The sequence below is a fragment of the Pseudomonas sp. GW821-FHT03C07 genome (genome assembly GCF_059420925.1).
This window is the reverse complement of record NZ_JBWKUQ010000001.1, coordinates 302631-417973: the sequence shown is the minus strand read 5'-3', so window position 1 is coordinate 417973 and position 115343 is coordinate 302631. Positions and strand designations below refer to the sequence as shown.

Here is a 115343-nt window from a genome sequence, read left to right as displayed (position 1 = left end):
TTGACCTGCCGCAGATAGAAACTGCCCAGCGGGGCCTCGAACTCCAGCGCTTGCCCGGGCTCACACCGTTCGCGGATAAAGTTGCTCATCACGCCATCCGGTAGCAGCCGAATAAGGAACCGCAACTGATTGCCCGGGTTGGGCTGGTTGGCGAACGAATAGGAGCGCCAGGCCTCGGTGCCAGGCACCTTCAGGCGCGCGTATTGACCGGGCAGGAAGTCCAGCGGCCGCTCGCTGGAACTGGCGTCGACATGCAGGATCGCCGTGCTGCTGGAAACCTGCTCGACCTTGGCGATGACGGCGTGTAGGCGTTGGGTGGCGCCGGCATTGCACAGGCTTGAATCGAAGTCGAAGTAAAAGGACGCCGCGGACTGCACGCGCGTCTGACACGAGAGCATCTTGCCTTGCGCCAGGTCGGTTTCGCTGAACACTTCGTCGTCGATATAGTCTTGCGTGTACTGGCCGGATTCGCAGCGTCCCTGGCAAGTACCACAGACGCCTTCGCGACAATCCAGGGGAATGTTCACGCCGTTGCGCAGGGCCGCGTCGAGCAACAATTCGTTGGCCTTGACCTCAAAAAACGAGGTTTTGCCATCGGCAAAATTGAAAGCCACTTTGTGGTTCATGTCGGGTACTCCGTGGCTTACAAATGGTAGAAGTCGAGCACCGAATTAATCGTGTCGTTGAGCAGCAGCACATGTTTGCGGGCGATCTTCCAGCTCTCGCCGTCGGGTCGCAGGCGGTAGGTGGCGCGGCCGTAGAATTGCTCGGAGGTGGCCATGCGGTAGTACAGGGTCTGCCAGTTGACCCGGACCTCCAGTTCGTCGTTTTCCAGCGCCGCGATGCGCAGGTTGTTGATCATGTGCAAGGTGCGTGGCATTGGGATGGTCGAGGCGGCCTTGCCAGTGCGCAAGCGGAACACCCGATCTTCCAGGCCGCCGCGGTTGGCGTAGTAGATCAGTGACATGCCCTTCTTCGGGTCAGTGGTGTAGACGTGCTCCGAATCCCATTGCGGTAGGTGGAACTCGCTGTCCTCGCTGAACAGGTCGAGGTAAGCGTCCCAGTCCTGGGCATCGCACAGCTCGGCCTTGCGGTAGAAAAACTGTTCAACACGGTATTGCAGTTGCGAATTCATGATTACACCTCGCGCAGTTGCAGGGGTTGCTCTTCGGCGGCCTTGCGCGCCAGGCCTTCGAGCAAGAAGCGCTGCCAGTTGCCGTGCTGGTTGACGTAGAGCCCTTCGTGGGTGAACTCGGTTCCGGTCAGGACCGGTTGGATGCCGAGGGTCTCGCTGTTGCGGGTGGCCCCCGTGACCCATTGGTCATGGCCACGGGAGATGTCGCTCCAGCGCTCCAGGCGCGCCTGGAAGCCGCGCTGGGCTTCACGGAACTCCACCAGGTCATCGGGGGTGCCGAGGCCGGAGACATTGAAGAAGTCTTCGAACTGACGGATACGGTTTTCGCGATCGGCATCGGACTCGCCCTTGACCCCCAGGCAGAAGCTGTGGATCTCGGTCTTGTTCCAGGCCAGCGGACGAATGATCCGCAGCTGCGAGCTGATCTGGTCGAGGAAGAACATGCTCGGGTAGACATTCAGGTTGCGCAGGCGATGCATCATCCACTCGGCCCTGTCCTGACCATATTCTTCGACCAGGCGCGGCATGATGCTGGCGTAGCCGGGGCGCACCGCCGGGTTGGGCATGTCGCTGAACAGCAGGCTGTGGCCGTTGTTGAAGGAGAACCAGCCGTCGTCGGTCTCGGCATCGCCGGCACCGAGCTTGCTGTAGTCCAGGGTGTCGCTCGAGGCGCTGCCTTTCTCGGCGTTGACCTGCTGGCGATGCTGCACCGTGGCGACGTAGTTGTAATGCACGGTGCTGACGTGATAACCGTCCAGGCCGTTTTCGTTCTGCAGCTTCCAATTGCCGTCATAGGTATAGGACGACTTGCCGGGCAGCACTTCCAGCTCGCCGCTGGCCGATTGCGCGACCATCATGTCGAAGAACACCTTGGCGTCGCCCAGGTAGTCTTCCAGGCTGTCGCCGCCGTCGACGTCCAGGCTGACGAAGACGAAGCCCTTGTAGCTTTCGATACGGGCTTTTTTCAGGCCGCGGTTGGCCTTGTCGAAACTCTCGGGATATTCACCCGGCGCCTTGACCTTGACCAGGCGGCCATCGCTTTTGTAGCACCAGGCGTGGAAGGGGCAGGTGAAGGTCGACTGGTTGCCCTTGCCGACGCGGGTCAGGGTCGTGCCACGGTGCTGACAGGCATTGATCAGGGCGTTGAGCCGGCCTTCGCCGTCGCGGCTGATGATCAGTGGCTGGCGCCCGGCACGCAGGGTCATGAAGTCATGCTTGTGGGCGATCTCGCTTTCGTGACAGGCGTAGATCCAGTTCTTTTCGAAGATCAGTTCCATCTCGAGATCGAACAATTCAGGTTCGGTGAACATTTCCCGGGCGATACGGTAGATGCCCTCCACCGGACGGAAGTCCAGGCAACCCTGGATGAAGGTCTGCCATTGGGCGACGCTTTTTGAATAATGCATAAGTCGGTACCTGTTTCATCGGGTGAATCGGTACACGTATTAAGAGTCGGCGCAGACCTTCGGTCTATCCGCATAGTTGGCGAAGACAGTCCGGAAATTTTGCGCGTCTGTCCGGCGTGCGACATTCAACCGTCCCAGCCATGGACGTAGCCGGTAATCGCACAGTAAATAGCGCAAACCAGACCGTCCATTCAGCGGGTGGCGCCCGCGTACTGCCGGTTGTGTAAGATGACCGAAGACTATCCGGAACATCGTCGGGTGCTTGTTGGCACCCGGTGATGGCATGGAGCTTGCGTCCGGACAAGCCAGCGCGCCGTCAGAGCCCGTATCGAAAATAGCCTTGTTGAGTAACGCCGATGAGTAGCAAGCCCGACTATCATTTCCGTGACATCCATGCCGATCACTTCGACCTGGCTGGGGCGCACTCATGGATGTCGACGATCTGCGGCCCACATTTGCTTCATGCGAGCAAACCCAACAGCATCCAGTTCCACCACAGTGGCAACGTGCTCAAGTCGATGTCGACCACCCTGGGCATCATCGAGTACGGCACTGATGTCACGGTGGGGGTTACCGACGTCGACAGCTTCAACAGCTACAGCCTGAGCTTGCCGTTGAGTGGTGAGCAGGAGCTGAGTCGGGGCGGGGAGCTGTTGCGCTCTGATCGCGACCATGGCGTCATCGTTTCGCCCAACGAGAGTCAGCAATTGAGTATCACCGGCGACTGTCGCAAGCTGCAGGTGGTGATCACCCGCAGTGCCATGCGCAAGACCCTGGAAGACATGTTGCAGCATCCCTTGGGCACCACCCTGCGTTTTGAGCCCGAAATGGATGCGGTGACCGGGTCGGTTGCCTCCTGGTGGCGCACGGTCAAGCACTTCATCGAAGAGATGGAGCGCAGTGAGCTGTACGGCCAGTTGCTGTTCAATCGTGACCTGGAGAGTGCCTTGCTCAAGGGCCTGATCCTGTCCCAACCGCACAACTATTCTGCTGAGCTACGCGAGCGTCTGGGGGTGAAACTGCCGCATTACCTGGTGCGTGCCAAGGACTTCATTCATGCCCATGCCCGTGATGCCCTCAACCTTGACGATATCGAAGCCGCCGCCGGGGTGTCGCGGTTCAAGCTGTTCGAAGACTTCAAGAAATACTTCGGAATGTCACCCATGGCTTACCTGAAGAAATATCGCTTGATGGGTGTCCGCCAGGAAATCCTCGAAGATCGTTCTGCCCACAATATTTCGGTGATCGCAATGGGCTGGGGCTTCAGCCATCTGGGGCGCTTTTCCTGCGAATACCGCAAGCTGTTCGATGAGACGCCGAGCATGACCCTGCAGCGGGTCGATGCCCGGCGTGACCGGTCTTGATGAGCGTAACCACACCCCGGGTGTTCGGTCCTTGCTGCCGATAAGATGGCTCACAACGTGAACAGGTCAACCGTTGCCTGTAGTGAGTTGGACGAGGCTTGTAACTGCCTGGATGCTTGCGCGACTTGCTGGACGGCGGAGGTGTTTTTCTCAGAGAGGGTCGCCATATCGGCCACATTGATGGCTATTTCATGATTGGCCGCGTTTTGCTGCTCAAGCGCTGTGGAAATGCTATTGACGGCATCCACGACCTGTTCGGAGCAAGCGCTGATCTCATTCACGGCACGTCCTGCCTCACCAGCCATTTCGACACCCGAGTTGGCACGGTCCTGCCCCTGTTGCAGGGTCTCCACCACCTGTTCCGTTCCCGATTGGATGGAGTCAATCATTGTGCTGATTTCCACCGTGGACCTGGCGGTGCGCTCGGCAAGTTCGCGCACTTCATCGGCGACTACTGCAAAGCCGCGCCCGTGTTCACCGGCACGTGCGGCTTCAATGGCCGCGTTGAGTGCAAGCAGATTGGTTTGTTCGGCGATGGATTTAATGACGCCGACAATGATCGAAATCCTGGAAGAGTGCTGCCCAAGTAAGGTTATTCGCTCGGAAGATTGGCCGACGCTATCGGCGATGTTGTGCATTTCTGCCGAAGCCTTCTCCACCACGACACCGCCGAACCTGGCTTTGTCGCCAGCGTCTTGAGCCAAGGCAAAGGATTCGCGGGCCTTGACCGCGACATGTCCGATACTGGTGCTCAACTCTTCCAACGCGGCGGCGGCGGACGCCGCCGCGCCACTCTGTTGCGCCGATTGAGCGGCCACCTCTTCGGCGGAGGAAGAAAGTGAAGACGACAGAGTGGAAATACCTTGGGCATTATCCGCGATGTTTCCGATCATCTGGCGCAATGACGTCTGCATATTGCTCAGTGAGCGGACCAGGTCGCCAATTTCATCGTTACGTAAGGTGATTGGCGGCGGTGATGACAAATCTCCCGCCGCGATCTTGCGAGCAATCGATACCGCCTGGTTCAGGGGCGTGACGACCAGCGAGCGCGACAGCCAGAAAACCAGGCCCATCAACGCGCCCGACAGCGCCAAGCCAATAGCCGTCACTTGGATAATTTGATTTTTTACTGCAACACGCACCTCATCCTCGGGGTAAGCGGCAATGATAGTGAATCCCCAAGGGGAGAACATCTCACGCTTCACGACCCAGCCATTCAGGTTGCCGCCTGCAACCCGTTGGACGGTATCCAATGGAACACTTTGCGACTGAAAGCGCACATTGCCTTTGTCGTCCAGCAACGCGACGAAGCCGCCGTTCAGTATGTGGCTTTTGGCAATGGATGCCTGCAAGGCTTGCATGTCGACTTTGTAACCCACATACCAGATGCCCACCGTCTGTTTCTGGTCGTCCAGAATCGGTTCGTACCCTGTCAGATAGGGATTGCCCAGGATATCGACTTGCCCATAGAACGCTTGGCCTTTTCGAATAGCGGCGCTCGGCAATCCATTGGGGTCCAGTAGCGTGCCAATGGCACGCCTTCCCTCGAACTGCACATTGGTACTGATACGGACAAACTCGCTACCGGCCTTGGAGAATAAAGTAGCCGAGCCGCCCTGACTTGACGTCACGCGGTCAACCAGTTCGAAGTTGTTCGTCTGTGCCTGACCGCCCAGAAGGAGCTCGGGAACCATCCGGCCACTGAGGGCGATGGGGTCACCTTGATAGGGCGCACGCAGATATTGACCTTGCTCCATCAGCAACTTCATCGATCCTTTTACCCGTTCCATCACGAGCGTATCGGTGACGTTGAGGACGTGTTGCATGCTCGAGAGCTGTTCCTGCATTTTGTCTTGCGCGGACTGTTCGATGTCATGGCTCGTTTTTGCAGAAATGACGGCGACAAGAACAAGTGTGGTAAACGCCACAATGGCGAAAACAGGGAAAACGAACTTCAATTGGAGGCTACGAGAAACCATGGGACATCCACTCGGTGGTGTTTTTATGGGGTGAGCAGGCGCGGTGTTTTAGCACAGCGGGTGGTTGTGCTTAGCGTGTTTGTTAACGATTTTTTCAGCTCGCTGAGCAGAATCATTTCTTCCCATCTGTCCATGTGCAAAATGCCCGTGCGCGGGTTTGTGAGCTCCAGTTGCCAAGCCAGCAAGTTGCAGCATTTTCTAAGGGCTTGCAGCGTAGGGCCGTTCATTTTTTTTTTGATTCTGGGTGTGTTGATTAACGTGTAGAGTTCCAGGCAGAAGCGATTGATCGAAACGAATAGTGCAGTGTCGGCCGACAGGGCTAACCACCTGATATGCCGGATCAAACATTGGGTGGCATCGGAATCGCAGGGGATCAATTCGAGATGGCTCAGGCATTCTTGTATATCGATCATTCGCGTTCGCGAGTCCGTTAACGATTGCCGGATCGATAGATGGCGCGGATTCCAAGACATGATGTGCTCTTATGACAACCCATTAAAAGTGATCTGAACTCTTTACCGTCTGACGGGGGTGCTCGTGGATGGGGTGAATCGACGTGTTCGCAATTTAAATAGTTCGGTTGGACTGTCGAGTAACGCCTGGCACTTAACATACATCCTTGAATGTATGTAGGTTATCTACAATACGGATGGATTTAAAATACATAAAAAATCGATCTCGATATTTTAAAGATATCGAGTTTACGCTGTCGCTCAGCCGGGTTGAGCGGACGGCGTTATCAGGCATGGGGCGTTCAGCTCATGGCGATACGTTTTGCCAGATTGATGAAGTTGTACAGGATCGGTCCTTGCTCTTCATGCCGGCAAATCAGGGTGATCGGTGCGACCAGTTGTGGCTGGGCGTTGATGCGGCAGTAGACCACTGACTTGCGATGAAACCCGTTCATCGACGCGGGCACAATGGAAACCCCCGCCCCGGCGGCCACCAGGCTGATATTGGTCAGCATGTGTTCGACTTCGAAGGCAACCTTGGGTGTGAAGCCGGCGTTTTCGCAGGCCTCGATCAGCTTTGAATACATTCCCGTGGTGCCACTGCGTCGAACGAGAATGAACGGCTCATCAGCCAGGTGCTTGATCGCGATGACAGGCATCGACTCGTCGCCGCCCGCCGTGTTTTTTTTACCTGTGCACTTCAATAACCGGTGCCCGATCGGAAGGACCAGCAGCATGTCCTCCTCGAGCAATTGATAGAAGGTCATTTCGTAGGGCCGGCTTACGGGCACACGGAGGATACCGACGTCGAGCTTGTGCTGGACCACATCGTCGGTCAGTTCCCGGGCACTGCCCTCATTGAGCAACAGGCTGACACCTGGATACGCCTCGCGATAGGCGCGGATGATGCAGGGAGTCAAGTGGTGCGCAGCGGCTGAACAGGTGAAGCCAATCGACAGCGTTCCCTCATACCCTTGGGCGACCTTGGCCGAACGCCGTGCGGCGTCCGCGACCCGGTTGAGAATATCCCGGGCTTCCTGAAGGAAAATCAGCCCTCCGGGCGTCAGGTCGACGCCTTTGGGATGACGTCGAAACAGATCGAATCCCAGCTCCTTTTCCAGGGAGCGAATCTGCTGACTGAGCGGTGGTTGTTGTATGTTCAGTCGAACGGCTGCTCGAGTGAAATGCTGTTCCTCGGCGACCATCAGGAAGTACCGCAAATGTCGAAGTTCCATAGCGCCCTGAAAAATTCGGATCGATCGAGAGGCTCCGGGTAAAGAGCGCCAATAAGAGCCGACCAAACGACGTCGGTCGGCGCGCGGTCACACAAGGTCTCTGGAGGTGAGCCTGCGCTCGCCGGGTACCCTGGACAGCACGGCATCGATCAGCGCCTTGGCAATATTGGCGGGAGGGTTGACCCACAGACCTCGCGGCAATATCGGCTGAAGCAGGGCGGCCATGGGAAGTATCAAGCGTTCGGCAAGACGAAACTCCTCACGGCGGCCACCGATCATTCCCGGACGAATAATCGTCAATGAGGGGAACCCGATGCGCCGGATATCCCGTTCCAGCTCACCTTTAGTCCGGCAGTAGTACAGGGGGATGGAGAGAGAAGCCCCTGGTGAAGAGATCAGTGCGCAAACCTTCGCCCCTAGCGCCAAGGCCAGTTCTGCGAACTTGATCGGCAACAGGTAATCGACTTGTCGAAACGCCTCCTTCGAACCGGCCTTCGCGATGGTTGTTCCCATCGCGCAGATCATGGCGTCAATCGGCCCTTTGGCGAGATCCACCAGTACCTGGCCTAAATCCTCTGACACTGGGTTATAGAGCTTGGGATGCGCCGGGAGGGCCTTGCGCGTGGGTGCGATAACCTGCTCGATACGCTCGTTTTCCAGGGCTTGCTGAAGCACGTTACGGCCAACCTGGCCCGTCGCCCCAAGAATCAATAGCGTCATCGTCATCGTCGTTGTCTCTTGTTCTGAGGGCCGCAAGCCCCGGTGGTGTGGGAGAGGGGGGCTGGGGCTACGCGCCGCGAGCTCCATCGTTGCAAATAGCGCAAGGGTTGCAATCGGGCGCAATGATGGACTGTTTTTATGAGGAGATAATTACGTAAAAATAGGCTATATAATTCCATTTACTACAACTATCAGACGTCGTACTTTTCGATGGATCGATTCCAAGAGATGCAGGTTTTTGTGCGAGTCGCCGATCGCCAGAGTTTCACCGCCGCGGCGGAAGATCTGCGGATCCCTCGGGCCACGGTTACCAACCTGATCAAGCGGCTGGAGTTGCGCATTGGCGTGCGCCTGCTGGAGCGCACGACGCGGCAGGTGCGCCTGACCCACGACGGTGAGGCTTACTATCATCGTTGCGTGCGTTTGCTGACGGATCTGGAGGAAGCGGAAACCTCCTTTAGCGATGTCCGCCCAAAGGGCCTGCTGCGAGTGAATCTGCAAGGCACCCTGGCCAAGCACTTCGTGATGCCGGCGTTGAGAAATTTTCTGGTTCAATACCCCGATATCACCCTGCACCTGAGCGAGGACGATCGGCTGGTCGACCTGGTGCGTGAGGGGGTGGACTGTGTGTTGCGTGCCGGTTCACTGCAGGACTCTTCGATGATTGCCCGGCGCGTGGCACGTATGGAGCAGGTCACGGTGGCCAGTCCGGACTATTTGCAGTGTCACGGTGAACCTGTCGACCTCGACGACCTGCGTTCCCATGTAGCGGTGAGCTATGTTTCCAGTGCCACCGGCAGGCCCCTCGGGCTGGACTTCAAGGTTGGCAATGAAGTCGTCGAGATCGACCTGTGTTCTATCGTCTCGGTAACGGGGGCCGACCTCTACACGGGCGCCGCACTCTGCGGGCTGGGGTTGGTGCAAGTGCCGCGTTATCGGATCGAGAGGGAACTGGCCGAAGGTCGGTTGAAAATCATATTGCCCGGTTTCGCGCCGCCGCCCATGCCCGTGACGGTGCTCTATCCGCAGAGCCGACAGCTGTCCTCTCGCGTACGTGTTTTCGCCCAGTGGCTGGGCCAGTGCTTTGAGAATGCCCCCTACGCCGTGCGTGACTGAAATCGGGCCTGAGGCCAGGATGGGTTCGGTACGCCCACAGCTCAGTAGCGCAAACTCTCCCGCCGCAGTCGCGCGAAGCGCTCTAGCGCGCTGGCGTCGAGCGCTTGCGCGGCGTCCGCCGACGCGCCGTCGCGAATCGCTTGCCAGACCTTTTGTGAGCCGATCGACGCGCGGGTTGCGGTCAGATCGAAGGTGTCGGGATAGAGCCCGTGCAGTGTCGCGAGCAGCGCCAGACCGAGGCTGGCGATGGGGCGTGGCGCGGCGCTCGCGTTGCGCACGATGCTGACGCCATGACAGAGCTGACCGCGCCAGGTTGACTCGGTCGGGACGAAGTCGACCGGCTCGAAATGCGCGCCGGTATCCAGTGCATTCAGCGCGTTGGCGAGCCGGGTCGCATCGATCCACGGCGCGCCGATCCATTCGAATGGATGGGCTGTGCCACGGCCCACGCTCAGATTCGCGCCTTCGAGCAAAGCGACATCCGGGTACAGATCCAGTTGGGGCAGCGTGCGCAGGTTCGGCGAGGGCGGCACCCAGCCCAGACCGGTGTCGGCGAAGGTCATCGCGCGTTGGTATCCCTGCATCGGCACGACGCGCAGATCCGCCCCGATGGGCTTGTTGCGGTTGAACAGGCTCGCCAGTTCGCCGACTGTCATGCCGGGCAGCAGCGGCGCCTGGAAATAGCCGGTGAAGGATTCGTGGCCGCTGTCCTGTAGCGGTCCGCCGAAGCGCTGTGCACCCAGCGGGTCGGGTCGGTCCAGTACAAACAGCGGGATGCCACGGGCCGCCGCGGCTTCGAGTGCGTAGCCCAGTGTTGTCTCGTAGGTAAAGAAGCGCACGCCGGCATCCTGGATATCGAAGACCAGCGCATCCAATCCGCGCAGCGAGCCGGCCGGGAAGCGCTGTGTCGCGCCGTAGAGGCTGTGGACGGTGAGGCCCGTCGCCGGGTCGACTACGTCGCCGACGGGCTCGTCCAGATCGCTGTTCAGCCCATGTTCCGGCGAGAACAGCGCGGCCAGCGTGACGCCTGGCGCGTGGGCGAGTACATCGACGGTGCGTCGGCCGCTGGCGTCGAAACCGCTGCGATTGGTGAGCAGGCCGACGCGCAGGCCGGCGAGCGGCGCAAATTGCTCCGCTTCAAGCACGTCGATACCGGTTTGCACAGGACCGGTCGACGTCGGCAGACGCTCGGCGGCACGCAGCGCCGGCCATGCCGAGGGTTGCAACCGGCCGATTTGTGCGACGCTTGCCGGCGTGCCCCGGCTTGCCAGCAGCGCGAGCAACTGCGCCCGCAGCGGGCGGGCATCACCACGGTCGTTCGGATACACGCGGTTGCTCAGGATCACAATGAACTGGTGTGTCAGCTGATCGATCCACAGGCCCGTACCGGTGTAGCCGGTGTGACCGATCATGCCGATCGGCGGTAGACGATCACGGTTCGGCACCAAGGGGGCGTCCAGTTCCCAGCCAAGTCCGCGCCAGGGCAGGCTCGCGAGCGGCGAGGCGGCCGTGGCGAGCGCGCTGATGCTCTGCGGCCGGAGGATCTGCTTACTGCCCGCGTGTCCGTCGTTGAGCAGCATCTGCGCGAAGCGGGCGAGGTCGTCCGCCGTGGAAAACAGCCCGGCATTGCCGGAGACACCCCCCATCCATTGGGCTGTCGGATCGTGCACCTGACCTTGGCGCATGCCGGCCTTGTCCGGGGTTGTCGGGGCGCTGCGTGCCGCTCGCCCGGCATCCGGCAGAAAGAGTGTGTCACGCATACCCAGGGGGCCGAAGATATGAGCCTGGCCATAGGCGTCAAGGGGAAGGTGGCTGATACGCTGGACCAGTTCGCCGAGGACCACGAAATTCAGGTCGCTGTAGATAACGCGCTCACCCGCCGCGCTGCGCGGACGTTCCGCGGCGATCGCCTCCAATACACCCGCGCGGCCTGGATGTACCGGCGGTGCGGGCAGGCCTGGGGGTAGCCCGGAAGTGTGCGCCAGCAGGTCATGCACGGTCACCGTGTCCTTGTCGTGCGCCGCGAAGGCTGGCCAATAACGCGCGACAGGGGCATCCAGGTCGATGAGCCCCGCTTCGGCCAGTTGCATGATCGCCGTGGTGGTGGCGATAACCTTGGTCAGCGAGGCGAGATCGAACTCGGTGTTCAGCGTCATCGGCTCAGGGGTCAGTAGGGTCGCGCGTTGCCCAAAGGCTTGGCGATAGAACACATGGCTGGCGTCCCCGATCAGCACCACGGCCCCTGGAATACGCCCAGTGGCGATTTGCCCCTCGACGATCCGCGCGGCTTGCAGGCGCGTTGCCGCATCGAGATCGACGGCCCCGCTGATCGGCGTCGTCAGCATGGCGGCCAGCAGCGCCGAGCATTTCAGGGTGCCGATCAACGTGGCGGCAAATCGGCGGCGTTGTAGTGATTGTGCGGGTTCCATAACATCCATCCATCGCTGTCGGCGGCCTCGGCGGCCTTTATTTGCGCACTGATTGCCGCGGCGTCAAATACGCGATGATCGAACGCATAATCGCGAAAGGCCTGCAGCCATGGGCGAAAGCGCACTCCCGGTAGCTGGCTACGCTTTACCGCCTCCGCCAGGGAGCGCCTGACGATCTGGCCGGGATCGCTGACGGGGTCGCTCAGGCCCGGCAGGCCCCAGGTGAAGCCGGACGGGTAGAGCATCGGTGAAATATAGTCGAGCGGTGTACCGAGCATTTCGAGTTGCTGGCCGATGGCGGTGTCGTCGAGATTCCAGCAAACGTAGCCGAAGATGTCCGCGGAGATAAAGACGTTGTAGGGCGCGAGTCGTGTGCGTGCAGCCTGCAGGAAACCGACAATCGCCGCAGTCCGGTTGCGCCGGGTGTTCGAGAGGGCAAAGCGCAGCCCGCCCTTGTCGGGAAAGCGCACATAGTCGAACTGGACCTCGTCGAAGCCCATCCGCGCCGCCTCTTCGGCGACATCGAGATTGTGCTGCCAGACTTCATGGGAAAACGGGTCCATCCATTGCAATTTCTCGCTATCGCGCCATGGCGTGCCTTCCACGGTGTGCACGCTCCACTCCGGATGCGCGCTGGCGAGCGGGTCGTCCTTGAACACCACGATGCGCGCGATCAGGTACAGGTGTTGCGCATGCAGCCTGGCCAGCAACGCCGGAAAGTCCCGTACTTGCGGTGCACGCTGGGTCAGCTGGGCCACGGCAGCGATCTTCTCGCGGGCCACGCTGTGATAGGGCGTCAGGCCGCGGTCGCCCTTGACGTCGATCACCAAGGCATTGATGACCGTGCTCTGGGCCAGGCTGACTGCCTGGTTGCGCAGGGTCGTGTTGGTTACGCCGAATACCGACAGATAGAGCGCTTTTGCTCGAAACGGGGTCAGCGCCAGGGTCACTGGCGTTTCGTCGGGCACCTGTGCCTCGCTGCGCAGATAACCGGGGGCGCGGGCGCTCACGCCGGTGACCGGCAGGGAGGTCGTGAAGCGCCCGTTGTCATCGGTGCGCAGTACCTCGGTGGCAGTCGTGATTATTGCGTTGGCGATCGGATGCTGGGTGCTTGAGTCGAGCACCACGCCGCTGACGGCCAGGGCATTTTGTCCGGTCAGCAGGGTGGCGATGGCAAGCAGTGCCGCGATCATGCAACACCTCAATCGCTGCTGGAGGGGCATTGCCGGTTCTCCGTTGCGGGCATCGGCAGCGAGTCCGGTTCGCCGAGCAGGTGCGCGAATGCGTGGGCGCCATAAGCATCGATCATCAGGAAGCGCGGCAGTGCCAGTAGCGGTGCGTGCCGGTCCGCCTTGCGGGCATCGAGGGTGAAGGCCGCGACGTAGTGCTCCTCGGCGGCGAGGGCGAGCAACTCGTCGTCGTAGATGCCGTAGGGCCAGGCGAGCATGTCAATATGCGCGCCCGTTTGTGCTTCGAGACGGCGACGTGAATTGTCCAGTTGTGTGCGGACGAACTGCTGGAAATCCGCAGGGGTACGCTGTCTGCGCTCGACCTTGAAGTTGGGGTGCCAGTAGGTATGCGATTGGATGTCGAACAGCCCGGTCTGTTTCAACGTTCGCAATTGCTCCCAGGTCAGTGCATAGGAGGCGTTCGAGATCGCCGATGGATAGATGAACAGCGTGATCGGAAATTGATCGCGCAGCACAATGGGCAGCAGCTTCTCGAATACCGAACGATGCCCGTCGTCCACGGTGATCACCACCGGTTTGTCCGGTAACCTCGCATTGGAATCGCGCAACCAGTCGATGACCTCACGCAGCGGTACGATGTGGTAACCATGCTCGTGGAGAACGCGTAACTGGGTCTCGAAGGTGCGCATGCGCACTGTCATCGAGTCGTCCGCAGTCTCCGAAAAGCGGTGGTAAACGAGGATCGCGACGTGGGGCTCGGTAGTGGGCGTGGAGCCATCCGCACCCCAGGCAAATCCGCAGAGACTGGCCAGTACCACAGACAGCATGAATTTTGCGCACATGCCAGTGCTCCTGCGCGAGTCCTTGTCACTCGCGTTATCCGCCTCGCGACAGCGCGGCGTATCCAGTGTGTGTCGTCTATGGCTGCGGCCATATGATGCAAATCAAATCCGTGCCACAGGGAACGCTCCGGAGTGCTGATTTGATCTACCTCAAGGTTAGTTCATCGTTGATGGGCGACGGTGTAAAGCGACGGTTACTAGCAAATGCGTTGAGCGATCAAACCTGACTTTTTCATCTCCAGAGCCTGACAGTGGCCTCGAGGGTTATTTGTTCTTCCAGTATTTCTGCATTTCGAGAAACAGAAACGAGGCCGTCCAGGAAATCAGCACCAGGCCGGTCAATCCCTGCAACCCGGTCAGGTACTTGAGGTGGCCGACGGGGGAAATGTCGCCGAAGCCGATCGTGGTGTAAGTGGTGAAGGAGAAGTACACGCAGTCCATGAACGAACCATCGAACGGGCCCACCAGGCTTCCCCATTTGCCGGAACTGACCATCAGGTAATAGACCAGCGCGAAGCACCAGACTTCTGCCGCGTGGGCCACCAGCGCACCGAATACCCCGACGACCAGCCTGAAACGATTCCAGAGTTTGAGTCGGGGCAGCCAGTCGTTCAACCGTAACAGGCATTCGTAGTGGATCACCACGACGACGATGACTACCAGTGTATTGATCAGGGTGACCGCCAGCATGGCCGACCTCCAGCAATAGAGGAAAAATGATCGCCTACCGTCCTCACGCCTGGTATCGATCAGTACTTTCTACGCTTGGGCATCGAAAAATAATTGAGCTAAATCAACAGTGCCTTTGGCCGGTCGATAGATGGCCATTTGTTGATAAAGATCAGGGGCCGTTGGCAAGGGCGCCAGATACTTGCAACACCCCCTGAAATCCGTGGAAGCGTTCTGTCGCAACCGATGCATCCAAGGCTGGCAAACACCGCGTAGCCATTCCATACCAGGCCATGTTGGGCAGGAGAGATAATGAGTACGGAATCAGCCGCTTCTGTAACGCATCCGGCGATCGTTTCAAACGGCCTGAGCAAGTGGTTTGGCGAAGGTAGTGCGCGCATGCAGGCGGTCGACCAGGTGGCACTGGTCGCCGGGTTTGGCGAAATGGTGTTTATTGTCGGTCCTTCCGGCAGTGGCAAGACCACCTTATTAAGCATGATCTCCGGCATCCTGCGCCCCGACTCCGGTACGGTGATGATCAACGGACAAGATATCTGGAGCCTGGACACCGACCAGTTGGCCGAGCTGCGCCTGAATAATATTGGCTTCGTGTTTCAGGACTATCACCTCTTCGCACGCTTGACCGCCGCCGAGAATGTCGCGATTCCGCTGATTCTTCAGCACCACGACTGGGACGATGCGATCGCCCGGGCCAGACAAAGCCTGGAAGTAGTCGGTCTCAAGGACCGCGGGGATATTCTGCCGGTCAAGCTTTCCGGCGGCGAACAACAGCGCGTGGCCATTGCCCGGGCGATTGTTGGTGGACCGCAGATCCTGATCCTCGACGAGCCGACCGCCTCCCTCGATGGCGATACCGGGAAAATGATCATCGCCTTCGTCAAGACCCAAATCCTCAATCAGCAGCGCTGCATTCTGATCGTCACCCACGATGCGCGGATCAACGAGTACGCTGATCGCATCATTCATATGGAAGACGGGCGTATCACCGAACTTGAACGGGTCGCCTCATGAAAAATCGCCTGCTGTTCAGCCTGGCGGTGGTAGGTGTCCTGGCCGGTTTGGTGGCCGCTTATTTGTTTGGACGCGTACCGCAGACGCCACCGCCGGTCTTCGCCCCGGCGAGCAGCCCCTATGAGACCGCGATTTTTGCCAACGGCATTATCGAGAGCGAACAGTCCGGTGGCTCCGATATCGTGATTTATCCGCAGGTGGCCGGGCCGGTGACGCAACTACTGGTGCACGAGGGGCAGAAAGTGACCCAGGGAATGCCCTTGGTTACCCTCGACGACGCGGTGCCCAAGGCCAATTTCGAATTGGCGCAGGCCAATCTGGCCACTGCCCGGGACCAGTACAACAAGCGCCTGGCCTCCTACAGCCTGGACCCCAAGTCCATCAGCAAGGATACGCTCGATACCGCCAGAGATACGGCTGCTCAGGCCCAGGCGGCGTTGAAGGCCGCGGCGGCGACGTTGGCACAGTATGCAATCAAGGCGCCGGCGGATGGGGTGGTGTTGGCCATCAACAGTACCGTCGGCAGCTATGTGTCGTCCCAGGGCGCCTATGACGCCTACACCCAGGGCTTCAGTCCGCTGCTGGTCATGAGCTCCGCGCAGGATCACCTGGCCGTGCGCTGTTACGTCGACGAGATCCTGATTGCTCGCTTGCCGGCCCCCGAACACATCCACGCGCAGATGCAGATTCATGGCACGGATATCAAGGTGCCGCTGGAGTTCGTGCGGGTGCAACCCTACGTGTCGCCAAAAATCGAGTTGTCCGATCAGCGCCAGGAGAAAGTCGACCTGAGGGTACTGCCGGTGATTTTCCGCTTTGAGAAAAAAGACCTCCCGATGGTCTATCCGGGGCAGCTGGTGGATGTTTTCATAGGGCAGAAATAATGGGCCGACCACGCGTGCTTCGCCTGACATGGCCCTGTGGCCGTTGGTTGATCCCTGGTCTGTTGACGCTGGTCAGCGCTTGCACGCTCGGTCCAGATTTCTCGCGCCCGGCAGCCCCATCGCAGGCGGCTTACCTGCGCGACCCGGTCGTTCGCACCGTGGCCGCGCAGGGGCAGGTGCAGCGCTTTTTGCCGGGGGCCGAGGTCACGCCTGACTGGTGGCGACTGTTCCAGTCGGCGTCGCTGGATGCGGTGGTACGCCAGGCGATTGCCAACAACCTGACCCTGCAGGCGGCCGAGGCCAGCTTGCGGCAAAGCCAGGATACCCTCATGGCCGGCTATGGGGTTTTCTACCCGCACCTCGATGCTCATGCAGGCGCTGACCGCGAACGCAGCGCACCCATCCAGCAAGGACAGGGTACGGCGGGGTCGATCTTCAATGTCCTGACCTTGAGTGGCACGATCAGCTACACCCTGGATATCTTCGGCGGCGCACGTCGCAGCGTGGAAGGCCTGCAGGCCCAGGTCGATCATCAGACCTGGCTAAGCCATGCGGCTTACCTCACCTTGACCGCCAATGTCGTCAATACCGCCATCGCCCGTGCCGCTTATGCCGCGCAGATCCAGGCCACCGAACAACTGATTGAACTGCAAAAACAACAGTTGCAAACCACGCAGGTGCAGGTGCGCAGCGGTACCACAGCCTATTCGGCGATCCTGAGCTTGCAAAGCCTGATCGCCAGCAACGAGGCGTTGTTGCCGGCCCTGAAACAGAAAATCAGCCAGGCCGAGCATCTGCTGGCCACTCTGGAAGGCGTGGTGCCCGCTGAAGTCAAACTCCCGGACATCCAGTTGAGAGGATTGTCGTTGCCCAAGGATCTGCCGCTCAGCTTGCCGTCGGAACTGGTTCGCCAGCGCCCGGACATTCTCTCTGCCGAAGCACAACTGCACCAGGCCAGCGCCACCATCGGCGTGGCAACGGCGGCGATGTTTCCCAGCTTCAGCCTGACCGGTACCTATGGCGCCGCCGGATCGAGCTCGGGATCACTGTTCGTCGGTGCGGGGCGTTTCTGGAGTGTCGGGCCTTCGGTCGATATCCCGCTGTTTCAAGGTGGCAGCCTGTGGTTTGGGCGTAAAGCCGCGATCGATGCCTATCAGCAGGCTGCGGCGAATTATCGGCAAGTGGTACTGGAGTCTTTCGCCCAGGTCGCCGATACCCTCAAGGCGTTGGAGTTCGATGCCCAGGCCTTGCAAAAACAGGCCGAAGCCCAGGACGCCGCCGAACAAGCCTTGCGGTTGGTGCAAGCCAACTATCGCTCGGGCCTGGTGACCTATCTGGACCTGCTGGCCGCCGATGTGCAGCTGCATCAGGTCAATATCGCCTATCTGCAAGCGCTGGCCCAACGTCACCAGGACACTGTCGGCCTGTTCGTTGCCCTGGGTGGCGGTTGGTGGAACAGTCCGGCGGCTGCCGCCAGTGGGCCGACCCGATGAAGTACACGGGTATTCTGCGCATAGGCTTCAAGCTGCTGGTCAATGATCGCTCCAAGTTCTCCGCGCTACTGGTCGGGATTACCTTTTCGGTGTTCCTGATGATGCAGATGACCGCGATGTTTGCCGGGATCCTCAATCGCGCCTACTCGACGGTGACCAACGTCGGGGCGGCGATGTGGATAATGGACCCGGCGGTGAACACCCCGACCAGCGTTATCCCTTTGCCTGATTACCTGCTCGATGCGGTGCGCAGCATGGACCAGGTTCGCTATGCCGTGCCGATTTTCATTGGCGGTGCCCAGGTCCGGCTGGCCAGCGGCACTTACCAGTCGGTCAGTGTGATCGGCCTGGACGACACCAGCCTGTTCGGCCGGCCGCAGCTGGAGCAGGGCGCTATCGAGGATATCTACGCCGAAAACGCCTTTATCATGGTCCACGATGCCGAGTTTTCGAAGCTGGAGAACCCCGGCATAGGCACCTCCTTTGAACTCAATGACCATCGCGGCAGCATCGTTGGCATTGCCAAGGTACTCACCAGTGGCCTGACCGGGATACCGACCCTCTACACCACCTACAGTCGCGCCATCGAATACCTGCCAACCACCCGATTCACCATCTCCTATATCCTCTTGGAACCCAGGAGCGAAGCGGCCGTGAGCCTGATCAAACAACAGGTTTCGAAGCTGGGCTATATCGCCCTGACCAAGAACGAGTTCAACCAACGTATCGCCAATTACTACATCTACCAGACCGGGGTCGGTACCAACATCCTGATGATGACGATCATCAGTTTTCTGGTCGGGTTGTCGATTTCCGGGCAGACCTTCTACACCTTCATCCTGGAAAACCTGGACAAGTTCGCGGCGCTCAAGGCGATTGGTGCCAAGAGCCGTGAGCTGATCTACATGATCCTGTTCATGGCCACCTTCACGGCGATGACCGGCTATGGGCTGGGCATCGGCCTGGTCACGCTGATGATCTCCGTGGCGCGCTCCAATCTGCCGAACTATGCGGCCATCATCACGTTCTGGAATCTCGGGCTGGCCTTCGCTCTGGTGCTGTTGATCGCCGGGGTATCCAGTTATGTGGGCGTACGCAAGGTCCTGAAAATCGAACCCTTCGATATTTTCAGGGGGTGATGGGCGGGCTTGTTGAGCTCATCAGGCGGGTAGGGAAGTCATTCCCATTGATAAAGGTCAACAGTCTTTACCTGCAAAGGGAGGATGAATAGAACACTTAAACTGTGTTCAAAGAGACGACCATGCGAATGACATTTCTCGGTGCGGCGGGTACGGTCACAGGCAGCAAGTATCTGCTGGAGCACCACGACAAACATGTGCTGATCGATTGCGGCTTGTTCCAGGGCTACAAGCAGTTGCGCTTGCACAACTGGGATGCATTCGGGCTGCCGGTTCACCAGCTTGACGCCATTGTGCTGACCCACGCTCATCTGGATCACAGTGGCTACCTGCCGGTGCTGGTGCGCAACGGATATCGCGGCCCGGTCTATGCCACGGCCGCGACCTGCGAATTGCTGAAGGTCCTGCTGCTGGACAGTGGTCGTTTGCAGGAAGAAGAAGCCGAGTTCGCCAATCGCCATGGTTTTTCCAAGCATAATCCGGCATTGCCGTTGTACACCGAACAGGATGCCCAGCAGGCGCTGAAGCTGTTGCGGCCACTGGCATTGCACCACAAGGTCGAGATCCTCCCGCAGTTGAGCCTGCAGTTGCGCGGTGCCGGGCATATCCTGGGGGCCGCGACGGTGGAAATCGTTGCCGATGGCGTGACCCTGGTGTGCTCGGGTGACCTCGGGCGACCAAACGATCCGCTGATGTTCGCGCCGGAAACCATCGAACAAGCGGACTATCTGCTGGTGGAGTCGACTTATGGCGATCGGAAACACCCTGTCGAATGCCCGGAAGAAAAATTGGCCCAGGTCATTACCCGCACCGCGCTGCGCCACGGCATCACCCTGGTGCCGTCGTTCGCGGTCGGGCGTGCACAGTTGCTGATGTATCACCTGTATCGGTTGAAACAGCAGCATGCGATCCCTGACTTGCCCATCTATCTCAACAGCCCCATGGCGACGGATGTCACGCGCCTGTATGAGCGCTTTCGCGATGAGCACCGCTTGTCAGCGGAGGAATGCCGGGGCATGTGCGAAGGCACGCACTTTGTGCGCTCGACCCAGGAGTCCATCGATCTCGATCAGCAACGGACCCCGGCGGTGATCATTGCCGCCAGTGGCATGGCCACCGGCGGGCGGGTGCTGTACCACCTCAAGATGCTGGCGCCGAACCCGCTCAACACCTTGTTGATACCAGGCTTCCAGGCCGGCGGCACAAGGGGGGCGCATATTGTCGCCGGCGCGCCTGCGGTGCGTATCCACGGCCAGGATGTGCCGATCCGCGCCGAGGTGGTGCCGATGGATAGTTTGTCCGCGCACGCCGATGCCGATGAAATCATCCAATGGTTGCGTGGCTTCAAACGGCCACCCAAGCACACCTACGTGGTACACGGCGAACCGAATGCCTCGGATGTACTGCGCCAGCGCATCAGTCAGGAGCTGGGTTGGTCGGTGTCGGTGCCGGAGTACCGGGACAGCGTCGAACTCAACTGACTCCATCACAAGGGCAATGGCACCCTGGCGATCAATCGGGCTCGATTGCTGGCCAGGGGACCAGCACGATTGCCCCCTTGACCGCTCCGGCCCTCAGTAACGCCAGCGCCTGGTTGGCTTCGGCCAGGGGAAACACCGTGACGTCGCAATGGATCGGGGTGTGCTCGATTTCGTCGAAAAACGCCGTGCCGTCGTCACGGGTGAGATTGGCCACCGAACGCAGGCAACGTTCGCCCCACAGCAACTGATAGGGAAAGCTCGGTATATCGCTCATATGAATACCGGCACAGATCACGCAACCGCCCCGCACGGTGGACGCCAGGGCCTGTGGCACCAGCGGGCCGACCGGGGCAAAGATCAGGCTCGCGTCCAGGAGCTGGGGCGACGGCTGGTCGGAAGGCCCCGCCCAAGTCGCGCCCAGTGTGCGTGCGTAAGCCTGGCCTTCCACATCCCCGGGGCGGGTAAAGGCATAGACCTGCTGGCCCCGGCCGAGCGCCACCTGGATCGCCAGATGGGCCGCCGCGCCGAAACCGTAGAGACCCAGGTGCTGCGCCGGGCCGGCCAGGCGCAGGGCGCGAAAGCCAATCAAGCCGGCGCAGAGCAGGGGGGCTGCCTCAGTAGCGCTCATGCCTTCGGGTAGGGCAAAGCAGAAGCGCGCATCGGCCACGGTGTATTGCGCATAGCCGCCGTCCAGGTGACAACCGGTGAAGCGGGCCTGCCCACAGAGATTTTCCCGGCCCGAGCGGCAGAATTCGCATTCCCCACACGTCCAGCCCAGCCAGGGCACGCCGACCCGACGGCCGATCCAGCTGACCGCGACAGCGTCGCCGACGGCAACCACTTCACCGACGATTTCATGCCCGGGCACTCGCGGCAGTACCGCCTGGGGCAATTCACCGTCAAGCAGGTGCAGGTCGGTGCGGCACACGCCGCAAGCCAATACCTTGATCAGCAACTGCCCGCCGGCCGGATGCGGAACCTGCCGTTCCTCCGATTGCAGCGGCTGTCCGGGGGAATGCAGAACCATGACATGCATGACGATTCTCCATAAGCAGTGGTCTTGAGGCCGCCCCGATTCATCAAGGCCGACGCGCGACTCGGCACTGATTTCGACTACCTGCCTGATGATGTCGGTCGCGCCCGACGAGCCTGGCTGGAGAAATCACAGGTGCTCAATACCCGCTCGCTGGTGCAACTCGGGGATTATCTTCGTAGCGTCCGCGGCAACGCCCGGGAGGCTGGCGGGGGCGATAACGTGGCGCAACTCGGTGTTGAGGGGCGCCAAGGGCATCAAGGCGGGGAACTCTTCCGGTGTGAGCGTCTCCTTTTCCATCAGCAGCTTGGCACCGTTATCCAGGTCGACGCGCCGCTGGTTGAGTAGGGTCTTGGCCCGTTCGTAGGCTTCGGCGAGCAAGGCGCGAATTCCCAGGTCGATTTCCCGGGCGGTCTGTTCCGAGTAGTCTTTTTCGCCCATGCCAGGCAGACGCTCGCCCAGATAAGTGGGCGACTGCCGTTCCAGTACCGACTGGCCGAGCTCGGCGCTCATGCCGAAGCGGGTGATCAACTGCCGGGCGATATCGGTGGCGCGGGCCAGATCGTCGGCCGCGCCGGTGGAGATCTGGCCGTAGACGATGGACTCGGCCGCTCGTCCGGCCATCAGCACCGCAATCCGGTCCTTGAGCATCTGGCAACTGATCAGGAAGTGGTCTTCGGTCGGCCGCTGCAAGGTGTAGCCCAACGAGCCGGCGGCGCGGGGAATAATGGACACTTTGTGCACCGGGTCCATCCCGGGCAGCGTCGCGGCAGCCAGGGCATGCCCCATCTCGTGATAGGCCACGATCAGGCGTTCCTCGGGATGCAGCAGGCTGCTTTTGTGTTCCAGGCCGACGACGATGCGTTCCACCGCGTTGGTGAAGTCTTGCAGGTTGACGCTCAAGCCTGCGCGGCGGGTGGCGACGATGGCGGCTTCATTGACCAGGTTGGCCAGGTCGGCCCCGCTGAAACCGGTGGTGATATCGGCAATCCGTTCGGCGTCCGTACTGGGGTCCAGGGTGATTTTATGCAAGTGGACCTTGAGAATGGCCAGGCGTCCCTTGCGGTCGGGACGGTCGATCAGGATCTGTCGATCAAAGCGCCCGGCGCGCAGCAGGGCCGGATCAAGGATCTCCGGTCGATTGGTGGCCGCCAACAGGACCACCCCTTCGCGGGGATCAAAGCCATCCAGCTCCGCCAATAGCTGATTGAGGGTCTGTTCTTTTTCATCGTTGCCACCCAGGGCTCCGACACCGCGGGCCTTGCCCAATGCATCCAGTTCGTCGATGAAAATAATGCACGGAGCGGCCTGCCGCGCTTGCTCGAACAGATCACGGACACGGGCAGCCCCCACGCCAACGAACATCTCGACGAATTCGGAACCCGAGATGGAGAAAAACGGTACCCCGGCCTCACCGGCAATCGCCTTGGCCGCCAACGTCTTGCCGGTTCCCGGAGGACCGACCAGCAGCGTGCCTTTCGGAATATGCGCGCCCAGGCGCGAGTATTGTTCCTTGTCCTTGAGGAAAGAGACGATTTCCACCAGTTCGGCCTTGGCCTCGTCGATGCCGGCGACATCGGCAAAGGTCACCCCGGTATCGCGTTGGACAAAAATCTTGGCCCGTGACTTGCCGACATTCATCATTCCGCCGAGGCCCTGTTTCTCAGCCATGCCGCGGAACAGGAAATGCCAGACCACCATGATCATGACAAAAGGCAGCAGCCAGCCAATCAAGCCCGTGAGCAGGGTGTTTTCGTTAACGCCAGAGAAGTTGGCATTGGACTGTGCCAGTTCGGTCGCCAGCGCGGGATCAACGCGTACCGTAGTGAACCGGTCATGGCCATTGATGGGCTCTTGCAACTTGCCGCTGATCTGATCCTTTTCGACCTGCAAGTCACTGACTTTGTGCGCGTCCAGCAGTTGGAGGAACTGGCTGTAGGGCAGGTTTTCCACAGTGTGTTGTCCACTGAGGAACATCTGCAACGCGGCAAACACGAGTAAGGCAATAAAAAAATACGACAGGTTCCATTGATGAGTTTTTTTCATGACCTTGGCCCTGGGCGGAAGAGAGGAGAGGGCGGTGTTTTCAAACCCGGCTATCTGTTGTCGAAATCGTAGTTCATGACAGATCGCAACAGGCCGGCCACCCTCTGTTTTTTACGCTTTGGGGCCGAGAAATCATTGAGTTATATCAACAATGCCCGGATCTGTGGTCCACGAGGGGGCGTCTTCTCAGCTGAATTCCTTAGTGCCCGGCGCTCTGTCCACCATCCACATGCAGGATCTCACCAGTCACAAACCCGGCGGACTCCAGATAGACAATCGCCTGGACGATATCGCTGATTTCCCCCATCCGCCCAACGGGATGCAAGCGTCCCAGCGCCTCATGGGTTTCTTGCGCATGCATCGGCGTCTTGATAATCCCGGGGCTGACCGCATTGACCCGAATCCCACGCTTGGCGTACTCGATGGCCAGGGATTTGGTCGCCGAGTTGAGCCCACCCTTGGTCAGCGAGGCGAGTACCGATGGCACACCTTCAATCGCATGATCCACCAGGCTGGTGGTGACGTTGACGATATGGCCCTGGCCTTGCTTCTCCATCTCGCTAATCGCCAACTGGCTGATGTAGAAGAAACCGTTCAGGTTCACCGCCAGCACGTTGGCGTAGTCTTCGTGGGTGTAGGCGGTGAACGGTTTGGCAAGGAAGATCCCCGCGTTGTTGATCAGGCTGTCGATGCGACCAAAGCGGGCGACACCTTCACGGATCACACGCTCGGCGGTGGCCGGGTCGGCGATGTCGCCGGCGACGGTGAGGACGTCCGGATCAGTGGACGGCTTGACCGAGCGGGCAGTGGCGACCACCCGGTAGTCGAGGTCACGGAAGGCCTTGACCAGCGCAGCACCGATACCTTGGGACGCGCCGGTAATGACAACGACTTTTTTTACATTGCTCATGATAGAACCTCTATAGACAGATAAATGGGGTAGGGCGTGATCAATCAAGCGGCGGTAGACGATATTTCCCGCAGCATCTGTTCGTAGTACTCGACCGATTGCGAACCGGAGACCAGGTGGCGGTCGTTAAGGATCATGGCCGGCACCGAGTTGATGCCGCGTGCGCGGTAGAACGCTTCCAGTTCACGGACCTCGTCGGCAAACGCGCCAGAGGACAGCACGTCACGGGCACCCTCGGCGTCCAATCCCGCGTCAGTCGCCAGGCGCACCAGGGTTTTGCGGTCGCTCGGGTTCTGACCTTCGCTGAAATAAGCGCGCAGCAACGCTCGCTTCAGTTCGATCTGCCGGCCTTCCTGCAAAGCCCAGAGCAACAGGCGGTGGGCATCGAAGGTGTTGTAGAAATGACTGCGTTTTTCCAGGTCGAACTTAAAACCGATGGCCTCACCGCGGCTCATCAACATCTGCTTGCCGGCGGCGACTTCCTCGGCGCTACGGCCGTATTTACGCATCATGTGCCGGACCGCGTGCTCGCCTTCGGCGGGCATGTCCGGGTTCAGCTCGAAGGGTTTGAAGGTCAACTCCACCGAGACTTCACCGGCCAGGTTGGCGATCGCCTGCTCCAGCGCCGTCGCGCCCAGGGCACACCAGGGGCAGACCACATCGGAGATAAAGTCGAGTTTGACCGGTGTGCTCATGATGGGTTTTGCGCCAGTTGCTTGCGGTACTGGGTGGTGCTGATACCGGCATAGCCCCAGTTATCGGTGTCGACTTCCTCGATCACGATGTGGGTCAGGTCCGGGCGTTTATTGAGGACCCGTTGCAGGGTCTCGGTGATTTCGGCAATGACCTGGGCTTTCTGCTCTGAGGTAACGCCATCGCGGGTAATGCGCACGCTGACAAAAGGCATGACAACTCTCCAGTGACCAGCCCATCGGCATGATGGGCAGGCAGTGGAGTCAATTTATTAGGTTGTTCATGATGGATAAATAGGTGTTGAAGAACATCATTAGTGATGCAGTGTAATGAGTGGGCCGCTCGTTCAGCCGATTCGTTCAACCAATTGTGATCTATAGTCCTTAGTGGATCTGTCGATAATCTCTTCGCCCGGACGCTGCAGGGAGCACCCGCTACTTCCTTGAGTCATTCACCCGGCGAATGTCCGTCAGCCTAGTAGTGTTGGTACAACGCAGGGAGCACAGCATGTCGATCCTACGACCAGACGGACTGAGGTCGGCTCCCACTATTGCCCGGTCTGCGGACGCCATTGCCCAGGCCACCCGCAGCTTGTTGCGGCGTGGGCTCGATCAGGTCAAGGAAGCCTACATCCTGTTCCCCCTGCTGGCACTTGTCCTGTTGCTGGTCATCTGGACGACCACGCTGCACCTCATCAGCAGTGAACTGGCGCGGGCGCAGCGCAGTGCGACCACCGCCAGCCTGGAGATCGGCGCCACCTACGAAGCGCAAATGTTGCGTGCCGTTCACGAAATCGATCAAACCCTCAAGTTGGTCAAATACACCTATGAGGCCGAGGGCGAGCGTAATCCACTGCCCAGGCTCAAGGAACGGGCGTTGTTGCCGCCGCCGCTGTTGTTTGACGTCAGTGTGACCCATCCGGACGGCGGGTTGGTGGCGAGCACGCGGGCCAACGAGACGCAAACGAGCGCGGACCGGGATGAGCAACAGACCCTGCAGCACAACGACACGCTGTTGATCAGCCACCCCTGGAAAAACCCGCTGACGGGAGAGTGGCGGCTGCGCTTCAGCCGACGCCTCAACGCGCCGGACGGTGGGTTCTCTGGTATCGCCCGAGTCGAGGTCGATGCGGCCTATTTCGTCAGCAGTTACGACGCCTCGAAGCTCGGCGACCAGGGCGTCCTTGGCTTGTTGGGTACCGATGGCGTTTTCCGGGTGCGCCGCACCGGGGAGTCGGTGCTGGCCGGCGACGCGGTGGATTACGCGGCGCTGGTCCCGGACACCGAGGACACCCAAGCGCTGCGGGCGACCAATACCTGGGATGGCGTGCGCCGCTACACCAGTGCCCGCCAGCTCTATGACCTGCCCCTGGCGGTGATTGTCGGGTTATCCGAGGAAGAGCAACTGGCGACGGTGACCGGGCAAGCGCATACCTACCTGTGGCGGGCCGCAGGCGGCAGTCTGCTGCTGGTGTTGCTGGTCGGCCTGCTGAGCCGGATGAGCTGGCAGCTCACGCAAAGCCGCTTGCGCACGGCTGAAGCCCAGGCCCAGTTGGTGGCTATCGCGCGCCAGGCGGGCATGGCGGAAATCGCCACCAATGTCCTGCATAACGTGGGGAACGTGCTCAATAGTGTCAATGTGTCCGCCGAAGTCATTACCCGTAAGCTGCGCACCAGCAAAGCCTTGGGCCTGAGCAAGGCGGTGCAGTTGATGAACCAGCATGCCGAGGACTTGGGCCACTTCATCTCCGTTGATGAGAAAGGCAAGCTGCTGCCGGGCTATCTGAACCAGTTGGTGGAGGCTTTGGCGGTCGAACAGAAGAGCATGGCCGACGAGCTCGAACAATTGACCACGAGCATTGATCACATCAAGGAAATCGTCGCGGCCCAGCAATCCTATGCCGGTGCCTCCAGTCTCTGCGAGGCCGTGCAGGTGCCGCAGTTGATAGAGGATGCGCTGCGGATGAATGCCAGCATTCTCACGGCTCGCCGGGTCAGCGTGGTGAAAGAGTTTGCCGAAACACCCTTGCTGCAACTGGATAAGCACCGCGTGCTGATGATCCTGGTCAACCTGATTAAAAATGCCGGCGGCGCGATGGACAATCCGTCGGATCGCCCCCCGCGAATGACGTTGCATACCGAGATGCTGCCGGAGCAAACCCTGCTCATCAGGGTAATCGACAACGGTGAGGGGATTGCCGCGGAGAACCTGACGCGGATTTTTGCCCACGGATTCACCACGCGCAAAGACGGCCACGGCTTCGGTTTGCACAGCTGCATCCTGGCGGCCATGGAGATGGGCGGCGAATTGAAGGTCCACAGCGACGGGCCGGGACAGGGGGCGATCTTCACGCTGGAGCTGCCCCTCAAGGCCTCGGCCTCGGATACGCTTGGATAACCCGGGCGTGCGGGGTTTTGTCGACTACAATTTGGCTGGTGGCACCGCAGGATTCTATTGAGCCAACGTTACAAGGAATAGAACGAATGGCCGCAGTCCTCCCTGACAACCCATCAGTCACTGTCCAAACCCGTCCCGAGCCAATGCCTGCCTGGATGCCTGCGCATCCTGCGATGCCGTCGCGTTGATCCCATGAGGCCCACATTCAATACGCTGGCCTTGGCCGTGATGACGTTATATGCCTCGACCGTCGACGCCGACGATGCCAGCTTGCCGAGCTTTTCCCTGAGCAGTTTCGGTACGGCCGGTATTGTCCACTCCAGCGAGAAAAACGCCGACTTCACCCCCAGCATCTACAAACCCAACGGTGCCGGTCACACCCGTAACTGGGATGCCGATGTCGACAGCCTGATCGGGGCCCAGGCAACGGCCAACTTTACCCCTCGGCTCTCGGCCGTGGTACAGGTCATTTCGGAGCAGCGCTACGACAACAGCTACCGCCCGAGCCTCGAATGGGCGAACTTCAAGTACCAGTTCACCCCCGACTTCAGCCTACGTGTCGGGCGCACGGTACAGCCGGCCTTCCTGCTGTCCGATAGCCGCAAGGTCGGTTATACCTTGCCATGGGTACGTCCGCCGGGAGAGGTCTATAGCCTGATCCCGGTCACCAGCACCGATGGCCTCGACCTCAGCTACCGGCAGCATTTCGGCGACCTGACCAATACCGTGCAGGGCAATGTCGGCCAGGGCGATTTCCGGATGCCCGCCAACACCGGCAGGACCTTGAGCCGGGATGCCTGGGGCATTTCCAACTTGACTGAATACGGGGACTTGACCACCCGCGTCACCTATCAGAAAACCCACTTGACCGTAGAGTCGTTCAATTCACTCTTCGATGGTTTCAGAAGCTTTGGCGAGGAGGGCAACGCTATTGCGGATCGCTATGACGTCAAGGACAAGCCCTTGGACTTCGTTGGCTTGGGGGCCATCTATGATCCAGGCAAATGGTTCGTCATGGGCGAATGGGGGCATTTCGACAGCCGTTCGGCCATAGGTACAATGAGCGCCTGGTATGTTAGCGGTGGCTACAGGATCGATGCGTTCACGCCCTATGTCACTTACGCACGCTCAAAGACGGTGAGCGAAACTTCCACTGCGGGCTTGAACACCTCGGCTTTACCGCCTGCCTTGGCGGGGGAGGCTGCTGGCCTCAACAACGCACTCAATACCCTTCTGGCATCGAGCAGTGGTCAGCAAACCCTGTCCGTCGGCATGCGCTGGGATTTTACGAAGAATATGGATGCCAAACTGCAGTACGACCACACGCGTTTAGACAGCAACGCCAGTGGTCCATTGATCAATCTCCAGCCGAGCTATGAGCCGGGAGGCTCGTTCAATCTGCTCAGCCTCGCTGTCGATTTTGTCTTCTGATGGCGCCGATTATGAGATTTCTCAAACGTGCCGGTTGCACGCTGGCGGGGTTCGCCCTGTGCCTCGGCAGCGCGTTGGTCATGGCCGATGTCGTGGTGGTGGTCGCGGCTGCCAGCCCGGTGCAGACGCTGACGCACAATCAGGTGGCGGATATCTTCCTGGGCAAGACCAATCGCTTTCCCAGCGGCAAGCAGGCTATTGCGATCGACCAGACCGAAGGCTCCGCGACCCGCGACGAGTTCTACACCACTTTCACCGGCAAATCGGCCGCGCAACTCAAGGCGCACTGGTCGAAAATCATTTTTACCGGCCGAGGCCAGCCTCCAGAAGCCCTTGCAAACAGCGCGCAAGTGAAAAAACGGATTGCCGAGAATCCCGATAGCATCGGCTATATCGAGGCCCGTGAAGTGGATAGCAGTGTCAGGGCACTGCCGCCCGACCCGCAATAAGTGTTTAGCTGGCAGGCGGCGTGTTGGTCGCCTGGCTCCGGAGCAGGACCCCGAACTGATCGGCCGGCACTGGCTTGTTGAAGTAGAACCCCTGGAATTCGTCGCAGGCGTTGTCACGCAGGAAATCGGCTTGCTCGCGGGTTTCCACGCCTTGGGCCACTACGGTCAGGCTGAGGGTTCGGCCCATTGCGATAATCGCCTCGGTCAAGGCTTTGTCTTCCGCCACGCTGGTGACGTCACGGATAAACGAGCGATCGATCTTGATCGAGTCGAGGGGGAACTGCTTGAGCGCCGAAAGCGACGAGTAGCCAATCCCGAAATCGTCGATGGCGATGCGGATTTTCAGTTTTTTCAGGCCGTTCAATACCTGCAACGCTCTTTTGACATCTTGCATGAGCAGGCTCTCGGCGATCTCCAGTTCCAGCAAGCCGGCATCCATGCCGGTCTCTGTCAGTATCGCGGCGAGATCTGTGAGCAGGTTGTCATCGACAAACTGCCGGGCCGTCAGGTTCACGGCGATCCCCAGGTGCGGCAGCCCCTGCTGTTGCCAGGCGATATTTTGCAGGCAGGCCGTCCTCAGTACCCACTTGCCTATGGGCACGATCAAGCCGGTTTCCTCGGCCACGGGAATAAATTGCATGGGCGCAATCAGCCCCAGGTCGGGGTGTTCCCAGCGCAGCAGCGCCTCCATGCCGTTGATCTGGCCGCTGCGGATATCGCGTTTGGCCTGATAGTGCAGGCGGAACTCGTTGCGTTCCAGGGCGTGGCGCAAGCCGAGTTCCAGGGTCAGCCGTTCCAGCGACTCCGCGTTCAGTTTCTCGGAGTAGAACTGGAAGTTGTTTTTACCCTGTTGCTTGGCCTGATACATGGCGATGTCGGCATGTTTGGTCAGGGTCTGTTCGTCCAGGCCGTCCTGGGCATAAAGGCTGATGCCGACGCTGGCAGTCACCCGGAACTCTTGTCCCTGAAGGTTGAAAGGCTTGGCAATCGCGGAGAGGATTTTCTGCGCGGTGGTCGCCACGTATTTGGCCTCGGACAGCTCCGGCAGCAAGACCACGAATTCGTCGCCCCCCAGGCGGGCGACGGTATCGCTGGCGCGCAGGCAGGCCTTGAGGCGAATCGCGACTTCTTGCAGCAATTGGTCGCCGGCATGGTGGCCCAATGTGTCGTTGATGTGCTTGAAACGGTCGAGGTCAAGGAACAGCACCGCCAGTTGTCGATGATAACGGCGCGCCTCGCCGATGTTCTGGCTCAGCAGTTTGCTGAACAGACTGCGATTGGGCAGCGCCGTGAGGCCATCGTGATAGGCAAGATACTCGACACGCTCGGCATAGGCGACCTTGGCTTCGGCTGCGCGCAAGCGACTTTGCGCCAGTTGCCAGTTCATGCGACTGAGCAGGCCGGCCAGGAGCACCAGCAGCAGACTGCCAGCGGCGGCTCGCCACAGGTAGGTCTGCGCTTGTCGGGTCACGCTGGCCAGGCGTTCTTCGGCGGATAGCCCGACAATCACCGCCAGGGGAAAGTCATACAGCTGGCGTACGCTGGTGTAGCGCTGCACGCCATCCCAGGCATTGGTCGAGAGCCGCGCTTCGCTGTCTTCGGTGTTTGGGGCCAGTGTCGTGTAGTCGACGGCATCGCCGGCTTGCACCGACTCTCCGGTGCGCCGTACCCGGAAGATGCCATCGGTGCCCAGGAGGCCAAGGACGCCGTGGTCGCCGAGCTTCGAGTCGTCATAGCTGCTGACGAAATAGGTCGCATCGACCTCGACCCGGGCAATGCCCGAGAACGTGCCGTTCGCTGCGTTGAGCCGGCGACTGAAGCGCAAGCGCCACTCTCCGGTCAGCGGACTTTTCCAGGGACGACTGATCGACAGCGTATCGTTGTGCCGCAGCGTCTGCTGTTCATCCGGCTCGGTGCTATTTCCGGTCTCGTTGGCACGGGTGCTCACCACCAGTTCACCGTCCGGGTTGACCACACTGACGTCAAACAACAGGGCCGGCGGCAACAGGGCCCGCTCCTTGAGCTTGGGCAGGGGATTACGCTCACCTTCGGCCTCATAGGCGTATTTGACCAGCTTGAGGGTTTGATCAATCTCGCGAACGGCACGCAACATTTGCGCTTCGTAGGTGGCGCTGATCTCCAGGCTGGCGGTGGCGGCGCTGCGTTGCGCCCGGGTCTGTTCGAGCTTGATCAGGTAAAGGGTGGCCGACCAGGTGACCAGCAAGAGGAGGGCGGCCAATAGCGGGAGCAGGATATAGGCTTCCTTGATCGGCTCGAGCCTGCGCCGGGTCTTGGCAAGGGTGTCAACGGGCTGGGCGATACCGGGAGTCGATCTCAGTCCATTTGTCCGTTGGATCGACATGCTGTGCTCCCTGCGTTGTAGCAACACTCTAGGCTAGCGGGTATCCGACGGGGTCGGGGCTCGAGGAGGGGAACCAATGCTCCTGGTAGCGTCTGTGCGAAAGAGATTATCAACTGACCCGGTAGGAACTATAGACTACAAACCGCGTTTGTCCCCGAGGAGTGATGACCGTGCTGGACCAGATCAACAACCGATGGGCAGGGGAACGCTACGTGTGGCCCGGGATGCCGATGTTGTTAAGCGAAGGTTCGATTCTAGCCGGTAAAAAGTACGTTGACATCACTCGATATCCCTGTGTAACGTAGATCCCATAGGTCGATTTTTCTTGCCAAGAAATTTCAGACCATCAGCAGTATTGCTGACTACATACCGGCTATAGAAGCCCCTGATTTGCGTGATAGCGCATTCGGGGGCTTTTTTTTTGGAAAATTTTAAATGTCGACTTTGCAATCTTCTGACGAAATCCAAGCATTTCCGAGTATCACGGTGGCCGCCTTACAAATGGAACCACGAGTGGGCTGCAAGGCTGAAAATCTCGAAGTGTCACTTCGTTTGATAGACGACGCGGCTACCGCTGGTGCGCAAATCGTTGTGCTACCCGAGCTAGTCAGCAGCGGTTATGTCTTTTCCAGTCGCGAGGAGGCATTTGAACTCGCGGAGTCAGTACCGGGAGGGGTCAGCACCCAAGCGTGGGAAGACATCGCTCGGCAGCGCAACATTTACGTCATAGCCGGCGTCGCGGAACGAGTGGGGCACAAGCTTTACAACTCCGCCGTCATGGTCGGCCCCGAAGGTTATGTAGGGACTTATCGCAAGCTCCATCTATGGGGTGACGAACATGTGTATTTCGAAGTCGGAGATCTTGGTTTACCTGTGTTCCATACGCCTTTTGGCCGCTTGGCGATGATCATCTGCTATGACGGCTGGTTCCCGGAAGTATATCGGCTGTTGGCCATGCAAGGCGCCGATATCGTCTGTATGCCAACCAACTGGGTGCCCATGCCGGGACAGGGTAACGGCGCCATGATCATGGCCAATACCTTGGTCATGGCCAATGCGCATGTGAACAGTCTGAACATTATTTGCGCTAATCGTGTAGGCACCGAGCGTGCTCAGCTCTTTGTGGGCAACAGCATCATTGTCGGCGCCGACGGTTGGCCATTGGCTGCCCCAGGCAGTGCAGACCGCCAGCAAATACTCTATGCCGATATCAATCTGAAGGCGTCCCGCCAATCCCGGCACCTTACGACGTTCAACACGGTCCTGCGTGACCGCCGCACCGACATCTATGACCCCATGCTAGGTACCGGCTGGCAGCTACCTCGCTACTAACCCCCCTTATCTACAATAAAAACGATTGAGGATACTCACATGAAATCCACTTTTCCCCGCATCCGCATCGCCGTTCTTGCTGCAACAGCGCTCGTAGCCGCTCAGGGGCACGCCGCTGAACCTATCAAGATTGGTGTAGCGGTGGGGTTGTCAGGCGCCAATAGCGTCGTGGCACCCGCTGTTGTCCAGTCCTCACAGCTCGCGGTGGAGCAAATCAACGCCGCAGGGGGAATACTGGGTCGTCCTGTGCAGTTGGAGATTGTTGATGATGCTTCCGGCGCGCTAGGTGCACAGAAAGCATTTGATACGCTGGTGCTGGAAAAGAAAGTAAACGCCATTATCGCGATGGAAAGTAGCGCCGCGCGCAATGCCGCCTTGCCGGTTATTTCCCGAGGTCGCGTGCCCTATATCTACACCTCGTTCTATGAAGGCCGTTCTTGCAATAAGTGGATGTATGTCAACGGTTGGGTACCCGAGCAGCAAGTTGCCCCTGTAGTGGATTACTTCAGCCAGAAACTCGGGGCAAAAAACTACTTTCTTGTCGGGAGCGATTACGCCTTTGGCCGGGGCATGCTGAAGTTTACTAAAGCGTACATTGAGCAACACGGTGGAAAGGTTGTCGGTGAAGAGTACCTGCCGATGGACGGAAGTGACTGGACCGCCGTTATTTCAAAAATTCGCTCGACGCAACCTGACGCGCTTATCAGTGCCACAGCGGGTGGCGCACCTAACGTCTCGTTGGCCAAGCAGTTGAAAGCGGCGGCGTTAACACTGCCTTATGGCAACCTGGCCATCGACGAAGGCACCGGCAAGACCATGGGGGATGTCGCAACGGGCATGTACATGTCGGCCTCGTACTTGACCAGTATCGACACAGCGGAAAATAAAAAATTCCTGAGCGACCTCGGCCAGAAGTTTGCAGGGAACATGTCCACGCCAAACGAGCTTTCCGAACCGCAATATGAAGCCTTCTTTCTCTACAAGGCCGCGGTGGAAAAAGCCAACTCCATCGACTCCGCTGCGGTTGTAGAGGCGTTGAACGATGTCTCGATAGTCGGGCCTCGCGGTGTTGTGCAGATGAATGCCAGCCGCCATACCCCCCTGGCCATGCGTCTGGGCCAAATACAAAGCGACGGGTCTATTCGCATCCTTGAAACCCAAGAAGGAGTCAGCCCAGGTATTCAATGCCCGAGTTTTAAATAGTCCATTGCTTGATGACTAAGTATCGCTTCACGTTGCATTCTCCCCGGAGGGAGACGTCATGGTGTTAATTCTAGATATAACAACAACAATAGCCATGCTGTTCATTGTTACTGCGGGCCTGATGATGATTTTCGGAATAATGAAAATCGTCAACTTCGCTCACGGTGCCTTGCTGACAATGGGCGGGTATTCGGCGTTTGTCGTGACCCAACTGGGATGGAGTCCTTGGCTTGCTTGGCCGTTGGCTCTCGCGACCGGGATGATTGTTGGCGCGATCATCGAATGCCTGATTGTTCGGCCGCTTTATAAACGCCCCCTGGATGCCATCCTGGCAACGTGGGGATTGGGTATCGTGATCGGTCAACTGATCATTCTCGCATTTGGCCGGGATGTGAAGTTTGCCGACGTGCCCCTGAGAGGAACCTGGTCGCTGGGCGGAACTGATTACTCCGCCTATCGATTGCTGTTGATTCCCTTGGCACTCGGCCTGTGCGCTTTGCTGACGGCGCTACTCAACGGCACCCGCTTCGGTGTCAAAACCCGCGCCGTCATCATGAACGAGGAGTTGGCCAGTGGCCTGGGCATCCATGCCGGGCGTATACGCTTCATTACCTTCAGCCTGGGCACGGGTCTAGGCACATTGGCAGGCGCCTTGATCAGTCCGCTTTCGAGTATTGACCCTGGCATGGGGATTACCTGGCTGGTTTCTGCCTTCATGCTCGTCATGGTCTCCGGGCATTCGATGCCCAGCCTGATCATGACTTGCGCGGTATTCGGTGCATGCCAAGTCATCGTGAGCACCTATGCGAGCCCGGTACTTGGCGGACTCACGATTGCCGTGTTGGCGGCACTGACCTTGCGTATTCGTCCAAAGGGGTTCGCACATGGCTAACACTACATTGCAGGCGGCGAACAGCCGACCCACGGGGTCCGGTCGCCAGGGCGCTTGGGGACGTTCGGGCATGCTGGCTCTGGTCGGCATCGCATTGCTGGTCGCAGGTCCATGGATATTCGACAGCTATGTTCTCAACCTGCTGATCAAGGCCTTTCTGTTTTCGATCGTCGTCATCACGGTGGATGTGCTATGGGGCTACACCGGATATCTCACCTTCGGGCAGTCGGCGTTCTTTGGTATCGGTGCGTATGCCGCAGGTCTGGTTTTTACTCACTTTGGCCTGTCGCCCGGTTCCATTGCCATCGCCATCGGGCTCGCAATTGTCGTCCCGATGGTGGTTGCAGGGCTGGTGGGGTGGCTGTCCTTCTACAGGGGCGCCTCGCCGTTTTTTGCCACGGTTATCTCGCTGGTGTTGCCCATCGTAATGACCCAGTTGCTGCTGTCTGGCGGTGAGTGGACGGGCTCCAGTTCGGGCCTGACCGGCTATGACACCTTCGACTTGTCGCTGAACGCCTGGTACTGGATCGCCGGGAGTAGCGTGGCACTGATAGGGCTTTTCGCCTGGCTGTTCGTGCGCAGTGATGCCGGGCGTGTGCTGGCGTCGATACGTGACAACGAGTCCAGATGTGCGTACCTGGGGATCAACGTCCCGAATATCAAAATCCTTCTGCTGATCGCAACTGCGGCTATTACAGGGATCGCAGGTTTTGGCTACGGCGCCTTCAGTGGCGTGGTGGCACCCGAGTTATCCGGTTTCGTCTTGGGTACCGAGTTGATCATCTGGGTTGCGCTGGGTGGACGCGGAACGCTGTGGGGACCCATGGCGGGGGCGATTCTGATTAACGTCGCCACGGCCTATCTCGGCAGCCGGATGCCGTTTTTGTGGCAACTGATCCTTGGCCTGTCTTTTGTGCTGGTGATCGTCTTGCTGCCTCAGGGGATCGTCCCGGCACTGCTCAAGCCCCTCGGGTTCGGCGCACGTTCGCGGCGAATACCTGTGCTGGTTGAACGTGCCGGGAAAACGGTCCCCGAGTCGAAGGGTGTGCCTGCACTCCTGATGGAAGATGTGACGAAGAGCTATGGTTCGCTCAAGGTATTGCAGGGGATCAACCTCAAGGCCGAGGCCGGTGATCTGGTTGGACTGATCGGCCCCAATGGCGCCGGTAAAACAACACTGATGCGGTGCATGAGCGACGGGGCCGACCGTACATCCGGGACGGTGCATCTGTGCGGTAACGATATCCGTCGGCTTCCGGCTGAGGCCTGCGTTCGTTTTGGTCTCGGGCGCAAATTTCAAAATGCCAATATTTACGAATCCCTGACCGTCGCCGAGTGTCTGCGTATGGCCGGCACCCTGCACGAACGGCCCTTGTTTTTCACTCGGGCGGAGACGTTGGCCTTGCCATCCTATGCCTTGGACGTTTTGCGGGTTACCGGGCTGGATACCATGCTGGACGTGGTCGCTCGAGACCTGTCGCACGGTGAACAGCAAGCATTGGAACTGGCCATGGTGCTTGCCCTGGAACCTCGTATCGTACTGCTCGACGAGCCTACAGCAGGGTTGACAAAGACCGAGCGCACGCAAATCGGCGTGGTGCTTTCCATGCTCGCAAACCACTACAAGTTGTGTTGCCTGCTGGTTGAACACGATCTGGATTTTGTGCAACAGATCGCTACCCGAATCGTGGTATTACACCAAGGGACGATGGTCATGCAGGGCACCTTCGAAGAAGTCGTCAACTCGGACTTGGTCAAGACGATTTATGCCGGATCTGCACTTGCTCCACTGGAGGTCGTATGAACGGTGCCACCTTGGAACTGAATTCAGTCACGAGCGGTTACAGGGCGTCAGTCGTCATACGGGATATGTCGTTCAAAGTCGCGGCCGGCGAAGCGGTCGCTTTGCTGGGCAAGAACGGCATGGGCAAGACGACATTGCTCAAGACCATCATGGGGTACCTACCCAAGAAACAAGGCGCTGTTCAAGTCAACGACTGCGACATTACCCGACTGTCGCCTCATCGAGTCGCACAAGTGGGTATCGCCTATGCGGCTCAGGAAAAAGCGCTTTTCACCGAACTGAGCATCCGGGACAACCTGCGTATGGGGCTCGAGAAAGACGCGTTGTTCGATGAGCGTTTCGCCACCATCGAATCCGTGTTCCCGGTGTTCAAGGACCGTCTGAAGCAGTGCGCCGGCACGCTGTCGGGAGGCGAGCAAAAAATGCTGCTGGTGGCGCGTGCGTTGATGATGCGCCCCTCCATCATTCTGCTGGACGAAATCACTGAAGGCTTGCAGCCCTCGGTGATTGACCGGATCGCTGTCGCACTGGTGCACGAGCGGCAACTCCACGGCACGACCCTGCTGCTTATCGAGCAAAATGTGCCGTTTGCCTTGAAGGTGGCGGATCGATACCTGGTGCTTAAACAAGGTGAGATCGAAGAGGAAGGCGACGCCCGTGCGCCGGGTGCTACCGAAGCCATTTTCAACCATCTGAGGGTGTGACGCTTATGGCCCCGTCCAGTTCTGACGACCTGCCGTTGTGCCTGTTCATCGCAACAGGCGGAACAATTGCCATGCAAGTTGACCCTTCAACGTCAGCTCCGATACCTGCGTTGTCGGGCAGCGACTTGATCAAGGCCGTTCCTGCCATAGCGAAGATCGCGCGGCTCGAAATCAACAACCTGTCCAATGTTCCGTCAGTCGAAATGGGGCCGCAGCGCTGGGTACAGCTCCATCAGGTCATTGAAGCCGCGTTGGCCCGTGAGGATATCGCGGGTGTGCTGGTGTCCCACGGCACCGATACCCTTGAAGAGACCGCGTGGTTTCTCGACTTGACGTTGACGTCCCGCAAGCCTGTTGTGCTCATCGGTGCTCAACGCAATGCATCCGAATCGGACTTCGACGGGCCACGCAACCTGATGAGCGGCGCCAGGGTCTGCATTGAGCCTGAGTCTTCGGGCAAGGGTGTGATGGTGGCCCTGAACGATCAGATCAACGCAGCACGGGAAGTCAGCAAAACCCATACCTCGGACGTTGAGTCGTTCAACTCGGGCGACGCCGGTTTTCTCGGAAGAGTGGACGGCGACACCGTCATTTTTTATCGCTCATCCTGTCGTCGACAATACTTGCCTCTGGGGCGAGACCGCTTGCCTCGCGTTGACATTGTGGCCATGTACGCCGGCGCCGACGCTACATCGGTGAAAGCCGCCGTACAGGCGGGCGCCAGGGGGATCGTCATCCAGGCGCTGGGGGCGGGAAATGTGAATGCCGACGTGTATGTGGCCATTTCGCAGGCCATCGAAGCCGGTATCACGGTGGTCGTTGCCTCCCGCGTCCCCCGTGGTCGGGTCAGGCCCCTCTATGGTTTTACCGGAGGCGGTAGTACGTTGAAAGAGACCGGTGTCATCTTCGCCAATGACCTGAGTCCGCAGAAAGCGAGGATATTGTTGATGTTGGCTATCCAAAACTTCAGGTCCGCAACCGAACTACAAGAAATTTTTGATCAATAGGTGAGCGTCATGCCAAGCACCAAGACAGCAGTCACTAAAGATCAGGGGTGGCCCATTGGCATCTTGTACTCGCGCTCGGGTGCTACCGGTGTCACCGAGTCCGAGCATTTTTTTGGTACTGCGCTGGCGATCGAGGAAATCAACGCGCTGGGTGGCGTCCTGAGTCTGCCGTTGATCCCAACCGCTTATGACCCCAAGGGGTCTACGGAAGAATACCGGCGCTTGACCGGCAAGTTACTGATCGAAGAGGAGATCAACGTCATTTTTGGCTGTTCCCGATCTTCCAGCCGAAAAGCGGTGCTGCCGCTCATCGAACGCCATAACGCTTTGCTTTGGTATTGCTCGTTCTATGAAGGGTTCGAATATTCACCGAACATCATTTATACCGGTGCCGTCCCCAATCAGAACAGCATTCAACTGGCCGCCTACCTGCTGCAAAACAAGGGTACCCGGTTCTTTCTGGTGGGCGCGGACTACATCTATCCGCGTGAATCCAATCGCATCATGAGGGACGTTGTTGAACAATACGGTGGCGAAATTGTGGATGAGGTCTACCTGCCCATCGACGCAGGTGTAGAGCAACTCAAGGATGTTTTGAATGAAATCCGCGAAGCCCAGCCGGATGTTGTTTTTTCGACCCTGGTCGGACAGTCGGCCCGATCTTTCTATCAACGCTATGGCGAGCATGGGCTTGATCCCAAAAAGATGCCCATTGCCAGTCTCTCCATGACCGAAGAAGAAATCCGGCTAATTGGGCCGCAACGGTGTGAGGGCCACATCACCGCAGCCACCTATTTCGGTTCGCTGCGCAACGACAGTAATCAACGGTTCATTGAGCTTTGGCGCACACGATTCGGCGATCGCCCAACCAGTACCTGGTCGGAAATGGCCTATTCCCAGGTTCACCTGTTTGCGCGTGCCCTGGAGCGAGCTGGTAGTCTGGATAGGCGCAAATTAGTCGACGCCGTACACAAGGTGAAGTTCGCTTCGCCAGAAGGGCCGATAGCGATTGATGCGGAAAATAACCATTGCGCCCTGACTCCCCGGATCGGCATCTGCCGCAGTGATGGCCAGTTCGACGTCGTATGGGAAGGTTCGGGGCCGGTCAAACCCGATCCTTATCTCTCCACTTTCGGCTTCTCTGAGTTTTGGTTGAGGTAACGCCATGAGTTCCAGCCTTCGCCGTCTCTATGAAGATTTGCGCAGTATCTGCGTTGCGTTTGTTTATCCCCCTGGGGATGATCGCGATATTGTCATGCAGCAGCTGAAAAGAATTGGATGCCGGGTGAAGATCGTATGGCCATTCCCTTCAGAGCCTCCTGCGGACGTTGACGTCATTCTCTTTCAGATCACGCAGGAACTGGAAGGAAACAAAATCTGGTCGGGCGCATCTGTTTCTGCGGCGCTCATCGCGCTCTCCGACTACGAAAGCCCGACCATTTTGAAGTTGTTACTCGATACGCGTGCTCACGGTGTGATTTCCAAACCGTTTCGCTCTTCCGGAATTCTCAGCACACTGGTACTTGCGAGAGCCTCGTATAGCTATCAAGAGCGGTTGCAAGGGAAAATCGACAAACTGGAATTGACCATAAAATCTCGTCGACAGATCGAAAAAGCAATTCGTGTACTGGTCGAACGTCAAAACTTGACCGAGACGCAGGCTTACGAGCACATGAGGTCGCGGGCAACTAATTTGCATGTAACGGTCGCCGAGGTGTCCGGAATGATCATCGAGGCCCATGAGGCCATGGAAAGGCTTGGTTTGAAACCTTAGTCTGGAGGCGGCATTGATGCGTCAATGATGGCGTGTGTGTGATCGTGAAGCCACATTCATTCTTGAGCCCGACGATGACTGCCGTACTCCTTGGGAAATGGCAAGGGTTGATACCCAAACAGCCATTGACAATTTGCTCAGGTATTTACCTGAAGCTCAGCAGCAACCGTTGCAAATGGCCTGGGAAAATTTAGAGCAATATCGGATGCGGTTCGAAACTTCTAGTGACCGCCAGGCAAAGAGTCGGTTGAGCGCGCGGAAAATGTGTAGTCAGGCTGATCAGGCTTTTGAGTGGGCTCGCCGCGCATCGTCTTAGGTGTTGAGCTTAAAGTCGGGCCTCTTTCTCACTCCATTCCTCCTTGATCCGCAAAAGCTGCGGGAGGATCTTCTCGAACAGATCGACCAAGCGCGGCTCGAAATGGCTCCCCGCGCCCTTTCGGATTTCTGCCAGGGTGTCCTCGATGCTCCACGGCTCCTTGTACGGACGCTTTGTCATCAAGGCATCAAAAACGTCAGCCAGGGCGACGATTCGGGCCACCTCAGGAATCGCATCTCCCGCGAGGCCGTCTGGATAGCCGCTGCCGTCCCATTTTTCATGGTGATGATGGGCGACCTCCGCAGCCATTGCGAATACCTTGGAATTGGACTTGCTCAAGATACCGAAACCGATCTGCGCATGCTGTTGCATGATCCCCCATTCCTCTGCCGTCAGCTCGCGCGGTGCCTTAAGAATGGCATCCGGTATGCCGATCTTGCCGGTATCGTGCAAGGGCGCGGCGAGTTCGAGGCGCTCCACCAGATCATCGGGCCATCCTGCCGCCGACGCCAGGGCACCGGCATACGCCGCCATGCGCCATATGTGAGCGCCGGTATCGGTATCGTTGAAATGTCCGGCCTCACCCAGCATGAAGACGGCCTGCCTTTGGCTTTCTTCCAATTCATGCATCCGGACCAGGGACAGATGTGTCTCCACTCGGCGTAGCAGAATGGGAGCGGAAACCGGCTTCTGGATGTAATCCACCGCACCCGCGTCGAACCCTCGTGCCTCATCCTCGACCTCACTCATGGAGGTGACAAAGATCACGGGGATTTCCCGCGTGGATAGATTGGCCTTGAGTTTCTCGCATACCTCATAGCCGTTCATACCTGGCATCATAATGTCCAGCAGGATCAAATCGGGCTGGTGCTTGGCCGCGGCCTCGATGGCATCCTCACCGTTGGTGGCAAAAATCAATTCATAGCGATCCCGCAGGATCTGCCCGATCACCCGGAGATTGTTGGGCTCATCATCAATGGCCAGAAGTTTCTTCTGCATGTCGTGTTACCCGTTGTTGACACCGAGCATCTCGGCAAGTGCTTCCACCCTTGCCCTCGCGCCCATAAAATCAAATGCATCGACCCGTTGTTGAATGGGCGCCAGGTCGGTCTTTTGTAGGTACTCGGCCAGTCGCGCCAGGATCGGCTCGGCAACATACGGATTGAGTTTCTCCAGGGCGCAAGACAAATCTTTAAGCAGCGCCACCACCGCCGCTTGGTTGAAAACCTTTGCCCTTGCGGCGGTATCATCGTCGCAGGGGACGATCTTGTTGATGGCATTGGCGGCTTCCGCGAGGAGCCAGCGCAATTGTCCGAGTTCAGATATAGCAGCCTTCCGATGCTGGGATTTCAGGTCGGAATCGATCTTAATGGCCAGGCCGGCAACCTTGGTGATGAAGAGATTTCCTGCAACGCCCGTGAGGGTATGGGCCACGGCACGGGCCGTCTCCGAATTACCGGGGCTTGCCAGCAGTAAGCGCTCTATTTCGTCGGCATCCCGGGAGCGATCCGCTGCAAAGGCAGCCAAGGCCTTGGCGTAGACAACCGGATCACGCCAGATTCTGATCGCGTTTTGATGATCGACAATCCCGTCCAGCGGAGAAAAGTCCACCCCGATCGGCGTGACGATCTCGATCCGGCGCGCAGTGACGGGCTGCCCCAGCCCTTCGGGAACGGCCTGTTCCATGGCACAAAGCAGTTCACTGAAGTTGATCGGCTTGGCCTGGACGCTGTCCATTCCGGCCACTATGCACAGGTCGTAGTCTTCGCGCATGGCGCTGGCGGTAAGCGCGATTATCGGGGTGTGCTCCTCAGGCTTTTCGAGCTTGCGAATTTTCCGGGTGGCCTCCAGACCGTCCATCTCGGGCATCATGACGTCCATGAGGATCAGATCGTATCGACCGGTCTGGAACGCGGCTACCGCCTCCAGTCCATTCTTTCTCCATTCGACCTGATGGCCTTGCCCCTCCAGCCGGAGCATCGCGAGGGTCGCGTTGGTTTGGATGTCCTCAACCAGCAGTACATGGAATGCCCTTGGTGAGACATAGTCGCCGCCGACGGCGCTGCCTGTTTCGTAAAGGCAGTCATCATTGGCGGGGGCTTCCGGCAGATGGACGGTAAAATGAAAAGTGGATCCCTTCCGAAGCTCACTCGTGACCCAGATTTTTCCCGCCATAAGTTCCACGAGCTGCTTGGATATCGCAGTACCCAGGCCGGTCCCGCCGAACCGACGGGTCGTGCTGGCATCCGCCTGGGAGAAAGGTTTAAACACCTTTGCTGACTGCTCGGGGGTCATGCCAATTCCCGTATCGGTGATGGCGAAGTGAAGCATGTTTGCTTGGTTCCACGGTCTTACCGAAAGCGTGATCGAGCCTTTCTCGGTAAACTTGATGGCATTGCTGACCAAATTCAGCACCACCTGTCTCAGTCGCGCAGGATCCCCCAGGAAACGCAAAGGCAGATCCGCATCGTATTCCATGACGAGCTTCAGGCCCTTGTCGGATGCGGACTGATCCAAAACGCGCAAGGCCTCCGCCAGCGCGTTGGAGAGGTGGAAAGCGACGGTCTCCATTTCCAGCTTGCCGCTCTCCAGCTTGGAGACATCGAGGATGTCGTTGAGGATTGTCAGTAACGCCTTCGCCGAGCTGAGAATGATCCGGACATGCTGGGCGGTCTGTGGCGCAAGCTGGGTATCCTGAAGCGCAACCTCGGCGAAGCCGAGGATGGCATTCATGGGGGTACGAATTTCATGACTCATATTGGCGATGAAAGCAGCCTTGGTTCGCGCACCGGCCTCGGCATCTTCCTTGGCCTGTTGGAGGCTCCTCTCGGTTTTCTTCTGTTCGCTTATATCGCGCGCGATCTTGGAGGCACCGATGACGGTTCCGGCCGCGTCTTTGATCGGCGAAATGGTGACCGATACGGGGATCAGCTCACCGTTTTTACATCTCCGGGTCGTTTCGAGATGCGTAATGTTCTCGCCATGCCGGATCTTGGCAAGGATCCGCGTCTCTTCATCGGCAAGATCCGGTGGTATCAGCCGCGTTATCGGCTGCCCGATCATTTCCCGTTCGATGTAACCGAACAAGGTCTCGGCTGCGGGATTCCAACTGGTGACAACCCCGTCCAGGGTTTTGCTGATGATGGCGTCGGTGGTGGAGGTAACAATCGCTGAAAGCTGTTCTTCGACCGCCACCCGTCTGGCCTTATCAGACTGTTCCTGCGCCAGCATTTTGACACGGAACACCTCGCAGGACCTCGCTATCTCTCCGATCTCGTCCAACCGGTTCAGTTCGGGTACCTCAATGTCGCGGCGTCCGGTGGCCACCTTCGACAGCGCCCCGGTGATGGCCGCCAGCGGCCGGGTGATCTGGTTGCGGATCCCGACCATCAACGCTATGGCGAGCACTATCGCTGCCGCGGAGATCGCCATAGCGCTGATGATCATCTGGTCCATGATCTGTTGCACGGCGTCCGCTCGGGCATAAGCGATGTCCCGCTGTAAGTCGACCAGGTGCTCGATCGCCGTATCCGTCGCCCGATATCGCCGACCCAACGCGCTGTCGTCATATACCGGCTCGCTGCTCGCGCCATTGACGTCCGCCTTCACCCACGCATCGTGCTCCGCCTGATAGTTCTTCCAGGCCTCATGAAACGAATCCAGAGAACCGCTCGGAAGTTGGTCGCCGAGCAGGTTGACATACTCGTGTTCCACATCGGCGATGTTCTGCTTTTGCGTGTTGGCGCTCACGTTGGCTGCCGCTCGCGCCTTCTGGTCGGGAGCCAGCACATGGTTCATCTCGGCGATCCGGAACGCCGCGACGCGATCGTCGATCTCGCCGAGCAGTGTCGCCCCCACGAGCCATTTCTGCGCGATCTCCTCCGTGTTTCGATCGACCACCTTCAATGCCACAGCGGTGGTCACTGCCGCCCCGACAATGACCACGACGAACGCCCCAATGAAAAGCGTCAATCGTAAGCGAATGGAGGATCTGAACAGCATCATGATTTTCCCTCACGGCAGTTGCCAATGTCAGGCGCGCGTGACCGCTTGACACTCGCTTGCGCGGCACGGCTTTCGCCCACATTTTTCCCTGGCATCAACCCTGCAATTGTTTTTGATTTTTTTTCCTCAGGGGAGACTCAAAAAGTTGTTCCACTGTTTCTGCTGTCGAAATAATAAGGTTTCCACTTGAGTATATAACTGCTCTTTTGTATGGGTTTTTGTCGGGTATTGTTTTGCCCGTAATTGCTTCTGTGGTCGTCATTGGTTTATCTTTTTCTGCGTCGATTTTGTAGTGATTTTCGTTAGATTTTTTAGGTGTGAAATGGCTGTAATTATATCGCTCCGAATTGAAGTGGAAGGCCCCCATAAAGTGTTGGTCTTGGTAGGCAATGTTTTGGGTCGGACGTGTGTCAGCACTCTGGAGTAAGTAAGCACGAAGTGGAAAGACGATAGTGGTACCATAATGGGAAGTACCCTTTCATAGTGACTGCAAGCCTGAAGAGTAGCTGGATGCAGAAAATAAGCAATTGGGTTTTTTTGAAAACAGGGCCCCAAGTGCCAACTGGACAGAGTACGGTAGATGTAGGGACCGCATATGCGCAGTTGGTTGAGGCCGGAGGGGATACAGTTCAATACACATTCCGCGTGCGAATCTTCAGAACGCCGCTTCAAAAAAATACGGGTGCGAGGCACTTTTCACATCTGTGGCGGCCAATTGTGCGACTCACCCTGACACTCCTTGCACCAGGCATACAGTGCGTCATACATGATCAAACCGTGCGCCAGCATTTCGTGGTCATCGGCAAAGCACTGCGATAACCCCAGCGAAATCGCGTAAAGCCCAGCCGATTGCGGCGTCAGGTCCAGTTGGGAGGTGTCTGCTCCTCGTACGATTTTCGCCAGATGCTGCAAGGCAGGCTCATCGAGCTGATACTTCTTCAGAAAGGCATCAAAGCTGCACAGCTCTCCCTCATGCGTAAGCTCAACGCCGGGAATATCGTAGGGCGTTGCATCCTTTTCTGCGGCAATCCGCAAAACCTCCCTGCTGGGCACGTACAAGAAATCGGCCTCGGGATCGATAAAGCGGGTGATCAGCCAAGGACAGGCAATCCTGTCGATCTTGGGTCGTTCACGGGTAATCCACTTCATGGAACACCTCCTGCCTAACTCAGTAGGCTGAGTGATCTGGTCGGCACGATGCCCACCAGAGAACCGTCGATCACCCCACACTAGCGCAGCAGATGCACTGCCAAACCAACCAGCGCGCAGGCCACCAATACTTGAATCACGCCACGCTTGAAGCGAAACAAGGCAATCGCTGCGGCAATCGCGATCAGTGCAGAGGGCCAGTCGAGGGTGCCGCTGAACCCTTTTGGCCACAGCACGTGATAGCCGAAGAACATCGCCAGATTGAGAATCACCCCAACCACAGCTGCGGTGATCCCGGTCAGCGGCGCGGTGAACTTGAGTTCGTTGTGCGTGGCCTCCACCAGCGGACCACCCACGAGAATGAACAGGAACGATGGTAGAAAGGTAAACCAGGTCACCAGCGTGGCGGCGAGGGCTCCGGCCAAAAATACCTGATCAGCACCGAACACCTGGGAGACATAGGCGCCGACAAAGCCGACGAAAGCCACCACCATGATCAACGGCCCGGGGGTGGTTTCACCCAGGGCCAGGCCATCGATCATCTGCGTTGGGGTCAGCCATCCATAGTGCCCCACCGCGCCCTGATAAACATAAGGAAGCACTGCATAGGCACCGCCAAATGTCAGCAGAGCGGCCTTGGTAAAGAACCAGCCCATCTGGGTCAAGGTGCCTTCCCAGCCAAACAGCGCGGTCAAGGTGGCCATTGGCAACGCCCACAATACAGCGCCGACAAGCACTAGCAGGGCCAGTTTTACCCAGCTGAATCGAGCATGGTCGGGGGATGGGGTGTCGTCATCGATCAAGGCCGGGCCATAGGATTTTTTAGCGGCACCGTGACCGCCGATTTTGAATTTTTCGGGGGCAAGGCGCCCGCCCAGGTAACCGAGCAGCGCGGCACTCAGTACGATCAGCGGGAAGGGCACATCAAAGGCAAATATCGCCACGAATGAGGCGGCGGCAATGGCCCACAGCCAACCGCTCTTCAGAGCTCGGGAGCCGATGCGATGGGCAGCCTGAACGACGATGGCCGTGACGGCAGGCTTGATGCCATAGAAGAGACCCGCCACCGCGGGTACGTCGCCGAACGCGATATACATCCAGGACAAGGCAATCAGGATGAACAGCGAGGGCAGGATAAAGAGCCCCCCGGCAATCACACCACCGCGGGTTCGATGCATCAGCCAGCCGATATAGGTTGCTAACTGCTGAGCCTCCGGCCCGGGGAGTAACATGCAGAAGTTGAGGGCATGCAGGAATCGCCCTTCGGAGATCCAGCGCCGTCGTTCTACCAACTCCTGGTGCATGATCGAGATCTGCCCCGCGGGCCCGCCGAAGCTGATGAAACCGAGCTTCAGCCAGAACCAGAACGCCTCACGCAAACTGATCTCTACCGGCCTGGGAGGATTCTCTTCAACCGCCGATACCAAAACCTTACTCATTGGGTTGTTCCTCTTTCGTAAACCCGGCGAGCAGGCCGTCGAAGATGGCGCTCGCAGCTGCCAGCAGCGGGTCGTCAAGAGCAATGGTTTCACGCAGCCCCGCCAGCACCCGTTCGATGCCCGCTGCCTCGACTGGCTGAATACCGCCGATATCGAGGTAATGCACCAGGGCCGCGATGCGGTTCAGGCCGGGTTCCTGGATTGCAAAGCTGGCTTGCAGGGTTTCGAAGGTCACGCGGTTGCCGACATGACTGAAGGTCGCCTCATCGAAATCAAACCCCAGTGCATCGGCTGGGCAGTCGTGTGGGCTGTTCAGCCAGAGAATCTGAGCGGTCGGGTCGATGAACCGGCGGATCAACCAGGCACAAGCCAGGCGGTCAATCCAGGGCCGCCTACGGGTGGCCCAGACACGGCCCTGATAGTCGCCAAGGCTGAGTGCCGTTATGGGCAGGTCCCGGCTATGGGGTTCATCAGTCGACAAGGCCCTGCTGACCGCCGTCTCAAGCGCCTGCAAGGCGGCATCGACTTGCTGCTTCGGCTTGCCTGGAAAATAGTCGATGCTGGTCAGTTGTTCGTAGCTTTTGCGCAGCTTGCGAATCTGCTTCGTGCTGGACAGCGCATTTTCGGCCGTGAGCTGTCCCCGACACGCCTCGATTTCAGTGCGTAGTTTGCTGTAGTCCTCGTTACGGTCGAATAACCCGATAAAGCGTTCACCGTCTGGATCCACCACAGGCAGAACATAGGCGGTGCCATTGATGGCCAAGATATCGCGCTCAACCGAGGCCAGCGTCTCTCGACAAGCACCGGTATCTGGCAACAGGTAGGCGCCATCGCGCAAAACCGCGGCCCCGGAAGCTTTTAGGGCGCGCCAGGCTCGCATACGCTCGGTCGCATTGGCGGTCGGCAATCCCAGGATCAGAGCTAACCAATTTTTCATGTAGGGACAGATCAAAATAATGTAGATAAAGCTACATTATTCTTGTTCGAATAAATTGGAAAGCTGTTTCGATAGGCCAAGGTGGGCTTTCTCGCTCAGGTGCGAACGCTGCTCAGATACTCAAACCACTTGGCCGCCTCCCTGACTCGCCGAGGCGCGTTACGGTTACGCCGGCCATCAACTCTTGCTTGGCCGCACCATGGCAAACAGTCATATTTTGAAATGCGTCACCAAGTGCTGCAGCCTGGCGGCTTCACGCTCAAGATCAACACAGGCATTGAGCGTCGAATGCAAGTTCGCCACGCCATGATGGTTCAAGACGTCTATCTGCGCGATGTCATCGTTGATCGAGAGCACCACCGCCGTTTGCTCCTCCGTGGCGGCCGCGACAGACTGGTTCATCGCGTCTATTTCACCGATGCGCTGGGCAACCCGAGCCAAACGTTCCCCCGCCTGGTTGGCGACCGTAACGCTGGTTTCGCTCTCGCGCTGGCTCTCGGTCATGGTCAGCACGGCGGCTTGGGCGCCGACTTGCAACTGCTCAATCAGGCTTTGCACTTGTTGCGCCGAGTCCTGGGTGCGATGCGCCAGGTTGCGCACTTCATCGGCCACCACGGCAAAGCCTCTGCCGGCTTCCCCCGCGCGTGCAGCCTCAATGGCCGCGTTCAACGCCAGCAGATTGGTTTGCCGCGATATGCTGGTGATGACGTCAAGGATCTGCCCGATGTCGGCTGTCTGGGTGGCGAGATTCTCGATGGTAAGCCGTGACTTGTCGATATTTCTCGACAGCCGATTGATCGCTTCGATGGTCATTGCGACAACGTTTTGACCGTCATCGGCCAACTGCCGGGCGTCGCTGGAGCTTTGTGAACCCAGTGCGGCGTTGCGGGCAATTTCAGAAGACGCCGCCCCCAGCTGATGGATGGCTGAGACCACGCTCTCGGTGCGTGCCGACTGCTCATCCGAATGACTCATCGAAGTGCTCGACACCCGGGTCACCAACGTCGCGACGTGATTGAGGCTGGCGCTGGTGCTCGCCACCTCGCGAATGGATCCTTGGATAAATGCCAAAAAACGATTGAACGACTGTGCCAGTGCCCCGAATTCATCACGGGAGTTGATCGGCAGGCGCTGAGTCAGGTCACCCTCACCATTGGCGATGTCTTCCAATGCTCGCCCCATTGTGTGCAGCGGCCGCATCAACCAACGGATCAACATGCCGAGCAACAGGATGATGATCGCGACCGCTATCAACGTGGCGGTGATCGCCAGGGTGCGCAATTCGCCCAGCATCGAGAATGCCGCCTGTTGGTCGATGACCATCACCACGTACCAATCGGCCGAAGGCACTCCATCGACATGGGTGAAGGAGATGAACTGCGAGCTGCCACCGGTCCGGATTTCACGGACACCTGGAGTGGGCGCCAGTGTACTTTGTGAGAAGACGTCCTTGAGGTCTTTGAGGATGAACTGGCTGTTTGGATGGACCAGTACCTTGCCATCGGCGCTGACGATGAAAGCATACCCATGCCCGCCGAAATCCAGGGTGTTGATCATCTTGCTCAAGGCGTCGAGGGACAGGTTGGCACAGGCCACGCCGGTACGCTCTTGATACTTCACGGGCGTCGCCACCGTCATCACCAGTTTGCCCGACGAGGCCGCGACGTAAGGTTCGGTAAACACGGTCCGTTGACTGTCTTGCGCCGCTTTGTACCAACTACGCACCCGGGGGTCATAGTCTGCGGCACGCACGCTTTGCGGCAATGAGAACATCGAGCCGTCGCTACCACCGTATGAAATCAGCTGAAAGTTTTCTGCATAGACCGGCAAGTCGATGGCCTTGAGCAGGGTGGTCTGGTCAGTCCCCTCGACGTTGAGCCGTTGCCCCAGCGTCTGGATCAACTGCATGCGACTTTCCAGCCAGGTCTGAATATCGTGGGCCGAGAGCATGCCCAACTGCTGTAACTTCGCGTCAACTTCGCCGCGCAAGGTTTGCCGCTGCCGATAGTCGCTGACGTAGATGAACGCGCTGAAGACCAAAATGACGATCAGGGCGGCGGCGATCAATATTTTGCGACTGAAACCCAGGCCTTTCATTGGCACACCTCCTCGATAAGTCGGCTACGAGCGAGCCGATGAAACCTGCGGGCAGCCGAAAGCCTCCCGCAGGCATTGGGTATCTTGAAAAGGGGGGAATCAGAACAATGGCAAGCTATAGCTGAGCATCAGGCGGTTATGGTCGGCATCGGCGGTACCGGTTGCCGCCTGGCTGCGATAAGTGGCGTTGCGCCAGGTCACGCCCAATCCCTTGAGCGGACCGTTTTGCAGTACGTAGGCGACGATCAGGTCACGCTCCCACTCCTTGAGTCCACCGGTTGCCGAAGCGATCTGGTCGCCCTTGTAGTAGGACACCGTACTGGTCAGCCCTGGCACGCCGAGGGCGGCAAAGTCATAGGCGTACTGGCCGATCCAGGTTCGCTCGCCGGCCCGGGTGAAGTTGCCTACCAGACGATCGGTGTTGAGATAAACGCTGGCACCATCACCCTGGTTGACAAACGGCATAGCGCTATCCCCCGAGGATTTCTGGTAACCGAGGCTGAGCGCGTGGCCGGCCAGGCTGTAGGTGAACAACGAGCTGAACAGGTCGTTATCGACCTCGCCGTGAGTGACGCCCTTACCGAAGTAGCCGGTACTGGTGTAACCCTCAGCACGGCCAGCAGCACTGCCATTCTTGCCGTCTGAATCACTGACGAAATAGCGCAGGTCCGATTTGAACGAGCCCACCGGCAGCGGTAGCGTGTGAGTGAGGCCAAAAAAGTGTTGTTGGTAAAAATTTTCCAGTTCGCCGTAGTAGTACTGGGCGAGCAGGTCTTTGCTGACCTGGTAATCGCCACCTGCGTAGTAGAAGGCGTTGCTGCGTCGCAGGTTGCTGGTGCCAGGCACATTACCCGCGCCACCGATGGACAGCGCCTGATTATCGGTGGACGCCCGGGCCTTGGCGTGTTCCAGACGCCCGCCGACCAACGTGAGATGGTCGATTTCCTTGCTGGTGACCTGGCCGCCCTCAAAGGTTTGTGGCAGCAAACGACCGTCGTTGGCATACATTACGGGCAGTTTCGGTTGTAGCGTTCCATAGCGAAATTCGGTTTTGGACAGTTTCATCTTGGCCGTCAACCCGAGGCTGGCGTATTCATCTACCGGGCTGCCGTTGTCCAGAGGCTCCAATACACCTGGGGTACGATCGCGGCCGGCCTTGGTTGCAGTGCCACCCGAATCCAGTTTCATGCCCAGTAAACCCAGTGCATCGACGCCAAAGCCGAGGGTGCCTGGAGTGAAACCGGACTGATAATTGAGCATGAAACCCTGTGCCCACTCCTTGATGTTCGGCGTCGTACTGTTGCGGGTATCGTTACTGATGTAAAAGTTACGCAAGGTCAGGTCGGCGTGACTGTCCTCGATGAACCCGGCGGCCTGCACCGATCCACTCATGAGCGGACTGACGGTGCCTGCACCCATCATGATGATCCATGGCATTTTTTTCATTCAATGCGACTCCAATCGTAACAAGGGCAAGGGGGGTTAGCGCGAGGTGTGCGAGGACGGCTGGTAGTGCGGGATGTGGAGCACCTTGGCCAGTCTTACGACGGTGACACCTGGACCGAGGTGTCTGAGCGACGGCTGGACCAATACACAGTTGTCATAAGGCGTGACGATTTCCCGATCGCCATCCCGAGCGATCACCGTTCCGGACCGCGTGATCAGCTCCAGTCCGCGGAAGTCTTCGACAAAGTTGAAGTCCATGCTGCTGGCGATAATCGGCTCGGTGACTTGGAGCACGCGCTGAGCCCCGGGTTTGCGGGTGCTGAGAAACTGTGCGAGGTCTTCTTCGCGCACCGCTTGGGTGGCGATCAGAAAACGCGCCGCCACGTCCAGGGCGACCTGCCGGCTGTGTTGCGAAAAATGCTGACCGGTCTCAATCAGTAAGGCGTTCTTCTTGCTGGCGGCGTCGTTGAAATCACCGTAATCACGCAAGCGACGACCATTGGCGTGGCCGGCGTCGACGATGACCGTTGCCGGCACCCCGACAGTGGCGGCGAACTCCAGGCCCTTGGTGCGTGCGCCACACATCATCAGCGGCGCGGACTCTTCATGCATCGAGTGGATATCAAGCAGCAGGTCGACGCTGTCAATGACGGGGCGCAACTCGCGAGCCCGGCGCAGCTCGATGGAGTGCTGCTCACTGTCGAGCTTCGCGGGTAGCCAGACCCGGTTCATGTCTTCGTCCAGGTACCGGGTGGCATCAATGTTCCGTGGATCGAAGCGGTGGTAGGCCTCGACGTTGCCGAAGCCCAGGCTCAGTCGGCCCTGGCGAGGGCGCACGCCACTGCGCAGGAACGCATCCACCGCAATAGCGCCGCTGACTTCGTTGCCGTGGGTCAGCGCCATGATCATCACGTGTGGCCCTGGCACGCCACTGTCGAAGCTGTGGATGTAGTCGACCCCGCAGTTACCGCTTTTCCAGGGGCGGATATCGGGAAATTCCACCTCCACCGGGTACGGTTTCAGGGACGCACGAACTTGTTCAAGAGTCTTCATTTCGGTCTCCGACAGACAATAGCTTCCACTTGCCGCGCAACCTGTAGGCGCGGCATATCGAGGGGGGGTACGGGATAGCGATGGGCTGACTTAAGGTCAGCTCGAGGTGTGGTGACGCATACGACGGCCAAGGCAGACCACGGCGACGACACTGATCAATGCTGTCGTCATGACATAGAAGCTGGGTGCCAGCTTGTTGCCGGTAGCATCGATCATCCAGGTCACGATCAGCGGGGCAAAACCGCCAAACAGGGTGATCGAGAAGTTGTAACTCAGTGCCAGGCCGGTACCACGAATACTGGTAGGAAATATGTCGGCCAGCATCGCAGGGATCGGCCCCAGGCACGCAGCGATCAAGATGCCCACGATGGCTTGGACCAACAGCAACACCGATACGTTGGGAAAGGTGTTGAGCAGCAGAAACATCGGGTAGGACGACAAACCGGTAATCAGCAAGGCGATGGTCAGTACCCGAAACCGTCCATAGCGATCCGAGAGTCCGCCGAACACCGGTGCCATGACCATCAGGGTCGCCCCGGTCACCAGCGCCCCAAGGTATGAGGACGTGGCCGCGATGTGCAATTGCCTCAAGGCATAGGTCGGCATGTAAAGCTTGTGCACATAGTTGAACGCCGTTGCACCCGCGACCACCCCGATGGCCAGCAGCAGGCTGACACGGCCTTTGATCAACACATCGCGCAGTGGGGTTTTATTCTGCACATTCGCCGCGATCTTCTGGAAGTCCGGGGTTTCATCGATCTGGCTGCGGATGTAAAAGCCCACCGGCCCAATCAGCAGACCCACGCCGAAAGCGACACGCCAGCCCCAGCTATTGAGTTGCACATCCGACAGCAGGTAGCTGAGCAATGCACTGACCCCAGCGGCCAATACCGTCGCCAGACCCTGGGTCGACAACTGCCAACTGGCGAAGAAGCCACGTCGCTTGGCATCAGCGTGTTCGACCATGAATGCGGTCGCGGCACCGAATTCCCCGCCGGTGGAAAAGCCCTGCAGCATGCGCGCAACAATAACCAGCAGCGGTGCGGTCAGGCCGATCTGCTCATAAGATGGGACAAAGGTGATCAGCGCGGTGCCGAGCATCATGATCAGGATCGACATCGTCAGCGAGGCCTTGCGCCCCACTCGGTCGGCGTATGTACCCAGCACGATGGCACCCAGCGGACGCATCAAAAAGGAAATGCCAAAGGAGCCGACGCTGAGTAGCAGTGACGTGGTTTCGTTGTCTGACGGGAAAAACAGTTTGCCGATCACTACCGCGAAATAGCCGTAGATCAGCAGGTCATAGAATTCCAGGGCATTGCCGATACTGGCGGCGACGATTTCCTTCCAAGGGCCTCGCTGAGTAGACGCCTGTGCCGAAGGCACGATGGATGCTTGAGTGGTCATGAGAGGGTCCCGGGTCTGTTTCACAGTTGTCGATCGTATTCGCCGAGCCGCAACACGGTTCGACGACATCGATGGCAGTCATTGTTATGGGTGAAAACAACCGGATAGCGGGTGAAGATCTGCGTCTCCATGGCTATCCGGCCCGGAGTCGAAATTGAATCAAGTGCTGGATGATGGCAATTGCTGTTTCAGCACATCCTTGGGCTGATTGCGCACACGCCTGTCAGCACGGTCTTTTCCGCACGGTCGACCCGCCGTTTTTTTTTCGTATGCCCGTAATCAGTGCACGTTTTAACCCGTGTTCAGGCCAGGTTTTTGCCGCGATTCGATCCGTGCTCCGCATGACGCAAGAGCAGACCCTGCCATATCTTCATCACCAGTTCGCTCTGGTTGGAGCGCAGGCGATGCAAGGACACGTCGAAGCTGATCTGAAACTCCGGACTGCCCGCGATCAACAACTCGCCCGAGGCCAGGGCGCTTTTGGCGACCATGCGTGGCAGCCAGGCGAGACCGCTGCCGCGCTTGGCCATTTCCAGAATGGCTTCGTAGGAGTCGGCTTGATAGATCATGCGTAAAGCCAGCCGCTGAGGCCGTCGCGCCAAGTGTTGGGCGAGTACTCCGCGCAGAGCGAGTGTCGGCGAGAACGCCAGCCAGGGGATGGTCGACGCGCTGCTGTTGATGGAAATATGGAACAAGGGCTGGCCATGATCGTCCGGTGCACTGACCGGCAGCAGCTCTTCATTGGCAAGCACCAACGAATCGAAACGCTCTGGATCAATCAGAACCTGGGTCAGCGGGCTGGAAAAGTTCAACAGCAAGTCAACGTCGCCGGCGGACAACTTCATGATTGCCTCCTGCGCGCCACTGGTCACCAGTGACACCGGAAAGCAGCCGAACTGTTGGTTCAGAGACTCGTACCAGTCGGGGAAAAAATCGCTGGCCAGGGTTCGTCCCGTAGCAATGCGCACCGGCTCATCGCGGTTTGATCCTCCTCCCTGAAGCTGTGCCCGCACCGCTGCCAGCAACTCCACCGATTGCGTTGCAGCTTCAAGGAACAGCAGGCCGCCGGGCGTCAAGGACAAGGGTTGCTTGCGCTCGATCAGTGAAGTGCCGACCCAGTCCTCCAACGCCCGAATACGCCGGCCAAATGCCGGATGGGTCACGCAACGGATTTCCGCTGCCCGAGACAGGCTACGAGTGCGAGCCAGTTCGATAAAGTCTTCGAGCCATTCGAGTTGCATGGTGATTTCCTGCTGGGAAGCGATGGGACGAACGCGAAGAAATATTAGCGGATTTGTCGGGCAACGACTTCAACGCGCTGGCAGTCATCCGCTCAATCTCGATCCATGCACGTTTATAAAGCGCTACCGGCCGACATTTGCACCAGTGGGAGGCGGTCAGTCGTGGCATTCCGAGTGGTTTTCCCGTCAATTGGGCTTGGTGTTTTGTGCTGCCGACTGGCACAAAGGCTGCATGGCTTGTTCCAGGTTCAGCGGGTACGTATTCCCGTGGACACCCCCCCTCGGTCAACGACGATCGATTGGCCGGACAGGCCGGGGCAGCATTCAACATCGTAAAAGAACAGGCAAAGGCGCCTGGAACCGTAAGGTTTCAGGCGTTTTTTTTTGTCTTTTTAACCGTGAATAGTTCGGATTTTTTTGCGGTATGACGTTTTCAAATGTGCTGCCCGGTGGGTAGGTATTAATCGGAGAGCATTTGATATGGCCAAGCTAAGCACGGCACAACGTATTGTCATCGGCTTTGCAATTGCACCGTTGGTACTGACAGGTCTGGTGTTATATGCGTTGCACGATCTGGCAACGCTCAAGGAGCAGGCCATGGTGATCGTCAAGCAGGACTGGCCAAAGATCGATCCGATCATGGTCATCGCCACCGGTGTACGGGACAACGCCAGGAACACCCGGGATTTGCTGATCGACAAAGACAATCAGCAAGCGCAACAGTCCATCGACAGCACCAAGAAGCGCATCAGTCAGGCGCTTGAAACACTTGGACCGTTGTTCGATCGGCCGGAAGGCAAGGCCGCCTATGCCGCCTTGAAAAGGAATCGTGAGGCCTACGTCGCCGCGTTCACACAGGTGCAGGTGTTGATCAGGCAAGGCGCTTTTGAGGCGGCGATGACGCAGCTGAAACAGCAAGTCATTCCCGCCGAGCAGCAGGTTTATCAAAGCCTGGATGCCCTGATGGCGCTACAGGGACAGATCTTCGTCGAGCGTGAACGGTCGGCGCAGTTACTGTACAGCGATGCATGCCTGAACATGTTGGGGTTGTTTGTGCTGTGCCTGGTCTCGGTTATCGCCGCTGCGATTATCGTCACCCGCAGTGTCACCCGGCCCTTGGGTGGCGAACCCGATGTGGCGGCGCGGCTATTGAGTCAGATCGCGCAGGGTGACCTGACGATTCAGGTGCCGGTGCATGCCAATACCGACGGTAGCGTGATGATCAATATGCACCAGATGCAGCAAAACCTGAACGCCATGGTCAGGCACATCGCGGCGTCGGTGGATCAGGTGGCTAGTTCGTCCGAAGAGTTGAGCGCGGTCAGCAGCCAGACCAGTAGCAGCTTGCACTTGCAGGGCCTGGAGATCGAACAGGCGGCCGCGGCGGTCAATCAGATGACCATCGCTGTCGAGGAGGTTGCCCGCAATGCCCTCAGCACCAGCGAGGCGTCCCGGGTGTCCGCGCAAACCGCCCAGCGTGGCCGTGAGCAGGTGCAGGAAACGGTGGTCTCGATAGGTTCGCTGGCGGATGGCATGACGGATACCTCGCAGCGTATCCAGCAACTGGCCGGGCGTGTGCAAGACATCAGCACCGTACTGGACGTGATTCGCAGCATTGCCGAGCAAACCAATCTGCTGGCCCTCAACGCGGCAATTGAAGCGGCTCGGGCCGGTGATGCCGGACGTGGTTTCGCGGTGGTCGCCGATGAGGTGCGGGCGCTGGCCCATCGCACCCAGGTCTCGACCCAGGAAATCGAGCAGATGATTGGCAACGTGCGGCAGGACACCGGGCAGGCGGTGAGCGCCATGCATAGCAGCAGTCAGCGGGTGCAAGCCACCCTGGAAGTCGCGCAGCGCTCCGGCGAGGCGCTGGAAGAGATCACCCGGTCGATCTCGCAGATCAACCAACGCAACCTGATGATCGCCAGTGCCACGGAGGAGCAGGCCATGGTGGCGCGTGAGGTGGATCGCAATCTGGTGGGTATTCGCAACCTGTCCGAGCAGGTTTCGCGGGGTGCCGAACAGACTCACGCGGCCGGTTCGGAGTTGGCGCAGATGGCGGGAGCCCTGCACCAGACCGTGGCGCGTTTCAGAACCTGAACGGGGAGGGGGCAATTGAAGGATCTACGCCGTTGGAGGGGCTTGTCGATTCGATGTTAAAAAATGTTATTTTGAAAAAATACTTCACATGATCAGATCATTGGAGGATCATCCGCTTAACTTGATGGAGTCCTCTCATGAATAACAAGAATGTCGGTGTTGTCGGTTTGGGCGCGATGGGCCTGGGCATTGCCCGCTCGTTGTTGCGCAGCGGTTTCAATGTGCATGCCTGTGATGTGCGGGCGGTGGCCACGGAACAGTTTGCCGGCGAGGGTGGGGTGGCTTGTGCTTCGCCCGCACACATGGCTGGCGAGTGCGAGGTGATCATCACGGTGGTGGTGAATGCCGAGCAGACCGAGACCGTCCTGTTTGGCGAAGGCGGCGCCGTAGCGGCGTTGCGCCCTGGCAGCCTGGTGATCGGCTGCGCCACCGTGGCCCCGACCTATGCGGTCGATCTTGGCCAGCGCCTGGCCGCGCAGGGCCTGCTGTACCTGGATGCGCCGATCTCCGGTGGCGCGGCCAAGGCCGCTGCTGGCGAGATGACCATGATGACCTCGGGCCCGCAGGCGGCTTACGCCAAGGCCGAGGCGATCCTGACGGGCATGGCTGGCAAGGTCTATCGCCTGGGTGACGTCCACGGTCTGGGCTCGAAGGTCAAGATCATCAACCAGTTGCTCGCTGGGGTGCATATTGCGGCCTCTGCCGAAGCCATGGCCCTGGGCTTGCGTGAAGGGGTCGACGCCGACGCGCTTTACGAAGTGATCACCCATAGCGCCGGCAATTCCTGGATGTTCGAAAACCGCGTGCCGCACATTCTCAAGGCCGACTACACGCCGTTGTCGGCGGTGGATATTTTTGTCAAGGACCTGGGCCTGGTGCTGGATACCGCGCGGGCCAGCAAATTCCCGCTGCCGCTGTCGGCCACCGCCCACCAGATGTTCATGCAGGCTTCCAGCGCCGGTTTCGGTCGCGAGGATGATTCGGCGGTGATCAAGATTTTCCCGGGCATCGAGTTGCCGACGGCCAAGACCGAGTCGGTTTGAGGAGCGCACAATGAGCAAGCGTCCATTGCTGGGCTGCATCGCCGACGATTTCACCGGGGCCACCGACCTTGCCAATATGCTGGTGCGTGGCGGTATGCGCACGGTACAAAGCATTGGTATCCCGAGCCGCGAAGTCGCCGCCGGAATCGACGCCGATGCGATCGTGATTGCCCTGAAATCGCGCACCACTGCCGTCGCCGAGGCGGTCGGGGAATCCCTCGCGGCGCTGGCCTGGCTGCGTGAGCAGGGCTGCGAGCAGATCTTTTTCAAGTACTGTTCGACATTCGACTCCACCGCGGCCGGCAATATCGGCCAGGTCAGCGAAGCACTGCTGGTGGCGCTGGGCAGTGACTTCACCCTGGCCTGCCCGGCGTTCCCGGAAAATGGCCGGACGATCTTTCGCGGCCACTTGTTTGTCCAGGATCAGTTGCTCAGCGAGTCGGGCATGCGGCATCACCCGCTGACGCCGATGACCGATGCCAACCTGGTTCGGGTGCTGCAAGCGCAGACCAGCCTGAATGTCGGCTTGTTGCGCTACGACAGCATTGCCCAAGGGCCCGAGCAGGTTCGCGCGCGCATTGCCGAGTTGCGGGCTGAAGGTATTGGCATCGCCATCGCCGATGCCTTGTCGAACGAAGATTTATATACCTTGGGCACGGCTTGCGCCGACCTGCCGTTGCTGACCGGCGGGTCGGGACTGGCCTTGGGTTTGCCGGAAAACTTCCGTCGCGCAGGAAAACTGCGCGACCTCGATGCGGCGCAATGGGTGCCGGTTTCGGGGGGCGAAGTGGTGCTGGCCGGTAGCGCCTCGCTGGCGACCAACGGCCAGGTGGCGGCCTGGCTCGAAGCGGCGCGGCCGGCCCTGCGTATCGATCCACTGGCCTTGGCCGCCGGCGAGCCGGTGGTTGCGCAGGCCTTGGCCTTCGCCCGTGGGCACAAGGAAACCGTCTTGATCTATGCCACCTGTTCACCGGAGGAGGTCAAGCGGGTGCAGCAGCAATTGGGTGTCGAGCGGGCCGGTAGCCTGGTGGAAAACGCCTTCGGCGAAATTGCCGAGGGGCTGCGCCAGAGCGGCGTGCGGCGCTTCGTGATTGCGGGTGGGGAAACTTCGGGGGCGGTGGTGCAGGCCTTGGGCGTGCAACTGCTGCGCATTGGCGCACAGATCGATCCGGGGGTGCCAGCGACAGTCAGCAGCACTGCTGAACCGCTGGCATTGGCCCTCAAATCGGGCAACTTCGGTGGCCGCGACTTCTTCGACAAGGCCTTGCAGCAACTGGCCCAGACGGGAGCTGCGCAATGACTCATGAAAACGCCTTGCGCGATGAAATCTGCGAGGTCGGGCGCAGCCTTTACGCACGCGGTTATACCGTTGGCAGTGCCGGCAATATCAGTGCACGCCTGGAAGATGGCTGGTTGATCACACCGACTGACGTCTGCCTCGGTCGCCTCGACCCGGCGACGATTGCCAAGGTCAACCGGGCCGGTGAATGGGTGTCCGGGGACAAGCCCTCGAAGACCCTGGCGCTGCATCGTCAGGTCTATGACCGCAACCCGGGTGTGGGCGGCGTGGTTCATACCCACTCCACCCATCTGGTCGCATTGACCCTGGCGGGCGTTTGGCAAGCGGACGATATCCTCCCGCCGCTGACGCCGTATCAGGTCATGAAGGTCGGGCATATCCCGTTGATCGGTTATCAGCGACCCGGCTCGCCGAAGGTGGCCGAACAGGTCGCGCAACTGGCCAACCATGTGCGCGGCGTGATGCTTGAACGACTGGGCCCGGTGGTCTGGGAGAGTTCGGTGTCCAAGGCCAGCTATGCCCTGGAAGAACTCGAGGAAACCGCGCGGCTGTGGCTGATGAGCAACCCCAGGCCCGAGCCGCTCGATCAGGCGGCACTGGACGAGCTGCGCGAGACCTTCGGCGCGCATTGGTAGAGCACGGTTTTTTAGCACCACAGCACAGATCGATAACGCAGGCCCTGTCCGGGAGACGCGCAGCGACTCCCGATGGCCAAGGCTTGCCAAAAAAACAATAACAACAGGAAATCCAAGCATGATTGACCTTCACTGCGGCATTTTCAGATCCCGTGGCGCAAGCGCTGCGTTCACCCAACGCGGAGGGTTGCGCAAATGAGCCCGTTAATTCTGATGGTGACCGCCGGGCTGGGCATTGCGCTGCTGCTGTTCCTGGTACTCAAGTATAAATTTCAACCCTTCGTTGCCTTGATGCTGGTCAGCATCCTGGTGGCGTTGGTGGCCGGGGTGAAACCGGCCGAGCTGGTCGCGACCATTGAAGGCGGGATGGGCAAAACCCTCGGCCATATCGCGATCATCATTGCCCTGGGCGCGATGATCGGACGGATCATCGAACTCTCCGGCGGTGCCGAGGCGCTGGCCAAGACGCTGATCGCCCGTTTTGGCAATCGGCGTACCCCCCTGGCGCTGACGATTGCCGGCTTTATGGTCGGGGTCCCGGTGTTCTTCGAGGTCGGGGTGATCATCCTGATGCCGCTGGCCTATGGCGTTGCTCGCAGCGCGCGCAAGCCGCTGCTGGTGTTCGCGCTGCCGATGTGCGCGGCCTTGTTGACCGTCCACGCCTTCCTGCCGCCACACCCGGGTGCGGTGGCCGCGGCCAGCCAGCTGGGCGCCGACCTTGGTCGGGTGCTGATGTTCGGTCTGCCGATCACCGCGCTGCTGTGTTATGTCGGCTACCGCGTAGCCGGGCGCATGACCCGTCGGGTATACCCGATGACCGATGATATCCGTGCCGAGGTCTACGGCCCGCATGTCACCAACGACGACCTGGCCGCCTGGGCCAATGGCAACGACAGCAGCACTGCGCAAGCCGCTGTGGCGGTGTCGCACATGGGGCTGGAAGAGTCCACCAGCAACCTCGTCGCCAAGTTACCGCCAGCGCCGGCGCCAGGTTTTGGCTTGATTGTCGGTCTGATCCTGTTGCCGATCATGCTGATTTTGCTGGGCACCCTGGCCACCTCGTTGTTGCCCACCGATTCGACCCTGCGCGGCATCATGACCGTGCTCGGCGCGCCGCTGGTGGCGCTGCTGCTCGACACCTTGCTGTGTGCCTGGTTGCTCGGTTCGCGGCGCGGCTGGAGCCGGACCCAAGTGTCCGATGTGATCGGTTCGGCCTTGCCCGGCGTGGCGATGGTGATCCTGATTGCCGGGGCCGGCGGAGTCTTCGGCAAGGTTCTGGTGGACACCGGGATCGGCGCGGTGGTCTCCGATATGTTGCGCAGTACCGGTCTGCCAGTGCTCGCCCTGGGCTTTTTGTTGACCCTGCTGTTGCGCGCGGTACAGGGCTCGACCACGGTGGCACTGGTGACCACGGCCGGTATCATCAGCCCGTTGATCGCGACCCTCAACCTCACCCCGAACCATATGGCCCTGCTGTGCCTGGCCATGGGCGGTGGCGGTTTGGCCATGTCGCATATCAATGATGCCGGCTACTGGATCTTCACCAAACTGGCCGGGTTGAATGTGGCCGACGGCCTGCGCACCTGGACGCTGCTGACCACCTTGCTCGGTACGCTGGGTTTCTGTATTACCTTGTTGATCTGGCCGTTTGTCTGAGTTTTTATCCTGGGAGCTACCATGCCTCGTTTTGCTGCAAACCTCAGCATGCTTTACCCGGAACAGGGGTTTCTGGAGCGCTTCGCCGCGGCGGCTGCCGACGGCTTCGAGGCGGTGGAGTACCTGTTTCCCTATGACTACAGCGCACAAGAACTCAAGCAGCGGCTGAGTGACAACGGCCTGGTGCAGGCGCTGTTCAATGCACCGCCTGGCGATTGGGCGGCGGGGGAGCGCGGTATCGTGTCGTTGCCTGGCCGGGAAAGTGAGTTTCGCAGCGGTTTCCAACGCGCCCTGGAGTATGCCGCGGTGCTGGGCAATTCACGCATCCACGTCATGGCCGGTCTGCTGCCCTCGGAGAACGAGCGGGCCCGGCATCACGGCGTCTACCTGGAAAACCTCGCCTATGCCACGGCCCAGGCGGCCAAGGTCGGCGTCACGGTGTTGCTGGAACCGATCAATACACGGGACATGCCGGGCTTTTTCCTCAATCGCCAGGATCAGGCCCAGGCAATCTGCAAGGAAGTCGCTGCGAGCAATCTGAAGGTGCAGTTTGACTGCTATCACTGCCAGATCGTCGAGGGTGACCTAGCCAGCAAATTGCGCCGCGACTTCGCCGGAATCGGCCATATTCAGATTGCCGGGGTGCCGGACCGGCACGAGCCTGATCAGGGGGAGATCAACTACCCCTATCTGTTCGAGCTGATCGACCAACTGGGTTACGACGGCTGGGTCGGTTGCGAATACCGCCCGCGCGGTGATACTTCGGCGGGCTTGCAATGGCTGCGCGACTGGAAGGCGCGCTAGGCGGAGGGTAGTAGCAGTTCCACCCCTTGCTTGCGGATACCATCGGCCGCCGCGGCGGTCAGTGCGTCGTCGCTGAGGATCAGGTCGAACTGCTCGAGCCCGGCGATCCGGTACATGCTGAAGGTGCCGTACTTCGAACTGCTGGCCACCAGCACGGTTTGCGCGGCCGATTGCATCGCTACCTGCTTGACCTCGACCTTCAGCGCCGAAGGCGTGGTCAGACCGCGGCGCAAATCCCAGGAGCTGGTGGAGATGAAGGCGATATCGGTGACCACCTGGCGCAAGGTGGCGACCGCCAGCCCACCGACGCAGGAATGGTTGGAGTGATCCAGCTGGCCGCCGGTATGGATGACCGTGACCTGGGGTGCGTCCATCAAGGCCTGGACAATACCGAAGTCATTGGTCACCACGGTCATGCCGGAAAGCGCCTTGATGTACGGGACGATCTCCAGGGTACTGGTGCCCGCATCCAGGTAAATCGTCATATCGGCATGCAGCAACCGCGCGGCAAGTTTCGCCATCGCCTGCTTCTGCGGCAGCTCGACCACGGCCTTGAGCTGGTGGCTGGGTTCACTGTGCAGCTGGCTGGCGATGCGCACGCCGCCGGTGACCGAATAGGCCCGGCCTTCCTGTTCCAGCAAGGCAATGTCACGGCGCACCGTCATGTGCGAGCACTCGAACATTTCCATCAACTGATGAACGCTCAGCACCTGATGCTTGCGCAGCTGGCGCAGCATCAACTCACGGCGCTGTTCAGGAATCATCGGTGCGCCGCTTTCGGCGGCGATGTCCTTTTGACTAGGCATTCGGGCTCCACAATGAAGAAATCCGCCGACAAGGAGGGCGGAGCAAACATAGTAGCGAATCTGCGTTAAAGGAACGAGTTGTTGCGGATACCCCATGAAAAATGCCCCGTCTTTTTCGAGACGGGGCATTTTTTTCATCGAGCTGGGCAATCCTCGATCAGACCTCTGGAATGGCCTGAAACGGCGATTCCTTATCCGTGCGCTCCTTGAGACTCCAGGCCGCAACGCCGACCTTGATGGCATAGAACAAGAGGCTGAGCACCACGAACAGAAACAGCCCCATCAGCGTCGTGTTGGTGTAGGCATTGAAGATCACGTGCTGCATCTGGGGGAGGTCCTTGGCCGGTGCAATCACTTGCCCTGCCTCCAACGCTACGCTGTACTTCTTCGCCAGGGCCAGGAAGCCGATGGCCGGGTTGGCGTCGAACAGTTTGATGAAACCGGCGGTGATCGTGCAGACCAGCAACCAGGCTGCCGGTAGCAAGGTCACCCAGACATATTGCTGGCGCTTCATTTTGATCAGTACGACAGTGCCGAGCATCAGTGCGATACCGGCCAACATCTGGTTGCCGATACCGAACAGCGGCCACAAGGTATTGATGCCGCCCAGCGGGTCGATTACGCCCTGGTACAGCAGGTAACCCCACATGGCCACGCAACCGCCGGTGGCGATCAGGTTGGCGGTCCAGGAATCGGTGCGCTTGAGCGCCGGAACGAAGGCCCCGAGCAGGTCCTGCAGCATGAAACGCCCGGCACGGGTGCCGGCATCCACCGCCGTCAGGATAAACAGCGCTTCGAACAGGATCGCGAAGTGGTACCAGAACGCCATGCTGTCTTTACCCGGCAGCAGATGGTGGAGGATCTGCGCAATGCCGACCGCCAGGGTCGGCGCACCGCCGGCACGGCCCAGCACGGTGGTTTCACCGATGTCCTTGGCCACGGCCAGCAGGGCGTCTGGGGTGATCGCGAAGCCCCAGCTGGTGACGGTCTGCGCCACTGCCACGACATCAGCGCCGACCGCGGCTGCCGGGCTGTTCATGGCGAAGTACACGCCCGGCTCGATCACCGAAGCGGCGACCATCGCCATAATCCCGACGAAGGACTCCATCAGCATGCCGCCATAACCGATGTAACGGGCATGCCCTTCACTGGCCAGCAGCTTGGGTGTGGTCCCGGACGCGATCAGCGCGTGGAAACCGGACACCGCGCCGCAGGTAATGGTGATGAACATGAACGGAAACAGGCTGCCTTTCCAGACCGGACCGGTACCGTCGACGAATTGGGTCAGCGCCGGCATTTTCAGCATGGGCATGGTGATCAGGATACCGACCGCCAAGGCGATGATGGTACCGATCTTGAGGAAGGTCGACAGGTAGTCGCGCGGTGCCAGGATCAGCCACACCGGCAATACCGCGGCGACGAAACCGTAGCCGATCAACATCCAGGTGATCTGCAGGCCGGTGAAGCTGAAGACTTTTGCCCACACCGGATCGGCGGCAATTTGCCCGCCCAGCCAGATCGAGCCAAGCAGCAGGAGCACGCCGACCACGGAGATTTCACCGATGCGGCCCGGGCGGATGTAGCGCATGTAGACGCCCATGAGCACCGCGATCGGGATGGTCGCCATCACGGTGAAGATGCCCCATGGACTCTCCGCCAGGGCCTTGACCACGACCAGCGCCAGCACCGCGAGGATAATGATCATGATCAGGAAGCAGCCGAACAGGGCGATGGTCCCCGGGATGCGACCCATTTCCTCACGGATCATGTCGCCCAGGGAGCGACCGTTGCGCCGGGTGGACATGAACAGGACCATGAAGTCTTGAACGGCACCGGCCAGCACCACGCCAGCGATTAGCCACAGCGTACCGGGCAGGTAGCCCATTTGCGCCGCCAATATCGGCCCGACCAGTGGACCGGCGCCCGCGATGGCGGCGAAGTGGTGACCGAAAAGCACGTGTTTGTTGGTCGGCACGTAGTCCAGGCCATCGCTGTTGACGACGGCGGGAGTGGCGCGATTGGGGTCGAGCTGCATCACCTTATTGGCGATAAACAGGCTGTAGTAGCGGTATGCGACAAGGTAGATAGCGACTGCGGCGACGACGATCCAGAGGGCATTGATGGCTTCGCCGCGGCGCAGGGCCACGACACTCAGCGCAAAAGCTCCCAGGACGGCCACGGCAAACCAGGCGAGGTGTTTAGCCAGACGGGTCATTGCGTGTCTCCTGCCGACAGCCAGTGGACTGCGGCGGTAATTTTTATAATTGTCTCCGCTGTGCGGAGCAAGGCCAATATCCATGTATGGCGTCAACAAATGAATCAGCACGACTACGTACGCGGGGTCTACGTAGTTCTACCGAGGGTGACCGACATGCGGTCGTCATAGTCGCCAACAGCGCTACTGGACCGGCGTATCTTTGGCATATGATGCCGGCCTTCGCCCCCTTGGTCCGGTATTCGCCAATGACCACTTGGCGCCCGTTCGGTCAGGACAGGAATAGCAATGCAGCTCAAGCACAAAATCGTCGCCCTGGGGATTTTGCCTCTGGTATTGGCCATCGCCGTCATCTGCGCGCTGGTGATTTCCCTGAACCGCCAATTGGGCGATCAACAGGCGCAACTGATCGAAGACAGCATTCTGGCCAGCAAGCGCGCGGAGCTGAAAAACTACGTCGAAATGGCGCAAAGCCTGATCGCGCCGCTTTACGATGACGGCAAGGGTGGCGAGCACGCCCAGCAACAAGTCCTCGAAGAACTGCGCAAACTCAGCTTCGGGATCAATGGTTATTTCTTCGTCTACGACCGTCAGGGCCGTAGCCTGATGCACTCGCGGCAGTCGGAGCTGGTGGGCAAGGACCTGTGGGACATGAAGGACCCGCACGGTTTGCCGGTGATCCAGGCGCTGCTCAAAAGTGCCGAATCAGGCGAAGGCTTTCAACGCTATGCCTGGAACAAGCCCTCTACCGGGCAGGTGACCGACAAGCTTGCCTATGTGGTGATGCTGGATCGTTGGGGCTGGATGCTGGGTACCGGCATCTACCTTGAGGATGTCGAGCGCGCCACCCAGCAGGCCCGTGACGAAGTGGCCAACGGTATCCGCAAGACGATGCTGGCGATTGCCGTGGTCGCCTTGGTGGCGGTGCTGCTGGTGTTCGCCAGCGGCATGACGCTGAACGTCAGTGAGCACCGTCTGGCCGACAAGAAACTTCAGCGCTTGAACCAGCGCATCGTCAGTTTGCAGGAGGAGGAGCGCACACGGGTATCCCGTGAGCTGCACGACGGTATCAGCCAGGTCCTCGTGTCCATCAAGTTTCAGTTTGAGCTGGCCAGTCATGTGCTGGAGAAGGGGCAGGACCGGGGCCTGGGCATTTTGCGAGAGGCTGTCGAGCGCCTGGGGGAAGCCATTGGCGAAGTGCGCAGCCTTTCGCACGACCTACGTTCGTCGTTGCTCGACACCCTGGGCCTGCCGGCGGCGATCGGTCAGCTCGCCACCGAGTTCGAGCAGCGTAGCGGGCTGATGGTGACCTACGATAACAATGAATTCGATTGCCAGCTGGTCGATGGGCTACCGGTCTCGTTGTTTCGCATCGTGCAGGAAGGTCTGACCAATATCGAGCGCCACGCACAGGCGCACAACGTCTCGATTACCCTGCGCGGGTCCGCGGAGTCGGTACGCTTGACGGTGGTCGATGACGGTATCGGTTTCAACGTCGCTCAGGTCGAACGGCGTCACTCTGGCATCGGTCTGCGTAATATCCGTGAACGGGTCGAACACTTTGGTGGACGCTTCGAGTTGTCGTCGACGCCGGGAAGAAGTGTGCTGGATGTGCTGCTGCCGCTTAAAATGCCCGCTACAAAGTACTGACTCAGCCCACAACAAGAGCGAACGTCCCTGATGAGCCTGGTTTATCCAATCCGCGTTGCCCTGGTCGACGATCACTCCCTGGTCCGGGATGGCATCAAGGCCTTGCTGGCGATCATGCCCGCCCTGGAAGTAGTGGGCGAGGCCGAGAGTGGCACCGAAGCGCTCGAGATGGTCAAGCGCTGCCAGCCGGACCTGCTGCTGGTGGATATCGGCCTGAAGGACATGAACGGACTTGAGCTGACCCGGGTGCTGAGCAAGACGTACCCGCTGCTGAAGATTCTGGTCCTGAGCATGTACGACAACACCGAGTATGTGAGTGAGTCCGTGCGTTCAGGCGCCAGCGGCTATGTGCTGAAGAATTCGCCTTCACGGGAAATCATTGCGGCCATTGAGGCCATCGCCAGCGGCGGGACCTTCTACAGTGCCGCGATCGCGCAGCGGCTGATCAGCGACAAGCAGAGCGATAACGAGCTGACGCCGCGCGAGAGCCAGGTGCTGCGCAAGATGGTCGAGGGTATGAACAACAAGGAAATGGCCCGCGAACTGGATATCAGCGTGCGCACGGTGGAGACCCATCGGTTGAGCATCCGGCGCAAACTCAATATCGACAAGCCCGCGGCCCTGGTCAAATACGCGATTGACCATGGAATCATTTCACACTGAATTTGATGTCTGTCGTTCTTTCAGGATCATTTCAATCAAAGTTTGGACATCCCCCACTTCTACGGAACGCAGCTGCTGAACTCCCGGGTCCACCCGGATGCGCTCCAAATGCTTATCCGTGGATTGGAAGCCATCAAGGATCAACCTGGGCCATCAATTCAGCCACCGACTCCTGGCGTTTTGCATAACGCTGCGCCAGCACCGCACAGACCATCAGCTGAATCTGGTGGAACAGCATCAGCGGCAGGATCAGCACGCCGATGGTGCTGCCGGCGAACAGTACCTGGGCCATTGGCACGCCCGTCGCCAGGCTTTTCTTCGAGCCGCAGAAGAGGATGGTGATGCGGTCTTCCTGGTCGAAGCCAAAGGCCTTGCCCAGCACGCTGGACGCCAGCAGCACCAGCGTGAGTATCACGCCGCAGACTACCACCAGGCCAGCCAGGTCCCAGAGCGGGATCTGATGCCAGATGCCTTCGTTCACCGCCTCGCTGAAGGCGCTGTAGACCACCAGCAGGATCGAACCCTGGTCAACGAACTTCAGCCAGGTCTTGTTGCGCCCCACCCAGGCGCCGATCCAGCGCCGGGCGATCTGCCCGGCTATGAACGGCAGCAGCAGTTGTACGCTGATCTTCAGGATGGCATCGAGGGTTGAGCCGCCGCTGCCATGTACTCCCAGCAGCAAGGTCACCAGCAAGGGCGTGAGGAAGATGCCGAACAGGCTCGACGCCGCCGCGCTGCAAATCGCCGCCGGCACATTGCCCCGCGCCAGGGAGGTGAAGGCAATCGCCGATTGCACCGTGGCGGGCAGGGCGCAGAGGTAGAGCATGCCCAGATACAGTTTGTCGCCAATCAGCGGTGACAGCAGCGGCTTGAGCGCGACGCCCAGCAGTGGGAACAGCACAAAGGTCAGGCCGAACACCAGCAGGTGCAGGCGCCAGTGGCCGGCGCCGGCGATGATCGATTCGCGCGACAGTTTGGCGCCGTGCAGGAAGAACAACAGGGCAATGGCGATATTGGTCAGCCAGCTGAAACCGACGGCGACCTGGCCGCTGGCGGGCAGGAAACTGGCGAGAAGCACCACGCTGACCAGGGTCAGGGTGAAGTTGTCGGGAAAGAAACGAGGGCGGGTCATCAGGCACGTCATCCAGGAGCAAGAACAGTAGAGGGACTTTAGCCTGTCTATCGTTTGCCGACTAACGCCAATAAGTCCATGAATGTCGCCTAAAGGACATAACGCTGCGCCAGGCATTTTTCTTTAGCGATGTCTGAATCGTTTGACGCTTTAGCCGAAAGTGCCATGCCTATTTCAAGTAGCAGGCGCCGATCCAGTCCTGTGGGTTCGGTGCCAGTTGCCGGGCCAGAGGTAGAAAAACTAGCACAGTGTTGCTGCTTTCTTGATGAAACCGGCGAGCGGTAACCGCCATGAACAGGACGACAACTGCCATGAGCAAGGAAACCGAAGCAGGCGGGAGCGCCTCGCAAATGATCGACGCAAGAATCGCGGAACTGGGGGATTGGCGCGGTGAGACCCTCGCCCGGATCCGGGCGCTGATCGTGCAGGCTGACCCCGAAGTGGTGGAATTTGCGCGAGGGCGAGCGGATCGATGAGCAGGCGTTGACGGCGCTGGTTCGCGCCGCCGTGGCACTCATACCTCGGTGCCGAAACCGTGATCAGTCCGCGGGCAGGCTGAGTCCTGGCAAGCGTTGCGCCGAGCGGCCGTTACCCAGCACCAGCGCGACTATCGCCAGGCCCTGGGTCGCGGCCGCCAGGCCCAATAGCAAGAGTTCGCCATGAGTCCCTACGGACAAGGATTTCAGCGCACCGAAGCATGCTGGAGCCAATGCGTAGCAGCCTTGGGCGGTGGCGACGATCAGGGTCACCACGCGCTGTGTTTGCTGGCGCGGGAATTCGGCTTGAGCAATAAGTGGCGGCAAGGAGGTGGCGTTGCCGATTCCCGCGCCAAAGAGAATCACCCCCAACCACAGCAGATCCGGGAAGCGGCCTAATCCGCTCATGACCAGGCAGCCGAGCAACTGGCAACCATAGCTCATGCAGGCAACGGTGCGCCGGTTGGCGTTCGGCGGCATCAGCCAACCGACCAGGAACCTGCCGGCGATGGCGCTCGCCGTTGCCAGGCCCATCGCCAATCCAGCCTTTGCTGGCGTGACGTGACTGACCAGCAGCAGGAACAAGTGGGTAATCAGTCCGATCTGGGCGAACAATCCCAGGGACATCGCGGCGGCCAGGGTCACGAAGCGACGATCGCGCCACAACGCGGTTGTAGCGCTACCCGAGGAGACAGTCGGCTGCGCTGGGGGCTGATCAGCCCCATCGGCGTATTGCCCGAGGTCTGCCGGCCGAACCTTGAAGACCTTGAACGACAGCACGGCAATCGTCGCTATCGAAACCAGGCCTACGCCAAGTGCGGCCTGGGTGAAGCCGATCCGGTCGATCAGGTACACCCAGGCGGACGAGAAAATCACACCGCCGATGCTCGCACCGTTATAGGCCATCGCCAGGGCGGCCGGGCGCTTGGTCACAAACCATGGGGAGATGAGTGCATTGACCGCGGCCGCGCCCATGGTCACCCAGCCCAGTCCACTCAACAGGGCCGCCAGGAACAACTGGTAGGGTTGCTCGGCGATGGACCAGCCATAGACACCGACGCCGAGCAGGATCGAACCCAGCACGGTGGTGCGGGGAAGGCCCAGGCGCTTGTACAAGGCGGGGAGGTTCACCACCACCAGGGTGCCCGCGAGAAAGTGCAGGGTGACGGCGGCCGAACACAAGGGCAGCGACCAGCCCGTTCGTTGAAGCACCGCATAGAGGAATATCGGTGGACCGTAGAAGCCGATCCCCCAGCCAAATACCGCCATCACAAAGGTCGCCGCCACGACCTTTCGGCCAAAAAAAATCGAGTGCTTCATCGGTGAATCCCTTCAAGTGGTTTGGCATCAGTATGATGATGAAAAACAGGGATACTTCGGGAGAGCGTGAACTATGGATGTCGAAGCGGCTGATCTTTCTTTGGCGGCGGTCGCCGGTGCGATTGCCGATCCGGCCCGTGCTCAAATGCTCTGCAGTCTGCTGGACGGCCACGCGCGCACGGCCACGGAGTTGGCGGCCGTAGCCGACATCGGCGCGTCCACCGCCAGTGGCCATTTTTTGCGTTTGCGTGAACAAGGGTTGGTGGACATGCTGGTTCAGGGTCGGCATCGCTATTACCGACTGGCCAACGCCCGGGTGGCGCAGGCCCTGGAGGCGTTGTTATCGATCACTGATCGCAGTGCGGCGCCGTTTCAGTCCCGCACACCTTCTGCCTTGAAGCGGGCCAGAACCTGTTATGACCATTGCGCCGGGGAAATCGCGGTCAAGCTGCATGACACCTTGTTGCAGGCAAGCTGGATTGAAGAACAGGGCAAGGACTATGTCCTCACGGAAAAGGGCGCCGCGGCGTTGGCGCGATTGGGCATCGATATCGAAGCCGTAGCGCGCCAGCGCCGGCGTCTGGCCTATCCCTGCATGGACTGGAGCGAGCGCTCACCCCATATCGGCGGCGCGCTGGGCGCGGCCCTGCTGGAGCTGTTGCTCAAACGCGGCTGGGTGAACCGCCATCTCGACTCCAGGGCCTTGCACCTGACACCGAAAGGCGCGAAGAGCCTGGCAACCGCGTTTGGCTTGGCGGATCGTTAACGGCATCACTGCGACGCTTGCGCGCCAGCCGCGTCGCGCTCATTGACCCGTGCAGAGGTCCTCAGACCAGGGCGCTGGACAAGTTATTGGAAATAACCGTCCGGTTTCGGCCGTTGGATTTTGCCACGTACAGGGCTTTGTCAGCGATATCGATCAGATGCTCGGGGGTATCGGCTTTTGATCCGGATAACGCACTGATGCCAATGCTGATAGTGACGATTTTGGCGGGTGATTCGCCGTGTTGAATGGCACTGCGCTCTACGTCCGTTCGAATCTTCTCGGCGATAATAAAGGCACCCACATAGTCGGTGTTCGAGAGGACAATGGCAAACTCTTCTCCGCCGTACCTGGCCGCCAGATCGCTTTCCCGAGTGATGTTTTTTTTGATAATGCTGCTCACGGCTTTCAGGCATTCATCGCCTTGTACGTGGCCGTAATGGTCGTTGTATTTCTTGAACAGGTCGATATCAATCAGGATGAGAGCGAGATCATCGGGTTTGCGCCTGGCCTTGCTTATTTCCGAGTTGATAAACAGGTCGAACCTGCGGCGATTCGAGAGCCCCGTCAAGCCATCTTCGAGTGCCAGTTGCCCGAGCGCCTTGTTCGCCTCTATATAGGCTCTTTCAGAGTGTTGCAGCTCTTTTTGTGCCTGGATCTGTTGGCTCATGGTTCTTATGAGGCGATAGCCCAGCAGGCTGAGAATGAGCAGCAATACTGAGGATATGATAAAGCTCGCAATGGACTCGCGGCGCCAGTCCGCCAATATCTCATCTCTTCCAAAAGCCGCAATGACCACCATGGGATAACCATCGACGCGGCGAAAACTGATGACCCGTACGATGCTGTCAACAAATGATCTTATTGTTGCGGTGCCCGAGGTGACCCCGGGTTGCAATAAGGCAAACACCTCCCCGGTTGAAATATCCGTACCAATTTCAGCGTCCTTGAAGGGCTTGCGTACGATGATGTGTCCTGTCGAGGAGGCCAGATTGATGATGCCATTCTTGCCGAGATCGATGTTGTCATAGAGGCTGAGGAAGTATTTAAGATAAAGGGTGGCTACCGCCACACCGGAAAAACTACCGTCAGGATGATTGATCCGGCGCGACAGGGTAATAATCCATTCGTCTGTTGAACGGCTACGTATGGGCGGGCCCAGGAACGGAGCGGCGCTGGTATGGTCGCGATGGTAGATGAAATAGTCGCGGTCCGAGTTATTTGTGTTGGGCTTGTTTCTGTCGCTTGAGTTTAATAAGCAACCACCTTGTTCGTCGTAAATGGAAAAGCCATGGATTTGTGGCAGGCGCTCTTGTTGGGCCATTAATACCGCCTCCAGTTTTTTCAATTCCTCCGCGCCAGTGCCTTCCATGTTTACCCGCCGCTGGGCCCCGAGTATGACGGTGTCGGCTTGGGTGAGGGTGGCCGCTATGCTGGACGACAAGGCCTTGGAGAGGTTTGACATCTCGACCTCTTTGTCATGCAAGTGATACGCCAGGGAGTTGCAGACCCCCCAGATGCTGATGCTGATCAATGAGATGCAGACCGCCGCGACAAAGAGAATCACATGACTGATCTTGAGCTTGGTATCCGCCCACGCGGCACTGAAGGCCGAAGTCGTTTTGGTGAGCATGAACAACACATCCATGTGATTGAAATGGCTTTGTGTAGCTTATGTTTTTTTTACTTAGTTTAAATCGCTTTTTTGGGTGTTATTTGTTTGATTTGCCTATCTTTTTGAGTGCCTGTAAAAATGGCGTTTTCTCGTTCAGCCGCGCGCGGGCAGATTTAGATATTAAAGCGCAAGGGCTCGGTCCTGAATGACGCGCTTCATCACCGGGAGCGAGGTGCGGCGCAGTACATTGGGCAGCGTAGACGCACTTTCAGCGTTTCACCGCCTGCTTGCTGGTCGCGAAATTGGTCAGCAAATCGAGGCAGGAACAGAACACGAAGTAGACCAGGGCCACAAACAGGAAAATTTCCGTGGGATGGACCATCACCCGGTTGCTGACCTGGGTCGCCACGAAGGACAGTTCGCCGACGCCGATCACATAGGCCAGGGAGGTGTCCTTGATCAGCGAGATCCACTGGTTGAGGAACGACGGCAGCATGATTGGCAGGGCCTGCGGCAGGATGATCAGTCGCATGACTTGAACGGGCCGCATGCCCAGCGGTACCCGGTTGGCCGGGTTGGTCGGTTGCAACTGCAGCTTGACCCCCAGTTTGTCGGCGATGGCCTTGGCGTAATCCACGTCCAGGCCTTCGATCTGCTTGGTCTTGGCATCGACAAAGCCGAAAGGCGGGTTGCTGTCGAACGAGGCGACGCGCAAGACGCCGGATTTCTTGATGTCTTCCAGGCGATCGGCATGAGCCAAACCCGCGAGCTAGAGCGTTACCAATCAACGGCTGAGACGAATGCTTCTACACTGAAATCATCCGGTTTACCGAGTCGAGGACAGCATGAAACTCTCACTTCGCTTGGCGTTTTTCAGCATGGCGGCGACGCTGGGCTATCTCTGGCTGGCGGTGTGGGGATTCGGCGGCTGGGCGGCGTTTGTCGCCCAGCCGGCGTTGCTGGTGATCGCCGTGGTGACCCTGCTGTTGGCGGGTTCGGCGCTATTTACCGAAGGCAATCTCAGCCCCGGCGTGCGTGAGGATCGTGGCAATCGCTGGGTGATCCCGGTCATTGCCGTCCTCGGCTTGATGCTGGTGGGGCTGGTGCCCTGGACGGCTCGCTTGGGCTGGTGGACCTTTGGCGGTGAGGCGGTGCGTTGGTTTGGTGTGCTGCTGTTTACCCTTGGCGGCGTGTTGCGGATGTGGCCGGTGTTCGTGTTGGGCAAGCGCTTCAGCGGGTTGGTGGCGATCCAACCGGGGCACCGGCTGGTGACCACCGGCCTCTATCGATTTCTGCGCAACCCGAGCTACCTCGGGCTGCTGGTCAATTCGTTGGGTTGGGCACTGGCTTTTCGCTCCGGCGTCGGGGTATTGCTGACGGCGTTGACGCTGATCCCGCTGGTAGCCCGCATGCGCTCGGAAGAGGCCTTGCTCAAGGCCGAGTTCGGCGAGGAGTACGAGGCGTATCGTTCACGCACCTGGCGCCTGCTGCCTGGAATTTATTGAGTCGCGCACCTGATGCCGAGTCGCCCGGTCATGCGTTCTGATTGTCAGACCGGGTAAACGAATACCGGTCGATATCCTGCCTGAGCTGGCAACCCTGGCTTTGCCAATATGCCACTCAAGAGTTGCGCGCCGATCCATCCAGGCGCCTTGCTGGGGGATGCCCATTCTGTTTTTATGACTCGAACGGTCGGGCGGAGTCTGGTTCCGCGAATCTTGATCTGGAGAAATCTTGATGTTCTTGATCCTTGCCCTGATAGCCCTCGCCGTCGTTTGGGGATGGTGGACCTATCCGCGTGTGGGCGGGCTGTTGTTCGACCTGATTACGCTGCTTGAGGCGCGCCTCTCGCGCTTGAAGGAAGTCCCGGTGGCGATTGAACGGATGACCCTGGCGACTCTTCAGGGCGGCGTCAGTCGCAATACGCCGCCGCTGTTGCTGATCCACGGTTTCAGTGCCGACAAGAACCTCTGGATACGCTTTGCGCGATCCTTCGTTGCCGACCATCAGGTGATCATTCCCGACCTGGCCGGGCACGGCAAAAGTGGCTTCGAAGCGGGAGGCGACTACAGCATCGCGACCCAGGCGCAGCGTATGGTCGAGCTGTTGGACGCCAGCGGGATCGACAAGGTGCATGTGGTCGGCAGCTCCATGGGCGCTTACGTCGGCACCTGGCTGGCGGCGCATTACCCGGAGCGGGTGTTGTCATTGGCGTTGATGGGCCCCGTGGGGGTCAACCTGCCGCAGCCCAATGAAGTGGAGGAGTTGGTCAAGCAAGGCCGCAACCCTTTTCTGATCCACTCGCGGGCGGAGTTCGATCGCTTCTTCTCCATGACCATGGCCTCGCCACCCTGGATCCCGGGGGTGTTGCTGGCGGCGGAGTCGCAAACCTATATCGACCGGCGCCCTGAGCTCGCGGAAATCTTCGATGACTTCCATGACAGCCCGCGCATGGAGCCCTGGCTGAGCTCTATCCGTGTGCCGACCTTACTGCTGTGGGGGCGTGAGGACCGCATGGCGCCTGTGGCCAGTGCACAAACCTGGATCGCGGGGATTCCCCATGCGCGTCTGGAGTGCTGGGACGGCGTCGGCCATCTGCCGATGGTCGAGCGACCGGAACAGACGGCGGCGCAGTATCGCGCGTTCCTCGCGGCGCAATGAGGGGGGAACGCCTGCCGTACCGAGGGGCATCAATGCCTTGTTCGGTATCCAAGATTCATTAAAATCATTAGCCTGCATGTAGTCATGAGTAGGGCTCATAAATACTCTGATGGTCAGGGCGCTATAATCCGGGCAACTCATGCTAGGAATTCATCAATGGCCCGGGAAAGTTACAACGATCTGCTGGCGTTTCTGGCCGTGACCCGCGAGCGCAGTTTCACCCGTGCCGCCGCCCAGCTCGGCGTCTCGCAATCGGCCCTTAGCCACACCATCCGCTCCTTGGAGGCTCGTCTCGGCGTCCGTTTGCTGACCCGCACCACGCGCAGTGTGGCGCCGACCGAGGCGGGCGAGCAGTTGTACAACAACCTGGCGCCGCGCTTTGAGGAAATCGACGCCGGCCTGGCCGAGGTCATTGAACTGCGTGACAGCCCGCGCGGCACTATCCGCATCACCGCCACCGATTACGCGGCCAATAGCGTGTTATGGCCAAGGTTGGCGCCGTTCATGTCGCAGTACCCCGATATCAAGATCGAAATCATGACTGACTATGGGTTGACCGATATCGTTGCAGAGCGCTACGACATTGGCGTACGCCTGGGCGATCAGGTAGCCCAGGACATGATCGCCGTACGCATCGCCCCGGACCTGCGCATGGTCATCGTCGCCGCACCGGCCTACCTGCGAGCCCACCCGGCACCCCGTAAGCCTGAGGATCTGGCCCGTCACAACTGCATCAACTTGCGCCTGCCCACTCATGGCGGTTGTTATCCCTGGGAGCTGAAAAAGGGCAAGCGCGAATTACAGATGCGGGTAGAGGGGCAACTGACGTTCAACAGTTCCTATCAGATGCTCGAAGCGGCGCTCAGTGGCTGCGGGCTCGCGTTTATTCCGCAGGACCTTGCGGCGCCGCACGTTGCTGCCGGCCGCTTGCAGTGGGTACTGGAAGACTGGTTTCCGACCTTTCCCGGACTGCATATCTACTATCCCAGCCGCCGGCAATCGTCCCGGGCGCTGGGCCTGGTGATCGCAGCCCTGCGTTACGCCGAAGACTCATGAAATGTATTCATGACTGCATCCAGCTTTTCGGCCTTAATCATCAATCGGCTTGTGACTAGGATGACAGCACGGCTTTGAGCTCCGGCTCGGCCATCCTGTTTCAATGTTGATGGAAGGTGATCGATGAACTACCGCTATCTGGGCCGTAGTGCCTTGAAAGTTTCTCCCCTGTGTCTGGGCGCCATGATGTTTGGCGGCGAGACCGACGAGGCGACCTCCCGGCGCATTATCGACAAGGCCGCCGCTAGCGGTATCAATTTTATCGACAGCGCCGACGCCTATCACGCCGGCCGCTCCGAGGAAGTAGTCGGCCGAGCCATCGCTGCACAGCGCGATCGTTGGGTGGTGGCGACCAAGTTCGGCTATCCGTCGTCTGCGAGCGTCGGTCCGAACGAGCAGGGACAGTCGCGCAAATGGATCATGCAAACCGTCGAGGCCAGCCTCAAGCGCTTGGGCACGGATTATATCGATGTCCTGTATTTTCACCGGGCCCTGACCGATGCACCGATGGAGGAGGGGATTCGTGCCGTTGGTGACCTGATTCGCCAAGGCAAGATCCGTTACTACGGCGTGTCCAATTTCCACGGATGGCGTATTGCCGAAATGGTTCGTATCGCCGACCAACTGGGCATTGAACGGCCGGTGGTCAGCCAGCCGCTGTACAACATCGTCAACCGAACGGCGGAAGTCGAGCAACTGCCGGTGGCGGGCAATTATGGACTGGGTGTCGTACCTTACAGCCCGCTGGCACGTGGCGTCTTGAGCGGTAAATATGCGCCGGATGTACCGCCAGCTGCGGACACCCGTGCCGGACGCGGCGACAAGCGAATCCAGCAGACCGAATGGCGGCCGGAGTCATTGGCAATCGCCCAGACCATTGCCCGTCATGCGGCTGAGCGTGGGACCACTTCCATCGCTTTTGCAATTGCCTGGGTGTTGAGAAATTCGTTGATCAGCGCGGCTATCGCCGGTCCGCGTACCGAGGCGCATTGGGACGGTTACATGGATGCACTCGGGTTGGAACTGGGACCTGATGACGAGAAACTGATTGATGGTCTTGTCATGCCTGGGCATGCGTCGACCCATGGTTTTACCGATCCGGGGTATCCGGTAGAGGGTCGCAGGGTGCTTTGAATGCCTGGCCAATGCCTTGTCGATTCTTGGGGAAAATAGTGTGATTGCCCGATATCCTGTCGGGCTCACCTCACACAAGCGAATCCCCTCATGCCCAGGTTGTCCTTCGCCATCCGCGTGCTGCCTGTTGGTTGCCAGCATCAACCACTTGCGCATCGCTTGGAAGGTTGTTAATTCCCATCCATCAAATGCTCAGCCAGCTCGGGGCTGAGCGTACCGGCCATAGGCCTGCACGGTGGCATTCACCCGTTGTTGAACCTGTTCGACACTGGGTATTACAGCGAAAAACGCGCCAGCATGCCGTCCAGCTCAACCGCCAGGCGCCCCAGTTCCTGGCTGGCGGTGCTGGTTTGCGCGGCGCCGCTGGCGGTCTGCATGGACAGGTCACGGATGCGCACCAGGTTGTGGTCCACTTCACGGGCCACCTGGGCCTGTTGCTCGGCGGCGGTGGCGATCACCAGGTTGCGCTCGTCAATGCCGGCCACCGACCGGGAAATACTCCCCAGCACATCCTTGGCCACCTGTGCCCGCTGGCGTGTGCGACCAGCCTGGGCGGCGCTTTCGGCCAGGGCCAGGACGGTGTCGCCGGTGCCCTGATGAATACCGTCCATCATCTTTTCGATTTCTCGCGTCGACGCATCGGTACGCTGCGCCAGGCCGCGCACTTCATCGGCCACCACGGCAAAACCGCGCCCGGCGTCACCGGCCCGGGCCGCCTCGATGGCCGCATTGAGCGCCAGCAGGTTGGTCTGGGCGGCCACGCTACGGATCACCTCCAGCACCTTGCTGATGCCCTGGGTTTCGATTGCCAGGGCCTGGGCGCGCAGGCTGGCCTGTTCGACCTGATCGGCGAGGACGCTGATATCGGCCATGGTCTCGTCCAATTGTTGCTGGCCTTCGCGAACGGCGGTGCTGGAACTGCGTGACTCGCTGGAGGTCTCCACCGCGTTGCGGGCGACTTCCTCGACCACCTGGCTCATCTCGGTGACGGCGGTGGCGGCGTGTTCGATCTCGCCGTATTGCTGATGCAGGTCCTGGGCGCTGTCATGCATGATCGCGCCCATTTCCTGGGTGGCCGCGTTCAGACGGCCGACGGCGCCACCGATCTGATTGATCACCGCGTGCAACTGATCGCGCATGTGCCCGAGCATCTGCAGCAGTTGCGCCACTTCGTCCTGGCCATGGGCGACCACCAGTTGGCTGAGGTCGCCGGCCGCCACGGTCTTGGCCACTTGCAAGGCCTGGCGCAATGGTCGAGTGATGCTCACGCTCAGTCGCCAGGCCTGTAACAGCATCAGCACCAGCGCCACGGCGATGACAATCGGCAGCAGCAACTGAACCTTGTGGAAGGTGCTGGCGGTGTTTTCCAGGGCTTGGGCAGTGGTTTGCTTGTTCAGCTCACGGAGCAGTTGCACCTGCATGTCCATCAACGAGCCCTGGTTGGCCAGGTCGTTGTTGGCGAGGTTGCTGGCCTCGCTGATTTTCTTCTGCTCGACCAGCTCGATGGCCTGCTTGAACAGCGTGACAAACTGCTGCGAGGCGTCCTGCAGCAATTTGATCGAGTCCCGCTCTGTCCCTTCCGGGACATTGGCCAGGTATTCGGTAAAGCCCTGGTTCACCTCGGCACTGAGCTGTTGCAGGTTGATCTTGCGGTTGACCAGTTCAGCCGGGTCGTTGGCATACACCAGCAACAGCGCGGCCTCGGTGCGCATCTTGGCCAGGTCGATGGCGATGGCATCGGCCTGGGCGATACTCGAGAGCGGTCCTTGCTCGATCAACTCGCCCTGGTGGCGAATATGCTGCATTGCCGTCAGACAAAAACCGCCCAAGGCAGCCAGCAGCAGGGCGCAGAGGCCGAAGCTGGCCAGCAGACGCTTGCCGATACTCAGGCGGCGCAGCAGGGTGGGTCGGTGGGAAGGCTTGCGGAGAAAGGCGAAACGAAGGTTCACAGCGGCGGGCTCTTATGAGGGCTACGCCAGAGGTTGTAACAATATTGCGTGATGGCTTTATGACACTTTTGTTGATGGCAGGAATTTCATGTTCGGACGTTGCTGGCGTTCTAGGGATTTTCCTACTCTGTCTCCTGTCATCCCTACCCAAAAATAGGGATGCTCCGATGGTGGGGCTGCACGCATACGGCGATGATTTTTGTAACGCCAGTCAGCTCTCACGGCATGTATTGCGCGATCCGATTCATCGCGTTTAGGTCTTTCCGGACGACTTTGCAGGTGACGGACCAACGATATTCAACCACTCCCGAGCACTGTTGGCGGGGATTGGCAATTGAGTGCTCAAGGGGGTGGTGATGGCCGGTCTGATGGATTCCGTGAACAGTCGAACTCAGTTGGTGGGGCAGAATCGCCTCGAATTGTTGTTGTTTCGGTTCGACGAACATCAACTGTATGGCATCAACGTGTTCAAGGTGCGTGAGGTCATGCCCTGTCCTGCGTTGCATATCATACCCAGGTCCCATCCCGTGGTCTGTGGTGTGGCAAATATTCGGGGTACCTCGATTCCGATCCTCGATCTGGCGCGGGCCACTGGCTTGCCAGGCGTCCAGGACATGGCCTCGTCGTTTGTGATCATTACCGAATACAACACCAAGACCCAGGGTTTCCTGGTCTCGGCGGTCGAGCATATTGTCAACCTGAACTGGGAGGACATTCATCCGCCACCCAAGGGCAGTGGTTCCGATCATTACCTGACCGCCGTGACACGGGTCGATAACCGGCTGGTGGAAATCATTGATGTCGAGAAGGTTTTGTCCGAGGTGGCGCCCACCAGTGAAGTCATCTCCCTGGGGGTGATTGATGCCCAGACCAATGCCCAGGCCCCCGAATTCCTGGTGTTGACGGTGGACGACTCGGTCGTGGCGCGTAAACAGGTCAGTCGTTGCCTGGAGTCGGTGGGCGTGAAGGTGATTGCACTCAACGATGGCCGCCAAGCCCTCGACTACCTGCGTGGAATGCTCGACGAAGGAAAGTCGCCGGCAGACGATCTGCTGATGATGATCTCCGATATAGAGATGCCGGAAATGGACGGTTACACCCTGACGGCCGAGGTTAGAAATGATCCTCGGCTGCAGAAGCTGCATATCGTTTTGCACACGTCTTTGTCAGGCATATTCAATCAGGCGATGATCAAGAAAGTCGGAGCCGATGACTTTTTGGCCAAGTTTCGCCCCGATGACCTGGCCAGTCGTGTGGTGGCTCGTATACAGGCGGTCGGGAAGGCTTGATTTCCGGTTGGTGCTCGATGACCCACGGTTTCAACGAGAGGGGGCGTGGGCCTTGCACCGGTGAGGCATCACTCGGGGGCGGTGACTAAAGCCACGTATTCACCACCCGTCGATCCAACTCTTCCCAGTCCGCCATGCCCAACACCCGGGTGGTGTTCAGCCCACGTAAATAACCGCGCAGTTGATTGGCAGTGGCCCGGGCAAGCTCCGGGTCGGTGGCGTTTTCGTCCAGCAGTACGCTTTCGTACTGGACCAGGTAATCGGCCACCCGCTCACGAAAATCGGGCAAAACAGCGTCGCGGATCAAGTCAAACGTTCTCAAGGAGGTGGCCTCGTCGGTCTTTTCTGGTTGTGATCAGGGGCGGGTGCTGTCTGCACGGCGCGCAACTATTGCTAGACGTAATACCGACCATCACGAAATGCAAGTTCTACTTTGTCGACAATAGTTGGAGAATCGCCGGCATCGAACATACCGTTTATTTTCAGGATGAGATGGATGCGCCCTTTATTTGTGTCTGCCCTGGCGTTGGGCTCCTTGTTGCTGGTCGGTTGTGCCACCGCGCCGAACGACCCGACCCTGGTCTTGCAGACCCGCAAGACCCCGGCCCAATACGCCGAATGCGTCATACCGAAACTGCAGCGCAGTGAGTTGAATCCGACCGTCTCGCAGACCCAGCACAGCTACCGGATCGTGGTGACGAGCAAAGTCTCGGCGGACAACGTGCTGGAAGCCCACAAGGCCGGGACGGGCGGCAAGGTGTTCGTCTATGAGCGGCACTTGCTGGCCTCGAACCTCCTGCCTTCGAGTTTTGAGCGCGCGGCACAGGATTGCATCTGACTCCAGGCTGTAAACGCTTTTTATCGTGCTCCTTTGGTTGGCCGCAACCGACCAATTTTTTGCCCTGCACCGTCATTCGGTTGCGGGGCTTTTTTTGTTTGGGAATGAGCAATGGCTGAGCGGTTCGTGGTGTCGCTCGGTGGACGAAACGCAGGAGGAGGCAGTCCATCGCGAGCAAGCTTGCTCCTACGGCAGCGGTTTTGTGTGGGCCGACAATTGTAATCGGCCTGTGGTTGCTCAGTACCAACCTATGACTTTTGGCCAGACAACATTCTCTGGGTCAGGTCATCAACCATCGCTTTGCCCATTTCGCAAACAAACCGTGCAAACGCACAGGGCAGGGCGGCCAAGCCCTTGCGGAGCGGATAATCAGGTAGTACCGTGTTTCTGCAAATCTAAATGTAAATCTTTCTTACTAATTGGTGCCGCACGATTTTTATGGTCTACCCCGTCTTGCAATCACCCCCCAAGCCCTATACGAGCACCCGGATCTACCTGCATTGGATCTCCGCGCTGGTTATCCTCTGGGCCACGCTGAGCGGTTTCGGGGTGACCTTGCTTCCTGTCAATCACCCAGTTCGCCAGTGGGTGGAAAGCGTCAATCCACAAATAACCTCGCTGTTTATTCCGCTGTTTGCCTGGCGCCTGTGGTTGTACCTGAGCGCCCCGTCTGAACAGTCAGCGGGTATTCGAGATCTGCAGAAAAGCATCGCCAAATTGACCCACACCTTGATCTATCTCAGCGTAAGTGGCGTATTGCTGACCGGCGTGGTGATGATGAACCATCCCGTGCTGCTGCTTGGGATCATACCGCTGCCGCAACTGCTTCACTCCGTGCCAGCCCTGGCAGATGTTCAACAACTGCATCATCTGCTCTGCGCCATGCTGGCCGCGCTGGTGGCGTTGCACCTGGCCGCTGTGTTGCGACACCAGCTTCGAGGTCGTTCGGTATTGCGTCGGATGCTATGAAGTCCAGTCGCTGTGCTGCAGCACATTGATCAGCGTGCCCAGCGGATCACGCACGAAGAAGCGCCGCACACCCCAGGGTTCGAGGGTCAGCGGGTAGGGGATCGCGTAGCCGGCGCGTTGCGCGCGCTCGAAGACCTCGTCGAGGTTGTCCACTTCGATGGACAGATCCGGTACCGGCGCGCCGGAGCCGCCTTCGCTGGCAATGCTCAGCTGTGCAAGGGCATGGCTGTCGGAGGCCAGGGTGATGATCCAGCCGTGGTCCATCATCGGTGCGATATCGAACAGCTGGCTATAAAAGGTCGCGACCTCGGCGGGGCGCTGGCTGGTCAGGTTGGCGACGATTCGGCGGACGGTCATGATAGGCTCCGGATGGGGCAGCAGCGTTCAGCATAAGTCGGATTGTGTCCCTATCCAAACGCCCGACCCAAGCTTGGCGGGTTATCCCTTCAACGCCGCTTCGATCACCGCGATGTCGATCTTTCTCATGCCCATCATGGCGTCGAACGCACGCTTGGCCGCCGCGCGATCAGGACTGGCGATCGCGCTCATCAAGGCCCGTGGGGTGATCTGCCACGACAGCCCCCACTTGTCCTTGCACCAGCCGCAGGCGCTTTCCTCGCCGCCGTTTCCGACAATCGCGTTCCACAAGCGGTCCGTCTCGGCCTGGTCATCGGTTGCCACCTGGAACGAGAACGCCTCGCTGTGCTTGAACATCGGCCCACCGTTCAGGCCGAGACAAGGGATGCCCATCACACGGAACTCGACGGTCAGCACATCACCCTGTTTGCCTGCGGGGTAGTCGCCAGGTGCAGGGTGGACGGCGACCACTGCGCTATCCGGGAAGGTCTCGGCGTAAAACGTCGCGGCCTCCAGCGCGGTGCCTTCGTACCAGAGACAAATCGTGTTTTTGCTGGTCATGTGGGTTCTCCACGGTTGAGGCTGATCCATGGAATTCTAGACGACAACAGATTGAAGTGGCGCTTCAGCGGGTTTTCCTTCAGGTCGCGGACGTTCAAGAGATCGCTAATTTGCCATTAGCGTCTGCGCTACTGGCCAAGACCCCCCTCAAGAAGACCATGATCATCCGCCCCGGAGCCTGGGTCGAATACACCACTTGCTGCAGAGCCTGGCCATGGGCCAGTGCCATCAGGCCTGCCGCCAGTTCCGCCGGCTCCACCGGGGGGATCTTCCGCAACCGGGCAAACACCCTGGCAACCAGTCCGCCCAGGGCTAGCCGATGGCCGTCCCACACGTGCCGGTACTCTTCGGCAAAGGCCACGCTGCGATTGGCGTGCAGTTGCAACTCCACCGCCAACATCGCCCAGTCGGCATCCTGGTTCAGGGTCGTCGACCATGCCTCCAAGCCCGCCAGTACATCGCCATCCGAGCGCTCCGCCGCTTCTATCAAGGCATTCAGTTGCAAGGCTTCGGCTTGCATATGCTGGCGTAGAAGTTCCAGCAACAGGGCTTCCTTGCTGGCGAAATTCGAATAGAAACCACCTTGCGAATAGCCGGCCTCGTCGGCGATATCCCGAATCGAGGTGCCACCAAAGCCGCGTTGCACGAACAAGCGCCGTGCCGCCTCGACAAGGCGTTCGCGGGTCTGGGCCTGGCTTTCTTCACGGCTGAGCCGTTTGCGGGTCTGTGCGTTCATGGGCGTCAAAATATCACTTGAGCTTTTAAATTCAATCGATATGATTTATGGATATCACTTGATATCTAGAAATCAATCGAGCTTTAAATCATGTCCCAGAACACCGCGTTTGTGACCGGCGCCACCGGACTTCTCGGCAGCAACCTGGTTCGTCTGCTGATCGAGCGAGGCTATGGTGTTGTTGCCTTGGTGCGCTCGCTGAAAAAGGCCAGGCAACAGTTCCCCGATCTGTCCGGCATCAGGCTGGTGGTCGGTGACCTGGATAACGTGGCGGCCTTCGCCCCGGCGATGCAGGGCTGTGCCGTGGTGTTCCATACCGCCGCCTTCTTTCGCGACAACTACAAGGGTGGGCGCCATTGGCAAACCTTGCAGCGCATCAATATCGACGGCACGGCAGCGTTGATCGAGCAGGCTTATCAGGCCGGCATCCGGCGGTTCGTGCAGACGTCTTCCATCGCCGTACTGAATGGCGAACCGGGAGCCGTTATCGACGAGACCGACGAGCGCGATCCGGCCACCGCCGATGATTACTACCGCAGCAAGATCCTGGCTGATCAGGCCGTGCGTGCTTTCTGCGCGTCTCACCCAGCGATGAAAGCAACGTTTGTACTCCCCGGTTGGATGTGGGGGCCCGGAGACAGGGGACCGACTTCATCGGGGCAACTGTTGCTGGATACGGTGCGGGGCAAGTTGCCAGGGCTGGTGCCGGGGAGTTTTTCGCTGGTGGATGCCCGCGACGTTGCCTTGGCCTTGCTGGCGGCAGCCGAACAGGGGCGACCTGGCGAACGCTATCTCGCCGCAGGCCGACACATGACCATGAATGAATTGATTCCCTTGATCGGCCAGATTGCCGATGTGCCGACCCCTCGACGCAAGTTGCCGGTGCCGCTGCTCTATCTGATTGCTGGCATGCAGGAGCTGATCGCGGGCTTGAGTGACAAACCCGCGTTACTCAGCTTTGCCACCGTTCGCTTGATGCTCAAGGAGGCTGGCCGCAGTCATTTCAGTCCGATCAAGAGCCAGCGGGAGTTGGGCCTGGTTTTCCGGCCGCTGGAGCTTACGCTGCGCGACACACTGGCCTGGTACCGAGAGCATGAGTGGCTATCGGCGTCTCCAGGGACACGGCCTTGAAACGCCGGGCGTTATTTCCCCGATCTGGCTGTCATGCCGTCAGGGCTGAAGGCGGCGCCACGATCCGTCGGGCAACTCGATCTGCCGTTGGGCTGCCGCCAAGGCAACCGTCAGTCCGGCTTTATCCAAGGGTATGCAGTAGGCGGGTTTGGCCCGCTCGAATCGCCAGCTTTCATCAAGGCCACCCGCATCAACCGCATCGAATCCAATCTCGTCCAACAAATTGATCACCAGCGCCTTGGCGGTCGGATCGTCCGCGGCGATCGGTAGCGCACGGCGGTCGGGCGCGCCTTTCGGGCGCGAGTCTTGCCCCAGGTCTTGAGCGAGGATAGCGTTGAAAACCTTGACCACCTTGGCCTGCGGCAGATGTTCGGCGAGCAGGCGACTGGTGGTGGTTTCGAAGCGGTCCAGCGCGGGAATCCGGCCGTCTCGTTGCGGGTAGTAGTTGTTGGCATCCAGAACGATTTTGCCCTCCAGCCACTGGGCCGGCAGGCTGCGGTAATGTGCCAGGGGGATGGCCACGAGCACCACCTCGCCAAATTGTACGGCTTGCTCCACGGTGCCTACCCGACTGGAGGGAATGTCGCCGAGCACACTGCTCATTGTCTGCGGGCCGCGTGAGTTACTGAGCATCGCCTCGTGTCCCGCGGCTATCACCAATTGCGCCACTGCACGTCCGATAAAACCTGCCCCAATAATGCCGATGCGCATGTCCTTACTCCGCTGCTTGGTTGGAAGACGCTATGATGATTAGCAATCAATGGGAGATAAATTGCCATTTAGGACTTAATCTTGTTACCAGGAGTATTGAATGTTGGATCGCCTTACGGGCATGAGCGCTTTTGTGATGGCTGCGGAATCTGGCTCCTATGCCAGTGCCGCGGAGCGTTTGGACATGTCGCCGCAGATGGTGGCCAAGCATGTTGCCGCGCTTGAGCGCAGGCTGGGGGCGCGGTTACTGAACCGCACGACCCGACGGCAGAGCCTGACTGAACTGGGCAGTGCCTACTATGAGCGCTGCAAGCATATTTTGAGCGAGGCCCAGGCCGCCGACTCCCTGGCGCAGATCATGACCGATACCCCTCGTGGCAAACTGAAAGTCACGGCGCCCGTGACCTTCGGCTCCTATAGCCTTATGCCATTTGTGACGAATTTTTTGCGTCACCACCCTGAGGTGGAAATCGATCTGCATTTGACCGACCGCTTCGTCGATCTGGTGGAGGAGGGCTATGAAGTGGCTTTTCGGATCGGTCCCTTGGCCAACTCGAGTTTGACCGCCCGACCGTTGGCACCGTATCGACTGCTGGCCTGCGCCGCACCGAACTATCTGGCTCAACGCGGAACGCCACGCACACCCGGTGATCTCGAGAACCATGAATGCCTAGGTTATGCCTATTGGTCGCGCCCAGCCGATCGCGAATGGCAATTCCGCCAAGATTCCACCCTTTACAAGGTCCCCATCGCCAGCCGTTTGCAGGTCAACGAGAGCAAGGCGCTGCTGTCAGCAGCGCTTGACGGGTTTGGCATTGTCCTTGGCTCCGAAGACTTTCTTGAGCCGGCGCTGCGAAACGGCGAGCTGGTGCGGCTGTTGGCCGATTTCGAAGCGCCGAGCCGACCCATGCATTTGCTTTACACGGCAAATCGTCAGCGCACCGCCAAACTTCGGCGCTTTATCGATGCGGCGCTCAGCCACTTTGGATGTTAAGGCGCGATATCGGCCTTGAACCATTTTTCCGAGAGTTTCTTGACCGTCCCATCCGCCAGGGCTGCGCTCAAGGCCTGGTTGAACCTGGCTTTCAAGTCCGTATCGGTCTTTCTGAACGCCAGCGCCTCACCCGGCCCCCAGATCGGCCCGCCAATCTTCGGGCCCACCATCTGCACCGCCTGATTTTCCGGGTTTTGCAGCGCGGAAGAAAAGAACGTCACGTCGTCAAAGGCAAAATCAATGCGCCCGGCATTCAGGTCCATCAGGTGTTCACCGGACTTTTTGTAGGTCCTGATGGTCGCCACGCTTTTGAAGTTTTTCTCCACAAAGTCGGTGTAGGCCGTGCCCGACTGGATGCCGATGGTCTTGCCCTTTACCAGTGCCTTGAGTTTCTCGATGGCGGCCTGATCCTGGACTTGTTCGCCGCTGAGTTTTACCGTCTGTGTGCTCGGCGCGGCCGCGATCAGCGCCGGCGTGGCACTGACAAACACACCTTGCGTGGCCGCATACGGCCGCGAGAAGTCGACGATGGCCTGGCGCTCTGGCGTGATGACGATAGCGTCCATCAGCATGTCGAACTTGCCGGCATTCATCCCGGCGATCATGCCGTCCCAGTCCTGGGCCTGCAGTTTGCACTCAAGCTGGATTCTCGCGCACAGATCCTTCAGCAGCTCAGGTTCGAAACCGGAAATTTCGCCGTTCGGCAGGGTGCTGTTCCAGGGCTCATAAGCCCCCTCGGTGGCCACCCTGACGGTGGTCCAGTCCTTGGCCGCGGCCATGCCAGTGAACAGCATGCCGCTCAATGCGCAGCAGGTAAAAAGGGTGCGGGTGGAGCGAGTGATGGCGTGCATGTGTTTCCCCAAAGAGTTCGAAAAGGTTCGGCAGGGGCAAGCGGTGTCGGGTGATCTTTTTGTTTGAGTGGTACGCAGGGATCAGGCCGTTCGGCCATAGAACCCCAACTGTTCCTCGGCGCTGAACAGCACATCGGGTTTTTCGTAGTAGGAGAACACCGCCACCATGCGTTCCCGGGGACCGCGCACGGGGGTGACGCGATGGGCGGTGTTTTTACCGCGAAACACATTCAACGTGCCCGCGCGCAGGGTGAGTGTCTGCACCTGCGGGTCACGCCCTTCGAGCAACTCGGCGACGCCGGCATAGTTGGGATCGTCCGCGCTACGCAAGTCGCTGCGGTATTGGAACTCACCGCCTTCCTCGGGGGCCTGGAGCATCAGCGTGGTGGTGAATTCAGAGCGATCGAAGTGCCAATTCAAGGTCTCGCCGTGGCGATAGCTCATCACGTTGACGCGGGCCAAGGGGTCGGCCATAAGGTGCAGTTGTGGCTTCTCCATCACCGCGGCCAGGAAAGCCAGCAGCGCTGGGTACTCGTACACCTCGTTGACCAGGCTGCCCTTGAGCTGATCGGCGCACAGGGTATGGCTGACTGTCTCGACCTGGCGCAGTGCCGGGTGATCCGCCGGCAAACCCTCGATCTTCGGTTTGAAGTAGATATTGTGGGTGCGGCTGTGGGTATGGGATTCACGATTCATGCTCGGCTGAATGCGTTCGGCGGCCTGACGCACCGCGTCGGCCCTGAGGAAACCCTCCAGGTTGAACATGCCGTTGCGCTTCAGCTCGGTACGACACTTATCGACCAGTTCATTCCACGCATCGCTGCCTTCGCGGTCGAGTGGAAAGCGCTCAAGATCCATGAGGTTGTTCATGATGACCCTCTCGTTGTAGATGGCCTCAACTTACCCCACGAAAAACTTCGCAACAACGGCACAAATTGTTAGGCTCCCCCTAGTAAAACTTAAGGGATGGGCGCTTATGCAACGCTTACCACCGCTCAATGCCGTACGCACCTTCGAGGTCGCCGCGCGCCTGGGCAGTTTCGTGCTGGCGGGGGCTGAACTGGGGGTATCGTCCGCGGCCATCAGCCAGCAGATCCGTCACCTGGAAGATTTCTTCGGCAAGAAGCTTTTCGTGCGCAACGGTAATCGCCTGGCCCTGACTGATGCGGGCTTGGCGATGTACCCGCAAACCTCGCGGGCGTTGAATGAGATTGCCGCGATGACCCTGCGCACCCTGGAAGGTGAGATTCGTACCCGGCTGATTGTCAGCGTGCCGTTTTCCCTGGCGGAATGTTGGTTGGCGCCCAAGCTCATGGAGCTTGTGGCGTTCTACCCGCAACTGTCGGTCGATGTGCGTGTGGAGGACGACCCCGTTGACCTCGCCCGGCATGACGTGGACTTGCGCGTCAGCTACGGGGACTATCACTACCCCGCGTGTGAGGCCATTGCGCTGTTCCATGACGAGGTGTTGCCGGTGTGCGCGCCGGAGCTGTGGTACCGACACGGGAACAAGGACTTCGACCTCGCGCCTGTTCACCAGAGTCTGTTTATTCATACGCAGTGGGGGGCCAATTATGCCTCGCACCCCACCTGGAGTGACTGGTTTGCCGCCGAACACTTGGATAACCCGCCGGACCCTGCCCATGGCCGGCGCTCGGGGTTATCGAGTTTGTCGGTGACGCTGGCCAAGCTGGGCATGGGCATCGCCCTGGGGCAGAAGGCGATTGCCCAGCGGGAGTTGGAGGCGGGGCGGTTGATAGCGCTTTCCACGATTTCGTTGAAGCTCGGGCATGCCTATTGTGCGTTTGTGCCGGGGGCCAAGCGGGGCCGGGGGGATGTCGAACGATTGCTGGCGTTGTTGGGGAAAAACTGAAAAGCACAAGACTTCGGGCCGAAAAAACAGATAATGACGCTCAAATTATTTGGCTCGTTATTCTGGTAATCCCGCATGGAAATCAAGGTCAACTTTCTCGACAACCTTCGACTTGAAGCCAAATTCGATGACTTCACGGTGGTCGCCGATCAACCGATCCGCTATAAGGGCGATGGTTCGGCACCGGGTCCGTTCGATTACTTTCTGGCTTCATCGGCGTTGTGTGCGGCTTACTTTGTGAAGTTGTACTGCGAAACGCGCAATATTCCCACCGATAATATCCGCCTGTCGCAGAACAATATTGTTGATCCGGAAAACCGTTACAACCAGATTTTCAAGATTCAGGTCGAGTTGCCGGCGGATATCAGCGCCAAGGACCGCCAGGGCATTTTGCGTTCCATCGACCGTTGCACGGTCAAGAAGGTGGTGCAAACCGGGCCTGAGTTTGTGATCGAGGAGGTGGAAAACCTGGATGCCGATGCCCAGGCGTTGCTGATGTTGAGCCCGGTTGCGGACGCGGCCACCTATATCGTCGGTAAGGATCTGCCGCTGGAGCAGACCATCGCCAATATGTCGGGCATTTTGGCCGGCTTGGGCATGAAGATTGAAATCGCTTCGTGGCGCAATATTGTTCCCAATGTCTGGTCGCTGCATATCCGCGATGCGCACTCGCCGATGTGTTTTACCAATGGCAAGGGCTCGACCAAGGAAGGCGCGTTGGCGTCGGCGTTGGGCGAGTTTATCGAACGACTCAATTGCAACTTTTTCTACAACGATCAGTTTTGGGGAGAAGACCTCGCCAACGCGGCGTTTGTGCACTACCCGGACGAACGCTGGTTCAAGCCTGGGCGCAAAGATGCGCTGCCGGCTGAAATTCTCGACGAATACTGCCTGGAGATCTACAACCCCGATGGCGAGCTGCGCGGCTCTCATCTGATCGATACCAACTCCGGCAATGAAGAGCGCGGTATCTGCTCGCTGCCTTACGTGCGCCAGTCGGACGGCGAGGTGGTGTATTTCCCCTCCAACCTGATCGAAAACCTGTTCCTCAGCAATGGCATGAGTGCCGGTAATACGCTGGCCGAAGCGCAGGTGCAATGCTTGTCGGAAATCTTCGAACGCGCGGTAAAACGCGAAATCCTGGAAGGTGAAATCGCCCTGCCGGATGTGCCACAGGAAGTACTGGCGAAATACCCCGGTATCCTGGCGGGTATTCAGGGTCTGGAGGCGCAGGGCTTCCCGGTGCTGGTGAAGGATGCGTCGCTGGGCGGGGAGTTCCCGGTGATGTGCGTCACCTTGATGAACCCTCGTACGGGGGGCGTGTTTGCCTCGTTCGGGGCACACCCAAGCTTTGAGGTAGCGCTGGAGCGCAGTCTTACCGAATTGTTGCAGGGGCGCAGTTTTGAAGGCCTGAACGATCTGCCCGCACCGACCTTTGAAAGCCACGCGGTGACTGAACCGAACAACTTTGTTGAACACTTTATCGACTCCAGCGGTGTGGTGTCGTGGCGCTTCTTCAGTGCCAAGTCGGATTTCGAGTTTGTTGAGTGGGATTTCTCCGGCCAGGGTGAAAACTCCAATACCGAGGAAGCCGAGACCTTGTTCGGCATTCTTGAAACGTTGGGCAAGGAAGTGTACATGGCGGTGTATGAGCATATCGGCGCGACGGCCTGCCGCATTCTGGTACCGGATTACTCGGAAATTTATCCGGTTGACGATCTGATCTGGGATAACACCAACAAGGCGCTGTTCTTCCGTGCCGATATTTTGAACCTGCACAGCCTCGACGATGCCGACCTTAAAGCCCTGGTCAAGCGTTTGGAAGAAAGCGAACTGGACGATTACACCGATATCACCACGTTGATCGGCATCGAATTTGACGACAATACGGCCTGGGGCCAGTTGACGATCCTGGAGTTGAAGCTACTGATCTATCTCGCCTTGCAGCAGTTTGACGAGGCGAAGGAGCTGGTGGAGACCTTCCTCCAGTTCAATGACAACACAGTCGAGCGCGGGTTGTTTTACCAGGCCTTGAATGTGGTGCTGGAGGTGCAGTTGGACGACGAGCTGGAGCTGGGCGATTACGAGGTCAATTTCCGCCGGATGTTTGGCAATCCGCGGATGGACGCCGTGATCGGCTCAGTGGACGGTAGCGTGCGCTTCTTCGGCTTGACGCCTACCAGCATGAAGCTGGAGGGGCTCGATCGGCACCTGCGGCTGATCGACAGCTACAAGAAACTGCATGCGGCGCGGGCCAATATGACGGCTTTATCTCGTTAATCGCTGACAGCGCCAACAAAGAAAGCACCTAAGGTGCTTTTTTTGTTTTGGGCGGCCGCTCAATCCAGGTGGTTGTTTTGCCGTTACCGGCTGCGGGCCACACCTTCGGCCGCCGGCCTCGCCGGGGTAGCTCCGTGGTGCAGCTTCCAGCGATCGAGGCGCATCGGGGGCCTCCCTCAGAGAAACAACAGCTGTAGGGTAATGTCCGGACTTGTATCGAAAACCTTGGTATAGACCTGTTTGATCGTGTCGTTGTAGTAGTACGCATTGACGCTCGACTGTTCCAGGGCCTGCGGGCTCTCCACGTTGTCGAGTGATTCTCCGTCGAGGGTTACCGACTGTGGCGCGTCGGCGCCGAGCAGGGAGACGAAATAAAAGGGTTCGGCGGGCAGGTAGTTATCGTACGTACGCTGGATTCGGATGTTCTGGCCATTCGCAATGCCGGTATGGCTGATTTCGCTCAAGCGGTAGGCTTGTGCGGTGGCATATTGAGTGCTTGAGCCATCGTCCAGGTAGAGCGTGTAGGTCGAGTCCTGGCCCGGGTAGATATTGAAGGTCAGTGGATTGACCTCAAGTTGTCCCACCCACTGTTCCAACTGGCGCATCGGCAGGATCGCCCCGGCGCGTATGTAGATCGGCACCTGGTCAAGATCCGCATGATAGCCCATGACCAGGGTCCCACCGTCGATCGGTGCATCGAGGGGGAAATCGTCGTCCATGAACGCGTACCACTGCGACCCCGCAGGCAGGTAGATATCGCGCACGGGTGGACTGGGCGCAGAGGCGGTCTCGTGTGGGGTAATGATCGGGGCCACGAGGATATCGCGGCCAACGAAGAACTGATCGTTCAGGTAGTCATAGATCCGCGGGTCCTGCGTCTCGTTGAGGAACAGGGCACGGGCGATCGGCATGCCGGTCTGCGTCGATTGGTATAAGGCGTCGTAGTAGATCTGCAACATCCGATAGCGCAGTTCGACGTATTTTCGGCAATTGCTCGGCACCGGCTCGGCGTAGTTGAAGGGTTCCTGGAACTGCTTGACGTAGCCGTCGTAGTGATTGCGGTACCAGGGCAAAAAGGAACCGAGCTGCATCCAGCGGGTGAACAGTTCGTAATTGGTAATCAAGCCTTCGCCGACACTACCGTCGCCCGGGCCAAACCCGCCAATGTCGCAGCCCGAAAGCGGGATGCCTGAGAGCCCGAGGTTCAGTACCTGCGGCAGGTTGATCTGGAGGAAATCCCAGCTGGAGGCCGAGTCGCCGGTCCACAATGCTGCGTAGCGCTGCAACCCGGCATAACCGCCACGGGCGATGATGAAATTGCGCTGCTGCGGACGCAATTGGTTGAGCCCGTTATAAGTGGCTTCACTGAGCAACAGGGCGAAGGCATTGTGCACTTGGGCATGCGCCACGCTCTCGCCGAAGCTGGTCACCATCAGGTCCAGTGGTGCGGTCTTCCAGGGCGACAGCACGCGGTTTTCGTTGGGCGGAGGCGCTTCGCCATACGCCGGGTTGCTGTCGGCTGTGTCATTGGCACTCTGCTGCATCTGCGGTGTGTCGTAGTAGGCGTAGATGGCCGGATCGGTCATGTCCTGCCAGACCATCTCCAGTCCCACGGACAACAGGTACTGGTACTGCTGCCCCCACCAGGTACGGACTTCGGGCCGGCCAAGATCGGGGTAGTAGCCACCGGAGCCGAGCTGTGTCTCGTGGTTGCTGTTTGCCTGCAAGGGTGGGTAGGCGTAGGGGTTGCTGCCGTAGTTCACGCCGTAGTTTTCTTCCCCGACGAACAACGAACCATCCGTTGGTAGGCCGGCGCGGACATTGCTCAGGAAATAGCCTTGCGCCACGCCCTCATCCCGCGTGGGGTAGGGCGTGTCTTCGCCGTTCTCATCGAGGGGGTTGTTGCTGATCATGGCCGTGATGTTGGTGCTGCACTTGAAACCGTTGGCCTTGAGGTTGGAAAACAGCACGCCCAGTTCAGGGAACTTGATATTACTGCTGGTAAACGTCCGATAGTTGTTCTGCAAGTCGATATCGATGTGCAGCCCGTCGATCGGGATACTGGTGTTGCGGTAGGCGTCGGCCGCCGCGCTGAGTTTTTCCTGATCGTAATAGCCATAGCAGCCTTGGTGGTAGCCCAGCGCGTATTTCGGCGCCAGCGTCGGCCGCCCCGTCAGTTGGGTGTATTGGTCAACGACCTCTGACGTCTGGTCGCCGAGCATGAAGTAGTAGTCGAGCTCACCGTACAAGGCGCCGAAATAGTACATGCCGTCCATGTTGGAGTAATCGTTGGCGCCAACGTTGAAATAGGACTGCGACGGGTTGTCGAAGAACAGTCCGTAGCTGTACGCCGGACCGGCATTGACGCCTTGCGGGCTGGGGTTGTTCTCGATCAACAGGGGCACGGAGCAGTAAAGCGGCTCGCTGGGGTTGAGCGGCCCGGACTGCTCGCCCTGCGCCAGCGTATCGGACAAGTATTCGAAGTTATCGAAATTGAACTGGGTCAGGCTGAAGCCGTTTTTGGCCAGTTGGGCCCCGGCTTTTTCGCCAAAACCGAAGTAGTAGGCATTCACCGGCGTTTGCTTGAAGTTGGCAATGACTTCATGGCCCGGCAGGTAGACCAGGTTGTAGTAGTGATTGTCATCCGTCGTATCGCTATGCACCAACTGCGGTCCGCTTCCGTCGTCGCGAAAGACTTGCAGGGCATAGGGTTGCAAATTGATACGCAGCTGCAGGGCGCCGGTGTCGATCAGTAGCAGGTCCTGGGTGTTTTGCAGGACGTTGAGGGTCACCGGGCCGAGATCGCGATTGATCACGGCATATGAATTGTCAGTGTCGTAGCTTGCATTCGCCGCAGGGTTGAAGCGAACGCGGAAACAACGAGGAGACAGGAAGGACAGTTGCAGGCTGACATTGTTGTTCTGCGCGCTCAGCAGAAAGCTGTTGCCGGCCCGCGTGATGGCGCCGACGTTACCGAATGGCGTCCACTGTCCGAGGTTAGGGGTGAAGTTGTTGGTGGTCACAAACTGGTAAGTACCAGCTGGATCGGTTTGCAGAAAGTCCCTGGCACCGTTGGCGCTCAGGTAGGCTTTTTGAGTAAGGGGCCGACTCATGATGAAGTTCCTCCGTGGAATGGGCTGAGCGCTGGGATAATACGCACGCTCTCCGGAGGCCTTACAGGCGCCCCGGTAGCGTGCTCAGCCTCTCAGGGGCTCGGTTTTGCCTCCGTGCCGTCGGTGCGGAAATGCGCCAGCTGTTGAAACATCCAACTGAAGTCAGCGCTGGTCGGACCATTGAAAGTTGCCGTTTTGACGCCGTTCGGACCCAGGGTGTAAGTGCTGGCGATACCCGCCGAATAGTGGCAGCCCATGCAGCTTTCGGTGGCGAAGACCTGGTCGGTCACTGCCGGCCCGCCTTCCTCTTCCTGCCCCACGGGCTGGTTGCCCTTCTGGAAATAAGTTTCCATGATCGAGTTGGCCAGATAGACGGGGGTCGGCTTGCCACCGGACTTGTTGTCGATGCTCCCTGGCAAGGTCCCCGGGCCCGGGGTGGTCGGTGGCGCGGCAGGGTCTGTCGGCCATTGGGTGTTGATCAGCTCGTAGTATTGCCAGACCGAACCCATGTCACGCAGTAAGGCCTGGGCTTGTCGATTGATCTGCTCGGTGGCGGGGGGAATGGGGATCACACGGGTCACTTGCGTGCGCAACTGGCCCGTGGCCGGATCCTTGGTCGGCGGAAAGGTGTTGACCAGACAAGTCGCACAGTCGGGATTGTTGAAGGACGCTCGCAGGTGCTGCGGCTTGCCATTGACCTGAACGGTTTCGAGTGAATTGACCTGCAGGTTGTCGACGTGCTCGAAGGTTGACCAGCTCCATTGCGGCGAGGTGCCGGTCTTATGCGCGATGTGCATGCCTACCAGGCCAACCTGTGCATCGTGCCAGCCCTTGCCGTCGTCGTTGAGTATCATCGCGGTGGTGGTGAAATAGCGTTGAGGGATATCGCCGGCCGCCTCATCCAGGATGCGCCAGGCGAGCTTGATCTCGATCGCGCCGGGTTGCTCGGGACGATTGAATGATCCGGCTGGCATATTCAAGGCGTTATGCGTGTTGCTGAAGGCGATCTGCCCATCAAGGTTGTAGAGCTGGTTCTGCACGATGTACTGGGTTTCGGTATCGTTCATCAGTATTTCGTAATGGGCCTGCCGGCCATGCTGGTCCCAAAGCGGATGGGTAAAAGCCTGTTGGGTCTCATTCAGGACAGTCAGCGCCTTGGTGGCACTGATAATTGACAGAATGCGTTTGCTGCGGTCGGTGCTCGTAGCCGCCAGCGGCCCCAGGGGCACGCCATGGCGCGCCGTCACGGTTTGACGCAGGGGCCGCGCCGACTGCGTTTCGGTAAGCATCGTGGGCGGTGGTCGACCGTCTTCCTGGAACAGCTCGAATGACTCACGCCAGCGTGTCCAGGCCGGTGGGCCGAATGCCAGGTCGGTAATGTGTGGCGCAGGTTTGCCTTGTTCGCCTGTCGGCCAATTGATTGCCAGGAATTGTTGCCAGGAAAAGATATCGAAGACCCGTTGTACCTGGGCGAATTCGCCATTTTTCGTCAGGGTGCCGATCAGCGTGGGGTCGACGTCCGACGGAATGACCGGGCTCAGGGGGGAAGGTAAGTCCGGGGAGAACACAGGTCCTGTCTGGGCGGCTGCCAGCTGGGTAGCCAGCAACAGTCCTGAGAGAGTCAGCCCGGCAAGGCCGTGTCGGATGAACGACGAGCAAGACCGATTGATCAGACCGCGCCCCATAGCACTGCTAAGGCGATCAACGCTTTCCATAGGTCATATCCTTGACTGAGTGCGCGCGGAGAACTGGAGCACAAGGCGACTCACGTCAGCAGTCCTGCTGCCGCGCTCAAGCATTCGGACTTTTGAGCCGCACAAGCGGCTTATGCCCGGATACCCGAGTTCATGTCTTGACGTTGTGATGCGCCTAGCTGGGTTTAGCAGGCGGTTATGGGAGCGTCAAATGCGAACTCGCATTTCTCGCGGATTGGGTGGCAAGCGGCGAAACTCAATGTGCCGTTCTGTTGAGTCCCTCAATCTTTAGGCACAGCGATGATCTTTACCGCTGAATGAGATGTTTACGATCAGGCGAGCGAAGCAAAGCGATTCCCAAACAGCATTTGATATTAGTCTTCTGGCCATACGGCAGCCATGCATCGGTGCCTATACAGGGGGACTGGAGCCCACGGCCGCAATCCCCCCGGATTACTGTTTGCCAGCCAGCAATGCCGGAGTGCGCGGCGGAATCAAGCGTTTGTTCCCGGTCGACTCGAACGCCGAAGCCAGGTGAAGCAGCGCCGAGTCGTCATAAGCACGACCGGCGAAGGTCAGGCCGACCGGCATGCCGATATCCGCCATGACGCCCATCGGTACTGTGACCGTGGGCACGCCCAGATGGCGGATGGCGAGGTTGCCATTGGCGACCCAGATACCGTTGCTCCAGGCGATATCCGCCGACTTTGGATTGACATCGGCATCCGCCGGGCCGACGTCGGCCACCGTTGGGAAGAGCACCGCATCGAGCCCCAGGCGATCCATCCACTCCTCAAGGTCGATGCGCCGGGTCTGTTCAAGCCCGCGCAGTCCGTCAGGCACGCTGCTGATCTCGTTCCACGGGGTAATCCCACGTTCGGCCATGCGTACATACTCGTCCATGCCGGCGGCCAGGTCGCCTTCGCGGTTGGGCAGGGTGCCGGGGTCGTGGGGGAAAATCTTTGGCCCGTCGACATCCACCAGACGGTTCAACGCGGGATCGCCGTTGGCCCGCAGGAAATCATCGAAGGCCCAGGCCGACAGATCCCATAATTCATGGTGCAGGAACGCCTTGGACACCAGGCCCCGGGTGAACACCGTCGGCGTACCCGGACGATCACCTTCGCAGTTCGAAACCAACGGGAAATCGACCTCGATCACCTCGGCGCCAGCCGCTTCGAGCGCCTTGCGTGCGGCCTCCCAGAGATCGATCACGGAGGCGCGGGTGTTGATGCGCTGGCCGGTTGGGCCACCGATCCCAGGCGATTCGCTGGTGCCCGCGTCGGGATCCGCGTTGATGAACATACGCGGCACGCCGAAGCGTTTGCCTGCGAGCGCCTCGCTATTGGCCGCCAGCGCGCCATAGGACGCGGGACGCACCGAGGTCACGCTCGGAATCGGCACCCAGGGTTGCATCCGCCACAGATCGCCACGGGTATCGGGATCCTCCGCCACCACCACGTCGAGCACTTCAAGGAGGTCGGCCATGCTCCTGGCATAGGGCACGACGACGTCCATGGTCGGGGTCAACGGCCAGTTGCCGCGCACCGAGATCAACCCACGGGAAGGGGTGTAGGCGCACAAACCGTTGTTCGAGGCCGGTCCGCGTCCGCTCGACCAGGTTTCTTCCGCCAGGCCGAATGCGGCGAAACTGGCGGCGGTTGCCGTTCCCGCGCCGTTCGATGAGCCCGAGGCGAACGGCGCGGTGAGGTAGTCGGCGTTGTACGGACTTTCCGCCCGGCCGTAGACCCCGCGCTGCATGCCGCCGTTGGCCATGGGCGGCATATTGGTCTTGCCCAGGCAGATCGCGCCGCCGGCGCGTAGCCGTTCGATGGTGAACGCATCGCGCTGGGCGACCAGCTTGGCGAAGGCCGGACTGCCGGAGGCAGCGGTAAGCCCCTTGACCAGATAACTGTCCTTGGCGGTATAAGGGATGCCATCGAGCGGTCCCAGCGTCTCGCCTTTGGCCCGGCGGGCATCGGACGCCCGCGCTTCGTTGAGAGCATCGGGGTTGCGAACTACCACCGCGTTAAGGGCGGTAGGCGTGCCTGGGCCGTCGTAGGCCTCGATCCTGGCAAGGTAGGCCTGCACCAGTTCAACCGCGGTGGTCTGGCCGGATTCAAGCGCAGCACGTAGCTGGGCAATGGAAATTTCGGTTACTTCGATCATGTTGTTATCGCCGACTGCGGAGGGGGGCGGGGTGGGTGTTTGCAGCACAGGGGCGCTTGGGCAACTCAATAAGCCCTATGGAAAATGCATCTTAAAAGAAAGGCGACAGGTCACCAACTTTCGTTGAGGGTAGCCGTCGCCTTGGGCTTCAGATCCGTGCCAACGCCTGCGCCAGGTCCGCCCGCAGATCTTCGACATCCTCGACCCCCACCGACAAGCGCACCAGCCCATCGCCGATGCCGAGTTGCGCGCGGGTTTGCGCCGGGATACTGGCGTGGGTCATGATCGCCGGGTGTTCGATCAGGCTTTCGACGCCGCCCAGGCTCTCGGCCAGGGCGAAGATTTCTACGCTTTCCAGGAAACGCTTGGCACCGGCCAGGTCGCTTTTCAGGTCAACCGAAATCATCCCGCCGAAGCCGCGCATCTGCCGACACGCCAGTTCATGCTGCGGGTGTGACGGCAGGCCCGGGTAGTAGACGCGCGCGACCTGTGGCTGACGTTCGAGCCAGGTCGCCAGGTCCAGGGCATTGCTGCAATGGCGCTCCATGCGCAGCGCCAGGGTTTTCACGCCGCGCAGGGTGAGGAACGCATCGAATGGCCCGGCAATCGCACCTACCGAGTTCTGCAAAAAGCCCAGGCGCCCGGCGAGTTCGGCGTTTTGCCCGACCACCGCGATGCCACCGATCACATCGGAGTGGCCGTTGAGGTATTTGGTCGTCGAGTGCACCACGATGTCGAATCCCAGCTCCAACGGGCGCTGGATCCACGGGCTGGCAAAGGTGTTGTCGGCGACACAGATGATGCCGCGGTCGCGACAAATGCGGGCGACGGCGGCAAGGTCGGTGAGGCTCAGCAGGGGATTGCTCGGTGTCTCGACCCAGACCATCCGCGTCGTGTCCTGCAACGCTGCTTCGAAGGCGCCGAGATCGGTCAGGTCGACGTAGCTGAAGCGATGCCCGGCGCTGCGTTGGCGCACTTTGTCGAACAGGCGGAAGGTGCCGCCGTACAGGTCATTGCCGGAGACCACATGAGCACCCGCGTCGAGCAGTTCGAGCACGGTGGAAATCGCCGCCAGCCCGGAAGCAAAGGCGAAAGCCTGGGTGCCGCCCTCGAGGTCCGCCACGCAGCGTTCCAGGGCAAAGCGCGTCGGGTTGTGCGAACGGCCGTAGTCGAAGCCCTTGTGCACCCCGGGGCTCTCTTGCAGATAGGTGGAGTTGGCGTAGATCGGTGGCATCAGCGCCCCGGTGGTCGGGTCCGGCGCCTGCCCGGCATGAATGACGCGGGTGGAGAAGGCGCGGGGTGCGGCGGACTTGTCGTGTTGACTCATGCCAGGGATCTCCGTAAGTGATTGAGCAGGTCGACGCGAGTGATCAGGCCGTGAAAGCCCGAGGCGTCGGCGATGATTGCGACCAAGCCGCGATCCAGCTCGGCCTGCAGTTCAGCCAGGCTGGCAGTGGGGGCCAGAGTCTGCAGTTTGTCGGTCATGACGCTGGCCACGCTTAGGCGAAAGTGCGCCGCGTCGTCGTGCATGCCCAGCAGGATATCCGATTCGTCGATCACACCCACCAGTTGCTGGCCGGCCACCAGCACCGGCAGTTGCGACACGTCCGCCAGGCGCATGCGCTGGAAAGCGGTGAGCAGGGTGTCGTCCGGCCCGACGCTGATCACCCGGCCATCCTCGAAACGCCGCGCGATCAGGTCACGCAGATCGCCGTAGTGCTTGTACTTCAGTAGCCCCTGATCGTTCATCCACTGGTCGTTGTAGACCTTGGACAGGTAACGGGTGCCGGTGTCGCAGACAAAGGTGACGACGCGCTTGGGCTCGGTCTGCTCGCGGCAATAACGCAGCGCCGCGGCCAGCAGGGTGCCGGTCGAGGAACCGCCGAGAATACCTTCGGCACGCAGCAGTTGACGGGCATGGTCGAAGCTTTCTTCGTCGCTGATCGAGTAAGCGTGGCGCACGCTGGACAGGTCGGCAATCGACGGGATGAAGTCTTCGCCGATACCTTCCACGGCCCAGGAACCGGCGCTGCCGAGGGTGCCGCTGCGGCTGTACTCGGCGACCACTGAGCCGACGGGGTCGGCCAGGACCATGGCCAGGTTCGGTTGCACGCGCTGGAAGAAGCGGGTCAGCCCGGTCAAGGTGCCGGCCGAACCGACGCCGACGACGATGGCGTCGACATCGTGTTGGGTTTGTGCCCAGATTTCTGGCGCGGTACTGGTTTCGTGGGCCAACGGGTTGGCCGGGTTGTTGAATTGATCGGCGAAGAACGCATCGGGAATTTCCTTGGCCAGCCGCGCGGCGACGTCCTGGTAATACTCGGGATGGCCCTTGCCGACATCGGAGCGGGTGATGTGCACCTCGGCGCCCATGGCCTTGAGGTGCAGGACCTTTTCGGTGGACATCTTGTCGGGGACCACCAGCACCACCCGGTAACCCTTGGCCCGACCCACCAACGCCAGGCCCAGGCCGGTGTTGCCGGCGGTGGCCTCGACGATGGTCGCGCCGGGGCGCAGGCGCCCGTCGCGCTCGGCCGCGTCGATCATCGCCAGGCCGATGCGGTCCTTGATCGAGCCGCCTGGGTTCTGCGATTCGAGCTTGAGGAACAAGGTGCACGGGCCGGTATCGAAGCGGCTGACGCGCACCAGCGGTGTATTGCCGATCAGTTCGAGTACGGCGGGGCGGGAGTTGTTCGGCATGTCGTCACCTCGTTACGGGGGCAGTTCGTATTGGATGGACAGCGGGCTAGGGGAGCGGGTTGCAGATAAAGGTATCGTTTGGAACATAGGCCGGGATTGCATCAGCCGCAACCGCAGACGGGCAATTGATGACGGGGGCGCCAGGGATGGGGCCGTCATGCAACAACAATTTACAATTTTTTCGGCGCTGGCTATGATCGCCGGCCGGAGATGGCATTCCTCCGTATTAACCGCTGCTTCTCTTGCAGCTGATGATGCCTGCAGAAACCTGATCAAACAGGTCTGTAGGTGCTTGCGCCCAGAATGCCTCTTTGGTCAGTCCCCATTGACATGCTACGGCTGACCCCCCATGCCCAGACTTTCTCAACTCGAACAACTCCAGCTGCTGCCCTACATCGCCAAGTGGTTGTTGTTAGCCAGTATGGTCGCCGTACCGGCAGGTACGGCCTCGGCTTTTTTCCTGTTTTCCCTGGACCATGTGACTCAGTGGCGTGAAGCCCATGGCTGGGCTATCTGGCTGCTGCCGATTGCGGGTTTTGCCGTTGGGCTGATTTATCATTGGTTGGGAAAACCGGTCGATGCGGGCAACAACCTGATCATCGATGAGATTCACGATCCGAAGAACACCGTGCCGTTGCGAATGGTGCCCCTGGTGCTCGGCGGCACCTTGGTCTCCCATATGTTCGGTGCTTCCGTGGGGCGTGAAGGTACCGCCGTGCAAATGGGCGGTGCACTGGCCGACCAATTGACGCGCCTGCTGCGTCTGCGCCGGGAAGATCGACGCATCATGCTGATGGCCGGTATCAGCGCAGGTTTTGCCTCGGTGTTCGGCACGCCATTGGCAGGGGCGATTTTCGGCCTGGAGGTGCTGGCCATCGGGCGCATGCGTTATGACGCACTGTTCCCCTGCATGGTCGCGGCGATCGTCGCCGATCAGGTGGGCCTGGCCTGGGGCGTGGCGCATGTCCATTACGCCATTGGCGAGGTGCTGCCCGTGCAATTCTGGAGCATGATGGCTGTCGTCGCGGCCGGCATCGTGTTCGGCCTGGCCGGCCTACTGTTTGCCACCGCGACTCATCGACTGGGCGCCTGGGTCAAAAAGCTGATCACCTACCCGCCCTTGCGTCCCCTGCTTGGCGGCACGCTGATCGCCATCGCCGTCTGGGCGCTGGGTGCGCATCAGTACATCGGGCTTGGCATCCCCAGCATCGAGCAGTCGTTTCAGATGCCCATGGCGCCTTGGGACTGGCTCGGCAAACTGCTCTTCACCGTGCTGTCGTTGGGCACGGGTTTCAAGGGCGGCGAGGTCACCCCGTTGTTCTACATTGGCGCGACCTTGGGCAATGCCCTCGCGCCATTGCTGCACTTGCCCTTCGCCATGTTGGCGGGTATCGGTTTTGTCGCCGTCTTTGCCGGTGCGGCCAACACCCCATTGGCAACCACCATCATGGCCATGGAGTTGTTTGGCCCGCAAATCGCGCCGTTTGCCGCCATTGCTTGTATCGCCAGCTACCTGGTGTCCGGTCACGCCGGTATCTATAACGCCCAACGGGTCGGCCAGAGCAAACATCATGCTCATTTGCCCGAAGAGCTGAGGCTGGCCGAGGTGAAGCAGTACCGGGCGGAAAAACTGTCGACCAAGGCAAAAGTGAAACCCAAGGGCTAAAGCCTCATTCCGAGCATTCGCAGCGCACTAGCGCCCTTTATGAAGGGCGCCCCTGCTGCTTGACCGCCGCCGCCAGTCGCTGCAGCACGGCGATCTGTTCCATCGAGTCGCTCTTGAGTGTCTTGACCTGGGCCAGCAGTGCAGGATCCGGCGTGGGGCCGCGCTCGACCATGACTACGGTCAGGCGAGACATTTTTCGCATGTCGTCGAAGTAGCGCAGCATGGCCGACCTGACCATGATTTGCGGCGAATTGGCGGGTAGACGGGCGCTATCAACGGCGGCATACAGCGGGTCCCATTGCGGGACGACTTGTTGCGCGACAGCGTTGGCTATCGCTGCTCTTTTACCCGGCGTATTGGTAGGCTGCTGTAGCTGACAGGGATTATCACCAGAGGAGTTCCAATGAAAGTTCATTTCGTCGTTCACGAAGCCTTCGAGTCGCCGGGCGCTTACGAAACCTGGGTTGAAGAGCGCGGCTACGAGGCCAGCTACTCGCGTGTTTATGAGCGCCATGCTTTTCCGGACGTAGACACCATCGATCTGCTGGTGGTACTGGGTGGCCCGCAGTCACCGGCCACCACCCTGGCAGAGTGTCCGCACTTCGACGCCGTCGCCGAATGTGCGTTGATCGCCAGAGCCGTTGCGGCGCAAAAGGCCGTGGTGGGCGTCTGCCTCGGTGCCCAACTGCTCGGTGAAGCCCTGGGGGCCAGGTTCGCTCACAGCCCCGAGAAAGAGATCGGCAAGTACCCGATCAGCCTCACCGCGGCGGGAAAGGACAACAACAAGATCGCTCATTTCGGCGATGTCCTGGAAGTCGGACATTGGCACAACGACATGCCTGGCCTCACCGAGAACGCCAAGATCCTGGCCTATAGCGAAGGGTGTCCTCGGCAGATTGTCGAATACAGCCCGCGGGTGTATGGCTTTCAATGCCATATGGAATTCACCCTCGACGTCGTGGAGCGGCTTATTGGCGCATCCGAGAGTGAGTTGGCGACGTCGATCGAGTGCCGTTTCGTCCAGCAACCGGCCGCCCTTCGCGCGAATGACTATGCGCAAATGAACCAGAAGTTGTTTGGGTTTCTGGACAAACTGATGGCGTAATGCCCATTACGCTGAGGTTATAACAGGCCCGATCAGCCAATCTGCACCGGGGCGCGGTCAACCGCCATTGGCGGACGTGGCACTGGCCATCTGCTGGGGTTTGCAGTTGAGGTAGGTCGAGGACTTCAGCCAGTTCCGGTCGGGGTACCAGACAAACATGAACTGGCCATCCTTGAGTTTGTCGACCACCTGCCGCGCGACTTGCGGGCGTACGGCGGGGCAGCCCTGGCTGCGGCCGAGACGGCCTTCGCGCTTGCTCCACAGCGGGCTCACGTAGTCGGCCGCATGAATCACGATGTCCCGGTCGCGGGCGCGATCATTGAAACCCGGTTCCAGGCCGTCCATGCGCAGTGAATAGCCATGGGTGCCTTCGTAACTTTCCTGGGTGCGGAACAGCCCCAGGCTGGATTGATAACTGCCGATCTGATTGGAGAACTGGGTGGCGAAGTTTTCCCCGGAGTTCTGCCCGTGGGCGACCAGGTCGCGTAGCAGCAGGGTCTGCTTGCGCAGGTCGAAGATCCACAGGCGTCGCGTGGTCGAGGGTTGCGAGTAGTCGATCACCGCCAGGCGCTCGGCTTGTTCGAGTCCACTATTGATCGCGCATTGCATGGCGCTCAGGGCATTTTTCAGAACCCGGGGGTTGAGTTCCGGCGCCGCGTGGGCGAGTCTGCGATACAGCGTCTGTTCAGGGCCGCTGGCGGCCAGGGTAGAACTGCATGGCGCGGCCAGGGTCAGAATGATCAGGCAGAGTCGATAGCAAGAAGTCAGCATGTAGAGAGTGCCTCGGCCGTCAGTACAGGCTCGCGCATCCCGTCGGTCTTTGGGTGGCGTGGTCACAGGCTGCCTGAAGGTTTTTCGCCTCTGCCACAGCTGTAGACCATCAATGCGACGATCATGGATTGGAGTCAAGCCGTTGTTCAAAAAACACGCATGTTACTTGAGCATGTGCCTGTTCGTGGCACCACTGGTCGCGATGGCCGAGGATCCGCTCAGCGATCCGCCCACCCCCTTGCCGTCGGTGATGGCGCAGTTGTCGACCGCCTGCCCAGGCCTGGCGGTACGGCTGGACGCGCCGACACAACAGCGCTTGCGGGTGTTTTACCAGCAGCAGAATGAGGCGCCCGTGTGGTCCGCCAGTGGTCGGCTGGCGGCCTTGCAGGCCCAACTGTCGTTGTTGGCCGATGATGGCCTGGATCCGGCGCGTTACCCGTTGCCTCAGGACACAACTGGCGGCAACGCGCTGTGTACCGATATCGAGATCAGCCGGCAGTATCTGCAAGCCTTACAGGACCTGCATTACGGTCGCTTGCAGCAGGCGCGCTTCGAACCGCTCTGGCAGGCACAGCCGCCGACGCGGGACGTGGACACCGAGCTACTGACACTGGCGGCGACGGGGTTGCAGGATATGGCCCTGGCGTTCGATCAGGCGCGGCCGAATGTCGAGTTGTACCGAAGCCTGCGTCGCGCTTACGCGGCGCAGCGCCAGCAGCCGTTGGCAGATTGGCAGGCGATCGGCGGCGGGCCCTTGCTGCGTCCTGGCATGGAGGACGCGCGGGTGCCGGCATTGGCCCAGCGACTGCTCGCCGAAGGCTATCTGGAGAGCCTGCCCGCCGGGTTGGAAAAGACCTATGGCGAGGAACTGACGCACGCGGTCGAGCACTTCCAGCTCAGCCATTCGCTGCAGGCCGATGGGGTGATCGGTCCGGGCACCCTGACCGAACTGAATATCAGCCCGGCGCTACGGCGCGAGCAGTTGCGCATCAACCTCGAACGCTTTCGCTGGTTGGCGCCGGACCTGGCGCCCGAGGGGGTGCTGGTCAATGTCGCAGCGGCCCAGTTGAGCGTCTACCACGATGGCGCGTCGGTGTGGCAGACGCGCCTGCAAGTGGGACGTGCCGATCGACAGACGCCGTTGTTGAAATCGAGGGTCACCCGGCTGACCTTGAACCCGACCTGGACCGTGCCGCCGACCATCATGCGCGAGGACAAGCTGCCGGCGATCCGCCAGAATCCGACGTACCTGAGCCAACAGAACCTGCAGATACTGGACAGTGAAGGCCATCCGCTGGCGGCGGACGCCATCGACTGGGAGCGGCCTGGCAATATCATGCTGCGCCAGGATGCCGGTCCGAGGAATCCGCTGGGCAAGATCGTCCTGCGTTTCCCCAATCCTTTTTCGGTGTACCTGCACGACACCCCCAGCCAGCCGCTGTTTGCCAAGGGCCCCCGGGCCTTCAGCTCGGGCTGTGTGCGGGTCGAGCAACCGCTGCACCTGCGGGACCTGTTACTGACCCCGGCGGAACGTACGCGGACCGACGAATTGCTGGCCAGCGGTACCACCCACGAATACCGGCTTGCGGCGTCGGTGCCGATCCTGCTCGGTTACTGGACGGTCCAGGTCGATAGCACTGGAGCCTTGCTGTATGCACCGGATATCTATGGGCATGATCCGGTGCTGCTGAAGGCCTTGGGCGGCACGGAGAGTACGTTGAGTACTGTTCGCGCTGATTGAGGTTGGGGGGATCTCATTAACCCGCATCGGGCGATGCGGGTTTTTTGGGCCCGTTGACGAGCGCTTCAAGTTCGCCGTGAATCAGAACTTGTAGGTAACGCCCAGGCCGTAGCCCCACGCGCTGTTTTCGTACTGGGCGCTGTAGGAGCCTTTTTGCGGGTTGTTCAGGTTGACGTTGACATCTTCTTCCTTGAGGTAGGAAACGGCGAGGTCGATGGTCAGGTCGTCGGTTGGGCTGTAGCCGGCACCGACGCTGATGACGCGGCGATCACCCGTCGGGATGCGCACGGAACGATCCGTGTTGTTCGTCGGTGCCTGGTCGACCGACAAACCGCTGCGCAGGATCCATTCCTTGTTGACCCGGTAGGACACGCCGATGGCCGAAGCCCAGGTGTCATGCCAGTTCTCGGGTTCGGTGCTGCTGGTGAGCTGGCTGGCGAGCGGGCCGGTCACACCCTGGTTGTTGATGGTGATGTTTTGCAGGCGACTCCAGCGGGTCCAGGTGGCACCGCCATAGACCGTCCACTGATCATCCAGTTTCTGGGTGATCGAGAAGTCCACGTTCTCTGGTGTGGTGATATCCAGGGAGGTCTTGTAGCGGGCGTCGGCAATGCCCAGGCCGGAGAGGCCAGTGACGCTGGTGTGGCCATCCAGCGAGTAGCTGACCTTGGAGTGGTAGGTCAGACCCAGGCGGGTGGTGTCGGTTGGTTGGACAATCACACCAATGTTGTAGCCCACCGCCGTGTCGTCGCCCTTGACGTCGACAAAGCCGTTACCGATAGGCAGCGTGGAGCTCAGCTCGCCGCTGATGCGGTTGAAGGTCGGACCGAAGCCAATGGACACCACGTCGTTGATGGCGTAGCTGACAGTCGGTTGCAGGGTCACAACCTTGACTTCGCTCTTGCGGCCGTAATTGCTGCCGGCAAAGCCGCTTTCATAATCGGTGATCAGGCCGAAAGGCGCGTAGGCGCCCAGACCCACTGCCCAGCCGTTACCCAGCTGTTTGACCAAGAAGGCATTGGGTACGGAAGTGAACGGGACCATATCGCCGTCGTTGGTGCCGCCTCGACGACCGCCGTTGACGTTCTTGATATCGGTCTTGGCATCAAGCACCGCGGCGCCGGCGGTCACTTGGTCGCGCTTGAGCAGGGACATACCGGCAGGGTTGCCGTAGAGGGTGCTGGCATCTTCGGCGGAAGATGAGCGCCCCGCGTAACCGGTGCCCATCCCGCTGATACTTTGTTCGTTGATGGCAAGACCACTGGCGAACAGTTGGGTGGAGGCCAGGGTAACGGCAAGGCTGAGCGTGGTTTTGAGTATGACTTTTTTCATTATTAGAACTCTGTGGATAATCACGTGCCGCGCAAACTACCAATGTTTCAGTTTCGTATCTATAGGCTGTATCGCTTGAGATAGAGCGGTTTGTAGGGCAATCCGACGAGAATTGGCAGTTTTTTTAGATAATGGGTGTTGGTGATATCTGGCGATCGAAGTGACTGATGAGTCTGAACTTTGCCAGGCGCGAGTGAAGCCTTTTAGTTGTCTTTGTGGTTGGAGCTGCTATCGCCTGATTTGCCCCGTTGCTCTTCTGGAAGCGCCCAGAATAGCGGCGCCCTCCAATCGACAAAAACACGCAAGCCGGCGCTCAAGTGCCGGTTCGGCGCGTAGATGATCGGACGCACTGTCTAGACCTGCAGAAAATGGCTCGCAAGGGGGCCGTGTAAAATCGCTTCAACCGATCCAGAACAAAGAAGGTGCAATGCGGATTGCCCATGCTGCACGCCGTGGGGCTTCCGGGCAGCGGCAGCGCGGTCCTGTTGTTCTCGCCTTACTTCAACTTGGGCATATTGATGATGGATCTGATAAAGGCCTCGTCGGGGCTGCCCATAAGTTCGGAGACATACCACTGGCCTTTGACTTGCCTGAAACCTATATGGATGCCAACCAGTCGCCCGTCATCACGTTCGATCAGGTAAGCCCGGTTTTCAAAGATTTCACCTTTTGTTTCTTTGGGACCCAAGTGTATTTTGTAGATGTCATGTTGCCCGATCCAGCTGGACAGGGCGCCTTGGCTTTTGGAAATCAGATCTTTTTCGTTGGTTTGCCACTGGTCAAAGTGCCCGGCAAAGACCTTGTTCCAGCAGTCCGCCGCCAGTTTTTTTTCAATACATTGAACGTATTGGTTTTCAAATTCGTCTTTGTAGGCAATGGCTTCGTTGGCGTAGGCGGAACTTGCCGTGGCCAGGAGGGACAGGCAAAAAATAGCGTTCTTGAGCATTCTGATCTCATTTTGAATGTAGGCTTTTACCTTGCGGTTCCGCCTTGTATTGCTTAGCCATCGGCATTCGCTTTCGCGCTTGCAGCCGCCCATGGCTCAGGTGTATTCGTCCTACAGTACCTCACCAGGTTCAGGCCTGGATAGTCGGCTTCCGAAGCCCGTGACGACAGCGCGCCCGGCGCGATCCCACGGGTTCGGATGGCAGGGTTCGATCAGGCGGCGTTGGCTTCTTTTTTCAGGCTGCTCATGTCGATCACGAAGCGGTATTTGACGTCGCCCTTGAGCATGCGGCCATAGGCTTCGTTGATGTCTTGAATATCGATTATCTCGATATCCGAGACCAGCCCGTGCCTGGCGCAGAAGTCCAGCATGTCCTGGGTTTCCTGGATGCCGCCGATCAAGGAACCGGCCAGGCTGCGGCGCTTGAAGATCAGGTTGAACACCGACGGCGAAGGGTGCGGACTGTCAGGGGCACCGACCAGCGTCATGGTGCCGTCGCGCTTGAGTAGCGCGAGGAAGGCGTCCAGGTCGTGGGGCGCGGCCACGGTGTTGAGGATGAAGTCCAGGGTGTTGCTGAACGCGGCCATTTCATCCGCGTTCCTGGACACCACGACTTCATTGGCGCCCAGGCGCAGGCCATCTTCGCGCTTGTTCGGCGAGGTGGTGAACAGCACCACATGTGCGCCCATGGCATGGGCGATTTTCACCGCCATGTGCCCCAGGCCACCGAGACCGACCACGCCGACCTTTTTGCCCGGGCCGACTTTCCAATGTTGCAGCGGCGAATAGGTGGTGATACCGGCACACAGCAACGGTGCGACGGCCGCCAAGTTGGCATCGCCATGGGAGATGCGCAGGACGAATTTCTCCTTGACGACGATATTGTCCGAATACCCGCCAAAGGTGTTTTCACCGCCGAACACCGGGCCGTTGTAGGTGCCGGTGAAGCCGTTTTCGCAGTATTGCTCTTCGCCTTCGGCGCAGGACGCACAGTGTTGGCAGCTGTCGACCATGCAGCCGACGCCGGCCAGGTCGCCGACCTTGAATTTGCTGACATGGGCACCGACCGCGGTGACCCGGCCAACGATTTCGTGCCCCGGCACTGACGGGTACAGGGTGTTATGCCATTCATTGCGCGCGGTGTGCAGGTCGGAGTGGCAGACACCGCAGTAGAGGATCTCGATCTGCACATCGTCGGCACCGGGAGCGCGACGTTCAAAGGTGAAAGGCTTGAGTGAATCCTTGGGGTTGTGGGCCGCATAGCTATAAGTCTTGGTCATGGCGTCGTCACCTTGGGTTTCATGGGGCAGGAAAGAACTTGACCAGCATAGCCATTGAATCGTTCAAGCGGATGACGATCCTGAGACCAGAGGGGCTGGCCAGGCTATCCGCACCAGGAAGCCCCCCCGATGGGTGTCAGCCCAGCCAGATGGACAGCTCGACGTCCTCGGCGAACGGCGTGGACAGGAAACCTTCGGCAGGATTGCGCACGCGGGCCAGGTACTCGGGGCTATGGTCGGCATTGTCGGCGATGATCAGCGCACCCGGGCGCAGGCGACTCTGCAGCAGGTTCAGGATATCGGGGTAGAGCGCCTTGGCGCCGTCGAGAAGGACCAGGTCGATGCGTTCCGGGAGGTTGACAGCGAGGGTCTGCAGGGCATCGCCCTGGCGAATCTCCACCAGGTCGACCAGTCCGCCGGCCACCAGGTTTTCCCGCGCTCGCAGTACCTTGGAGGGCTCGAACTCGCTGCCGATCAAGCGGCCGCCACCATTGTCCCGCAGGGCGGCGGCCAGGTGCAGGGTCGAGAGGCCGAACGAGGTGCCGAACTCGACGATCGTCCGTGCCGCGCTACTGCGCGCCAGCATATACAGCAGTGTCCCGGTTTCCCGTGAGACCGCCAGCGGGAAGTCCTTCAAGCGCGTATAGAACTCGAGGTAGTCGGTCTTGCTGCGCATCAGACGCACGCGCTCGGCTTCCGAAATATTGCCAGCGGCGGCGGCGAGGGTTGGCCACGTTGCATCGGCCTCGGCGAACAGGCGGTCGAGCAGGGGCGCGAGGGGGGCTTGGGTCAGGGTGGTCATGGGGTTTTCCCGGTGAGTTCAGTGAGGGTTTATAATGCGAACAAACCTTCATATTTTCTATTCGCATTGTGAGCCCAGCCCATGACCGATCGCCCAAGTCCGCGGATTGCCTCACGCAAACAGCCCAAGCAGGTTCGCTCCAATGACCTGGTCGATTCGATTCTGCAAGCGGCTATTCAGGTTTTGGCGAAGGAGGGCATGCGCCGCTTTACCACCACACGGGTCGCCGAGCGGGCCGGGGTCAGCGTCGGATCGGTGTATCAGTATTTCCCGAACAAGGCGGCGATCCTTTTTCGCCTGCAGAGTGATGAGTGGCGCGAGACCACCGAAATGCTACGCGGCATTCTTGAAGACCCGCGCCACCCGCCCCTGGAACGGCTGCGTCTGCTGGTTCACGCGTTTATCCGCTCCGAATGCGATGAGGCCGAGGTCCGCGTGGCGCTGGATGACGCCGCGCCGTTTTATCGCGACGCGCCCGAGGCTCGGGAGGTAAGGGCTGCGGGAGCGCACATCGTCGAGGTATTTATGCGCGAGGTACTACCCGATGCTAGCGACGCGATCCGTGCCGTGGCCGGCGATCTGATCAAGGCGACACTCAGTTCGGTGGGCAAGCAGTTTTCGGAAAGCCCGCGAACCCCCGCGCAGATCGAAACCTACGCGGATGCCATGGCCGATATGTTTTGCGCTTACCTGCGAGGTCTCGGACACGGTTGAGAACCTTCGTGTGCTCAGGCCGCTTGATCCAGGACTCGTTCATCCCGTTCAGTATCGGTATCGTCCTCGATCGAACCACGATCGAGAAACAGAAACACCACGGCCGCCGTCAGCACGGTGATAACGGTCAGTACCCGCAGCAAGCTGCTGAACGCGGCACTGTAGCCCTCGGCTAGTGCGGCTTGTCCTGCGGTGGGCAGCAGTTGTGTGGCACCGGCCAGGTCGCCGCTGACCAGATGCTGCGCGGCACCGACGATGTCCGGCGTCGCCGCGCCACCGAGATGACTGGCGGTGAGCGCTGACAGCAGTGCAGTGACGACGGCAATGGCCACACCTTCACCGGCCACCCGGGTGGTGCTGAAAATACCGGTGGCCATGCCGGCGCGCTCCTTGGGCACCACGCTGACTGCCATGCCGTCCATCAAGCCCCAGGGCAGGCTGATGCCGACACCGATCACGAACATCGGCCAGGCCAGTTGCATGGCTGAACTGCCCACCGGCACGTGACTCAACCAGAACAGCCCGGTGGCACATACCAGCAGGCCACTGCCGCACAAGGTCGAGGGCGATAGCCAGCGGGTCAGGTAACCGGCGACGACCGGCAGTACCAACAACGGCGCCGATAACGCGATCAGCAACCAGCCGGCCGCGATCTCGCTCATGCCTTCGATGCCGACAAAACGGATCGGCAGCAGTATCAGCAGTACCACGAAGGAATAGGCCGGTGCGGCCGCCAGCAGTTGCACGCCGACGAAGCGCGGGAAGCGGAACAGCGTCAGGTCGAGCATGGGCTGGGCGACCCGCTGCTCGATCACGACGAAGGCCACGAAGGACAGCAGCGCGATGGCGAACAGACCGAGCACCTGCGGATCGGCCCAACCGCTTTCCGGCGCTTTGAGGATGGCAAAGGTGAAAATCCCCAGCGCCCAGGTGAAGGTGATCGCGCCGGGCCAATCGATGCCGGCCGCCTCGGGGTTGCGTGACTCGTGCATGTAACGCGCGGCCAGCAGCAGCGAGATGGTCGCCAGCACGGTGATCAGCAGGAAGATCAGCGGCCAGCCAAACGCCTCGATTATCGCGCCGGCCGCCACGGGGCCGAAGGCCAGGCCGATACCGAAGCTGGTGCCGACAAAACTGAACGCACGGATGCGCCCCGGTCCGTCGAAGACTTGCGCCAGGGCGGCCATGCCGCCGGAGAAGGCGGCCGCGGCGGCCAACCCCTGGGCCGCGCGCAGGACGTCGAACAGCGCCAGGCCGGGGGCGAAGGGCAATACCGCGGCGAGCAGGGCAAAGGCGCTGACGCCGCCGAGGAAGATTTTTTTGCGGCCATAGTTGTCGGCCAATGCCCCGGCCAGCATCAGGCAACTGCCGAAGGTCAGCATGAAGGCGTTGGTGACCCAGTTCAGTTCCATTGGCGAGCCACCGAAGGTCCGGCCAATGGCAGGCAGGGCAACGGCTGCCGCGGTGAAGTTGAAAGGCATGGTGATGGCCGTGATGCACACGGCCAGCAGAATCAGCCGCTGTTGAAGCAAGCGTGGAATGGGCATGTTCGCAGATCCTTGTCGCGGGCAGGTGCAGGCGCCCTGGGTGAGCGTGATGACGGCCGCGATTCGGTGGGTTGCCCGGGCAGTCAGAACAGCCAAGGATTTTAAGGAGCGAGTAATCTGGTAAAAAGCGGTAAATATTCCGCCCATATCGGAATAAAAGGATCGAATAGGAGGGGCAAGTGGATCGACTGAGTGGCTTGATGGCCTTTATCCGCACGGCCGAGCTGGGCAGTTTCGTGGCGGCGGGCAGGGCGCTTGGCCTGTCGGCTTCGGCCGTCGGCAAGGGCGTGACCCGGCTTGAGCAGCAGTTGGGTGTCCGTTTGTTCCAACGTTCGACCCGCAGCCTCAGCCTGACCGACGAGGGCAGGGTGTTCCAGGAACGTTGCCGGCGCATCCTCGATGACCTCGACGACGCCCAGGCAACCTTGTCGCAGTCCACGGAAATCCCCCGTGGGCGCTTGCGGATCAGCATGCCGGCGGCCAGCTATCAGTTGTTCCAGTC

Annotated in this window: 97 protein-coding genes, 4 pseudogenes and 1 riboswitch (2 of these 102 cut by a window edge); of the genes and pseudogenes, 44 read left to right on the top strand and 57 right to left on the bottom strand. The window is 59.6% G+C overall.

The annotated features are described in order from the left end of the window. The 3 genes in view from antC to antA are tightly spaced (at most 17 nt apart) and all read right to left on the bottom strand, a layout consistent with a single transcriptional unit that may run on beyond the window. Nucleotides 1-626, bottom strand: partial view of an anthranilate 1,2-dioxygenase electron transfer component AntC gene (antC, locus tag AC07VG_RS01775; RefSeq protein ID WP_495000475.1) — the 5' portion only. Its footprint begins 406 nt before the window's first position; the window shows 626 of its 1032 coding nt (coding positions 1-626); it begins with the start codon at nucleotides 624-626; its stop codon lies off the left edge, out of view. 17 nt (nucleotides 627-643) lie between these two features. After that, complete coding sequence (gene antB, locus AC07VG_RS01770) at nucleotides 644-1135, bottom strand: anthranilate 1,2-dioxygenase small subunit (protein ID WP_495000476.1); 492 nt, start codon at nucleotides 1133-1135, stop codon at nucleotides 644-646. Between the two features lie 2 nt (nucleotides 1136-1137). Beyond that, nucleotides 1138-2541 carry an anthranilate 1,2-dioxygenase large subunit gene (antA, locus tag AC07VG_RS01765; RefSeq protein WP_495020346.1) on the bottom strand — a complete coding sequence of 468 codons (1404 nt, stop codon included), beginning with the start codon at nucleotides 2539-2541 and terminating at the stop codon, nucleotides 1138-1140. A gap of 356 nt (nucleotides 2542-2897) precedes the next feature. Between antA and AC07VG_RS01760 the strand changes: the two genes are divergently transcribed. Beyond that, nucleotides 2898-3905, top strand: a complete 1008-nt coding sequence (locus AC07VG_RS01760; RefSeq protein WP_495020345.1) for an AraC family transcriptional regulator — start codon at nucleotides 2898-2900, stop codon at nucleotides 3903-3905. Between the two features lie 50 nt (nucleotides 3906-3955). Here the strand turns inward: AC07VG_RS01760 and AC07VG_RS01755 are convergent, their stop codons facing one another. The 5 genes and pseudogenes from AC07VG_RS01755 to AC07VG_RS01735 form a co-directional block, all read right to left on the bottom strand. Continuing rightward, complete coding sequence (locus AC07VG_RS01755; protein WP_495020461.1) at nucleotides 3956-4798, bottom strand: methyl-accepting chemotaxis protein; 843 nt, start codon at nucleotides 4796-4798, stop codon at nucleotides 3956-3958. Between the two features lie 12 nt (nucleotides 4799-4810). Then, nucleotides 4811-5884: pseudogene (locus AC07VG_RS01750) on the bottom strand (Cache 3/Cache 2 fusion domain-containing protein); the annotation flags it as partial. 23 nt (nucleotides 5885-5907) lie between these two features. Beyond that, entirely contained in the window at nucleotides 5908-6297 is a 390-nt protein-coding gene (locus tag AC07VG_RS01745; RefSeq protein ID WP_495000479.1) for a hypothetical protein, read from the bottom strand. A 341-nt stretch (nucleotides 6298-6638) separates the two neighbouring features. Continuing rightward, a complete protein-coding gene (locus AC07VG_RS01740) occupies nucleotides 6639-7571 on the bottom strand; it encodes a LysR family transcriptional regulator (protein WP_495020344.1) in 933 nt (310 codons plus the stop codon). 87 nt (nucleotides 7572-7658) lie between these two features. After that, the gene (locus AC07VG_RS01735; protein ID WP_495020343.1) at nucleotides 7659-8297 is read right to left on the bottom strand and encodes a Rossmann-fold NAD(P)-binding domain-containing protein; all 639 of its coding nucleotides are present in this window, start codon (nucleotides 8295-8297) and stop codon (nucleotides 7659-7661) included. Nucleotides 8298-8501: 204 nt separating this feature from the next. Between AC07VG_RS01735 and AC07VG_RS01730 the strand changes: the two genes are divergently transcribed. Continuing rightward, a complete protein-coding gene (locus tag AC07VG_RS01730; RefSeq protein WP_495000481.1) occupies nucleotides 8502-9407 on the top strand; it encodes a LysR family transcriptional regulator in 906 nt (301 codons plus the stop codon). A 41-nt stretch (nucleotides 9408-9448) separates the two neighbouring features. Here AC07VG_RS01730 and AC07VG_RS01725 read toward each other — a convergent pair whose 3' ends face one another. From AC07VG_RS01725 to AC07VG_RS01710, 4 genes are all read right to left on the bottom strand, one after another. Next, on the bottom strand, nucleotides 9449-11836 hold the full coding sequence (locus AC07VG_RS01725) for an exo-beta-N-acetylmuramidase NamZ domain-containing protein (protein ID WP_495020342.1): 2388 nt from the start codon (nucleotides 11834-11836) through the stop codon (nucleotides 9449-9451). Continuing rightward, nucleotides 11788-13029, bottom strand: coding sequence for a putative glycoside hydrolase (locus AC07VG_RS01720; RefSeq protein WP_495000483.1), 1242 nt, complete (start codon nucleotides 13027-13029; stop codon nucleotides 11788-11790). Before AC07VG_RS01720 ends, AC07VG_RS01725 begins: the two co-directional genes overlap by 49 nt. Nucleotides 13030-13037: 8 nt before the next feature. Continuing rightward, nucleotides 13038-13868: a polysaccharide deacetylase family protein gene (locus tag AC07VG_RS01715; RefSeq protein WP_495020341.1), complete on the bottom strand. Its 831-nt coding sequence runs from the start codon at nucleotides 13866-13868 to the stop codon at nucleotides 13038-13040. A 264-nt stretch (nucleotides 13869-14132) separates the two neighbouring features. Beyond that, nucleotides 14133-14558: a potassium channel family protein gene (locus AC07VG_RS01710; protein WP_495000485.1), complete on the bottom strand. Its 426-nt coding sequence runs from the start codon at nucleotides 14556-14558 to the stop codon at nucleotides 14133-14135. A 291-nt stretch (nucleotides 14559-14849) separates the two neighbouring features. Between AC07VG_RS01710 and AC07VG_RS01705 the strand changes: the two genes are divergently transcribed. From AC07VG_RS01705 to AC07VG_RS01685, 5 genes are all read left to right on the top strand, one after another. Continuing rightward, nucleotides 14850-15569, top strand: a complete 720-nt coding sequence (locus tag AC07VG_RS01705) for an ABC transporter ATP-binding protein (protein WP_495000486.1) — start codon at nucleotides 14850-14852, stop codon at nucleotides 15567-15569. Further along, nucleotides 15566-16453: an efflux RND transporter periplasmic adaptor subunit gene (locus AC07VG_RS01700; protein ID WP_495020340.1), complete on the top strand. Its 888-nt coding sequence runs from the start codon at nucleotides 15566-15568 to the stop codon at nucleotides 16451-16453. The genes AC07VG_RS01705 and AC07VG_RS01700 overlap by 4 nt, the downstream gene beginning before the upstream one ends. Then, nucleotides 16453-17946: an efflux transporter outer membrane subunit gene (locus AC07VG_RS01695; protein ID WP_495020339.1), complete on the top strand. Its 1494-nt coding sequence runs from the start codon at nucleotides 16453-16455 to the stop codon at nucleotides 17944-17946. The genes AC07VG_RS01700 and AC07VG_RS01695 overlap by 1 nt, the downstream gene beginning before the upstream one ends. Continuing rightward, nucleotides 17904-19085: an ABC transporter permease gene (locus AC07VG_RS01690; protein ID WP_495000489.1), complete on the top strand. Its 1182-nt coding sequence runs from the start codon at nucleotides 17904-17906 to the stop codon at nucleotides 19083-19085. The genes AC07VG_RS01695 and AC07VG_RS01690 overlap by 43 nt, the downstream gene beginning before the upstream one ends. A 122-nt stretch (nucleotides 19086-19207) precedes the next feature. Continuing rightward, nucleotides 19208-20566: an MBL fold metallo-hydrolase RNA specificity domain-containing protein gene (locus tag AC07VG_RS01685; RefSeq protein ID WP_495020338.1), complete on the top strand. Its 1359-nt coding sequence runs from the start codon at nucleotides 19208-19210 to the stop codon at nucleotides 20564-20566. A gap of 31 nt (nucleotides 20567-20597) precedes the next feature. On the opposite strand, the gene AC07VG_RS01680 is transcribed toward AC07VG_RS01685, so the two are convergent. The 5 genes from AC07VG_RS01680 to AC07VG_RS01660 form a co-directional block, all read right to left on the bottom strand. Further along, nucleotides 20598-21602 (bottom strand): zinc-dependent alcohol dehydrogenase family protein, encoded by a 1005-nt coding sequence (locus AC07VG_RS01680; protein WP_495000491.1) that lies wholly within the window; start codon nucleotides 21600-21602, stop codon nucleotides 20598-20600. Between the two features lie 126 nt (nucleotides 21603-21728). Further along, nucleotides 21729-23645: an ATP-dependent zinc metalloprotease FtsH gene (gene ftsH / locus AC07VG_RS01675; protein WP_495020337.1), complete on the bottom strand. Its 1917-nt coding sequence runs from the start codon at nucleotides 23643-23645 to the stop codon at nucleotides 21729-21731. A gap of 199 nt (nucleotides 23646-23844) precedes the next feature. After that, a complete protein-coding gene (locus tag AC07VG_RS01670; RefSeq protein ID WP_495000493.1) occupies nucleotides 23845-24555 on the bottom strand; it encodes an SDR family NAD(P)-dependent oxidoreductase in 711 nt (236 codons plus the stop codon). 44 nt (nucleotides 24556-24599) lie between these two features. Continuing rightward, entirely contained in the window at nucleotides 24600-25250 is a 651-nt protein-coding gene (locus tag AC07VG_RS01665) for a DsbA family oxidoreductase (RefSeq protein ID WP_495000494.1), read from the bottom strand. Next, complete coding sequence (locus tag AC07VG_RS01660) at nucleotides 25247-25462, bottom strand: tautomerase family protein (protein ID WP_248745806.1); 216 nt, start codon at nucleotides 25460-25462, stop codon at nucleotides 25247-25249. The genes AC07VG_RS01665 and AC07VG_RS01660 overlap by 4 nt, the downstream gene beginning before the upstream one ends. A 293-nt stretch (nucleotides 25463-25755) precedes the next feature. On the opposite strand from AC07VG_RS01660, the gene AC07VG_RS01655 reads away from it, so the two are divergent. The 3 genes from AC07VG_RS01655 (at nucleotide 25756) to AC07VG_RS01645 (ending at nucleotide 29525) form a co-directional block, all read left to right on the top strand. Beyond that, entirely contained in the window at nucleotides 25756-27645 is a 1890-nt protein-coding gene (locus AC07VG_RS01655; RefSeq protein WP_495020336.1) for a sensor histidine kinase, read from the top strand. A gap of 192 nt (nucleotides 27646-27837) precedes the next feature. Beyond that, on the top strand, nucleotides 27838-29076 hold the full coding sequence (locus tag AC07VG_RS01650; protein WP_495000496.1) for a porin: 1239 nt from the start codon (nucleotides 27838-27840) through the stop codon (nucleotides 29074-29076). Between the two features lie 11 nt (nucleotides 29077-29087). Beyond that, nucleotides 29088-29525, top strand: coding sequence for a type 2 periplasmic-binding domain-containing protein (locus tag AC07VG_RS01645; protein ID WP_495000497.1), 438 nt, complete (start codon nucleotides 29088-29090; stop codon nucleotides 29523-29525). Between the two features lie 4 nt (nucleotides 29526-29529). Here the strand turns inward: AC07VG_RS01645 and AC07VG_RS01640 are convergent, their stop codons facing one another. After that, the gene (locus tag AC07VG_RS01640) at nucleotides 29530-31887 is read right to left on the bottom strand and encodes a bifunctional diguanylate cyclase/phosphodiesterase (RefSeq protein ID WP_495020335.1); all 2358 of its coding nucleotides are present in this window, start codon (nucleotides 31885-31887) and stop codon (nucleotides 29530-29532) included. 435 nt (nucleotides 31888-32322) lie between these two features. Here AC07VG_RS01640 and AC07VG_RS01635 point away from each other — a divergent pair, with 435 nt between their 5' ends. The 8 genes from AC07VG_RS01635 (at nucleotide 32323) to AC07VG_RS01600 (ending at nucleotide 40603) form a co-directional block, all read left to right on the top strand. Then, entirely contained in the window at nucleotides 32323-33219 is an 897-nt protein-coding gene (locus AC07VG_RS01635) for a nitrilase family protein (RefSeq protein WP_495020334.1), read from the top strand. A gap of 39 nt (nucleotides 33220-33258) precedes the next feature. Then, on the top strand, nucleotides 33259-34422 hold the full coding sequence (locus AC07VG_RS01630; RefSeq protein ID WP_495020333.1) for a substrate-binding protein: 1164 nt from the start codon (nucleotides 33259-33261) through the stop codon (nucleotides 34420-34422). 58 nt (nucleotides 34423-34480) lie between these two features. Further along, nucleotides 34481-35314: a branched-chain amino acid ABC transporter permease gene (locus AC07VG_RS01625; RefSeq protein ID WP_495020332.1), complete on the top strand. Its 834-nt coding sequence runs from the start codon at nucleotides 34481-34483 to the stop codon at nucleotides 35312-35314. A 70-nt stretch (nucleotides 35315-35384) separates the two neighbouring features. Next, nucleotides 35385-37118, top strand: coding sequence for an ABC transporter permease subunit (locus AC07VG_RS01620; protein ID WP_495020331.1), 1734 nt, complete (start codon nucleotides 35385-35387; stop codon nucleotides 37116-37118). Beyond that, nucleotides 37115-37822 carry a branched-chain amino acid ABC transporter ATP-binding protein gene (locus AC07VG_RS01615; RefSeq protein WP_495020330.1) on the top strand — a complete coding sequence of 236 codons (708 nt, stop codon included), beginning with the start codon at nucleotides 37115-37117 and terminating at the stop codon, nucleotides 37820-37822. The genes AC07VG_RS01620 and AC07VG_RS01615 overlap by 4 nt, the downstream gene beginning before the upstream one ends. Nucleotides 37823-37827: 5 nt before the next feature. Next, entirely contained in the window at nucleotides 37828-38829 is a 1002-nt protein-coding gene (locus tag AC07VG_RS01610; protein ID WP_495020329.1) for an asparaginase, read from the top strand. Nucleotides 38830-38838: 9 nt separating this feature from the next. Beyond that, nucleotides 38839-39990, top strand: coding sequence for a transporter substrate-binding domain-containing protein (locus AC07VG_RS01605; protein ID WP_495000505.1), 1152 nt, complete (start codon nucleotides 38839-38841; stop codon nucleotides 39988-39990). A gap of 4 nt (nucleotides 39991-39994) precedes the next feature. Next, nucleotides 39995-40603: an ANTAR domain-containing response regulator gene (locus tag AC07VG_RS01600; RefSeq protein ID WP_495000506.1), complete on the top strand. Its 609-nt coding sequence runs from the start codon at nucleotides 39995-39997 to the stop codon at nucleotides 40601-40603. 325 nt (nucleotides 40604-40928) lie between these two features. On the opposite strand, the gene AC07VG_RS01595 is transcribed toward AC07VG_RS01600, so the two are convergent. From AC07VG_RS01595 to AC07VG_RS01540, 12 genes and pseudogenes are all read right to left on the bottom strand, one after another. Continuing rightward, nucleotides 40929-41918: a response regulator gene (locus AC07VG_RS01595; RefSeq protein ID WP_495020328.1), complete on the bottom strand. Its 990-nt coding sequence runs from the start codon at nucleotides 41916-41918 to the stop codon at nucleotides 40929-40931. 6 nt (nucleotides 41919-41924) lie between these two features. After that, nucleotides 41925-44924, bottom strand: coding sequence for an ATP-binding protein (locus tag AC07VG_RS01590; RefSeq protein WP_495000508.1), 3000 nt, complete (start codon nucleotides 44922-44924; stop codon nucleotides 41925-41927). Nucleotides 44925-45018: 94 nt separating this feature from the next. Next, a complete protein-coding gene (locus tag AC07VG_RS01585) occupies nucleotides 45019-45291 on the bottom strand; it encodes a hypothetical protein (protein ID WP_495020327.1) in 273 nt (90 codons plus the stop codon). 329 nt (nucleotides 45292-45620) lie between these two features. Continuing rightward, a complete protein-coding gene (locus AC07VG_RS01580) occupies nucleotides 45621-46073 on the bottom strand; it encodes a chromate resistance protein ChrB domain-containing protein (RefSeq protein WP_495000509.1) in 453 nt (150 codons plus the stop codon). Nucleotides 46074-46153: 80 nt separating this feature from the next. Then, nucleotides 46154-47512, bottom strand: a complete 1359-nt coding sequence (gene chrA / locus AC07VG_RS01575) for a chromate efflux transporter (RefSeq protein WP_495020460.1) — start codon at nucleotides 47510-47512, stop codon at nucleotides 46154-46156. Then, complete coding sequence (locus AC07VG_RS01570; protein ID WP_495000510.1) at nucleotides 47505-48449, bottom strand: chromate resistance protein ChrB domain-containing protein; 945 nt, start codon at nucleotides 48447-48449, stop codon at nucleotides 47505-47507. Before AC07VG_RS01570 ends, chrA begins: the two co-directional genes overlap by 8 nt. A gap of 210 nt (nucleotides 48450-48659) precedes the next feature. After that, nucleotides 48660-49424, bottom strand: coding sequence for a methyl-accepting chemotaxis protein (locus tag AC07VG_RS01565; RefSeq protein WP_495020459.1), 765 nt, complete (start codon nucleotides 49422-49424; stop codon nucleotides 48660-48662). A gap of 105 nt (nucleotides 49425-49529) precedes the next feature. Next, a pseudogene (locus AC07VG_RS01560) lies at nucleotides 49530-50546 on the bottom strand (HAMP domain-containing protein); the annotation flags it as partial. 99 nt (nucleotides 50547-50645) lie between these two features. Then, nucleotides 50646-51968, bottom strand: a complete 1323-nt coding sequence (locus tag AC07VG_RS01555) for an OprD family porin (protein WP_495000557.1) — start codon at nucleotides 51966-51968, stop codon at nucleotides 50646-50648. A gap of 60 nt (nucleotides 51969-52028) precedes the next feature. Then, a complete protein-coding gene (locus AC07VG_RS01550; protein ID WP_495020326.1) occupies nucleotides 52029-53045 on the bottom strand; it encodes a M14 family metallopeptidase in 1017 nt (338 codons plus the stop codon). Nucleotides 53046-53141: 96 nt separating this feature from the next. After that, complete coding sequence (locus AC07VG_RS01545; RefSeq protein WP_495000512.1) at nucleotides 53142-54452, bottom strand: MFS transporter; 1311 nt, start codon at nucleotides 54450-54452, stop codon at nucleotides 53142-53144. A 302-nt stretch (nucleotides 54453-54754) separates the two neighbouring features. Next, on the bottom strand, nucleotides 54755-55693 hold the full coding sequence (locus AC07VG_RS01540; RefSeq protein ID WP_495000513.1) for a LysR family transcriptional regulator: 939 nt from the start codon (nucleotides 55691-55693) through the stop codon (nucleotides 54755-54757). 480 nt (nucleotides 55694-56173) lie between these two features. Between AC07VG_RS01540 and AC07VG_RS01535 the strand changes: the two genes are divergently transcribed. The 6 genes from AC07VG_RS01535 (at nucleotide 56174) to otnI (ending at nucleotide 63231) form a co-directional block, all read left to right on the top strand. Next, nucleotides 56174-57793, top strand: coding sequence for a methyl-accepting chemotaxis protein (locus AC07VG_RS01535; RefSeq protein ID WP_495000514.1), 1620 nt, complete (start codon nucleotides 56174-56176; stop codon nucleotides 57791-57793). A 137-nt stretch (nucleotides 57794-57930) separates the two neighbouring features. Next, nucleotides 57931-58836, top strand: a complete 906-nt coding sequence (ltnD, locus tag AC07VG_RS01530; protein WP_495000515.1) for an L-threonate dehydrogenase — start codon at nucleotides 57931-57933, stop codon at nucleotides 58834-58836. Between the two features lie 10 nt (nucleotides 58837-58846). Then, on the top strand, nucleotides 58847-60136 hold the full coding sequence (gene otnK, locus AC07VG_RS01525; RefSeq protein WP_495020325.1) for a 3-oxo-tetronate kinase: 1290 nt from the start codon (nucleotides 58847-58849) through the stop codon (nucleotides 60134-60136). Continuing rightward, nucleotides 60133-60771: a 3-oxo-tetronate 4-phosphate decarboxylase gene (gene otnC, locus AC07VG_RS01520; protein WP_495000517.1), complete on the top strand. Its 639-nt coding sequence runs from the start codon at nucleotides 60133-60135 to the stop codon at nucleotides 60769-60771. Before otnK ends, otnC begins: the two co-directional genes overlap by 4 nt. Nucleotides 60772-60966: 195 nt before the next feature. Further along, entirely contained in the window at nucleotides 60967-62427 is a 1461-nt protein-coding gene (locus AC07VG_RS01515) for a GntT/GntP/DsdX family permease (protein WP_495020324.1), read from the top strand. Nucleotides 62428-62448: 21 nt separating this feature from the next. Then, nucleotides 62449-63231, top strand: coding sequence for a 2-oxo-tetronate isomerase (gene otnI / locus AC07VG_RS01510; RefSeq protein ID WP_495000519.1), 783 nt, complete (start codon nucleotides 62449-62451; stop codon nucleotides 63229-63231). Here the strand turns inward: otnI and AC07VG_RS01505 are convergent. Together AC07VG_RS01505 and AC07VG_RS01500 are read right to left on the bottom strand one after the other, a co-directional pair. Then, entirely contained in the window at nucleotides 63228-64037 is an 810-nt protein-coding gene (locus AC07VG_RS01505; RefSeq protein ID WP_495000520.1) for a DeoR/GlpR family DNA-binding transcription regulator, read from the bottom strand. The genes otnI and AC07VG_RS01505 overlap by 4 nt on opposite strands. Nucleotides 64038-64194: 157 nt before the next feature. Next, a complete protein-coding gene (locus AC07VG_RS01500) occupies nucleotides 64195-66252 on the bottom strand; it encodes a carbon starvation CstA family protein (protein WP_495020323.1) in 2058 nt (685 codons plus the stop codon). A gap of 288 nt (nucleotides 66253-66540) precedes the next feature. On the opposite strand from AC07VG_RS01500, the gene AC07VG_RS01495 reads away from it, so the two are divergent. Then, nucleotides 66541-67902, top strand: a complete 1362-nt coding sequence (locus AC07VG_RS01495) for a cache domain-containing protein (RefSeq protein ID WP_495000522.1) — start codon at nucleotides 66541-66543, stop codon at nucleotides 67900-67902. A 30-nt stretch (nucleotides 67903-67932) separates the two neighbouring features. After that, complete coding sequence (locus tag AC07VG_RS01490; RefSeq protein ID WP_495000523.1) at nucleotides 67933-68565, top strand: response regulator; 633 nt, start codon at nucleotides 67933-67935, stop codon at nucleotides 68563-68565. A gap of 133 nt (nucleotides 68566-68698) precedes the next feature. On the opposite strand, the gene AC07VG_RS01485 is transcribed toward AC07VG_RS01490, so the two are convergent. Continuing rightward, nucleotides 68699-69697, bottom strand: a complete 999-nt coding sequence (locus AC07VG_RS01485; RefSeq protein WP_495020322.1) for a bile acid:sodium symporter family protein — start codon at nucleotides 69695-69697, stop codon at nucleotides 68699-68701. 311 nt (nucleotides 69698-70008) lie between these two features. On the opposite strand from AC07VG_RS01485, the pseudogene AC07VG_RS01480 reads away from it, so the two are divergent. Beyond that, a pseudogene (locus AC07VG_RS01480) lies at nucleotides 70009-70146 on the top strand (DUF1801 domain-containing protein); the annotation flags it as partial. A 90-nt stretch (nucleotides 70147-70236) separates the two neighbouring features. Here AC07VG_RS01480 and AC07VG_RS01475 read toward each other — a convergent pair. Further along, nucleotides 70237-71493, bottom strand: coding sequence for an MFS transporter (locus AC07VG_RS01475; RefSeq protein WP_495000525.1), 1257 nt, complete (start codon nucleotides 71491-71493; stop codon nucleotides 70237-70239). A 73-nt stretch (nucleotides 71494-71566) separates the two neighbouring features. On the opposite strand from AC07VG_RS01475, the gene AC07VG_RS01470 reads away from it, so the two are divergent. Continuing rightward, nucleotides 71567-72259, top strand: a complete 693-nt coding sequence (locus AC07VG_RS01470; protein WP_495000526.1) for an ArsR/SmtB family transcription factor — start codon at nucleotides 71567-71569, stop codon at nucleotides 72257-72259. 61 nt (nucleotides 72260-72320) lie between these two features. On the opposite strand, the gene AC07VG_RS01465 is transcribed toward AC07VG_RS01470, so the two are convergent. From AC07VG_RS01465 to AC07VG_RS01455, 3 genes and pseudogenes are all read right to left on the bottom strand, one after another. Beyond that, nucleotides 72321-73889, bottom strand: a complete 1569-nt coding sequence (locus AC07VG_RS01465; protein WP_495000527.1) for a sensor domain-containing diguanylate cyclase — start codon at nucleotides 73887-73889, stop codon at nucleotides 72321-72323. Nucleotides 73890-74051: 162 nt separating this feature from the next. Next, nucleotides 74052-74141: pseudogene (locus AC07VG_RS01460) on the bottom strand (AsnC family transcriptional regulator); the annotation flags it as partial. Continuing rightward, complete coding sequence (locus AC07VG_RS01455; protein WP_495020321.1) at nucleotides 74140-74631, bottom strand: transporter substrate-binding domain-containing protein; 492 nt, start codon at nucleotides 74629-74631, stop codon at nucleotides 74140-74142. The pseudogene AC07VG_RS01460 and the gene AC07VG_RS01455, both read right to left, overlap by 2 nt. 85 nt (nucleotides 74632-74716) lie before the next feature. Between AC07VG_RS01455 and AC07VG_RS01450 the strand changes: the two genes are divergently transcribed. The 4 genes from AC07VG_RS01450 to AC07VG_RS01435 all read left to right on the top strand — a co-directional run bounded on the left by AC07VG_RS01450 (nucleotide 74717) and on the right by AC07VG_RS01435 (nucleotide 78722). Next, complete coding sequence (locus tag AC07VG_RS01450) at nucleotides 74717-75376, top strand: methyltransferase family protein (protein WP_495020320.1); 660 nt, start codon at nucleotides 74717-74719, stop codon at nucleotides 75374-75376. Between the two features lie 232 nt (nucleotides 75377-75608). Continuing rightward, entirely contained in the window at nucleotides 75609-76532 is a 924-nt protein-coding gene (locus tag AC07VG_RS01445; RefSeq protein ID WP_495020319.1) for an alpha/beta fold hydrolase, read from the top strand. A 156-nt stretch (nucleotides 76533-76688) separates the two neighbouring features. After that, nucleotides 76689-77588 carry a LysR family transcriptional regulator gene (locus AC07VG_RS01440; protein ID WP_495020318.1) on the top strand — a complete coding sequence of 300 codons (900 nt, stop codon included), beginning with the start codon at nucleotides 76689-76691 and terminating at the stop codon, nucleotides 77586-77588. 123 nt (nucleotides 77589-77711) lie between these two features. Beyond that, nucleotides 77712-78722 (top strand): aldo/keto reductase, encoded by a 1011-nt coding sequence (locus AC07VG_RS01435; protein WP_495020317.1) that lies wholly within the window; start codon nucleotides 77712-77714, stop codon nucleotides 78720-78722. 275 nt (nucleotides 78723-78997) lie between these two features. Here AC07VG_RS01435 and AC07VG_RS01430 read toward each other — a convergent pair whose 3' ends face one another. After that, nucleotides 78998-80671: a methyl-accepting chemotaxis protein gene (locus tag AC07VG_RS01430; RefSeq protein WP_495000531.1), complete on the bottom strand. Its 1674-nt coding sequence runs from the start codon at nucleotides 80669-80671 to the stop codon at nucleotides 78998-79000. Between the two features lie 356 nt (nucleotides 80672-81027). On the opposite strand from AC07VG_RS01430, the gene AC07VG_RS01425 reads away from it, so the two are divergent. Then, complete coding sequence (locus tag AC07VG_RS01425) at nucleotides 81028-81960, top strand: chemotaxis protein CheV (RefSeq protein ID WP_495000532.1); 933 nt, start codon at nucleotides 81028-81030, stop codon at nucleotides 81958-81960. Between the two features lie 85 nt (nucleotides 81961-82045). On the opposite strand, the gene AC07VG_RS01420 is transcribed toward AC07VG_RS01425, so the two are convergent. Then, complete coding sequence (locus AC07VG_RS01420) at nucleotides 82046-82282, bottom strand: hypothetical protein (protein ID WP_495000533.1); 237 nt, start codon at nucleotides 82280-82282, stop codon at nucleotides 82046-82048. A 174-nt stretch (nucleotides 82283-82456) separates the two neighbouring features. Here AC07VG_RS01420 and AC07VG_RS01415 point away from each other — a divergent pair, with 174 nt between their 5' ends. Beyond that, nucleotides 82457-82798 carry a hypothetical protein gene (locus AC07VG_RS01415; protein ID WP_495000534.1) on the top strand — a complete coding sequence of 114 codons (342 nt, stop codon included), beginning with the start codon at nucleotides 82457-82459 and terminating at the stop codon, nucleotides 82796-82798. Between the two features lie 438 nt (nucleotides 82799-83236). Next, on the top strand, nucleotides 83237-83767 hold the full coding sequence (locus AC07VG_RS01410) for a cytochrome b (protein ID WP_495000535.1): 531 nt from the start codon (nucleotides 83237-83239) through the stop codon (nucleotides 83765-83767). Here the strand turns inward: AC07VG_RS01410 and AC07VG_RS01405 are convergent. The 3 genes from AC07VG_RS01405 to AC07VG_RS01395 form a co-directional block, all read right to left on the bottom strand. Beyond that, the gene (locus tag AC07VG_RS01405; RefSeq protein WP_495020316.1) at nucleotides 83762-84124 is read right to left on the bottom strand and encodes a VOC family protein; all 363 of its coding nucleotides are present in this window, start codon (nucleotides 84122-84124) and stop codon (nucleotides 83762-83764) included. The genes AC07VG_RS01410 and AC07VG_RS01405 overlap by 6 nt on opposite strands. 81 nt (nucleotides 84125-84205) lie before the next feature. Further along, nucleotides 84206-84685 (bottom strand): VOC family protein, encoded by a 480-nt coding sequence (locus tag AC07VG_RS01400; protein ID WP_495000537.1) that lies wholly within the window; start codon nucleotides 84683-84685, stop codon nucleotides 84206-84208. Between the two features lie 94 nt (nucleotides 84686-84779). Continuing rightward, entirely contained in the window at nucleotides 84780-85421 is a 642-nt protein-coding gene (locus tag AC07VG_RS01395) for a TetR/AcrR family transcriptional regulator (RefSeq protein ID WP_495000538.1), read from the bottom strand. A gap of 90 nt (nucleotides 85422-85511) precedes the next feature. Here AC07VG_RS01395 and AC07VG_RS01390 point away from each other — a divergent pair, with 90 nt between their 5' ends. Further along, complete coding sequence (locus AC07VG_RS01390; RefSeq protein ID WP_495000539.1) at nucleotides 85512-86552, top strand: SDR family oxidoreductase; 1041 nt, start codon at nucleotides 85512-85514, stop codon at nucleotides 86550-86552. A gap of 39 nt (nucleotides 86553-86591) precedes the next feature. Here the strand turns inward: AC07VG_RS01390 and AC07VG_RS01385 are convergent, their stop codons facing one another. After that, the gene (locus AC07VG_RS01385) at nucleotides 86592-87263 is read right to left on the bottom strand and encodes an NADPH-dependent F420 reductase (protein ID WP_495000540.1); all 672 of its coding nucleotides are present in this window, start codon (nucleotides 87261-87263) and stop codon (nucleotides 86592-86594) included. 100 nt (nucleotides 87264-87363) lie between these two features. On the opposite strand from AC07VG_RS01385, the gene AC07VG_RS01380 reads away from it, so the two are divergent. Beyond that, nucleotides 87364-88257 (top strand): LysR family transcriptional regulator, encoded by an 894-nt coding sequence (locus AC07VG_RS01380; RefSeq protein WP_495000541.1) that lies wholly within the window; start codon nucleotides 87364-87366, stop codon nucleotides 88255-88257. Here the strand turns inward: AC07VG_RS01380 and AC07VG_RS01375 are convergent. Together AC07VG_RS01375 and AC07VG_RS01370 are read right to left on the bottom strand one after the other, a co-directional pair. Continuing rightward, nucleotides 88254-89108, bottom strand: a complete 855-nt coding sequence (locus AC07VG_RS01375) for a transporter substrate-binding domain-containing protein (protein WP_495020315.1) — start codon at nucleotides 89106-89108, stop codon at nucleotides 88254-88256. The two genes, AC07VG_RS01380 and AC07VG_RS01375, sit on opposite strands and share 4 nt — an antisense overlap. An 81-nt stretch (nucleotides 89109-89189) precedes the next feature. Next, nucleotides 89190-89978 carry a HalD/BesD family halogenase gene (locus tag AC07VG_RS01370; protein ID WP_495020314.1) on the bottom strand — a complete coding sequence of 263 codons (789 nt, stop codon included), beginning with the start codon at nucleotides 89976-89978 and terminating at the stop codon, nucleotides 89190-89192. A gap of 106 nt (nucleotides 89979-90084) precedes the next feature. On the opposite strand from AC07VG_RS01370, the gene AC07VG_RS01365 reads away from it, so the two are divergent. Both AC07VG_RS01365 and AC07VG_RS01360 read left to right on the top strand, forming a co-directional pair. After that, nucleotides 90085-90981 carry a LysR substrate-binding domain-containing protein gene (locus AC07VG_RS01365; protein ID WP_495000544.1) on the top strand — a complete coding sequence of 299 codons (897 nt, stop codon included), beginning with the start codon at nucleotides 90085-90087 and terminating at the stop codon, nucleotides 90979-90981. A gap of 75 nt (nucleotides 90982-91056) precedes the next feature. After that, nucleotides 91057-93261 (top strand): OsmC domain/YcaO domain-containing protein, encoded by a 2205-nt coding sequence (locus AC07VG_RS01360; RefSeq protein WP_495000545.1) that lies wholly within the window; start codon nucleotides 91057-91059, stop codon nucleotides 93259-93261. Nucleotides 93262-93437: 176 nt separating this feature from the next. Here the strand turns inward: AC07VG_RS01360 and AC07VG_RS01355 are convergent, their stop codons facing one another. The 5 genes from AC07VG_RS01355 to AC07VG_RS01335 all read right to left on the bottom strand — a co-directional run bounded on the left by AC07VG_RS01355 (nucleotide 93438) and on the right by AC07VG_RS01335 (nucleotide 102937). Next, nucleotides 93438-96374 (bottom strand): TIM-barrel domain-containing protein, encoded by a 2937-nt coding sequence (locus AC07VG_RS01355; RefSeq protein WP_495020313.1) that lies wholly within the window; start codon nucleotides 96372-96374, stop codon nucleotides 93438-93440. Between the two features lie 92 nt (nucleotides 96375-96466). Next, on the bottom strand, nucleotides 96467-98089 hold the full coding sequence (locus AC07VG_RS01350; protein WP_495001020.1) for a hypothetical protein: 1623 nt from the start codon (nucleotides 98087-98089) through the stop codon (nucleotides 96467-96469). A 432-nt stretch (nucleotides 98090-98521) separates the two neighbouring features. Then, nucleotides 98522-100237, bottom strand: a complete 1716-nt coding sequence (locus AC07VG_RS01345) for an amidase (RefSeq protein ID WP_495020312.1) — start codon at nucleotides 100235-100237, stop codon at nucleotides 98522-98524. A 148-nt stretch (nucleotides 100238-100385) separates the two neighbouring features. Then, nucleotides 100386-101564, bottom strand: coding sequence for a cystathionine gamma-synthase (locus AC07VG_RS01340; RefSeq protein WP_495020311.1), 1179 nt, complete (start codon nucleotides 101562-101564; stop codon nucleotides 100386-100388). Then, a complete protein-coding gene (locus AC07VG_RS01335) occupies nucleotides 101561-102937 on the bottom strand; it encodes a pyridoxal-phosphate dependent enzyme (RefSeq protein ID WP_495001017.1) in 1377 nt (458 codons plus the stop codon). Before AC07VG_RS01335 ends, AC07VG_RS01340 begins: the two co-directional genes overlap by 4 nt. Before the next feature lie 197 nt (nucleotides 102938-103134). Next, nucleotides 103135-103205: riboswitch (Fluoride riboswitch) on the top strand. Nucleotides 103206-103286: 81 nt separating this feature from the next. Here AC07VG_RS01335 and AC07VG_RS01330 point away from each other — a divergent pair. After that, complete coding sequence (locus AC07VG_RS01330; protein ID WP_495020310.1) at nucleotides 103287-104603, top strand: voltage-gated chloride channel family protein; 1317 nt, start codon at nucleotides 103287-103289, stop codon at nucleotides 104601-104603. A 37-nt stretch (nucleotides 104604-104640) separates the two neighbouring features. On the opposite strand, the gene AC07VG_RS01325 is transcribed toward AC07VG_RS01330, so the two are convergent. Continuing rightward, entirely contained in the window at nucleotides 104641-105030 is a 390-nt protein-coding gene (locus tag AC07VG_RS01325; RefSeq protein WP_495020309.1) for a hypothetical protein, read from the bottom strand. Here AC07VG_RS01325 and AC07VG_RS01320 point away from each other — a divergent pair. Beyond that, nucleotides 105007-105708 carry a type 1 glutamine amidotransferase gene (locus tag AC07VG_RS01320; protein WP_495001014.1) on the top strand — a complete coding sequence of 234 codons (702 nt, stop codon included), beginning with the start codon at nucleotides 105007-105009 and terminating at the stop codon, nucleotides 105706-105708. The two genes, AC07VG_RS01325 and AC07VG_RS01320, sit on opposite strands and share 24 nt — an antisense overlap. 57 nt (nucleotides 105709-105765) lie before the next feature. Here AC07VG_RS01320 and AC07VG_RS01315 read toward each other — a convergent pair whose 3' ends face one another. Beyond that, the gene (locus AC07VG_RS01315) at nucleotides 105766-106479 is read right to left on the bottom strand and encodes a murein L,D-transpeptidase catalytic domain family protein (RefSeq protein WP_495001013.1); all 714 of its coding nucleotides are present in this window, start codon (nucleotides 106477-106479) and stop codon (nucleotides 105766-105768) included. A gap of 142 nt (nucleotides 106480-106621) precedes the next feature. On the opposite strand from AC07VG_RS01315, the gene AC07VG_RS01310 reads away from it, so the two are divergent. Continuing rightward, nucleotides 106622-108220 (top strand): L,D-transpeptidase family protein, encoded by a 1599-nt coding sequence (locus tag AC07VG_RS01310; RefSeq protein WP_495020308.1) that lies wholly within the window; start codon nucleotides 106622-106624, stop codon nucleotides 108218-108220. 81 nt (nucleotides 108221-108301) lie between these two features. Here the strand turns inward: AC07VG_RS01310 and AC07VG_RS01305 are convergent, their stop codons facing one another. The 4 genes from AC07VG_RS01305 to AC07VG_RS01290 form a co-directional block, all read right to left on the bottom strand. After that, complete coding sequence (locus tag AC07VG_RS01305) at nucleotides 108302-109552, bottom strand: OmpP1/FadL family transporter (protein WP_495001011.1); 1251 nt, start codon at nucleotides 109550-109552, stop codon at nucleotides 108302-108304. Nucleotides 109553-110048: 496 nt separating this feature from the next. Continuing rightward, nucleotides 110049-110498 (bottom strand): hypothetical protein, encoded by a 450-nt coding sequence (locus AC07VG_RS01300; RefSeq protein ID WP_495001010.1) that lies wholly within the window; start codon nucleotides 110496-110498, stop codon nucleotides 110049-110051. A gap of 212 nt (nucleotides 110499-110710) precedes the next feature. Next, on the bottom strand, nucleotides 110711-111778 hold the full coding sequence (locus tag AC07VG_RS01295) for an NAD(P)-dependent alcohol dehydrogenase (protein ID WP_495001009.1): 1068 nt from the start codon (nucleotides 111776-111778) through the stop codon (nucleotides 110711-110713). Nucleotides 111779-111914: 136 nt separating this feature from the next. After that, a complete protein-coding gene (locus AC07VG_RS01290; RefSeq protein WP_495001008.1) occupies nucleotides 111915-112580 on the bottom strand; it encodes an O-methyltransferase in 666 nt (221 codons plus the stop codon). 81 nt (nucleotides 112581-112661) lie between these two features. Here AC07VG_RS01290 and AC07VG_RS01285 point away from each other — a divergent pair, with 81 nt between their 5' ends. Then, the gene (locus AC07VG_RS01285) at nucleotides 112662-113294 is read left to right on the top strand and encodes a TetR/AcrR family transcriptional regulator (RefSeq protein WP_495001007.1); all 633 of its coding nucleotides are present in this window, start codon (nucleotides 112662-112664) and stop codon (nucleotides 113292-113294) included. A 14-nt stretch (nucleotides 113295-113308) separates the two neighbouring features. Here the strand turns inward: AC07VG_RS01285 and AC07VG_RS01280 are convergent, their stop codons facing one another. After that, nucleotides 113309-114841, bottom strand: coding sequence for an MFS transporter (locus AC07VG_RS01280; protein ID WP_495020307.1), 1533 nt, complete (start codon nucleotides 114839-114841; stop codon nucleotides 113309-113311). Nucleotides 114842-115020: 179 nt separating this feature from the next. Here AC07VG_RS01280 and AC07VG_RS01275 point away from each other — a divergent pair, with 179 nt between their 5' ends. Next, nucleotides 115021-115343 carry the beginning of a LysR family transcriptional regulator gene (locus AC07VG_RS01275; protein WP_495001005.1) on the top strand. 640 nt of this gene lie beyond the right edge of the window, so 323 of the gene's 963 nt are visible here — the first part of the coding sequence; it begins with the start codon at nucleotides 115021-115023; the stop codon falls past the right edge of the window.

Excerpts from the sequence above, each read along its gene's own strand:
- AC07VG_RS01425 (WP_495000532.1), top strand. The coding sequence starts at position 81,028 with ATGGCCGGTCTGATGGATTCCGTGAACAGTCGAACTCAGTTGGTGGGG.
- AC07VG_RS01720 (WP_495000483.1), bottom strand. The coding sequence starts at position 13,029 with ATGATCGCGGCACTGCTTGCCATCGCCACCCTGCTGACCGGACAAAAT.
- AC07VG_RS01285 (WP_495001007.1), top strand. The coding sequence starts at position 112,662 with ATGACCGATCGCCCAAGTCCGCGGATTGCCTCACGCAAACAGCCCAAG.
- AC07VG_RS01625 (WP_495020332.1), top strand. The coding sequence starts at position 34,481 with ATGGTGTTAATTCTAGATATAACAACAACAATAGCCATGCTGTTCATT.
- AC07VG_RS01670 (WP_495000493.1), bottom strand. The coding sequence starts at position 24,555 with ATGAGCAATGTAAAAAAAGTCGTTGTCATTACCGGCGCGTCCCAAGGT.
- AC07VG_RS01390 (WP_495000539.1), top strand. The coding sequence starts at position 85,512 with ATGTCCCAGAACACCGCGTTTGTGACCGGCGCCACCGGACTTCTCGGC.
- AC07VG_RS01470 (WP_495000526.1), top strand. The coding sequence starts at position 71,567 with ATGGATGTCGAAGCGGCTGATCTTTCTTTGGCGGCGGTCGCCGGTGCG.
- AC07VG_RS01555 (WP_495000557.1), bottom strand. The coding sequence starts at position 51,968 with ATGATGGGTGCAGGCACCGTCAGTCCGCTCATGAGTGGATCGGTGCAG.
- AC07VG_RS01605 (WP_495000505.1), top strand. The coding sequence starts at position 38,839 with ATGCCAAGCACCAAGACAGCAGTCACTAAAGATCAGGGGTGGCCCATT.
- AC07VG_RS01370 (WP_495020314.1), bottom strand. The coding sequence starts at position 89,978 with ATGAACAACCTCATGGATCTTGAGCGCTTTCCACTCGACCGCGAAGGC.
- AC07VG_RS01400 (WP_495000537.1), bottom strand. The coding sequence starts at position 84,685 with ATGACCAGCAAAAACACGATTTGTCTCTGGTACGAAGGCACCGCGCTG.
- AC07VG_RS01290 (WP_495001008.1), bottom strand. The coding sequence starts at position 112,580 with ATGACCACCCTGACCCAAGCCCCCCTCGCGCCCCTGCTCGACCGCCTG.
- AC07VG_RS01445 (WP_495020319.1), top strand. The coding sequence starts at position 75,609 with ATGTTCTTGATCCTTGCCCTGATAGCCCTCGCCGTCGTTTGGGGATGG.
- AC07VG_RS01415 (WP_495000534.1), top strand. The coding sequence starts at position 82,457 with ATGCGCCCTTTATTTGTGTCTGCCCTGGCGTTGGGCTCCTTGTTGCTG.
- AC07VG_RS01385 (WP_495000540.1), bottom strand. The coding sequence starts at position 87,263 with ATGCGCATCGGCATTATTGGGGCAGGTTTTATCGGACGTGCAGTGGCG.
- AC07VG_RS01345 (WP_495020312.1), bottom strand. The coding sequence starts at position 100,237 with ATGATCGAAGTAACCGAAATTTCCATTGCCCAGCTACGTGCTGCGCTT.
- AC07VG_RS01405 (WP_495020316.1), bottom strand. The coding sequence starts at position 84,124 with ATGACCGTCCGCCGAATCGTCGCCAACCTGACCAGCCAGCGCCCCGCC.
- AC07VG_RS01645 (WP_495000497.1), top strand. The coding sequence starts at position 29,088 with ATGAGATTTCTCAAACGTGCCGGTTGCACGCTGGCGGGGTTCGCCCTG.
- AC07VG_RS01565 (WP_495020459.1), bottom strand. The coding sequence starts at position 49,424 with ATGAGTCATTCGGATGAGCAGTCGGCACGCACCGAGAGCGTGGTCTCA.
- AC07VG_RS01590 (WP_495000508.1), bottom strand. The coding sequence starts at position 44,924 with ATGATGCTGTTCAGATCCTCCATTCGCTTACGATTGACGCTTTTCATT.
- AC07VG_RS01490 (WP_495000523.1), top strand. The coding sequence starts at position 67,933 with ATGAGCCTGGTTTATCCAATCCGCGTTGCCCTGGTCGACGATCACTCC.
- AC07VG_RS01660 (WP_248745806.1), bottom strand. The coding sequence starts at position 25,462 with ATGCCTTTTGTCAGCGTGCGCATTACCCGCGATGGCGTTACCTCAGAG.
- AC07VG_RS01655 (WP_495020336.1), top strand. The coding sequence starts at position 25,756 with ATGTCGATCCTACGACCAGACGGACTGAGGTCGGCTCCCACTATTGCC.
- AC07VG_RS01500 (WP_495020323.1), bottom strand. The coding sequence starts at position 66,252 with ATGACCCGTCTGGCTAAACACCTCGCCTGGTTTGCCGTGGCCGTCCTG.
- AC07VG_RS01375 (WP_495020315.1), bottom strand. The coding sequence starts at position 89,108 with ATGCACGCCATCACTCGCTCCACCCGCACCCTTTTTACCTGCTGCGCA.
- AC07VG_RS01495 (WP_495000522.1), top strand. The coding sequence starts at position 66,541 with ATGCAGCTCAAGCACAAAATCGTCGCCCTGGGGATTTTGCCTCTGGTA.
- AC07VG_RS01535 (WP_495000514.1), top strand. The coding sequence starts at position 56,174 with ATGGCCAAGCTAAGCACGGCACAACGTATTGTCATCGGCTTTGCAATT.
- AC07VG_RS01395 (WP_495000538.1), bottom strand. The coding sequence starts at position 85,421 with ATGAACGCACAGACCCGCAAACGGCTCAGCCGTGAAGAAAGCCAGGCC.
- AC07VG_RS01475 (WP_495000525.1), bottom strand. The coding sequence starts at position 71,493 with ATGAAGCACTCGATTTTTTTTGGCCGAAAGGTCGTGGCGGCGACCTTT.
- AC07VG_RS01485 (WP_495020322.1), bottom strand. The coding sequence starts at position 69,697 with ATGACCCGCCCTCGTTTCTTTCCCGACAACTTCACCCTGACCCTGGTC.
- AC07VG_RS01640 (WP_495020335.1), bottom strand. The coding sequence starts at position 31,887 with ATGTCGATCCAACGGACAAATGGACTGAGATCGACTCCCGGTATCGCC.
- AC07VG_RS01695 (WP_495020339.1), top strand. The coding sequence starts at position 16,453 with ATGGGCCGACCACGCGTGCTTCGCCTGACATGGCCCTGTGGCCGTTGG.
- AC07VG_RS01580 (WP_495000509.1), bottom strand. The coding sequence starts at position 46,073 with ATGAAGTGGATTACCCGTGAACGACCCAAGATCGACAGGATTGCCTGT.
- AC07VG_RS01540 (WP_495000513.1), bottom strand. The coding sequence starts at position 55,693 with ATGCAACTCGAATGGCTCGAAGACTTTATCGAACTGGCTCGCACTCGT.
- AC07VG_RS01330 (WP_495020310.1), top strand. The coding sequence starts at position 103,287 with ATGCCCAGACTTTCTCAACTCGAACAACTCCAGCTGCTGCCCTACATC.
- AC07VG_RS01595 (WP_495020328.1), bottom strand. The coding sequence starts at position 41,918 with ATGCAGAAGAAACTTCTGGCCATTGATGATGAGCCCAACAATCTCCGG.
- AC07VG_RS01740 (WP_495020344.1), bottom strand. The coding sequence starts at position 7,571 with ATGGAACTTCGACATTTGCGGTACTTCCTGATGGTCGCCGAGGAACAG.
- AC07VG_RS01435 (WP_495020317.1), top strand. The coding sequence starts at position 77,712 with ATGAACTACCGCTATCTGGGCCGTAGTGCCTTGAAAGTTTCTCCCCTG.
- otnC (WP_495000517.1), top strand. The coding sequence starts at position 60,133 with ATGACTCATGAAAACGCCTTGCGCGATGAAATCTGCGAGGTCGGGCGC.
- AC07VG_RS01320 (WP_495001014.1), top strand. The coding sequence starts at position 105,007 with ATGAAAGTTCATTTCGTCGTTCACGAAGCCTTCGAGTCGCCGGGCGCT.
- otnK (WP_495020325.1), top strand. The coding sequence starts at position 58,847 with ATGAGCAAGCGTCCATTGCTGGGCTGCATCGCCGACGATTTCACCGGG.
- ftsH (WP_495020337.1), bottom strand. The coding sequence starts at position 23,645 with ATGAAAAAAACTCATCAATGGAACCTGTCGTATTTTTTTATTGCCTTA.
- AC07VG_RS01745 (WP_495000479.1), bottom strand. The coding sequence starts at position 6,297 with ATGATCGATATACAAGAATGCCTGAGCCATCTCGAATTGATCCCCTGC.
- AC07VG_RS01465 (WP_495000527.1), bottom strand. The coding sequence starts at position 73,889 with ATGCTCACCAAAACGACTTCGGCCTTCAGTGCCGCGTGGGCGGATACC.
- AC07VG_RS01710 (WP_495000485.1), bottom strand. The coding sequence starts at position 14,558 with ATGCTGGCGGTCACCCTGATCAATACACTGGTAGTCATCGTCGTCGTG.
- ltnD (WP_495000515.1), top strand. The coding sequence starts at position 57,931 with ATGAATAACAAGAATGTCGGTGTTGTCGGTTTGGGCGCGATGGGCCTG.
- AC07VG_RS01735 (WP_495020343.1), bottom strand. The coding sequence starts at position 8,297 with ATGACGATGACGCTATTGATTCTTGGGGCGACGGGCCAGGTTGGCCGT.
- AC07VG_RS01730 (WP_495000481.1), top strand. The coding sequence starts at position 8,502 with ATGGATCGATTCCAAGAGATGCAGGTTTTTGTGCGAGTCGCCGATCGC.
- AC07VG_RS01450 (WP_495020320.1), top strand. The coding sequence starts at position 74,717 with ATGAAACTCTCACTTCGCTTGGCGTTTTTCAGCATGGCGGCGACGCTG.
- AC07VG_RS01665 (WP_495000494.1), bottom strand. The coding sequence starts at position 25,250 with ATGAGCACACCGGTCAAACTCGACTTTATCTCCGATGTGGTCTGCCCC.
- AC07VG_RS01365 (WP_495000544.1), top strand. The coding sequence starts at position 90,085 with ATGCAACGCTTACCACCGCTCAATGCCGTACGCACCTTCGAGGTCGCC.
- AC07VG_RS01755 (WP_495020461.1), bottom strand. The coding sequence starts at position 4,798 with ATGATCGGAAACATCGCGGATAATGCCCAAGGTATTTCCACTCTGTCG.
- AC07VG_RS01350 (WP_495001020.1), bottom strand. The coding sequence starts at position 98,089 with ATGGAAAGCGTTGATCGCCTTAGCAGTGCTATGGGGCGCGGTCTGATC.
- AC07VG_RS01315 (WP_495001013.1), bottom strand. The coding sequence starts at position 106,479 with ATGCTGACTTCTTGCTATCGACTCTGCCTGATCATTCTGACCCTGGCC.
- AC07VG_RS01630 (WP_495020333.1), top strand. The coding sequence starts at position 33,259 with ATGAAATCCACTTTTCCCCGCATCCGCATCGCCGTTCTTGCTGCAACA.
- AC07VG_RS01700 (WP_495020340.1), top strand. The coding sequence starts at position 15,566 with ATGAAAAATCGCCTGCTGTTCAGCCTGGCGGTGGTAGGTGTCCTGGCC.
- AC07VG_RS01360 (WP_495000545.1), top strand. The coding sequence starts at position 91,057 with ATGGAAATCAAGGTCAACTTTCTCGACAACCTTCGACTTGAAGCCAAA.
- antA (WP_495020346.1), bottom strand. The coding sequence starts at position 2,541 with ATGCATTATTCAAAAAGCGTCGCCCAATGGCAGACCTTCATCCAGGGT.
- AC07VG_RS01300 (WP_495001010.1), bottom strand. The coding sequence starts at position 110,498 with ATGCTCAAGAACGCTATTTTTTGCCTGTCCCTCCTGGCCACGGCAAGT.
- AC07VG_RS01505 (WP_495000520.1), bottom strand. The coding sequence starts at position 64,037 with ATGCCTAGTCAAAAGGACATCGCCGCCGAAAGCGGCGCACCGATGATT.
- AC07VG_RS01635 (WP_495020334.1), top strand. The coding sequence starts at position 32,323 with ATGTCGACTTTGCAATCTTCTGACGAAATCCAAGCATTTCCGAGTATC.
- AC07VG_RS01410 (WP_495000535.1), top strand. The coding sequence starts at position 83,237 with ATGGTCTACCCCGTCTTGCAATCACCCCCCAAGCCCTATACGAGCACC.
- AC07VG_RS01725 (WP_495020342.1), bottom strand. The coding sequence starts at position 11,836 with ATGGAACCCGCACAATCACTACAACGCCGCCGATTTGCCGCCACGTTG.
- AC07VG_RS01545 (WP_495000512.1), bottom strand. The coding sequence starts at position 54,452 with ATGACCACTCAAGCATCCATCGTGCCTTCGGCACAGGCGTCTACTCAG.
- AC07VG_RS01760 (WP_495020345.1), top strand. The coding sequence starts at position 2,898 with ATGAGTAGCAAGCCCGACTATCATTTCCGTGACATCCATGCCGATCAC.
- antB (WP_495000476.1), bottom strand. The coding sequence starts at position 1,135 with ATGAATTCGCAACTGCAATACCGTGTTGAACAGTTTTTCTACCGCAAG.
- AC07VG_RS01705 (WP_495000486.1), top strand. The coding sequence starts at position 14,850 with ATGAGTACGGAATCAGCCGCTTCTGTAACGCATCCGGCGATCGTTTCA.
- AC07VG_RS01650 (WP_495000496.1), top strand. The coding sequence starts at position 27,838 with ATGAGGCCCACATTCAATACGCTGGCCTTGGCCGTGATGACGTTATAT.
- AC07VG_RS01680 (WP_495000491.1), bottom strand. The coding sequence starts at position 21,602 with ATGCATGTCATGGTTCTGCATTCCCCCGGACAGCCGCTGCAATCGGAG.
- AC07VG_RS01610 (WP_495020329.1), top strand. The coding sequence starts at position 37,828 with ATGGCCCCGTCCAGTTCTGACGACCTGCCGTTGTGCCTGTTCATCGCA.
- AC07VG_RS01585 (WP_495020327.1), bottom strand. The coding sequence starts at position 45,291 with ATGGGGGCCTTCCACTTCAATTCGGAGCGATATAATTACAGCCATTTC.
- AC07VG_RS01295 (WP_495001009.1), bottom strand. The coding sequence starts at position 111,778 with ATGACCAAGACTTATAGCTATGCGGCCCACAACCCCAAGGATTCACTC.
- AC07VG_RS01380 (WP_495000541.1), top strand. The coding sequence starts at position 87,364 with ATGTTGGATCGCCTTACGGGCATGAGCGCTTTTGTGATGGCTGCGGAA.
- otnI (WP_495000519.1), top strand. The coding sequence starts at position 62,449 with ATGCCTCGTTTTGCTGCAAACCTCAGCATGCTTTACCCGGAACAGGGG.
- chrA (WP_495020460.1), bottom strand. The coding sequence starts at position 47,512 with ATGAGTAAGGTTTTGGTATCGGCGGTTGAAGAGAATCCTCCCAGGCCG.
- AC07VG_RS01280 (WP_495020307.1), bottom strand. The coding sequence starts at position 114,841 with ATGCCCATTCCACGCTTGCTTCAACAGCGGCTGATTCTGCTGGCCGTG.
- AC07VG_RS01340 (WP_495020311.1), bottom strand. The coding sequence starts at position 101,564 with ATGAGTCAACACGACAAGTCCGCCGCACCCCGCGCCTTCTCCACCCGC.
- AC07VG_RS01615 (WP_495020330.1), top strand. The coding sequence starts at position 37,115 with ATGAACGGTGCCACCTTGGAACTGAATTCAGTCACGAGCGGTTACAGG.
- AC07VG_RS01715 (WP_495020341.1), bottom strand. The coding sequence starts at position 13,868 with ATGTGCGCAAAATTCATGCTGTCTGTGGTACTGGCCAGTCTCTGCGGA.
- AC07VG_RS01570 (WP_495000510.1), bottom strand. The coding sequence starts at position 48,449 with ATGAAAAATTGGTTAGCTCTGATCCTGGGATTGCCGACCGCCAATGCG.
- AC07VG_RS01620 (WP_495020331.1), top strand. The coding sequence starts at position 35,385 with ATGCTGGCTCTGGTCGGCATCGCATTGCTGGTCGCAGGTCCATGGATA.
- AC07VG_RS01600 (WP_495000506.1), top strand. The coding sequence starts at position 39,995 with ATGAGTTCCAGCCTTCGCCGTCTCTATGAAGATTTGCGCAGTATCTGC.
- AC07VG_RS01355 (WP_495020313.1), bottom strand. The coding sequence starts at position 96,374 with ATGAGTCGGCCCCTTACTCAAAAAGCCTACCTGAGCGCCAACGGTGCC.
- AC07VG_RS01550 (WP_495020326.1), bottom strand. The coding sequence starts at position 53,045 with ATGAAGACTCTTGAACAAGTTCGTGCGTCCCTGAAACCGTACCCGGTG.
- AC07VG_RS01440 (WP_495020318.1), top strand. The coding sequence starts at position 76,689 with ATGGCCCGGGAAAGTTACAACGATCTGCTGGCGTTTCTGGCCGTGACC.
- AC07VG_RS01515 (WP_495020324.1), top strand. The coding sequence starts at position 60,967 with ATGAGCCCGTTAATTCTGATGGTGACCGCCGGGCTGGGCATTGCGCTG.
- AC07VG_RS01335 (WP_495001017.1), bottom strand. The coding sequence starts at position 102,937 with ATGCCGAACAACTCCCGCCCCGCCGTACTCGAACTGATCGGCAATACA.
- AC07VG_RS01305 (WP_495001011.1), bottom strand. The coding sequence starts at position 109,552 with ATGAAAAAAGTCATACTCAAAACCACGCTCAGCCTTGCCGTTACCCTG.
- AC07VG_RS01685 (WP_495020338.1), top strand. The coding sequence starts at position 19,208 with ATGCGAATGACATTTCTCGGTGCGGCGGGTACGGTCACAGGCAGCAAG.